103 protein-coding genes and 3 tRNA genes (2 of these 106 cut by a window edge) are annotated in these 115,343 nt (G+C 63.8%); 53 read left to right on the top strand and 53 right to left on the bottom strand.

The features are described 5' to 3' along the window. The 6 genes from BMY71_RS06005 to BMY71_RS05980 form a co-directional block, all read right to left on the bottom strand. Positions 1-2,119: the beginning of a strawberry notch-like NTP hydrolase domain-containing protein gene (locus BMY71_RS06005; RefSeq protein WP_092682349.1), read on the bottom strand. It extends 2,261 nt beyond the left edge of the window; 2,119 of the gene's 4,380 nt are visible here — the first part of the coding sequence; the start codon lies at positions 2,117-2,119; its stop codon lies off the left edge, out of view. Positions 2,120-2,280: 161 nt separating this feature from the next. After that, complete coding sequence (locus BMY71_RS06000) at positions 2,281-4,392, bottom strand: ParB/RepB/Spo0J family partition protein (protein WP_092682347.1); 2,112 nt, start codon at positions 4,390-4,392, stop codon at positions 2,281-2,283. A 127-nt stretch (positions 4,393-4,519) separates the two neighbouring features. Next, a complete protein-coding gene (locus BMY71_RS05995) occupies positions 4,520-5,470 on the bottom strand; it encodes an ArdC family protein (protein ID WP_092682345.1) in 951 nt (316 codons plus the stop codon). A 314-nt stretch (positions 5,471-5,784) separates the two neighbouring features. Next, positions 5,785-6,447 (bottom strand): hypothetical protein, encoded by a 663-nt coding sequence (locus BMY71_RS05990; protein ID WP_092682343.1) that lies wholly within the window; start codon positions 6,445-6,447, stop codon positions 5,785-5,787. Next, positions 6,444-7,139: a hypothetical protein gene (locus tag BMY71_RS05985; RefSeq protein WP_139202602.1), complete on the bottom strand. Its 696-nt coding sequence runs from the start codon at positions 7,137-7,139 to the stop codon at positions 6,444-6,446. Before BMY71_RS05985 ends, BMY71_RS05990 begins: the two co-directional genes overlap by 4 nt. Then, positions 7,082-9,574: an N-6 DNA methylase gene (locus BMY71_RS05980; RefSeq protein ID WP_139202601.1), complete on the bottom strand. Its 2,493-nt coding sequence runs from the start codon at positions 9,572-9,574 to the stop codon at positions 7,082-7,084. The genes BMY71_RS05985 and BMY71_RS05980 overlap by 58 nt, the downstream gene beginning before the upstream one ends. 341 nt (positions 9,575-9,915) lie before the next feature. On the opposite strand from BMY71_RS05980, the gene BMY71_RS05975 reads away from it, so the two are divergent. Both BMY71_RS05975 and BMY71_RS05970 read left to right on the top strand, forming a co-directional pair. Next, positions 9,916-12,348: a type IA DNA topoisomerase gene (locus BMY71_RS05975; protein WP_092682337.1), complete on the top strand. Its 2,433-nt coding sequence runs from the start codon at positions 9,916-9,918 to the stop codon at positions 12,346-12,348. 449 nt (positions 12,349-12,797) lie between these two features. Further along, positions 12,798-14,510 (top strand): recombinase family protein, encoded by a 1,713-nt coding sequence (locus tag BMY71_RS05970; protein WP_347336022.1) that lies wholly within the window; start codon positions 12,798-12,800, stop codon positions 14,508-14,510. On the opposite strand, the gene BMY71_RS05965 is transcribed toward BMY71_RS05970, so the two are convergent. Beyond that, a tRNA-Met gene (locus tag BMY71_RS05965) sits at positions 14,467-14,543 on the bottom strand. The genes BMY71_RS05970 and BMY71_RS05965 overlap by 44 nt on opposite strands. 285 nt (positions 14,544-14,828) lie before the next feature. On the opposite strand from BMY71_RS05965, the gene BMY71_RS05960 reads away from it, so the two are divergent. Together BMY71_RS05960 and BMY71_RS05955 are read left to right on the top strand one after the other, a co-directional pair. After that, positions 14,829-16,262, top strand: a complete 1,434-nt coding sequence (locus BMY71_RS05960) for a coniferyl aldehyde dehydrogenase (protein WP_092682485.1) — start codon at positions 14,829-14,831, stop codon at positions 16,260-16,262. 75 nt (positions 16,263-16,337) lie between these two features. Beyond that, entirely contained in the window at positions 16,338-17,945 is a 1,608-nt protein-coding gene (locus BMY71_RS05955; RefSeq protein WP_092682335.1) for a GMC family oxidoreductase, read from the top strand. A gap of 153 nt (positions 17,946-18,098) precedes the next feature. Here the strand turns inward: BMY71_RS05955 and BMY71_RS05950 are convergent, their stop codons facing one another. Beyond that, positions 18,099-18,860 (bottom strand): SDR family NAD(P)-dependent oxidoreductase, encoded by a 762-nt coding sequence (locus BMY71_RS05950; protein ID WP_092682333.1) that lies wholly within the window; start codon positions 18,858-18,860, stop codon positions 18,099-18,101. 116 nt (positions 18,861-18,976) lie between these two features. Between BMY71_RS05950 and BMY71_RS05945 the strand changes: the two genes are divergently transcribed. Continuing rightward, positions 18,977-19,759, top strand: coding sequence for an SDR family oxidoreductase (locus BMY71_RS05945; protein ID WP_011501921.1), 783 nt, complete (start codon positions 18,977-18,979; stop codon positions 19,757-19,759). Positions 19,760-19,778: 19 nt separating this feature from the next. On the opposite strand, the gene BMY71_RS05940 is transcribed toward BMY71_RS05945, so the two are convergent. Further along, positions 19,779-20,381 (bottom strand): response regulator transcription factor, encoded by a 603-nt coding sequence (locus tag BMY71_RS05940; RefSeq protein WP_092682331.1) that lies wholly within the window; start codon positions 20,379-20,381, stop codon positions 19,779-19,781. 310 nt (positions 20,382-20,691) lie between these two features. Between BMY71_RS05940 and BMY71_RS05935 the strand changes: the two genes are divergently transcribed. Together BMY71_RS05935 and BMY71_RS05930 are read left to right on the top strand one after the other, a co-directional pair. Then, positions 20,692-21,747, top strand: a complete 1,056-nt coding sequence (locus tag BMY71_RS05935) for a tripartite tricarboxylate transporter substrate-binding protein (RefSeq protein WP_011501919.1) — start codon at positions 20,692-20,694, stop codon at positions 21,745-21,747. After that, positions 21,744-24,386, top strand: a complete 2,643-nt coding sequence (locus tag BMY71_RS05930) for a hybrid sensor histidine kinase/response regulator (RefSeq protein WP_092682329.1) — start codon at positions 21,744-21,746, stop codon at positions 24,384-24,386. The genes BMY71_RS05935 and BMY71_RS05930 overlap by 4 nt, the downstream gene beginning before the upstream one ends. Positions 24,387-24,436: 50 nt before the next feature. Here BMY71_RS05930 and BMY71_RS05925 read toward each other — a convergent pair whose 3' ends face one another. The 5 genes from BMY71_RS05925 to BMY71_RS05905 form a co-directional block, all read right to left on the bottom strand. Continuing rightward, positions 24,437-25,669 carry an EAL domain-containing response regulator gene (locus tag BMY71_RS05925; protein WP_244525982.1) on the bottom strand — a complete coding sequence of 411 codons (1,233 nt, stop codon included), beginning with the start codon at positions 25,667-25,669 and terminating at the stop codon, positions 24,437-24,439. A gap of 155 nt (positions 25,670-25,824) precedes the next feature. Beyond that, positions 25,825-26,145: a hypothetical protein gene (locus BMY71_RS05920; protein WP_011501916.1), complete on the bottom strand. Its 321-nt coding sequence runs from the start codon at positions 26,143-26,145 to the stop codon at positions 25,825-25,827. Between the two features lie 12 nt (positions 26,146-26,157). Further along, a complete protein-coding gene (locus BMY71_RS05915; RefSeq protein WP_092682327.1) occupies positions 26,158-27,036 on the bottom strand; it encodes a CheR family methyltransferase in 879 nt (292 codons plus the stop codon). 649 nt (positions 27,037-27,685) lie between these two features. After that, positions 27,686-28,186: a response regulator gene (locus tag BMY71_RS05910; RefSeq protein ID WP_092682325.1), complete on the bottom strand. Its 501-nt coding sequence runs from the start codon at positions 28,184-28,186 to the stop codon at positions 27,686-27,688. A gap of 172 nt (positions 28,187-28,358) precedes the next feature. Next, positions 28,359-30,713, bottom strand: a complete 2,355-nt coding sequence (locus BMY71_RS05905) for a phosphoketolase family protein (RefSeq protein WP_092682323.1) — start codon at positions 30,711-30,713, stop codon at positions 28,359-28,361. Positions 30,714-31,090: 377 nt separating this feature from the next. On the opposite strand from BMY71_RS05905, the gene BMY71_RS05900 reads away from it, so the two are divergent. Further along, complete coding sequence (locus BMY71_RS05900; protein ID WP_011501912.1) at positions 31,091-31,741, top strand: BON domain-containing protein; 651 nt, start codon at positions 31,091-31,093, stop codon at positions 31,739-31,741. Positions 31,742-31,811: 70 nt separating this feature from the next. Here BMY71_RS05900 and BMY71_RS05895 read toward each other — a convergent pair whose 3' ends face one another. Beyond that, a complete protein-coding gene (locus BMY71_RS05895) occupies positions 31,812-33,251 on the bottom strand; it encodes a serine/threonine protein kinase (protein ID WP_092682321.1) in 1,440 nt (479 codons plus the stop codon). A gap of 5 nt (positions 33,252-33,256) precedes the next feature. Further along, positions 33,257-33,997 (bottom strand): metallophosphoesterase family protein, encoded by a 741-nt coding sequence (locus BMY71_RS05890; RefSeq protein WP_011501910.1) that lies wholly within the window; start codon positions 33,995-33,997, stop codon positions 33,257-33,259. A 242-nt stretch (positions 33,998-34,239) separates the two neighbouring features. Here BMY71_RS05890 and BMY71_RS05885 point away from each other — a divergent pair, with 242 nt between their 5' ends. From BMY71_RS05885 to BMY71_RS05855, 7 genes are all read left to right on the top strand, one after another. Beyond that, positions 34,240-34,671: a hypothetical protein gene (locus BMY71_RS05885; protein WP_092682483.1), complete on the top strand. Its 432-nt coding sequence runs from the start codon at positions 34,240-34,242 to the stop codon at positions 34,669-34,671. A gap of 157 nt (positions 34,672-34,828) precedes the next feature. Continuing rightward, entirely contained in the window at positions 34,829-36,532 is a 1,704-nt protein-coding gene (gene bchE, locus BMY71_RS05880) for a magnesium-protoporphyrin IX monomethyl ester anaerobic oxidative cyclase (RefSeq protein WP_011501908.1), read from the top strand. After that, positions 36,504-37,214, top strand: a complete 711-nt coding sequence (bchJ, locus tag BMY71_RS05875) for a bacteriochlorophyll 4-vinyl reductase (protein ID WP_011501907.1) — start codon at positions 36,504-36,506, stop codon at positions 37,212-37,214. Before bchE ends, bchJ begins: the two co-directional genes overlap by 29 nt. Before the next feature lie 27 nt (positions 37,215-37,241). Continuing rightward, the gene (hemN, locus tag BMY71_RS05870; RefSeq protein WP_092682319.1) at positions 37,242-38,591 is read left to right on the top strand and encodes an oxygen-independent coproporphyrinogen III oxidase; all 1,350 of its coding nucleotides are present in this window, start codon (positions 37,242-37,244) and stop codon (positions 38,589-38,591) included. Between the two features lie 239 nt (positions 38,592-38,830). After that, positions 38,831-39,133, top strand: coding sequence for a hypothetical protein (locus tag BMY71_RS05865; protein ID WP_011501905.1), 303 nt, complete (start codon positions 38,831-38,833; stop codon positions 39,131-39,133). 159 nt (positions 39,134-39,292) lie between these two features. After that, positions 39,293-39,835 carry a VOC family protein gene (locus tag BMY71_RS05860; RefSeq protein ID WP_011501904.1) on the top strand — a complete coding sequence of 181 codons (543 nt, stop codon included), beginning with the start codon at positions 39,293-39,295 and terminating at the stop codon, positions 39,833-39,835. Positions 39,836-40,182: 347 nt separating this feature from the next. Further along, positions 40,183-40,839: a hypothetical protein gene (locus tag BMY71_RS05855; protein ID WP_092682318.1), complete on the top strand. Its 657-nt coding sequence runs from the start codon at positions 40,183-40,185 to the stop codon at positions 40,837-40,839. A 48-nt stretch (positions 40,840-40,887) separates the two neighbouring features. Here BMY71_RS05855 and BMY71_RS05850 read toward each other — a convergent pair whose 3' ends face one another. Then, complete coding sequence (locus BMY71_RS05850; protein ID WP_011501902.1) at positions 40,888-41,163, bottom strand: metal-sensitive transcriptional regulator; 276 nt, start codon at positions 41,161-41,163, stop codon at positions 40,888-40,890. 53 nt (positions 41,164-41,216) lie between these two features. Here BMY71_RS05850 and BMY71_RS05845 point away from each other — a divergent pair, with 53 nt between their 5' ends. Then, the gene (locus tag BMY71_RS05845) at positions 41,217-43,643 is read left to right on the top strand and encodes a heavy metal translocating P-type ATPase (RefSeq protein WP_092682316.1); all 2,427 of its coding nucleotides are present in this window, start codon (positions 41,217-41,219) and stop codon (positions 43,641-43,643) included. Between the two features lie 134 nt (positions 43,644-43,777). Next, the gene (locus BMY71_RS05840) at positions 43,778-44,371 is read left to right on the top strand and encodes a hemerythrin domain-containing protein (RefSeq protein WP_011501900.1); all 594 of its coding nucleotides are present in this window, start codon (positions 43,778-43,780) and stop codon (positions 44,369-44,371) included. 58 nt (positions 44,372-44,429) lie between these two features. Here BMY71_RS05840 and queD read toward each other — a convergent pair whose 3' ends face one another. Continuing rightward, complete coding sequence (queD, locus tag BMY71_RS05835; RefSeq protein WP_092682314.1) at positions 44,430-44,798, bottom strand: 6-carboxytetrahydropterin synthase QueD; 369 nt, start codon at positions 44,796-44,798, stop codon at positions 44,430-44,432. A 369-nt stretch (positions 44,799-45,167) separates the two neighbouring features. Between queD and BMY71_RS05830 the strand changes: the two genes are divergently transcribed. Next, the gene (locus BMY71_RS05830) at positions 45,168-46,373 is read left to right on the top strand and encodes a GGDEF domain-containing protein (protein ID WP_041805205.1); all 1,206 of its coding nucleotides are present in this window, start codon (positions 45,168-45,170) and stop codon (positions 46,371-46,373) included. Positions 46,374-46,417: 44 nt separating this feature from the next. Continuing rightward, positions 46,418-47,050, top strand: a complete 633-nt coding sequence (locus BMY71_RS05825) for a peptidoglycan recognition protein family protein (RefSeq protein ID WP_092682481.1) — start codon at positions 46,418-46,420, stop codon at positions 47,048-47,050. 7 nt (positions 47,051-47,057) lie between these two features. Here the strand turns inward: BMY71_RS05825 and BMY71_RS05820 are convergent, their stop codons facing one another. Continuing rightward, positions 47,058-47,855, bottom strand: a complete 798-nt coding sequence (locus tag BMY71_RS05820; RefSeq protein ID WP_092682312.1) for an enoyl-CoA hydratase/isomerase family protein — start codon at positions 47,853-47,855, stop codon at positions 47,058-47,060. Positions 47,856-48,232: 377 nt separating this feature from the next. On the opposite strand from BMY71_RS05820, the gene BMY71_RS05810 reads away from it, so the two are divergent. Both BMY71_RS05810 and BMY71_RS05805 read left to right on the top strand, forming a co-directional pair. Further along, complete coding sequence (locus BMY71_RS05810) at positions 48,233-49,453, top strand: ABC transporter substrate-binding protein (protein WP_092682308.1); 1,221 nt, start codon at positions 48,233-48,235, stop codon at positions 49,451-49,453. A gap of 84 nt (positions 49,454-49,537) precedes the next feature. Further along, complete coding sequence (locus tag BMY71_RS05805) at positions 49,538-49,912, top strand: hypothetical protein (protein ID WP_011501893.1); 375 nt, start codon at positions 49,538-49,540, stop codon at positions 49,910-49,912. 367 nt (positions 49,913-50,279) lie between these two features. Here BMY71_RS05805 and BMY71_RS05800 read toward each other — a convergent pair whose 3' ends face one another. The 3 genes from BMY71_RS05800 to BMY71_RS05790 are packed head-to-tail and all read right to left on the bottom strand — an operon-like array spanning position 50,280 to position 53,459. After that, positions 50,280-50,978 (bottom strand): ABC transporter ATP-binding protein, encoded by a 699-nt coding sequence (locus BMY71_RS05800; RefSeq protein ID WP_092682479.1) that lies wholly within the window; start codon positions 50,976-50,978, stop codon positions 50,280-50,282. Next, on the bottom strand, positions 50,971-52,197 hold the full coding sequence (locus BMY71_RS05795; protein ID WP_041805203.1) for an ABC transporter permease: 1,227 nt from the start codon (positions 52,195-52,197) through the stop codon (positions 50,971-50,973). Before BMY71_RS05795 ends, BMY71_RS05800 begins: the two co-directional genes overlap by 8 nt. Beyond that, positions 52,194-53,459, bottom strand: a complete 1,266-nt coding sequence (locus tag BMY71_RS05790) for an efflux RND transporter periplasmic adaptor subunit (RefSeq protein WP_011501890.1) — start codon at positions 53,457-53,459, stop codon at positions 52,194-52,196. The genes BMY71_RS05795 and BMY71_RS05790 overlap by 4 nt, the downstream gene beginning before the upstream one ends. Before the next feature lie 147 nt (positions 53,460-53,606). Between BMY71_RS05790 and BMY71_RS05785 the strand changes: the two genes are divergently transcribed. The 5 genes from BMY71_RS05785 to BMY71_RS05765 all read left to right on the top strand — a co-directional run bounded on the left by BMY71_RS05785 (position 53,607) and on the right by BMY71_RS05765 (position 57,673). After that, entirely contained in the window at positions 53,607-54,629 is a 1,023-nt protein-coding gene (locus tag BMY71_RS05785) for an alpha/beta fold hydrolase (protein ID WP_092682306.1), read from the top strand. A gap of 73 nt (positions 54,630-54,702) precedes the next feature. Next, a complete protein-coding gene (locus BMY71_RS05780) occupies positions 54,703-54,978 on the top strand; it encodes a hypothetical protein (protein ID WP_092682304.1) in 276 nt (91 codons plus the stop codon). Between the two features lie 103 nt (positions 54,979-55,081). Next, complete coding sequence (locus BMY71_RS05775; RefSeq protein WP_011501887.1) at positions 55,082-55,309, top strand: DUF3222 family protein; 228 nt, start codon at positions 55,082-55,084, stop codon at positions 55,307-55,309. 16 nt (positions 55,310-55,325) lie between these two features. Then, positions 55,326-56,045, top strand: coding sequence for a transglutaminase-like domain-containing protein (locus BMY71_RS05770; RefSeq protein ID WP_092682302.1), 720 nt, complete (start codon positions 55,326-55,328; stop codon positions 56,043-56,045). 131 nt (positions 56,046-56,176) lie between these two features. Further along, positions 56,177-57,673: a phosphomannomutase/phosphoglucomutase gene (locus BMY71_RS05765; RefSeq protein WP_092682300.1), complete on the top strand. Its 1,497-nt coding sequence runs from the start codon at positions 56,177-56,179 to the stop codon at positions 57,671-57,673. A gap of 200 nt (positions 57,674-57,873) precedes the next feature. On the opposite strand, the gene BMY71_RS05760 is transcribed toward BMY71_RS05765, so the two are convergent. Continuing rightward, positions 57,874-58,254 (bottom strand): hypothetical protein, encoded by a 381-nt coding sequence (locus BMY71_RS05760; RefSeq protein ID WP_244525981.1) that lies wholly within the window; start codon positions 58,252-58,254, stop codon positions 57,874-57,876. 263 nt (positions 58,255-58,517) lie between these two features. Here BMY71_RS05760 and BMY71_RS05755 point away from each other — a divergent pair, with 263 nt between their 5' ends. Beyond that, complete coding sequence (locus BMY71_RS05755) at positions 58,518-58,859, top strand: hypothetical protein (RefSeq protein WP_244525980.1); 342 nt, start codon at positions 58,518-58,520, stop codon at positions 58,857-58,859. Between the two features lie 31 nt (positions 58,860-58,890). Here BMY71_RS05755 and BMY71_RS05750 read toward each other — a convergent pair whose 3' ends face one another. The 4 genes from BMY71_RS05750 to msrA all read right to left on the bottom strand — a co-directional run bounded on the left by BMY71_RS05750 (position 58,891) and on the right by msrA (position 60,805). Then, a complete protein-coding gene (locus BMY71_RS05750) occupies positions 58,891-59,169 on the bottom strand; it encodes a hypothetical protein (RefSeq protein WP_011501882.1) in 279 nt (92 codons plus the stop codon). Positions 59,170-59,356: 187 nt separating this feature from the next. Next, positions 59,357-59,521 carry a DUF3309 family protein gene (locus BMY71_RS05745; RefSeq protein WP_011501881.1) on the bottom strand — a complete coding sequence of 55 codons (165 nt, stop codon included), beginning with the start codon at positions 59,519-59,521 and terminating at the stop codon, positions 59,357-59,359. A 128-nt stretch (positions 59,522-59,649) separates the two neighbouring features. Then, on the bottom strand, positions 59,650-60,063 hold the full coding sequence (gene msrB, locus BMY71_RS05740) for a peptide-methionine (R)-S-oxide reductase MsrB (protein WP_011501880.1): 414 nt from the start codon (positions 60,061-60,063) through the stop codon (positions 59,650-59,652). Positions 60,064-60,094: 31 nt separating this feature from the next. Next, positions 60,095-60,805, bottom strand: coding sequence for a peptide-methionine (S)-S-oxide reductase MsrA (msrA, locus tag BMY71_RS05735; RefSeq protein ID WP_092682296.1), 711 nt, complete (start codon positions 60,803-60,805; stop codon positions 60,095-60,097). A gap of 242 nt (positions 60,806-61,047) precedes the next feature. Here msrA and BMY71_RS05730 point away from each other — a divergent pair. The 4 genes from BMY71_RS05730 (at position 61,048) to BMY71_RS05715 (ending at position 66,019) form a co-directional block, all read left to right on the top strand. Beyond that, positions 61,048-61,122 (top strand) — tRNA-Ala (locus BMY71_RS05730). Between the two features lie 166 nt (positions 61,123-61,288). Next, positions 61,289-64,618: a carbamoyl-phosphate synthase large subunit gene (carB, locus tag BMY71_RS05725; RefSeq protein ID WP_092682294.1), complete on the top strand. Its 3,330-nt coding sequence runs from the start codon at positions 61,289-61,291 to the stop codon at positions 64,616-64,618. Positions 64,619-64,847: 229 nt separating this feature from the next. Next, positions 64,848-65,324, top strand: a complete 477-nt coding sequence (greA, locus tag BMY71_RS05720; RefSeq protein ID WP_041805748.1) for a transcription elongation factor GreA — start codon at positions 64,848-64,850, stop codon at positions 65,322-65,324. A gap of 284 nt (positions 65,325-65,608) precedes the next feature. Next, positions 65,609-66,019: a DoxX family protein gene (locus tag BMY71_RS05715; protein ID WP_011501876.1), complete on the top strand. Its 411-nt coding sequence runs from the start codon at positions 65,609-65,611 to the stop codon at positions 66,017-66,019. A 20-nt stretch (positions 66,020-66,039) separates the two neighbouring features. Here the strand turns inward: BMY71_RS05715 and BMY71_RS05710 are convergent, their stop codons facing one another. Further along, a complete protein-coding gene (locus BMY71_RS05710) occupies positions 66,040-66,522 on the bottom strand; it encodes an Lrp/AsnC family transcriptional regulator (RefSeq protein ID WP_011501875.1) in 483 nt (160 codons plus the stop codon). Between the two features lie 251 nt (positions 66,523-66,773). Between BMY71_RS05710 and trxB the strand changes: the two genes are divergently transcribed. Both trxB and BMY71_RS05700 read left to right on the top strand, forming a co-directional pair. Continuing rightward, complete coding sequence (gene trxB / locus BMY71_RS05705; protein WP_011501874.1) at positions 66,774-67,739, top strand: thioredoxin-disulfide reductase; 966 nt, start codon at positions 66,774-66,776, stop codon at positions 67,737-67,739. Positions 67,740-67,741: 2 nt separating this feature from the next. Beyond that, positions 67,742-68,665, top strand: a complete 924-nt coding sequence (locus tag BMY71_RS05700; RefSeq protein ID WP_041805200.1) for a LysR family transcriptional regulator — start codon at positions 67,742-67,744, stop codon at positions 68,663-68,665. A 338-nt stretch (positions 68,666-69,003) separates the two neighbouring features. On the opposite strand, the gene BMY71_RS05695 is transcribed toward BMY71_RS05700, so the two are convergent. The 3 genes from BMY71_RS05695 to BMY71_RS05685 form a co-directional block, all read right to left on the bottom strand. Continuing rightward, positions 69,004-69,684 carry a ParA family protein gene (locus BMY71_RS05695; RefSeq protein ID WP_011501872.1) on the bottom strand — a complete coding sequence of 227 codons (681 nt, stop codon included), beginning with the start codon at positions 69,682-69,684 and terminating at the stop codon, positions 69,004-69,006. 148 nt (positions 69,685-69,832) lie between these two features. Beyond that, on the bottom strand, positions 69,833-70,210 hold the full coding sequence (locus tag BMY71_RS05690; RefSeq protein WP_041805746.1) for a hypothetical protein: 378 nt from the start codon (positions 70,208-70,210) through the stop codon (positions 69,833-69,835). Positions 70,211-70,357: 147 nt separating this feature from the next. Then, positions 70,358-70,573, bottom strand: a complete 216-nt coding sequence (locus tag BMY71_RS05685) for a hypothetical protein (protein WP_041805199.1) — start codon at positions 70,571-70,573, stop codon at positions 70,358-70,360. 431 nt (positions 70,574-71,004) lie between these two features. Between BMY71_RS05685 and BMY71_RS24295 the strand changes: the two genes are divergently transcribed. Further along, positions 71,005-71,577, top strand: a complete 573-nt coding sequence (locus BMY71_RS24295) for a hypothetical protein (RefSeq protein ID WP_139202600.1) — start codon at positions 71,005-71,007, stop codon at positions 71,575-71,577. Between the two features lie 22 nt (positions 71,578-71,599). Here the strand turns inward: BMY71_RS24295 and BMY71_RS05680 are convergent, their stop codons facing one another. The 4 genes from BMY71_RS05680 to BMY71_RS05665 form a co-directional block, all read right to left on the bottom strand. Further along, complete coding sequence (locus tag BMY71_RS05680) at positions 71,600-72,613, bottom strand: hypothetical protein (protein WP_092682292.1); 1,014 nt, start codon at positions 72,611-72,613, stop codon at positions 71,600-71,602. 202 nt (positions 72,614-72,815) lie between these two features. Continuing rightward, positions 72,816-72,892: transfer RNA gene (locus tag BMY71_RS05675), tRNA-His, on the bottom strand. Between the two features lie 160 nt (positions 72,893-73,052). Next, complete coding sequence (locus BMY71_RS05670; protein WP_011501870.1) at positions 73,053-73,484, bottom strand: phasin; 432 nt, start codon at positions 73,482-73,484, stop codon at positions 73,053-73,055. 245 nt (positions 73,485-73,729) lie between these two features. Continuing rightward, the gene (locus tag BMY71_RS05665) at positions 73,730-74,113 is read right to left on the bottom strand and encodes a phasin (RefSeq protein WP_011501869.1); all 384 of its coding nucleotides are present in this window, start codon (positions 74,111-74,113) and stop codon (positions 73,730-73,732) included. 353 nt (positions 74,114-74,466) lie between these two features. Here BMY71_RS05665 and BMY71_RS05660 point away from each other — a divergent pair, with 353 nt between their 5' ends. The 9 genes from BMY71_RS05660 (at position 74,467) to BMY71_RS05620 (ending at position 87,322) form a co-directional block, all read left to right on the top strand. Beyond that, complete coding sequence (locus BMY71_RS05660) at positions 74,467-77,976, top strand: PAS domain-containing protein (RefSeq protein WP_092682290.1); 3,510 nt, start codon at positions 74,467-74,469, stop codon at positions 77,974-77,976. A gap of 79 nt (positions 77,977-78,055) precedes the next feature. Then, positions 78,056-78,766 carry a Crp/Fnr family transcriptional regulator gene (locus BMY71_RS05655; RefSeq protein WP_092682288.1) on the top strand — a complete coding sequence of 237 codons (711 nt, stop codon included), beginning with the start codon at positions 78,056-78,058 and terminating at the stop codon, positions 78,764-78,766. 165 nt (positions 78,767-78,931) lie between these two features. After that, on the top strand, positions 78,932-80,476 hold the full coding sequence (locus BMY71_RS05650; protein ID WP_011501864.1) for a thymidine phosphorylase family protein: 1,545 nt from the start codon (positions 78,932-78,934) through the stop codon (positions 80,474-80,476). Continuing rightward, positions 80,473-81,387, top strand: a complete 915-nt coding sequence (locus tag BMY71_RS05645; protein ID WP_092682286.1) for a ribose-phosphate pyrophosphokinase — start codon at positions 80,473-80,475, stop codon at positions 81,385-81,387. The genes BMY71_RS05650 and BMY71_RS05645 overlap by 4 nt, the downstream gene beginning before the upstream one ends. After that, a complete protein-coding gene (locus tag BMY71_RS05640) occupies positions 81,384-82,997 on the top strand; it encodes an MBL fold metallo-hydrolase RNA specificity domain-containing protein (RefSeq protein WP_092682284.1) in 1,614 nt (537 codons plus the stop codon). Before BMY71_RS05645 ends, BMY71_RS05640 begins: the two co-directional genes overlap by 4 nt. A gap of 173 nt (positions 82,998-83,170) precedes the next feature. Beyond that, positions 83,171-83,404 (top strand): hypothetical protein, encoded by a 234-nt coding sequence (locus BMY71_RS05635; protein WP_011501861.1) that lies wholly within the window; start codon positions 83,171-83,173, stop codon positions 83,402-83,404. A 212-nt stretch (positions 83,405-83,616) separates the two neighbouring features. After that, on the top strand, positions 83,617-84,630 hold the full coding sequence (locus BMY71_RS05630; protein WP_011501860.1) for a Fe(3+) ABC transporter substrate-binding protein: 1,014 nt from the start codon (positions 83,617-83,619) through the stop codon (positions 84,628-84,630). Positions 84,631-84,876: 246 nt separating this feature from the next. Further along, a complete protein-coding gene (locus tag BMY71_RS05625) occupies positions 84,877-86,523 on the top strand; it encodes an ABC transporter permease (RefSeq protein WP_092682477.1) in 1,647 nt (548 codons plus the stop codon). 160 nt (positions 86,524-86,683) lie between these two features. After that, complete coding sequence (locus BMY71_RS05620; RefSeq protein ID WP_430715314.1) at positions 86,684-87,322, top strand: hypothetical protein; 639 nt, start codon at positions 86,684-86,686, stop codon at positions 87,320-87,322. A 38-nt stretch (positions 87,323-87,360) separates the two neighbouring features. Here the strand turns inward: BMY71_RS05620 and BMY71_RS05615 are convergent, their stop codons facing one another. The 3 genes from BMY71_RS05615 to BMY71_RS05605 all read right to left on the bottom strand — a co-directional run bounded on the left by BMY71_RS05615 (position 87,361) and on the right by BMY71_RS05605 (position 91,950). Further along, entirely contained in the window at positions 87,361-90,090 is a 2,730-nt protein-coding gene (locus BMY71_RS05615) for a cation-transporting P-type ATPase (RefSeq protein ID WP_092682280.1), read from the bottom strand. Between the two features lie 481 nt (positions 90,091-90,571). Further along, positions 90,572-91,222, bottom strand: a complete 651-nt coding sequence (locus tag BMY71_RS05610) for a CoA transferase subunit B (RefSeq protein ID WP_011501856.1) — start codon at positions 91,220-91,222, stop codon at positions 90,572-90,574. Between the two features lie 11 nt (positions 91,223-91,233). Beyond that, positions 91,234-91,950: a CoA transferase subunit A gene (locus BMY71_RS05605; RefSeq protein ID WP_011501855.1), complete on the bottom strand. Its 717-nt coding sequence runs from the start codon at positions 91,948-91,950 to the stop codon at positions 91,234-91,236. A 195-nt stretch (positions 91,951-92,145) separates the two neighbouring features. On the opposite strand from BMY71_RS05605, the gene BMY71_RS05600 reads away from it, so the two are divergent. Beyond that, positions 92,146-94,113: an AsmA family protein gene (locus tag BMY71_RS05600; RefSeq protein ID WP_092682278.1), complete on the top strand. Its 1,968-nt coding sequence runs from the start codon at positions 92,146-92,148 to the stop codon at positions 94,111-94,113. Between the two features lie 167 nt (positions 94,114-94,280). Here BMY71_RS05600 and BMY71_RS05595 read toward each other — a convergent pair whose 3' ends face one another. The 4 genes from BMY71_RS05595 to BMY71_RS05580 form a co-directional block, all read right to left on the bottom strand. Continuing rightward, positions 94,281-95,096, bottom strand: coding sequence for an ABC transporter permease (locus BMY71_RS05595; protein ID WP_092682276.1), 816 nt, complete (start codon positions 95,094-95,096; stop codon positions 94,281-94,283). Further along, positions 95,096-96,010 carry an ABC transporter permease gene (locus BMY71_RS05590; RefSeq protein WP_011501852.1) on the bottom strand — a complete coding sequence of 305 codons (915 nt, stop codon included), beginning with the start codon at positions 96,008-96,010 and terminating at the stop codon, positions 95,096-95,098. The genes BMY71_RS05595 and BMY71_RS05590 overlap by 1 nt, the downstream gene beginning before the upstream one ends. 10 nt (positions 96,011-96,020) lie before the next feature. After that, complete coding sequence (locus BMY71_RS05585; RefSeq protein WP_092682274.1) at positions 96,021-97,169, bottom strand: ABC transporter ATP-binding protein; 1,149 nt, start codon at positions 97,167-97,169, stop codon at positions 96,021-96,023. A 111-nt stretch (positions 97,170-97,280) separates the two neighbouring features. Next, positions 97,281-99,914, bottom strand: coding sequence for a sensor domain-containing protein (locus tag BMY71_RS05580; protein ID WP_430715313.1), 2,634 nt, complete (start codon positions 99,912-99,914; stop codon positions 97,281-97,283). A gap of 222 nt (positions 99,915-100,136) precedes the next feature. Here BMY71_RS05580 and BMY71_RS05575 point away from each other — a divergent pair, with 222 nt between their 5' ends. Continuing rightward, positions 100,137-101,255: an NAD(P)/FAD-dependent oxidoreductase gene (locus BMY71_RS05575; RefSeq protein WP_092682270.1), complete on the top strand. Its 1,119-nt coding sequence runs from the start codon at positions 100,137-100,139 to the stop codon at positions 101,253-101,255. A gap of 367 nt (positions 101,256-101,622) precedes the next feature. On the opposite strand, the gene BMY71_RS05570 is transcribed toward BMY71_RS05575, so the two are convergent. Next, positions 101,623-101,805, bottom strand: coding sequence for a YdcH family protein (locus BMY71_RS05570; protein WP_011501848.1), 183 nt, complete (start codon positions 101,803-101,805; stop codon positions 101,623-101,625). Positions 101,806-102,187: 382 nt separating this feature from the next. Between BMY71_RS05570 and BMY71_RS05565 the strand changes: the two genes are divergently transcribed. Beyond that, complete coding sequence (locus BMY71_RS05565) at positions 102,188-102,394, top strand: YdcH family protein (protein WP_011501847.1); 207 nt, start codon at positions 102,188-102,190, stop codon at positions 102,392-102,394. Here the strand turns inward: BMY71_RS05565 and BMY71_RS05560 are convergent. Continuing rightward, complete coding sequence (locus BMY71_RS05560) at positions 102,384-103,127, bottom strand: GGDEF domain-containing protein (RefSeq protein ID WP_011501846.1); 744 nt, start codon at positions 103,125-103,127, stop codon at positions 102,384-102,386. The genes BMY71_RS05565 and BMY71_RS05560 overlap by 11 nt on opposite strands. Before the next feature lie 140 nt (positions 103,128-103,267). Here BMY71_RS05560 and purE point away from each other — a divergent pair, with 140 nt between their 5' ends. The 3 genes from purE (at position 103,268) to rpsU (ending at position 105,345) form a co-directional block, all read left to right on the top strand. After that, positions 103,268-103,756 carry a 5-(carboxyamino)imidazole ribonucleotide mutase gene (gene purE, locus BMY71_RS05555; protein WP_092682269.1) on the top strand — a complete coding sequence of 163 codons (489 nt, stop codon included), beginning with the start codon at positions 103,268-103,270 and terminating at the stop codon, positions 103,754-103,756. Continuing rightward, entirely contained in the window at positions 103,753-104,847 is a 1,095-nt protein-coding gene (locus BMY71_RS05550) for a 5-(carboxyamino)imidazole ribonucleotide synthase (protein ID WP_092682267.1), read from the top strand. The genes purE and BMY71_RS05550 overlap by 4 nt, the downstream gene beginning before the upstream one ends. Before the next feature lie 195 nt (positions 104,848-105,042). Further along, complete coding sequence (gene rpsU, locus BMY71_RS05545; protein WP_011501843.1) at positions 105,043-105,345, top strand: 30S ribosomal protein S21; 303 nt, start codon at positions 105,043-105,045, stop codon at positions 105,343-105,345. Between the two features lie 179 nt (positions 105,346-105,524). Here rpsU and BMY71_RS05540 read toward each other — a convergent pair whose 3' ends face one another. After that, positions 105,525-106,409 (bottom strand): hypothetical protein, encoded by an 885-nt coding sequence (locus BMY71_RS05540; RefSeq protein WP_092682265.1) that lies wholly within the window; start codon positions 106,407-106,409, stop codon positions 105,525-105,527. Between the two features lie 146 nt (positions 106,410-106,555). Next, positions 106,556-106,843 carry a cupin domain-containing protein gene (locus BMY71_RS05535; protein ID WP_011501841.1) on the bottom strand — a complete coding sequence of 96 codons (288 nt, stop codon included), beginning with the start codon at positions 106,841-106,843 and terminating at the stop codon, positions 106,556-106,558. Positions 106,844-107,061: 218 nt separating this feature from the next. Between BMY71_RS05535 and BMY71_RS05530 the strand changes: the two genes are divergently transcribed. Both BMY71_RS05530 and BMY71_RS05525 read left to right on the top strand, forming a co-directional pair. Further along, on the top strand, positions 107,062-107,436 hold the full coding sequence (locus BMY71_RS05530) for a VOC family protein (RefSeq protein WP_092682263.1): 375 nt from the start codon (positions 107,062-107,064) through the stop codon (positions 107,434-107,436). A 100-nt stretch (positions 107,437-107,536) separates the two neighbouring features. Next, entirely contained in the window at positions 107,537-108,058 is a 522-nt protein-coding gene (locus tag BMY71_RS05525) for a GrpB family protein (RefSeq protein ID WP_011501839.1), read from the top strand. Between the two features lie 79 nt (positions 108,059-108,137). Here the strand turns inward: BMY71_RS05525 and BMY71_RS05520 are convergent, their stop codons facing one another. The 7 genes from BMY71_RS05520 to BMY71_RS05490 form a co-directional block, all read right to left on the bottom strand. Then, positions 108,138-109,541 (bottom strand): NAD(P)(+) transhydrogenase (Re/Si-specific) subunit beta, encoded by a 1,404-nt coding sequence (locus BMY71_RS05520; protein WP_011501838.1) that lies wholly within the window; start codon positions 109,539-109,541, stop codon positions 108,138-108,140. Positions 109,542-109,554: 13 nt separating this feature from the next. After that, positions 109,555-109,878 (bottom strand): proton-translocating transhydrogenase family protein, encoded by a 324-nt coding sequence (locus BMY71_RS05515; protein ID WP_011501837.1) that lies wholly within the window; start codon positions 109,876-109,878, stop codon positions 109,555-109,557. Positions 109,879-109,890: 12 nt separating this feature from the next. Continuing rightward, a complete protein-coding gene (locus BMY71_RS05510; protein ID WP_011501836.1) occupies positions 109,891-111,015 on the bottom strand; it encodes a Re/Si-specific NAD(P)(+) transhydrogenase subunit alpha in 1,125 nt (374 codons plus the stop codon). Positions 111,016-111,093: 78 nt separating this feature from the next. Next, positions 111,094-111,246 (bottom strand): aa3-type cytochrome c oxidase subunit IV, encoded by a 153-nt coding sequence (locus BMY71_RS05505; RefSeq protein WP_041798604.1) that lies wholly within the window; start codon positions 111,244-111,246, stop codon positions 111,094-111,096. Between the two features lie 337 nt (positions 111,247-111,583). Further along, positions 111,584-111,967: a type II toxin-antitoxin system death-on-curing family toxin gene (locus tag BMY71_RS05500; protein ID WP_092682261.1), complete on the bottom strand. Its 384-nt coding sequence runs from the start codon at positions 111,965-111,967 to the stop codon at positions 111,584-111,586. Further along, positions 111,964-112,233 carry an AbrB/MazE/SpoVT family DNA-binding domain-containing protein gene (locus BMY71_RS05495; protein WP_092682260.1) on the bottom strand — a complete coding sequence of 90 codons (270 nt, stop codon included), beginning with the start codon at positions 112,231-112,233 and terminating at the stop codon, positions 111,964-111,966. The genes BMY71_RS05500 and BMY71_RS05495 overlap by 4 nt, the downstream gene beginning before the upstream one ends. Positions 112,234-112,314: 81 nt before the next feature. Continuing rightward, positions 112,315-114,213 carry a M3 family oligoendopeptidase gene (locus BMY71_RS05490; RefSeq protein WP_092682258.1) on the bottom strand — a complete coding sequence of 633 codons (1,899 nt, stop codon included), beginning with the start codon at positions 114,211-114,213 and terminating at the stop codon, positions 112,315-112,317. Positions 114,214-114,446: 233 nt separating this feature from the next. On the opposite strand from BMY71_RS05490, the gene BMY71_RS05485 reads away from it, so the two are divergent. Together BMY71_RS05485 and BMY71_RS05480 are read left to right on the top strand one after the other, a co-directional pair. Further along, the gene (locus BMY71_RS05485; RefSeq protein WP_092682256.1) at positions 114,447-114,752 is read left to right on the top strand and encodes a hypothetical protein; all 306 of its coding nucleotides are present in this window, start codon (positions 114,447-114,449) and stop codon (positions 114,750-114,752) included. Between the two features lie 122 nt (positions 114,753-114,874). Then, on the top strand, positions 114,875-115,343 hold the 5' portion of the coding sequence (locus BMY71_RS05480; RefSeq protein ID WP_092682254.1) for a TerC family protein. The gene runs 194 nt beyond the window's last position; the window shows 469 of its 663 coding nt (coding positions 1-469); it begins with the start codon at positions 114,875-114,877; the stop codon falls past the right edge of the window.

Here is a 115,343-nt window from a genome sequence, read left to right as displayed (position 1 = left end):
CACCGGCCTCGATCGCCTCGACGAACTCGGCGCGGGTGGCGAATGGAAAGTCATCGCCGCCCCACAGCCCCAGGCGCTGGGCATAGGCCAGATTATGCACCGTGGTGGCGCCGGTCGCCGAGACGTAGACGACGCGTGCGTTCGGCAGCGCGTGCTGCAGGCGAAGTCCGGCGCGGCCCTGCAGCGAAGCGACCTGGTCGCCGCGTTCGCCTTTGCCGCCTACCGCGTTCTGCATTGCGTGAGACTCGTCGAAGATGATCACACCGTCGAAACCCGCCCCGGCCTCAGAGCCTGCGTCGGCACCTAACCATTCCACGATCTGCTTCACCCGCGATATCTTGTCGTCACGGGCGTCGGAGCGTAGCGTGGCATAGGTCGTGAAAAGGATGCCTTGCTGCAGACGGATCGGGGTGCCCTGGCGAAACCGCGACAGCGGTGTCACCAGCAACCGTTCCTGTCCAAGCGCCGACCAATCGCGTTGGGCATCCTCGATCAGCTTGTCGGACTTGCTGATCCAGACCGCCTTGCGCCGTCCCTTCAGCCAATTGTCGAGCAGGATGCCGGCAACCTGTCGGCCCTTGCCGGCGCCGGTGCCGTCGCCGAGCATGAAGCCCAGGCGAAACCGCACCGCGGTCTCGGCGTCGTCGCGCGCGGCTGCGACAATGTCAAAAGTCTCATCGACGCTCCAGGATCCCGCGAGAGACTGCGCATGAGCTTCGCCCGCATAAATCACGGTTTCCAGTTGGGCATCTGACAGGAGGCCGCGTTCGACGACATCGGCTAGAAGATGCGGACGATAGCTCGGCTTCGGCGGCGCCACCGAGGCCATCGCCGCCGATTGCACCAGCCGGGTCGGATGCGCCTTCGCGCCGGGAAACCGGATCGACTGCAAGCTGTAGGCTTCATACAGCGCATCGGTGATGCTGCCGCCCTCGACCGGCTTCCAGTCGACGGTTTGATAGGCGAGTTCGATCGCCTCCGGCTCTTGAGGTTTGGCCGGGAAGGAGGAAGGCTTGGCGACGACCGGCTTCTGCGCGCGACCGATACCCGCCACCGATCGGACGGTCGAAGGGAGTGCTTGCGGAAGCGCGACCGGCAAACGCGACGGCACCAATTTTGTAATCCAGCCAATCAGCGTGGCAACGTCGGGAGCGACGCCTGGTGATGCCGGAAATGCGCTAGGATCATCGGCTGCCCGCTTGTCGATCAGGGTCAGGCGGGTGTCCATCGTGGTGCCGTGCTTGGCAAAGACCGCCCCGTCGATCGCCGCCGAGAACACCACCTGCCCGCGCTGCTGCAAGCTGACAAAGGCGTCGCGCCAGGTCGGATTGTCGGGTGCACAATTGGCGCCGGTGATAGTGACCAGACGCCCGCCATCGGCCAACCGCGCCAATGCCGATGAGATATGCCGCAATGCTGCGTCGGCCATCCGGCGATCGACATTGGCCACCGCCGAAAACGGCGGGTTCATCAGCACGACGCTCGTCGCAATGCCAACGCCAAGATGATCGTCGATCTGCGCGGCGTCGAAGCGCGTGACAGCGATGGTTGGGAAAAGTTGCGCCAGCAAGCCCGCACGTGTCTCGGCCAATTCGTTGAGGACGAGAGAGGCGCCGGTTAGTTCGGCGAGAATGGCGAAGAGTCCCGTGCCGGCCGATGGTTCAAGGACGATGTCAGAGGGAGTGATCGCCGCCGCGACCGATGCGGCCCAACCAAGTTCGATCGGCGTGCTGAACTGCTGCAGCGCCTGGCTTTCCTCGGAGCGTCGCGTGTGGGTGGGGAGAAGACCCGCAATCTTCGCCAGCATCGGCAGCATGGCGTCGGGCGACGCGGCACGTGCGCGCATCGCCGGGCCGAATTTGCGGAGAAACAGGACGGTCGCCGCCTCGCAGGCATCATAGGCGCTCTTCCAGTCCCAGGCGCCGTCGGCGTCCGAACCGTCAAAGGCTGTTTCCATCGTAGCGCGCAGGCCGGCCGCATCGATGCGTCGGCCGCGCTCCAACTGCGGGAGGATCAGCCGCGCCGCGGCAATGATACGAGCGGCAACTTCGGCGCCAGCCGACGACGCAGGAGATCGCACGGCATCAGTCACAGTCGTGGATGAATTTGTTAGGGTCATCGCAAGAGCCTCGGAGAGCGGGGAACGGTCGAGCCGTGGCGCGCTCTCTCAGCCCCGCCGGCTCAAACCCTCCCGGCCGAACTCTCACTCTCGCGATCGCTGGTATTGCTGCGGATCGCAATGGAATGGGCGGAGCGGCTTTCGCCGCCCCGCCCTCACGATCATTCAGCCGCGACTACGCGAGGCTGATCTTCGTCAGTCTCAGCCTGATCCTCGTCGTCGGCGGCGAGAAATTCAGGCAAAGCCTCGGCTTCACCGGTAGCCGCAGCAGTTTCGACGTCGGTCAGCCGCAGCGGTTCGGGCAGCCAGCCCGTTCCCTCCAATAGCCGCTCGGCCTCCCGCGCCATGTCGGCTTTCTTGAGGTGGTCGATCAACTGTGCCGACGATTCACCCTTGGCCTCGCGCACCGCTTCGAGAATGCGGGGTTTTGTGACCCGGCCGAGATAGTTGTCCACCCCTGTGGTCCAGCCTGCCGCGACCATGTCGAGGCCGACAGCGCGCGCCAGCACTTCGGCATGGTCGAGCCTGCGGCGAACGCAATGCGCAGAGACGCGGCCTTCATTGAAGCGACTGGCCGGTTCATAGAGCGCGTTGACGCCAAACGAGGCACAATGCGCGAACAGCGATGACTGCTCGGTGGCGTCGAAACCGATCAGCTTATCCCAGAGATCACCCTCCTCGCTCGGCAACCGAACCTTCCAGGCCTCATGGCGCGCCTCGATGGCTTTGGCCGACGCGCTGTCGTTGAGACCCGGCGCCTGTGCCGGCAGCGTCGGTGACCGGATCGCAATCTCCAGGCAACCGCTCGATGACGCGAAGCGATAGAACGTCGATAGCACGAAATTGTGCAGGACCGCGGTGAAGGCTATAGCCGGATCGTTGGCCAGCGCATTGCGCAGCGCCAGCGTCCGGTGCGCGGTCAGCTCGGTGATGAGGCGGTCCGGCAACGGCTTGATGACGTCGTCGTCGTCCTCTTCCGATTCAGCAGGAGCGCCACCGATGGTGATGACGGCGCGAGGTGCCGAAACGGCGTCCTCATCGTCGGGAGCTGATTCACCGCCCGCGGCGATTTCTGCCTCTCGATCGACGATCACCGGTGCCTCGTCTTCCGGGCGCACATAGCCGCGATCGACTGACAGCTTGCCTTCGGAATCGATGCTGACAAAGACGCCGGCGCGCGCGATGTCGGCCGCATCGAAGATCACCGGCCGGATGTCGAAGGCCGACAGCGCGGTCTCGATCTCGCCCAGGCGCTGATCGATCTCGTCCGGCAGTTCGTCGGCCTCGGCATAGTCGGCCTCGAGCCTGTCGTATTCGGCTCTAAGAGCAGCCATCGCCGCACGATCGTCTTCGCTCAACTCGACTGGAACACCGTCCAGCTCGCGCAAACCATGGCTATGGCCATAGGGAAAGTCGACCGCCGCCGAAATCCACTTCCAGCCTTCCGTGGCGATGGTCTCAGCTTCGGCTGTTAGCTTTTCGGTGACGAGACGATCGAGCAGCGCCACGTCCTGCAGCCAACCGCCATCGTCATGTTCGAACAGGTCGCGTGAGATATTGCCGCCGGCCTGCTGATAGGCATCGAGCCCGATGAACTGGGCGCGGCGGTCCGAGGCGCGGACGCTGTTCTCGGTCAGCATCCGCCGGATCTGGTACGGCTGATCGAGCTGAGAGCGGCTGACATGGTCCCAGACTTGCTCCTGGCGCGCGTGGTCGGCGGTGACGGAAAACGCCATCAACTGTTCCAGCGTCATGCCGTCGTCGGCATAGACCTCGTGGAGCTTCGGCGATACCGCGGCCAGGCGCAGGCGCTGCTTGACGATCGCCGGCGTCACAAAGTGTCGGGCGGCGATGTCCTCTTCGCTCATGCCACCGTCGTGAAGCGCCTTGAAGGCGCGGAACTGGTCGAGCGGGTGGAGTCCGATCCGCTCATCGTTTTCGGCGAGCGAGTCGTCCTCAGCGATACCCTCGTCCCGGACCACGCACGGCACCGGTTGCGTCTTCGCCATCCGCTTCTGCTTCACCAACAGTTCGAGCGCGCGGTATCGCCGGCCACCGGCCGGCACCTCGAACATGCCTGTCTCTTGGCCATCGGCGTCCACCACCGCGCGGACGTTCAGGCTCTGCAGCAGGGTGCGCAGCGCGATGCTCTCCGCCAATTGCTCGATCGAGACGCCCGCCTTGACGCGGCGGACATTGGACTGGCTCAAGACCAGCTTGTTGAACGGAATGTCACGCGACGAGCTGAGCTTGATCTTCTGAACTGACGCCATCTTCGTATCTCCGCGACGGGCGGCCGAGAGCCTCTCTCGACCTGGAAACCCGTCACGGAAATCCCGGCCTCCCTCTCACTCTCCAAGGCACCGCAGCAAGTGAAGGCCGCGGCAGCCGGCGACGGCGTCACGCCGCTTGTTCACGCTTCTCTGTGCCGGCGTCGGTCGCCGACGGCGTAAAGGCCAGCAGGAAATCCGCGGCCTTCGACGCCGCGCTCGCCGCCCGCACCACGGCGCGGTTGTCCTCGCGCAGCACGTCCAGCCAGGAGCCGATGTAGTCGGCGTGGCGCACCGTCGGCACGATGCCGAGCGAGGCGCAGACAAAGGCGCCGGCGATTTCGGCGACGAGTTCTTCCCGGGCGTAAGGTTTTGAGCCGCGTAATCCGGAATGATGGCGGTTGAGCCGTGAGCTATGGCCGGTCCAATGCCCAAGCTCATGAAACGCAGTGCGGTGCCAATTGATCGGCTCGAAATACGCCGCTGGCGGCGGCACCTGCACAAAATCGCCCGTCGGGTTGTAGTACGCGCGCGGGCCACCGATGCGGAAATCTGCGCCGGTAGCGACAATCAAGGCCTCGGCCTGCGGTTCGATCTGTCCGGGCGGCGGCGGAATGACAACGGCCGCGACGTCTTCGGGCAGTCCCTCGCACTGATCGGTGTTGAATACGGTGAACCGCTTCAGAAACGGAATGGCGCCCGCCTCCTCGCCGGTCTCAGCGGCGCGGCGCCGTTCGTCCTCGGGCGTGAACCGATCAGCATAGACCACGGTTGTGCCGCGTTCGCCCTTCCGGACATGACCGCCGAGGCTAAGCGCTTGCCGGAAGGTGAGCCAGCTCTGGCCGGAAAAACCTCCCTCGATCACGGCCCCCCACAGGATCAGGATGTTGATCCCGGAATAGCGACGCTTCGTCGTCGCGTTGCGCGGCAAGGCCAGCGACGCGTTCGCCGAAGCCGTCCCCCATGGCTGCACCCAGGGGACGCGGCCGGCCTCAAGTTCGGCGATGATTTTGTCGGTGATTTCGGAATAGAGGTTGGCACGACCTTCGTCGGCGCGGTCTTGAGTAGTGGTCCTGGACATCGCGGTTCTCCGCGACGGGCGCCGGAAGGCTCTCTCTCGACCTCATCCCGTCTCGGCCAAACCGGCCCGCACTCTCACTCTCGGACGGCATGGCTAGGCTGAATCGTCAGGAACCGGGCCGAGCGCCGGAAAGCGCACTTGCGTCCGGGATGGAAGCCCGAAGGGTGAAGACCTCCGTAGCGAGGCTTCATCCAAACCGACAGCCCGGTCCATAAGGCGACGCCAGAAAAGCCCGCGGTCATTCGGGGGGGCATCTAGGCGTGGCTTCCTTCCGGAAAATTCGAGCTCCGGGGACCACGCTTCGACCATGGTCTTCACCCTGGCAATGGAACAAACAGGTGCGCCAACTGAAACGGTGTGACGTGCGGCGCGCTCCTTTGGTGGGCTGAATCGAACGCCGCGATTTTCGGCAGAAGTTCTGAATCCTTCTTGATGCCCGCGCATCGAAGGTCGGTGCCATCTTTCTCCAATTCGAGCAGAAGCAGGCTCGGATCGTCAGATGCGGACTTACGAAGCAATGCGAACATCGCACCCGCGGTTGCCGATCCGCTGTAACGACCGACAACAAACCGCATCACGCCGTCCAGCAAATACTTCTCACGACGTTGCAGTTTCCCGTCGAGTATCTTGAACTCGATGATAAATCCCGACACACCGTAGAGACGCCATTCAATGTCAGTGCGGGCAATGCATTTGGGTAACCCAGTCGCCTTATCGAGAACGTATTCCGACAACTCGCCATAGAAGTCGCCTGCAAAGGGTTGTTCACCCGCGTCCTGTCGTTCGCGTAAATGTGCCGCAAGCGCCTGTGTCAATTGCGGCTCGGTACGTTTCTGCATTGGCGGCTCCGAGCCTTTATAAAAGTCGGCATAAGCGAGCCATGTCTCGTGTACGTAAGCGAGCAAGGCTGAAACCGGAAGTTCGCCGAACAGGTCGATGAAGGGACTATCGGCAGTCAAGCCCTTGACGTCGCTCATAACGGCCTCTTCGTTCGTCGAATGGCCTTTATCTCGGCCGCCAGTTTGCTGGCGTCTTCGATTGCGGCGCGTTCAAGCCAAAACCGGGTTACGAGGGGTTTGACGATCGTGATGCGATCATCCTTGACAACGATGACGTCAGGCACGGTCAGCATTTGCTCGGGACTGCCGTCGATGGCGGTGGCGACTGTACTGAGAAGTTCGGCAACCACGCGATCGTCTTCTAAACGGCTGACCATGGCTTTGCGCGGTTTGGATTCCGAGATCGTGACAATGACGCCGCCGAGAGGAACGCTGCGCGCTGTCCACGCAACTGCGCTCAACTCGCCCTTGCCGCCAGTCGCGTCACGCCATTCAGTTAGAACCTGCACCAGTCGCTGACAGTATCGATCGATCTGGTCCCGCGCCGGAGGCCGCCGCATCGATTTCACAAGCATCTCGTAGCTGAGACTACCCGGCTGTAGAGAGGGCCCTGCATAGGTCGCCAGTTCCTGGACGAGCACACGCTCGTCCGGTCGCAGCGCAAAATAATCGAAGACGAGCTCTTCGAATTCGGGCTTGCGTGCGGCGTATTTCGCCGGCCGATTCAGCGGTTCTGCGCTTTCGATTGCGCTGAAGAGACGATCAACTTTCTTCAGAATGGCTTGGGCTTTTTTCGGTTGTGGATGCTTGCGACCGGCCAATATGGCCAACTCAGCAACTCGTTGACGTGCAGCTTTGGGCGTTCGGCCGCGACTGACGGACTCAGCAGTAGCGACAGCCACGTTCCCATCGACGAGCGCATATACGCCGTCAAAAAACGAGCCTCAAGCCTGCCAGTTTCCGTGTCGGGTGCCGATAACACACCGACGGAGTGCTGAAAGCTGAACGGGTCCTCTGCGAACACCGCCTTCACGCCATTCTCGGGATGAGTCCCGTCCGGCCAGATCACACGGGGACCTTTGAAATTGCGTCGCAGTTCGTCCGGCTCTCGTGCGATGCGCTCGTATGGAAATCGCTCCAAACAAAGTCTATCCACGATGGGTAGATCACCGGGGATCCGCTCTGCCTTGAGAAATTTGTGAGTCAGCAGCCATCGCGATGGGCTTACAGATCGCAAATGCTGCGGGACACGCCGATCATTATCGACCCGATGGAAGCCCTTGCCTTTCTCCCATCCAAAACGGGCGCGCAGATCGTTGACCGAGCCGAATTGCCAGAGACGTTCGAGCAATGCGAGGTCTTGTAAGGTGCCCCAATAGCGAAGGCGTAGATGCGGCGTCTCATCGATCAATGCCGTGGCGCGCATGATCGTCCGATCGGCGCCATGCAGCGTAAGACGGCCGAAGGCAAGCGCGATATCCGTCTTGGGTGTCCAATATTCAAACTGCTCAACGGAAAGGTCGTCGACGGCCTCGGCGCGCCGCGTCGCAATCATCACGACAAAGGGGTGGTCCGCGTCGACGAAAATAAGCCGCCGCATATCGGCAAAATTCGTGATGCGCTTGATCTTGTAACGCGAAAGCAGATTCGCCCGGAAGCGCCGCGTGCTCGGCTCCGCCGAGATGAACAGACCGATCGGCAAGATCATCGCCACACGGCCGGACGCACTCAACGATTCTGCCGCTGCTAGAGCGAACGCTGCTGCGATTTGCCGCTTGGGCCAGTGTACGGTAGCTGGTTGACGCTCAGCCCATGCTTCGACGACAGCAGTTTCCGGGTCCCCTGGCGGCATCTCTCGCCATGGAGGGTTTGACAGAAACACCGTGTATTGCTCGCGGTTGATCGCTTCGCTCTTTTGGCTGAAGAAATTGCCATGGCCATTGCTTCGAATATTCTTCTTGAGCGACGGCAGTTTGTGTCCGCCTTTGCGCAGGAGCTCAAGGTCGCGTGGCGCGAGGTCGGACAGGAGGGCCAAATAGAGGCTGAACGCTGTCAGTCGGCATGCGTCTTCATCAATGTCGCTGCCGAAGATGTGTCCAAGCAAAAGACTGCAACGCGCTGCGAAGTCATGGTTGTTGTCGTCGTCTTTGGGAAGCGCAGCCGCTCGCTGCGCACGCATCAGCCGTCGAAATGCCGCGGTGAGAAGCATACCCGAACCGCAGGCACCATCGAAGATGCGCTGCTCCAGCGGATTGCGGCCAGCGAGCGCCTGTTCAACCACCCAATCTGACAGCAGCCGCGGCGTATAATAGGCCCCCTGTTTCCGCTTGCCGGTTGCGCTTTCGCCGGCTTCCGTTTCCGCCGCTGCCTTCTGGCCGAGGAACGTTTCGTAGATGCCGGCAATCAATTCGATTGGAATCTGCGCGAAATTATAACGCCAAAAGGCGGTCTGACCGGAGCGCAGCACGGTGCGACGCAGGAATTGATGGAGATCCTCGAACGCATTTGACGGCAAGCCGCGCCACATCCCCTCCTTGCGGCCATCGGTCGCGAGGAAATCTCCATTGAAGTCCTTCTGAAGCTGACCGAACAATCGCTCGAGGCCGCTTACGTCACCCTTCTCAAGAAGCTCGATCAAAGTCGATACGTTGCGGCTCGCACGATACGCGTCGGTGATGATCTCTCGATCTTCGAGATACGCCACGAAGATGACCGAAGCGGTCAGTTCGCGTGCGATATTGGCCGTGACGGCACCTGATAGCCGTTCAACCAATACCCGCACGTTGTCGAGCAATGTCTTGTCGACCCGCTTATGTGGATCAAACCAGGTAGCCCGGTTCTTGAGAATTTCTCCGCTCAACAATCCCTGGAAGGAGAAGTCTGCGAGCTTTTCGCCGCCTTCCGCTACAATTCTCTCGCGCGGGGCCTGAGGATCGTCGACGGACCAAGCATCGACATAATCATCCGCTGCCACCAGAACGATGCGAGCCAGATTTTGGTTCCAGAGCCGTTCGCAAAACCGGCGAATCTGGTTCGCCTGGGCGTTCTCGTCACCCTTGAGTTGCGCGGAATCCACCAGACAAACAGTCGGCACTCGATCGATGCAAAGAACGGCCGACGCGCCGACATCGCCAGCCGCGTCGAACATCCCCACCACCTCGGTAGCAAAGGGATGATCCGCAGAAACTTGATTGGCATCGGCCAACAGCGCGCCAGGCACTTCGCCATATCCCAAGTCCCTGGTCCAACGCTCAACCGTGCTCACGGGCGCCCCTTCGATCCCCAGCGCCGCAAATCCAAGCGCGATGGCGAGATTAACCCATAATTCACAACGTTTCGTTTCCGCAGGTCGTCAGCGATCCAACAAGACAGTGCGCAGCCTACCGGCAGCCATTTGTTCTCTATATGTTCTTATCCACTCCCTCGGTCAAGCGGGTTCACCAGAGGGGGCCAGAATGCTGCCCGACCAAGTCGAAACGAGGCGCCCCGCGAAGTGTCGAGCGGAATCCGGCAGCGCGAGGCCGTGGGGCGCTTGCATGTGCCCTTTGTTCGCTTTATGTTCCATTTCGGAAATTGGCATATTCTGAGTGGCGCTCTCAGCCCGAAATGTCCGATCAGATCGTCATCACCGAGAAGACCAGCCAGGCGAAAGACGTCCGAGAAGCTGTCGGGTCTCGCTACGGCGAGATCCTGCCGGCCGAAGGTCATCTGTTCGATCTGCTGGAACCAGAGGATGTCGTGCCCGCCTGGAAGCGGTGGTCGCCGATCCTGTTGCGCCCCGAGGGGCTTTACGACACGCGTCCGGCCTCGGGCGGAAACAAGACCGCCAAGCTCAAGGCTATCCGCGAAGCGCTGCGGACGGCCAAACGGGTCTGGCTCGCGACCGATTGCGACCGCGAAGGCCAGCTGATCGGCCAGGAGATTCTCGAACACTACAACTACTGCGGCGAGGTTATGCGCGTGTTGTTTACTGCACAGGATTCGCAGACGATCCGCGCGGCGTTTGAGACGGCAAAGCCGAACGCCGACTATGCGCGGCTCTACGCCGCCGCCGTGGCGCGCCGGCAGGCCGACCAGATCTACAATCTGTCGCTGACCCGCACGGCGACCGTCATCCTGGGACAGGGCGCGCGGCGTGTGATTGGCGTCGGGCGCGTGAAAACGCCGACCTTGGCGATCGTTTGCCGACGCGAATTGGAAATCCGCAATTTCGTCCCCCTCGCCTATTTCGAGATTGTCGCCACCGCCAAAGTCGAGGGCGGGCAATTCCAGATGCGGCACGCCCCTCAAGAGCGAATTGTCCGGCGCGAGGTGGCCGAGGCCGTCGCAGACGCTGCGCGGGATTTCGAGGGCGGACTTGGCGTGCGCGTCGAGGACAAACGGCAAGGGCCGCCGAAACTGCACGATCTGCCGTCGCTGCAGAAGCTGTGCGGCTCCCGCTTCGGCTGGCCGGCCAGCAAGACGCTCGACGTAGCGCAGCAGCTCTATGACGGCCAGGGCAAGAAGATCATCGCCTACCCTCGCGCCGAAGTCCGCTACCTGCCGCAAAGCTTGATCGCGGACGTGCCGCGGATCGTGGCCGGATTGCAGGCGGGGCAATCTTTTGGCGCAATCCCGGTGCCCGAACCGCCGGTGATCCGCAGGGGCGCGAGCGGCACATTTCACGACAAGGGATTGGAGGGGGCTAGCCATCACGCCATCATCCCCAACGTCAACACCATCGACAGGCTGCCGGAAGTCTGGCCGCGGCTGTCGTCCGACGAGAAGAAACTATTCGACGTCATCGCACGCGCCTATCTGGCCGCGCTGATGCCCGACTTCCGCTATCGGCAGACCACCGCGACGCTCGACGTGCGCGGCTTCGAATTCCGCGCCGCCGGTCGGCAGCCGATCGACCTCGGCTGGCGCGCCGCCTTCCCCGAATGGCAACCCGCCGAGGAAAAGGGAGACGACGCCCAATTGCTGCCGGCGCTACGCAACGGCGAGACGGCGCAGTTGCAGGATCCCAAAATCGAGGACAAGGAAACCCGGCCGCCGCCGCGTTACAACGAAGGCACGCTGATTGAAGCCATGCAAAATGCCTGGCGCTTCGTCGATGACGAGGCGCTGCGCGATCGCCTCAAGGAAGCTAAGGGCATCGGCACGCCGGCGACGCGGGCCGAGATCATCGGCGGACTGAAGAAGCAGGCTTTTCTGGTGATCCAGGGCAAGCACATCGTGCCGACCGACGCCGGTCTGTCGCTGTTCGGCATTCTGCAAAGAGCCGATCCCGCCCTGGTCGATCCCGGCGTGACAGCGCAACTGGAATGCCTGCTCGACGATGTCGTCGTCGGCAAACAAGAGATGCTCGGCGCGATCGATGCCGTGTGCAATGTCGCGCAACGCATCATCGGCAAGCTGACCGACAGCACCGCCGCTGGAAGCCCCGCCTTGCTCGGCGACGGCGCAGCCAGTTCCGCCCGATCCTTTCCGCCGACACCGGCGATGAAGCGCTATGCCGACAGCATCGCCCGGCAACTCGGCATCAAACCGCCCTCCGGCTACAAGACTTCGATATCGATCTGCGGTGCGTTTCTGAAACAACATGCCCCGAAGAAGACCGACGGCGATTCAAACGAGACGGCCGAACCCACGCCGGCGAGTGCGGCGCAACTGTCCTACGCCCGGAAGATCGCGATCGCGAAAGGCATCGTCGTTCCGGATGAGGCCAAGACCAACTCCAGCGCCATGGCCGCGTGGCTCGATTCGAACAAAGGGACGGCGAAGCGCCGGAACGGCCATTGCAAGGCCGCGGCGAGAACCACTGGAACAAGCACCTCCCGATCGATCGCATCGCGGAAGCGAGTTCGGAAATCGAAAACTGCGGCGGCGGCCGATGCAGCGCCAAGGCCGCCAAAGTCCGCAAGAGACACACCGCTGCGAATTCCCTATGGCAACAAGGAAGTCGCACTCAAGCTCGGCGCGCGTTATCGCAACGGGGGCTGGTTCGCTCCGCCCGGCATCGACCTCGCCGCATTCAGCGAACGGGGATGGCTGTAGCTATTCTGCCTACGATGGCACCGCCACAACCGCGAAATACCTGAGGGAATCGCCGAAAAGGACGCCAGTCCAAATGCGGTGCGCAACGACGCGGATGCCTGCAGCGTTTGTTTTCGGATGCCGAAGCGCGCAGGTCTTTGCGCGACGCTAAACTACTCTCCGCTACCCTAGAGTCAGAACTCGTTCGCAGGCACCGCCGCTCCTATCCAATAATCGGACCCAATTTCCGTTGTCGTTGTCCCCCGATGTGCCGATGGTACTCGGGACAAACACCGTGCAATCGGCAGAAATTGGCGCTACGATGAAAGAGGTCGTTGCTCAAGAGCGCAGAACCGTCGTCCACCTTGGACGGCCGGACTTGGTGCTCGTGCCACGGAGTGGCGGCGGCCCCGATCCGCGCCTCGTTGAGCTTGTACGTCTACTGGCTCGTAGCGCGGCGCAAGACTGGTATGAGCAGCTTGCCGAGGAGCACCGTCCAAAGCGCTCCTGAGCTGGCAGGAGATTGTCACATGAAGGTCGCGCTCTACGCCCGATACTCCACCGACAACCAGCGTGACGCCTCGATCACGGACCAGTTTCGCGTCTGTCGTGCCTATGCCGAGAAGCAAGGCTGGCAGATCGTGGAGCAGTATTCCGACCACGCAATTTCCGGTGCATCGCTCCTGCGTGCTGGCATCCAAGCCCTGATTGCTGATGCCTTGCGCGGTCGATTTCAGGTGGTGATGGCCGAGGCGATGGATCGCCTATCCCGTGACCAGGAGGATATCGCCGGCGTGTTCAAGCGCATGGCCTACGCCGGGGTCAAAATCATTACTCTATCCGAAGGCGAGGTTACGCATCTTCACGTCGGCCTCAAGGGCACGATGAACGCGCTCTTTCTCAAGGATCTTGCCGACAAGACTCGCCGAGGATTGCGCGGCCGCGTTGAACTGGGCAAGTCCGGTGGCGGCAACTCCTACGGCTACGATGTCGTCAAACAATTTGATGCAAATGGCGAGCCTATAAGGGGTGATCGAACTATCAATCTGGCTGAAGCCGAGGTGGTTCGCCGCATCTATCGTGACTATGTTATTGGCAAATCAGCAAAGCGGATTGCAGTCGAACTGAATAGGGACGGCATACGGGCACCCGGCGGCGGAGATTGGGGTTTCAGCACAATCAATGGCAACGCCAAACGCGGAAATGGTATCCTCAATAACGAAATGTACGTTGGCCGCATCGTCTGGAATCGACAGCGCTTTATCAAGGACCCTGAGACAGGAAAGCGTCAGGCGCGCCCAAATCCTTCGGCGGAATGGATCATTCAGGAAGTGCCAGAGCTGCGCATCATAGACGATGAGCTCTGGAACGCCGCCAAGGCTAGGCAGGAGACGATCAAGACAGGGCACGGCGAGGACGGTCGCGAAGTGCAGAACAGCTTCCGTGACCGGCGGCGTCCAAAATACATATTCTCAGGCCTGATCAAATGCGCATGTTGCGGCGGTGGATACGCCATGATCTCAGCGGACCTAACCGGCTGCTCGACTGCGAGGAACAAGGGAACCTGCGCAAACCGCAAAAGCATCCCGCGTGCCCGGCTGGAGGAGCGAGTGCTGAACGCATTGCGTCACCATCTGATGGATCCCGCGCTCTTCAAGGAGTTCTGCGACGAGTTCACACGCGAGATGAATCGTCTTCGGATCGAATGCTCGGCGTCACTCGACGGTTTGCGATCCGAGGTGAAGCGGATCGAGCATGAACTCGACACCTTGCTGAACCTGATCCTCAAGGGCGGAGCGGCCGACCGGATCAACGCCAAGATGGTCCAACTGGAGGGGCGAAAATCTGAGCTTGAGCGACTACTCGCCAACGCCGAGGAGCCACCGCCGCTCCTCCATCCTGAAATGGCGACTTTCTATCGCGAAAAAGTCGCAGCTCTCCACGAAGCGCTGCAGGACGATAGTGAAGCAACACGGCTGAAGGCCGGTGAAATCCTACGATCCCTCGTCAAGGAGATCGTGCTGACGCCTCAGAATGATGAGCTGAAAATCGATGTCCGAGGCGACCTCGCTGGAATCCTTGCGATTTCCCTCAAAACGAAAACCCCGGCCACAAGGACCGGGGTTTCGCAAGTTGAGATGGTTGCGGGGATAGGATTTGAACCTATGACCTTCAGGTTATGAGCCTGACGAGCTACCGGGCTGCTCCACCCCGCGATAAACTTTTGCGCGGCTTTTCAGAAAACCAAAGTGAACGGTCAACGCCGTGGGGCGCTGATCGATCCTCCCGGAAGGTTCCTGAGAAGGCTGCCCGTGGGCTGATGCCCGGGGCGCGAGGGGTGTGTACCAATGCCCGGGGGGTTTGGGAAGGCCCGTGACGGATATTTTCAAGATATTATGACGACCGGAACCCGATGCGGTTGCCCGATGCCCCTGCTCCTGCAAGACTTCGTCAAAATCGGCCCAAATCCAGACAAAAGGCCGCAACAGGTGGAGCGCATCATGGACCAGCCGTTGAGCGGATTCGGCGGCAACGCCCTGCAGGACAGCTTTCACCGGATGCTCGACCGCTCCCGAGCCGAAGCGCCGGCGACGCTGGAGCAGCGGCTCGACAGGCTGGCGCGGCTCCGCAGTGTTCTGAAGGACAATGAAAAGCGATTCGAGCAGGCGATCTCCGCCGATTTCGGCCATCGCTGCGCGATCGAGACCATGATCGCCGAGACGCTCAGCCTGCTCGGCGACATCAAGCACACCAGCAAGCACATCAAATCCTGGATGGCGCCGCGCAAGGTCGCGACCCAGCCGCAATTCTGGCCGGGCAAGAACCGGCTGATCCCGCAGCCGCTCGGCGTGGTCGGCATCATCGCGCCGTGGAATTATCCGCTGCAGCTGACGCTGGCGCCGGCGATCGGCGCGCTGGCCGCCGGCAACCGGGTGATGATCAAGCCGAGCGAATTGTCGCCGGCGTTCTCGGCTCTGTTGCAGGAAACAATCGCCGCAAAGTTCGACCCCGCCGAGATGATCGTGACCGGGATCGAGGACGGCGTCGCCGAGGCGTTCGCGAAGCTGCCGTTCGACCATCTGATGTTCACCGGCTCCACGCGGGTGGGCCGGATCGTCGCAGAAGCCGCCGGGCGTAACCTCACGCCGGTCACGCTCGAACTCGGCGGCAAATCCCCGACCATCGTCGACCGCTCCGCCGACCTCGACGAGGTGGCGCCGCGGATCGCCTACGCCAAGCTGATGAATGCGGGCCAGACCTGCATCGCGCCGGACTATGTGCTGGCGCCGCAAGACATGGTCGAGGCACTGGCGGCAAAGATCCGCGACGCGATGCAGCGGATGTTCGGCTCCGATCCCGCCAACAAGGACTACACCTCGATTGTCGCCGACCGGCATTATGCGCGGCTGAAGGGCCTCGTCGACGACGCTGCGGCGCGCGGCGCGCGGCTGCTGCAGCCGGCCGCGGCCGACGACGCGGCGTGGCAAGGACAGCGCAAGTTTCCGCCGACAGTGGTGCTCGGCGCCACGTCCGACATGAAGATCATGCAGGAAGAGATCTTCGGCCCGCTGTTGCCGATCCTCGGTTACGATGATCCGGCCGAGCCGATCGCCTTCATCAATTCACGCGACCGCCCGCTGGCGCTGTACTGGTTCGGCAAGGACGAGGCGGCGCGCGACGAGGTGCTGGCGCGGACCGTGTCCGGCGGCGTCACCATCGACGACTGCCTGGTGCATTTCGCCCAGGTCAACCAGCCGATGGGCGGCGTCGGCGCGTCGGGAACGGGCTCCTATCACGGCGAATGGGGGTTCAACACCTTCACCCAACTCAAGCCGGTGTTCTATCGCTCGCCCTATAACCGCTTCGCCGATCTGTATCCGCCCTACGGCGGCAAAATCACGCGGCTTGCGAAAGTGCTGCGCTGGATTTCCTGATCTGACGACCCGCCCGGTCAACGAGCCGGCGCGGCCAATAACAACGACACAACAAATCATTCGGGAGTTGAAACGGTGACGGACACGTATGACTTTGTCGTGGTCGGCGGAGGCTCTGGCGGTTGCGCCGTTGCAGGCCGGCTGTCGGAAGATCCGGGCACGTCGGTGGCTCTGCTCGAGGCCGGCGGCACCGCGGACAATTGGGTGGTGAAGACGCCCTACGCGCTGTCGCTGATGGTGCCGGGCAAGCTCAACAACTGGCACTTCGAGACCGTGCCGCAAGCCGGCCTCAACGGCCGCATCGGCTATCAGCCGCGCGGCAAGGGGCTGGGCGGATCGTCGGCGATCAACGCCATGGTCTATATCCGCGGCCACAAATGGGATTACGACCATTGGGCAGAACTCGGCAACGCCGGCTGGTCCTACGAAGACGTTCTGCCTTACTTCAAGCGCTCGGAGAATAATTCCGACTTCAATGGCGCGTATCACGGCCAGAATGGTCCGCTGCACGTCAACAAGCTCCGCACCGACAATCCGGCGCACGACATCTTCCTGCAGGCGGCGCGCGAAGCGCAATTCCGGATCCGCGACGACTTCAATGGCGAGGAGCAGGAAGGCCTCGGCCTGTATCAGCTCACCCAGCACAATGGCGAACGCTGGAGCGCGGCGCGCGCTTATGTGCATCCCTATATGACGACGCGGCCCAATCTGCGCGTCGAAACGCAGGCGCACGCCACACGCATCTTGTTCGAAGGCGGCCGCGCGGTCGGCGTCGAATATCGCCAGAACAACGAGACGCGGCAGGTCCGCGCCCGCCGCGAAGTGATCGTCGCATCCGGCGCATTCCAGACGCCGCAACTGCTGTTGCTATCCGGCGTCGGCGACGGCGCCGCGTTGAAAAGCCACGGCATCGCATCGATGCATCATCTGCCGGGGGTCGGGCAGAATCTGCAGGATCATCCCGACTTCATCTTCTCCTACATGTCGGACAGCCCTCACTTTACGGGCACCAGCTTCAACGGCATCGGCCGGCTGCTGTCGAGCATCGGCCTGTATCGCCGCGAGGGCCGCGGCCCGCTGACGACCAATTTCGCCGAGTGCGGCGGCTTCCTGAAAACGCGGCCGGATCTCGACATTCCCGACATTCAGCTGCATTTCGGGATGGCGATGGTCGACGACCACGGCCGCAAGCGGCACTGGGGCACGGGCTTCTCCTGCCACGTCTGCCTGTTGCGGCCGAAGAGCCGCGGCCGCGTCGGGTTGACCAGCGCCGATCCGCTGGCACCGCCGCTGATCGATCCGAACTTCTTCGGCGAGCCGGACGATCTCGAGGCGATGGTCGCCGGTTACAAAACGACGCAGCGGCTGGTGGACGCACCGGCGTTGCGCGCGCTGCAGCAGAAGAACCTGTTCACAGCGGATGTCCGCACCGACGACGACATCCGCGCCATCCTGCGCGCCCGCACCGACACCGTGTATCACCCCGTCGGCACCTGCAAGATGGGCACGAACGATCCGATGGCGGTGGTCGATTCACGGCTCAGGGTTCACGGCGTCGGAGCCTTGCGCATCGTCGACGCCTCGGTGATGCCGACCCTGATCGGCGGCAACACCAACGCGCCGACGATCATGATCGGCGAGAAGGCGGCGGATATGATTCGGGAAGAGATGCGGGCGATGTGATTTTTCACCGGGTGTCATTCCGGGGCGCCGCGCAGCGGCGAACCCGGAATCCCGAGGTGCTCTGAACTGCGGGATTCCGGGTTCGCTCACTGCGTGAGCGCCCCGGAATGACACCCGAGAGCCCGGAATGACACCGAGAGGTGATGCTGGTAGCTACGCCAACAAGAACCCGCCATCCACCGTCACCACACTTCCCGTCATGTAGCGCGACGCATTCGACGCCAGCAGCAGGATCGCGCCGTCGAGGTCGGATTCGTGGCCGACGCGTCGCTGCGGAATGCCCTTGATCAGTTTCTCCCCGCCAGGCGTCGACCAGAACGCGTGGTTGATGTCGGTGTCGATGTAGCCCGGCGCCAGCGCGTTGACGCGGATGCGGGCGCTCGCGAGTTCGAGCGCGAGGGCTTTGGTGGCCTGGATGATGCCGGCCTTCGACACCGCGTAAGGCGACAGGAACTTCATCACGCTATCGCCGAGCACCGAAGCGATATTGACGATGTTGCCGCCCTGCTGCCGCGCAATCATCCGCCGCGCGACCTCGGTTGCGAGGAAGTAAGCCCCCTTGAGATTGGCGCCGATCACGGCGTCCCAATCGGCTTCGCTCTGCTCGACCGCGAGCTTCTCGACCGCAATGCCGGCGTTGTTGATCAGCACGGTGACGGGGCCGAGGGCGGCCTCGCCGCGATCGATCGCCGTCGCCATCGATGCGAGATCGGTGACGTCCAACGGCACCGCGACGGCGCGGCCGCCCTTGTCCTTGATCTCCTGTTCGAGGCTTTTCAGCTTGTCGATCTGGCGCGCGGCGAGCACGATGCCGGCGCCGCGCTCGGCCAGCACGCGCGCGAACTGGCGGCCGAGCCCTTGCGATGCGCCAGTGACCAGAACGATTTCCCGGCTGACGTCGAACAGTGGATCCATGCTGCGTTTCCCATCGATGAATTAGGCGATGTCAATCACTTATCACGCCCGACCCGGTTGGCTAGAGTGCGGTCGCCGACCAGTCAGGCATCGAAGCACATAGCGGAGAGTGGAACGTGGATCTGGGAATCAAAGGCCGCCGCGCACTGGTTTGCGCATCGAGCAAGGGATTGGGACGCGCCTGCGCCGCCGCGCTTGCGGCCGAGGGCGTCCATGTCACCATGACGGCGCGCGGAGCCGAAGCGCTGGCGCAGGCGGCCGCGGCTTTGCGCCTGGCCTACCCCGACGTCGAAATCCTCGAAGTGGCCGGCGATATCACCACGCCGGAAGGCCGCGAGGCCGCGCTGAAAGCCTGCCCGGAGCCGGACATCCTGGTCAACAACGCCGGCGGGCCGCCGCCCGGGGATTTTCGCAACTGGAGCCGCGCCGATTGGATCAAGGCGCTCGACGCCAACATGCTGACGCCGATTGAATTGATCAAGGCGACGGTCGACACGATGATCGCCCGCAAATTCGGACGTATCGTCAACATCACCTCGGCCGCCGTGAAGGCGCCAATCGATGTGCTCGGCCTGTCCAACGGCGCGCGCACCGGCCTGACCGGATTCGTCGCCGGCTTGTCACGCAAGACGGTGCGGCACAACGTGACGATCAACGCGCTGCTGCCGGGTCCATTCGACACCGACCGGCTGCGCGGCGTTTCCGCAGGTCAGGCCAAGGCGTCGGGCGTCCCCGTCGAGCAGATCCTTCAGACGCGGATGAACGAGAACCCTGCCGGCCGCTTCGGGGATCCCGAGGAGTTCGGGCTGGCCTGCGCGTTCCTATGCGGCGCACGATCGGGCTATATCACCGGCCAGAACATCCTGCTGGACGGCGGTGCATTTCCCGGCACGCTGTGACGGACCGGCCAGCGCCTGGTCAGGATTCTGGCGCCGTCATCACGATCCGAACGAGGTCGGTCGCATTGCGCGCGCCGAGCTTTTTCATGATGTTGGCGCGGTGATACTCGATTGTGCGGGGGCTGATACCAAGCTGCCGCCCGGCTTCCTTGTTGGTGTTGCCGGACGCGAACAGTTCCAGCACTTCACGCTCACGCAAGGTCAGCGGCTCCTTGCCCGGGAAAATATACGACGGCGCCTTGACCGCCTTGCCCGACACGCTTCGCCGTGAATACGCGTCGATCGCCTCCTCGACGCGGGTGACGATCTCCTTGCCGCGGAACGGCTTCTCGATGAAGTCGAGCGCACCGTTCTTGATGGCGTTGACCGCCATCGCGATATCGCCTTTTCCAGAGATCATGAATATCGGAGCCGGATAATCCTCGGCGTGCAATTCGGCGAGAACGTCGAGCCCAGAGCGTCCCGGAATATGGACATCGAGCAGAATGCAAGCGGGGCTGCGGCTGCGAGCCACCGTCAGGAGAGCATCGCCATCGGCAAAGCAAACAACCTCGTAACCAGCGGCCGACAGCACGATCGAGAGCGTTTCGCGCACGGCCGGATCATCATCAACGACGAACACTTCCCGTCCCGACGATTTCTCATTCGTCGACCGATCTCCACAAAGCCTGCGACAATGACAGGGCCGCCCCGGCCCGTAGTTTTACGAATACCAAACTAACTCCCAGAACGCACCAAATCGTTACAATAAACGCTGGAAACTCCAAATACCGGCAGCGCTCTGTCTCCGCGACTACCAGACGCCCCCCGTGACATCTCTTCACATAAAATTCACGATGGAGAGATTCATTCGATCTGTCCGGACGTTTACGCACCGCTCATTAGTCTCTGAAAATACTACGAAATGAAACATTGCAGCCTCCATTAGCATTATGCACCAGATTCAAGCAAGCGAACGAGCCCGGCCGTGTAGGTCGCGCGTGGATAACTGGAACGGCCGATCAAGCCGTTTGTTGCTCGGCTTGCTAGCTATTTTGGCAGCCACGACGCCGGCTGCAGCGAAACTCGACTATCCGATGCGCGCCATCACCGTGATCGTGCCGTTCGCCGCAGGCGGCCCCACTGACATCGTCGCACGCATCGTCACCGCCCACATGGCGAAGACCTTTCGCCAACAGATCATGATCGAGAACGTCGTCGGCGCCGGTGGAACCACGGCTGCCAGCCGCGCGATGCGCGCCGCGCCAGACGGCTACACACTCCTGATCGGCCACATGGGAACTCACGGGAATGCCGTCGCGGTCTATCCGCAGCTCGCCTACGACCCGGTCAAGGACTTTGCGCCGATCGGACTTGTCATCGAAATGCCTTCGCTCGTCCTCGCGAGGGCGGACCTGCCTGCCCAGAATTTAGGCGATCTGGCTCGCTACCTGAACAATCACTCCAAGCTCACCACGATGGCCCACGCCGGTATCGGCTCGGTCTCCTACGCAACGTGTACGCTTCTGAACTCGATCATCGACGCTCATCCGGCAACGAAAGCATATCAAGGCACCGGCCCTGCATTGCAGGCGCTCATGGCCGGGCACGTCGATTACATGTGCGATCAGATCGTCAGTGCATTCCCTCGCATAAAGTCAGGAGACGTCAAGGCGCTGGCGATCGTGTCGCCGCGGCGCAGCCCGGTGCTGCCAGACGTGCCGACCGCGACCGAAGCCGGAATCGGGAATTTCGCAATCACGGCGTGGAACGCACTGTTCGCGCCGAAAGGCACGCCGCGGGAACTGATCGATCGTCTCAACGCTGCGCTCGGCAGGGCGCTCGACGATCCCGACGTGCGCAAGGAGTTGACCGATCTCGGCAGCGAAGTGCCATCGGTCGAGGAACGCAGCCCAGCTGAGCTCGCCAAACGAGTCGAGAGCGAGGTTGCGCGATGGACCCCAAGTTCGAAGCCACCCCCCGTGGGCGGCGAACGGGTGGCACAATGACCGGACATGCGAAGTCGAGCCGCCCGAACCTCCGACGCTCGCAGATTGCCCTCCGACTGATCTCCGCCGCGCTGATCGTGTCGATCGTCAGTACCAACCTGATCTTCCTCAGCGACCTTCGCGAGAGCACGTTGCGAACCACCGAAGCAAATCTGAAGCGGTACAACCTGACACTGGCCGAAGAAGCCGATCGCTCGTTCAAATCGCTCGACCTCGTTCTATCGAGCGTCAGCGACTACCTTGCCCGTCGCGGCGTCACGGACAGCGACTCCTACCAACGCACGATGTCCGATCAGGAAACTCACGCCTTACTCAAGGAGAAGGTCACCGGCCTGCCTCAGATTGACGCCGTGACGATGATCGATGCAAAGGGTAAACTGATCAATTTTTCCCGCTATTGGCCGATTCCCGACATCAACGTCTCTGATCGTGATTACTTCAAGGCGCTGAGCAGCGACGAAAACCTCGAAACCTACATTAGCGCGCCGACGCAGAATCGCGGCAACGGAACCTGGAACATCTATCTGGCCCGGCGACTCAACGATCCCGACGGCAACTTTATGGGCCTGCTACTCGGCGCGATGTCGCAGCGCTATTTCGAAAACTTCTTCGCAGCGACCGCGCCCGAGTCAGATACGAAAATTTCGCTTGTCCGCAGTGACGACCTGGTACTCGCCAGCTACCCCCATTCGGCAAAGACCGGCCAGTTGAAGGCGGACGGCGGGCGGCGGGCGCTACAGGCCGGTGGCAGCCTCCGTGAGACCAGCGAAGATGGGCATAAAAGTCACAAGACAATACTGCGCTCGGCGCGAATGCTGCCGAACTATCCGGTTTTGGTGACGGTGACGCTGAACGAGGAAAGCGAGCTACGAAACTGGCATGGAATGGCGAAACTCCTGCTGGCCATGTCGATCATCAGTGGGCTGATCATCCTCACCGGCAGCGTCGCCATCGCACGCTGGTGGAACAAGCAGGCACTCTACGCCGAGGCCGCCGAAGCAACCAGCGCTTCGAAGTCGAACTTTCTGGCGATGATGAGCCACGAAATTCGAACGCCGATGAATGCGGTGCTCGGCCTCGCCAGCAATCTGCTCGAGACCAAGCTCGCCCCGGAGCAGCGACGGGCGGTCGAGGGCATTCATTCCTCCGGAGACGGTCTGCTCAAGATTCTCGATGATATCCTCGAGTATTCACGGCTCGAGGCCGGTCGCTTGTCGATCGAACTGATCACTTTCTCACCGATCAATGTGGTTAAGCAATCATTGGATATGATTGGCCCACGCGCAGCGGCAAAAGGGCTCACCATTCGAACGGATCTGAGTGACAACCTGCCGCAGGCGCTGATCGGCGACCCCGGACGCATTCGCCAGGTCCTGCTCAACCTGCTTTCGAACGCGGTGAAATTCACCCCGTCCGGCACCATCGTCGTCGCCGTAAATTGCGTCTCCGACGATAGATCGACGGCACGCATTCAGTGGACCGTCACCGATACCGGGATTGGTATCGATCCCGATAAGATCGAATCATTGTTCGACGATTTCGTCCAGGCCGACAATTCGATCCGCCGCCGGTTTGGCGGATCGGGACTCGGCCTCGCGATCAGCCGCCGGCTGATCGAGCAGATGGGCGGGAGCATCAACGTGACATCCACGCCGGGGGTGGGATCGTCGTTCAACTTCACGCTGGCACTCGCGATCACGAGCGACGTCGCCCCGAAGGAAGAGTCCCCGACCGGCGTTACGGATCTGCACGCGCGCATCGCGGCGGGCGGACGGCCGTTGCGCCTGCTGATCGTTGACGACAACCCGACCAATCGGGCCGTCGCGGTCCAGATGCTGAGCGAATTCGCAATCCAGTGCAGTACTGCCTGCGACGGTACTGAAGCCGTCACCGCAGCGACTCGGTTCGAGTACGACGTCATCTTGATGGACATGCGGATGCCCGAAATGGATGGCCTGGAAGCGACCCGCTCCATTCGAGCCAGGGGCGGGCCACTGGCGACCGTGCCGATCATTGCGTTCACGGCAAATGCATTCGCCGAGGATGAACAAGCCTGCCGCGATGCCGGCATGAACGACCATGTCGCCAAGCCGGTCCGCAAGAACGCGCTGGTCAGCGCCATTTTGAGCGCGCTGCCGCCTTTGCAGGCTCGCAACGCGGCAGACGTCGGTTTACCTGTGGTTGCATCCGAACCGACGCCATCCGGCGACGTTGGCCGCGACATCGAAGGGCGTCCGGAGGTCGGGTCGGTTGCTTGTCCGATCGAGTCAGCACCGACTGCCCGGCTCTATGTCGGAAAGGCCGCCTTCGCCCATCTGGTCGCCGAAATCGGCGAGCAGGCGAGCCTGGACGTACTCGCTGTATTCGTCCGTGATGCAGAGGCGAAGCTCGGATTGCTCGATGCACTCAATGTCGCCACCGATCGCCGCAGGATCGAGCGCGAAGCCCATTCGCTGAAAAGCGCAGCAGGCACATTCGGACTTGATCGACTGGCTGGCCTTGCCCGCGACCTCGAGCGTCGCGCGCCGGAATTATCCGAAGCGGACTACGTAGTGCTGGTGGCTCAAATCAAGACTACCTTCGCAGCCGCACAGCGGACTCCAGTCGGCGACGACGAGCTCGTCGAGTTCGTCGCCTGACGCCGCAACGCAGTGTGCGGGACCTGCAGCCCGTTTCTCAGTCCGTTCGCTCAGGCTTGATGACGCTCTGAAGTTATTGCCAGCGAGTGCTGGCGGTTCCAATGGCGGCACCACTCATCGAAGGCATCACGCCTCATGGCGCGAGCGAAACCGTACCCCTGACCGATATCGCAGCCGAGTTCGTCGAGGGCACGCCAGGTTTCCGCGTCCTCAATGCCCTCGGCCACCGCTTTCATGTCGTACTGATGCGCGATCGCCACCGAAGCGGAAACCACCTTCCACATGTCGGCATCAGTCAGGCATTCCTTCACGAAGGACCGATCGATCTTGAGTTCGCTGAACGGCATTCGTGCGAGCGCCGCCAGCGACGAATAGCCGGTGCCGAAATCGTCGATCGAGATTCCGACGCCCTTGATCCGCAGCCGCAACAGGACATCCATCGCGCGGGCGATATCGGTCATCGCGGTGGATTCGGTAACCTCGATGATCAGCGCTTGCGCCGGAACGTCGGCTTCTTCCAGTTCTTTTTCGATCTCCTCAGGGATCGAGGTGTCCGAGAGCAGCGTCGCAGACAGATTGACAGCCACTTCGAACGAGCGGTCGAGTTCCAGGAAGTGCCGGGCCATCCGCACCGAATCGCGAAGCATCTGCAGAGTGATTGACTTGATCAGCCCACTTTGCTCGGCCAACGGAATGAACTCATCTGGGGCGACAGCGCCGAACGTTGGGCTGTCCCATCGCGCCAGAGCTTCGCATCCGACCACCTGTCCGGTCGCAAGGTGGACCTTCGGCTGAAACGCGGGATACAGTTCGTTGCGCTCGAAGCCGCGCAGCAGATCTTCCGAAGTGATCGGTCGCGGCCTCTGTGTCGGTCCAGGGCGCAAAGATCCCTGGTTGCTCGCCTTCAAGATCAGCGCCTCGCGAAGCGAGGCAAGGTCGATCGGCTTCGGCAGCGAGACCGCGTCCACAATGCCGGCGGCTCGCGCCATGCGGACCGTCGCGCTGAGAATCCGCCGATCGCAGCCGCTGATCACGATGACCCGTGGCGCCCTTCCGTGGTCGGCGATCAGGCGCAACAATTCGACGCCGTCTCGATCGCCGAGCGAGAGATCAATGGTTATGAAATCGAAGCCACCGGAGACAATCTGATCGGCGGCCGCCTGAAAGCAGTTGGCGAACATCGGCTCATAAGCGAGCCGGCGGCAGAGACTGCTGATAACTGCTCCCTGTAACGGGTCATCGTCGACGACAAGAACGCGGGTCGGCCGCGCCAAATCTGTCATACCCGTCATTGGTAGGTCCCGTTGTTGGTGTTCGTACGATTAAGTCACGCGCAACCCGAAGCGACACGTTAGTCGCCTGTGCTGAACGAAGTATTTTACGAATACTGGACGGGCTTATTCGCGGATGAGTGTGGTTACTGCTTTCTCGACGACGATCAGGATTCCAGCCGGTCCTCACGACCGCCGCTCGCCCGGCCGGGCTTACTCTTGGTCTTCAGGAAGCGAACATCGATTTCCGATCCGTTGACCCGGATCAATTCGCAGCGGCGATATGCCAATCCTGTTGAAGAAAGCAGAAGGAAGAATTCCTTGAGATTGAGACCCTCGATCGATCCCTCGAGTTCCAGTTCGGCTTCGAAGTTCGACACCGCTTTCAGCACGCAGCTTCGCCGCCACGTACCGTCGATCCCCATGATCCAGACGTTGTAACCACGCCCGAATGTCACGCGATCAGATCCGGTATTCTCACTCGTCAAGCCGATTTCCTCCTATCGGCCGACCAGACTCGCCGGTTTCAACGCACTTGCGCCAATGCCCGGCGCGAGCGAAGGCGAAGCTCCAGTATTCGGCAGGTACACGCCACGGCGTTTCGGACAGACCTTGTAGCTATCGGTCAGGCCGACCACCGTCTCGGCCGCGCCCAGGAACAGGTAACCGTCGGGCTCCTGCGCTTTCATCAGCCGGTTGAAGATGTCCGATTTGGTCGCCTGATCGAAATAAATCAGCACGTTGCGGCAGAAGATCACGTCGAACTTGCCGAGCGGTGCGAAGTCCTGCAGCAAATTGAACTTCCGAAACTGCACCATCGAGCGGACGTCGGCGTTGAGCTGCCACATCGGACCGTCCTGCTTGAAATACTTGACAAGCAGCTGAATCGGCAGGCCACGCTGGACCTCGAACTGGGAATAGAGCCCGGCTTTGGATTTTTCGAGCACCTCGGGCGACAGGTCCGTGGCGACGATCTCGATCCGCCAGCCGGTGAGTTCGGCTGCCTTCTCCTTGAGGATCATCGCTAGCGAATACGGCTCCTGACCGGTCGACGAGGCGGCGCACCAGATCCGTAAACTACGTCGTCCGGCGCGGGCCTTGATCAGTTCGGGGACCACACTGTCCTTGAAGTGATCGAACGGTGTCTTGTCGCGGAAGAAGAACGTCTCGTTCGTCGTCATCGCTTCGACCACATCGTGGATCAGCGGCTCCGAACCAGCCTTCATCTTCTGCACGACCTCGCTGATGCCCGCCACGCCGATCTTGCGGGCCAGTGGTAGCAGGCGACTTTCCAGCAGATATTTCTTGTCCGCAGACAGCAACAGGCCGGACCGGTCTTTCAGCACTTTCTGCAGATACTCGTAGTCGAGCGGGGTCATTTGGCCCTTCCTGTAGGGTTCGCGCGTGACGGACCACGTCGATGGACGGGCGATCGATCTGCACGTCCAGTCATCGTATCGACCTCACACGGCCATCGGCAGTTCTGTCCCACCGGCGATTGCGCCGGAAGAACGGTTGGAAGGCGCCCCGGCGGCCCCGCGATCGGCGCCGCCTCGCACTGAGACATCATGCATTCCCAAGCACCTTTTCTCGATCTTCCGAGGGTCACGGGACAACGCCCCGTCGATCCCGGAATTCGCGTCCTGACAGCTCTAGCTGTGATTGACCTTCACTCTCGTTAATTTTGGCCCTCGTAGTGGTACCAGCAATGAGGGCGTCCCACCCCAACCATACGTTGTAGATCAGCCCGCTCGTCCACTGCCGAGGAGCTTCCCGACCCGGCCTTGCGTTGTTTGCCGGCGCGCGCGATCGCCGGGCTGCAGACGGCTCGCGAGAAGGCGCTGCCGTTGAAACGTTCCGCGCAATCTCTTGCTTCGCCGCCCCTCCTTCTCGACGGCCGAGGCTGCGGCAGACGAGACCGCCTATGTCCGAGGGCACAACGATCGAGCGCAGGACGCGCAACTCAGGCGCACATCCGCGCTCAGCCTAATACCGCCGGAGGGGACTGGAATGGTAGCAGGCGGGCGCTCAGCCGGTACGATCGAACCGTGGACCGCAGACCTCGCCCCATGAGTGAACAATCGGCAAGCCGGCAACGTTGCTTCGGAGGTTGGCCAGCGAGATCCGTAGAGCAGCAAGGTCGATCGGCTTTGGGAAACTCTGCAGAAGGTCCATCCCGAGCGAACGGGCGAGAGCCCGCGAGGCGCGGCGGCGTTCCGAGTCCATCCCGCTGATCACAATCATCGGGCCGCTGTAGCGGGCGTCAGCCATCGCCCGCATAACGTCGGCGCCGTCACCGTCATCGAGCATGAGGTCGAGAGTCACGCAGTCGAAGCTCCGATCACGGAACAAAGCGATACCCTCGGCGCAGGAGGCCGCGTGGGTGACCGTATATCCTGCCTTTTCAGCGGCGCCGGCAATCAACATGCGCTGCATCGGGTCGTCGTCCACCACCAGGAGATTCAGCAGCCCGAGCAGTTTGTCGGCACCGATCTGCTGATGCGCTGCGACGTGTTCGCGCGTGTCCATCGGCCCGCTCCTTCGATTTGGGTTCCGCATCGCAATCCTTATCGGCCGCAGAGGAACCGTCCGTTAATCCGGAGACGGCAACGCGGCAGTCGCGTAACGCGGCTGCTCGATTGGTTGATGCTGGCTTACCTGTTCGGCGACGATTTGAGCAGACGGCGCGCGCAACGCCACCTCAGCCTTGCCAGCTCCAGTCGCGAACCTCGGGCATGTCGTCGCCATGTTCGCCGATATACAGCTTGTGCCGCTGCATCGTCGCCCAGTATCGCGCGGTCGCCGCCTCGACCTCTCCAGCGAGACGCGGGATCCGGCGGATCGCGTCGAGGGCCAGCCGGTAACGATCGAGATCGTTCAGCACCACCATGTCGAACGGCGTCGTTGTGCTGCCCTCTTCTTTGTAACCTCGGACGTGGATGTTGAAGTGATTGCGTCGCCGGTAAGTCAGTCGGTGGATCAACCACGGATAGCCGTGAAATGCGAAGACCACGGGCTTGTCGACGGTGAAAATCTCGTCGAAGCGCTTGTCATCGAGGCCGTGCGGATGTTCGGAGCTCGGCTGCAGCACCATCAGGTCCACGACGTTGACGACCCGGACGCGAATGTCGGGCACGTATTCGCGCAGCAGCATCACCGCTGCCAACGTCTCCAACGTCGGCACGTCCCCTGCGCAGGCCATCACCACGTCGGGATCATCCTCGCCATTGCTCGCCCAATGCCAGATTCCGGCGCCGGCCGAGCAATGCCTGACCGCGGAGTCGATGTCGAGCCACTGCCATTCCGGCTGCTTGCCTGCGACGATGAGATTGACGTAGTTGCGGCTGCGCAGGCAGTGATCCGCCACCGACAGCAGGCAGTTCGCGTCCGGCGGCAGATAGACCCGGACGACGCTCGCCTTCTTGTTGACGACGTGATCGATGAAGCCCGGGTCCTGATGCGAGAGGCCGTTGTGATCCTGGCGCCAGACGTGGGAGGTCAGCAGATAGTTCAGCGAGGCGATCGGGCGACGCCACGGAATCGCGTCGCACGTCTTCAGCCATTTGGCGTGCTGGTTGAACATCGAACCGACGATGTGAATGAAGGCTTCGTAGCACGAGAAAAAGCCGTGACGTCCGGTCAGCAGATAGCCCTCGAGCCAGCCCTGGCACAAATGCTCGCTCAGCACTTCCATGACCCGACCGTCGGGGCCGAGCGCAACGTCGACATCCTCGATCTCCGCCATCCACTCCTTGTCGGTGACCTCGAGGACCGCGTCCAGGCGGTTCGAGGCTGTCTCGTCGGGTCCGAACAGACGGAAATTCTTGGCGTCGAGATTCGACTTCATCACATCGCGCAAGAACGCGCCGAGCACGCGGGTGGCCTCGGCCTTGACCGTCCCCGGCCCGGATTGGGTCACCGCGTAGCCGTGGAAGTCGGGCAGCGACAGCGGCTGCAGCAATTCGCCACCATTGGCGTGAGGATTGGCGCTCATCCGGCGATGACCGGTCGGCGCCAGCACCGCCAGATCGTCGCGGAACTTGCCGCTGGCGTCGAATAGCTCTTCCGGCCGATAGCTGCGCAACCATGCTTCCAGAAGCTGGACGTGCGTCGGGTCCTTGAAACTTGCGATCGGCACCTGGTGCGCGCGCCAGGTCCCCTCGATCTGTTTGCCGTCGACCTGCTTTGGCCCGGTCCACCCCTTCGGCGTGCGCAGGATGATCATCGGCCAACGCGGCCGCACGGTGACACCTTGATGGCGTGCCGCAGCCTGGATCGCGCGGATATCGGCCAGTGCGCGCTCCAGCGCCGCGGCGAGCGTATGATGCACAAGCTTGGGATCATCGCCCTCGACCACGATCGGCTCGTAGCCGTAACCGCGCATCAGATCGGTGAGCTCCTGCCGGCCGATCCGCGCAAGAATCGTCGGATTGGCGATCTTGAAACCGTTGAGATGCAGGATCGGCAGCACCGCGCCATCCCGCGCCGGGTTGAGAAACTTGTTGGAGTGCCAGCTCGTCGCCAGCGCTCCCGTCTCGGCCTCTCCGTCGCCGACGATGCAGGCGACGATCAAATCGGGATTATCGAAGGCCGCACCATAGGCGTGTGCCAGCGAATAGCCGAGCTCGCCGCCCTCGTGAATCGAACCGGGCGTTTCCGGCGAAACATGACTCGGCACGCCGTTCGGCCAGGAGAACTGGCGAAACAAACGCTGCAGCCCATTGCGATTGCGTTCGATCGCCGGATAGCGCTCAGTGTAAGAGCCTTCGAGATACGAATTCGCCACCAGACCCGGGCCGCCATGGCCCGGCCCGATGATGTAGATCATGTCGAGGTCGTGCGCGCTGATCAGTCGGTTAAGGTGGACATAGAGCAGGTTCAGCCCCGGCGTCGTTCCCCAATGCCCGAGCAGACGCGGCTTGATGTGCTCGATCCGGAGCGGTTGTTCGAGCAGTGGATTGTCCTGAAGATAGATCTGTCCGACCGACAGATAATTAGCGGCCCGCCAATAGGCGTCCATCTTCTGCATCAAATCATCGGACAGCACGTCAAACATCACAAACTCCCGCCTCTGCATTCTATGTCACCGCGCGATGCGATTAGCACCGCGCGAATGAGACCTGTCGCCCTTCGCTGATTTTGACACACGACGCGCGTGATGCCTCGTTCGTTGGCATCGACAGGATCGAAACAAGTGTCAGCAAATCCTGACACTCGAGTCGCTCGCGAACGCGACGCAATGCGAGGACAACGACGATTGTCGAACGCTATCCTCGACTATTGGGTTGTTGGGATTACGGCGCCGAAACCATGATGACGGCGTTTGACGTAGATCAACCTTGACGTCGCTTCTTCTTGATTGGGATCAATGTGCTTGACCTTCAAGCACGGAAGATGCCGCCCGTTAGCGCGGCGGAACTCCAGAGGCCGACCATGTCTGAGTCCCAGCTTCGTCAAGACATCCTTGACGAGTTCGAGTTCGATCCGAGCTTCAACAGCGGGCACATCAATGTCACTGTTGAAGGCGACGTGGTGATCCTCACCGGTCACGTCATCAGCTACGCCGAGAAACTCGCGGCGATCGCAGCGACGCGTCGCGTCAAAGGTGTGCATGCGATCTCCGAGCACATCGACGTTTGCTACCCATTCACCAAGACCGCCGACGACCAGATCGCGCAGCGCGCATCCGACATCCTCGACTGGAACATTTTGGTGCCGGCGAATTCGATCGAGGTTCAGGTCGAAGATGGATGGCTGACGCTGAGCGGCACCGTTGACTGGTACTACGAACGAGCCGCCGCCGAGGACGACGTCCGAAAGCTCGCCGGCGTCGTCGGCGTTACGAACGATATCGTCATCAACAATCCACTCGGCGACCATTCCTGTATCCGGTCTAAACTCGAATCCGCACTTGAGCGCCACGCCGAGATCGCATCCAAAGGCATTCGCGTCACGGTGAAGAACGGCAACATGGTCGTTCTGGAGGGCCGCGTCGATACCTGGGACGAACGTCGCGCTGTTCAGAACGCCGCGTGGTCGACACCCGGCGTAGCAGCGGTTGATGACCGTCTGATGATCAACTGACTGAACGTCTCCACGTGGAGACGCCCGAAAGCCAATCCCTCGACACGACGATCGTCCTGCCTGGACCGCCTCAGTTGTCCTGAGACGCGGCATGTTTTCCAGATGTCCGCACCTGCGCGGCGACGGCGGAGCGGACGATCGTGACCGTGCAGTTCGCTTCGCTGGCGACCTTCGCCGAGACACTGCCGGCGAGTGTGCGCAACACCGAATTGCGGCGCGCGCCGATCAGAATGTGATCGACGCGGCTCGCCTGCGCGAATTCGAGGATCGCCGAGGCCGGATCGACCGCCTCGAGCACATGCACGGTGAGACGAGCGTCATCGAGCTTCAACGGCTCAGCCCAGTGCCGCAGCGCGACCAGACGATCGACATGCTTGTTGTGTCCGTGCTCGTCCAGCGTCCGGTCGATCGTCATGCGGCCGAGCTTCAGCACGTTAAGACAGGCGAGCCGCGCGGACGGCAGCGTCGCCAGGATGCGCCCCGCTGTGCTCCGCAACTCCTCGTTCAGAGTTGCCGCACCTTCCGATACGTCGATCGCGACCGCGACGATCGGGGCCGACGCGAGGTGCGCCGCGAGCGTCTCCTTGCGCGACCGCGTCAGCTCCTTGTTGAAGCGGCGGCGAAGCACCGTCTTCAGCGAATCGCGCTTCAGCTTCTCCGAGCGGGTGGTGAGTTTGACCTCTGTGGGATGGGTGAGATCGAACACCAGTTGCGCGGCCGTTGGGTAGCGCCAGGCCGGCTCGATCTCCAGACAACGCAGCACGATTTCCTGTAGCCAGGGCGGATAGTCCGGTCGCAATTTGCGCGGCGGCGCCGGATCGCGCCACAGCCGCCGGCGCATGCCGTACATCGTCTCGGTTTCGCCGAACGGACGGACGCCGGTGGTGAAGAAGTAAAGCAGCACGCCGAGGCCGAACAGGTCGCTGCGCGGATCGTTGCGCACCCCGAGAAGTCGCTCCGGCGCCATATAGGGCGCGGTGCCGAACGGAAGCCGGAATTCCTCCTGCATCAGGTCGGGCAACTGATCGCTGCAGGCAAGCCCCATGTCGAGCAGAACCGCCTCGCCACTTGGCCGGAACATGATGTTGCTGGGTTTGATGTCGTGGTGGATCACATGCTGGCGATGGAGATCGGCAAGCGCTGCGGCGATCTTCGCCGCGATCCCGACGGCCTCGTCATCGGACAACGGCAGATCAGGCAACCGCGACAGCAAAGGCTCGCCGGCGATCCGCTCCATCACGATGTAAGGCTGCGTCGAAAAATCGGCGAGTCCGACGAATCGGGGGACATGCGGCCCGCTCAGCCGCGGCATCAGCATCTGCTCCATCTCGAAGCTGACGATCGCGGCGGGGTCTTCGCCCTCGCCCATCCGCGGAATCTTCATCACCATGGGCGTCGGATCGTCGGCGCGCCGGACCGCGAACAGGGACGCCATGCCGCCGCGATGCAGCGGACCCTCGATGATATAGCCGTCGACCACCGAGCCGGGCTCGAACGAGTGGCGATCCATCGCGATCACCGCCCGACGAGCAGACGCTCGGCAAGCCAGATCGGCAGGCCGTTGTCTCGAATCCGGCGGACCGCGCCCTCGACGTCGTACGGCACGCGGCAATAGGTCAGCTCGCGCTTCTCGGTATTGTAGAGCGCATAGGCCGCCGCAGGATTGCCGTCGCGCGGCTGGCCCACCGAACCCAGCACGGCGTGCCATTGCCGGCCAGGCAACAGATGCACCGGGACGTCTGCGGTCGGCACGAAAGTGGTCATCTTGCCGGTGACCGACAAAGAATAAAGTGCTGGCTTGTGGACGTGGCCGCAGAACGTCACATGCGCCGCGACGGACTGCATGCTGCGCGACGCGATCGCAGTGTCGGTGACGTAGATCCAGCTTTCCGGCCGCGTCGCTTCGGAATGGACGTAAAGCAGGCTGCCGGCCTCATGCTTCATCGGCAAGCCTGCGAGAAACTGGCGCTGCGCGACGTCGAGCTGACCGCGGGTCCACTCGATCGCCGCCTCCGCCTCGGCGTTCATCTGCACTTTCGGATTGCCGATCGCGCTGTCGTGATTGCCGAGGATGGCGATCGCACCGTTGTCGACCAGATCGATCACGCTGCTGACGGTCCAATCCGGATCGGCACCGTAGCCGACATAGTCGCCGAGCAGAACGAACTTCTCAGCCCCCTGCTCGCGCGCCTTGGCCATGCACGCTGTGAAGGCCTGCCGGTTGGCATGAATGTCAGCAAAAAGCGCAAGCAGCACGTCCGACCTCCCGCTTCCTTGACCCGCTCTTTGCGAGCGGATGTCGATTGTTGGCACGTCACGCCCGGAGGCATGAAATCGCGGTCTTGGCAGTCGTTTTCAGTGCTGCCGTTCGGACCGGCGCGACCCAGTCATTATAACATCTTTGATCCATCGCAACCGCGTCGCACTCCTTGATCTGGCGCAATGGGATGCAGAACGCCGGTGAGTATATCAGCACAATAGTTGCGTTGGAGGCGATCATGTCTGCATCCGGCAATCCTAGCATCAGCAACGCGCCCGTAACCGATGTCGTCGCCGCCGTCGTCCGAGAATGGGAAGAGATCACTGCCAGCCCGGGCGAACTCGAAGCATTCGGCCGCGCAATGGCCAACATGGTGAAGGATCTCGACCTGTCCCCCTCCGAGGTGCGCGCGCTCGCGACCAAGGGAAGCAGCGCCAAGGAGCTCCCCTGCCTGCTCGACGCGCTCGGTATCAGTATCCGTGCGCTCGCGGAAAAGGACCCGATGTTGCTCAACGATCTGCGGCGAACCTGCGCGATGTGCGAGCACAAGCGGGAGTGCAACGACGACATCGTCGCCGGCACGCTGCTGCAATCGTATCAGCGCTACTGCCTGAACGTCGACTCGCTCAGGGCGCTCCAGCACGACGCCAACTTTGCTGCGGAGTCTTGATACCTGCCGACAGGATCTAGACGCCGCCCCCTACGCATCCCGGAGAGGCCTGAAGCAAGTGTCTCCGGCTTGCGATCCGCCGTTCGTTTGATCTGCGTCAACAATGGTTGACACTGCGTATGTCATCGTTTCTTGACAATCATGGGAGATTAAGTCAGTGCGCATCCTGCTCATACACCCGAATTATCATTCCGGTGGCGCCGAGATCGCCGGCCACTGGCCCCCGGCGTGGGCGCCGTATCTGGCGGGCGCGCTGAAGACAAACGGGTTCACCGACATCAAGTTCGTCGACGCGATGACGGAGGATCTTTCGGAAGATAAGCTCGCCGCGATCATGGCGGAGTACAAGCCTGACCTGGTCGGCGTCACCTCCATCACGCCGTCGATTTACGCGGCCGAGCAGACGCTGAAGACGGCCAAGCAGGTCGATCCGAAGGTCGTCACCATGCTGGGCGGCGTGCACGCCACCTTCATGTATCAACAGGTTCTGACCGAAGCGCCGTGGGTCGACGTGATCGTGCGCGGCGAAGGCGAAGAGATCGTCGTCGAGCTCGCGCGTGCGGTCGAGTCCGGCCAGTGGCAGGCCAATCGTGCGGAGATCAAGGGTCTCGCTTACACCGAGGGCATGAACGGCGAGAGCAAGATCGTCGCCACGCCGGCCGCACCGACGGTGAAGGACCTCGACGCGATCAGCCCGGATTGGGGCATCCTCGACTGGACCCTTTACAAATACATCCCGATGAACACCCGCGTCGCGATTCCGAACATGGCGCGCGGCTGTCCGTTCACCTGTTCGTTCTGTTCGCAGTGGAAATTCTGGCGCGACTATCGCGTTCGCGACCCGAAGAAGGTGGTCGACGAGATCGAAGAGTTGGTGAACAAGTATCAAGTCGGCTTCTTCATTCTGGCCGACGAAGAGCCCACCATCAACCGCAAGAAGTTCATTCAGTTCTGCGAAGAACTGATCGCGCGCGGCCTGAACAAGAAGGTGCAGTGGGGCATCAACACCCGCGTCACCGACATTCTGCGCGACGAGCAGCTGCTGAAGTTCTACAACGAAGCCGGCCTGATGCACGTCTCGCTCGGCACCGAGGCTGCGGCGCAGCTCAAGCTCGACCTGTTCAACAAAGAGACCAAGATCTCCGACAATAAAAAGGCGATCCGCCTGCTGCGCGAAGCCGGCATCGTCGTGGAAGCCCAGTTCATCGTCGGCCTCGACAGCGAAACCCCGGAGACGCTGGAAGAAACCTATCGCATGGCGATGGACTGGAAGCCGGATCTCGCCAACTGGTCGATGTACACGCCGTGGCCGTTCACGCCGCTGTTCAAGGAACTGAGCGACAAGGTCGAGGTGTTCGACTTCGCCAAATACAACTTCGTCACGCCGATCGTGAAACCGGCGGCGATGGAGCGCGGCGAACTGCTCGACCGGGTGATGAACAATTATCGCCGGTTCTACATGTACAAAGCGTTCTTCTCCTACCCGTGGTCCGGCACCGGACGACGACGACGTTACCTGCTGGGCTGCCTCAAGGCGTTCCTGAAGGCCGGATTCGAGCGAAAGTTCTACGATCTGGGCCGGGTCGGCTATTGGGGGCCGCAGTCGAAGAAGAAGGTCGACTTCCACTTCGACACGACCCGCACGATCGCCGACGCGCAGACCTCAGACTGGGAAGCCAACGCCGATCGTTCGCGAAAGTCGGCGGCCTCGCAGATGGCCATCGTCTCGGCCTGCGGTGGCGGCTCCGAGCAGATGTCGGAACCGAGCAATTGTGAAGTCGCCAAGGAAGCATTGGCGGAGACCGTAACCAGCCGCATGGTGGACAACGCCAATGAAGCAGGTTCGCACACCCGCCACTGACGCCGGGACCGGTCCGGCAGTTGCCGAGATCGGCCCTAACGCGGTCACGCAGTTGATCACCGCCCTCGACGCGGCCGGCCTTCAGCCGGCCGCGAGCGAGATCTTCTCGGAGGCGGCTGCGAGCGACTGGCTGGCGCATCCGCCGACCGCGATGGTCGACGAGCGCCCGGTCGCGGCGATTCATCGGACGGTCCGCAGACTGCTGCCGCCGCAGCAGGCGGCGGCGATTCTCGACGACGCCGGGCGCCGGACCGGCGACTATATCCTCGCCAACCGGATTCCGAAGCTGGCGCAGACGGTGCTGAAAATCATGCCGGCGCCGATCGCCGCGCGAATGCTGACCAAAGCAATCGGCGCTCATGCCTGGACATTCGCCGGCTCGGGCAAGTTCTCGTCGCGCGTCGGCAAGACCGTCGTGTTCGAGATCGCAGCCAATCCGCTATGCGCCGGCGAGCACGCCGACCATCAGGTCTGCGTCTGGCACGCCGCCGTCTTTCAACGGCTGTTCCAGGTGCTGGTGTCGCCCTATACCAGGGTGACCGAAACCACCTGCGGAGCCCGCGGCGACGACTGCTGCCGCTTCGTCGCGGACTGGACCACCATTCCGGACGCGGCCAACATTTATGCGACCCGGCGCTCGACCTCGATCGCCGGCAATTCCGAAACCCTTTCCGCGCGTTGATCCGCGGACGATGTGAGAGAAACGCCAATGTCGTCTGCCCTCGACAAATACGCCAAGAGCTCGGTGCCGCGTTACACCAGCTACCCGACCGCGCCGCACTTCGCCAACGAGTTTCCGGAATCCGTCTATCGCGGCTGGCTTGCCCAGCTCGACACCGACGAGCCGATCTCGCTGTATCTGCACGTGCCGTTCTGCAAGCAGATGTGCTGGTACTGCGGCTGCAACATGAAGCTCGCGTCGAAATACGGACCAGTCGCCGACTATGTCGAGAGCCTGATCGACGAAATCGATCTGGTCGCCGACGCGATGCCCGGAACCCTGCCGGTGCGCCATCTGCATTTCGGCGGCGGCACTCCGACCGTCATTGAGCCCGAGGACCTCGGCGCGATCATGACACTGCTGCGGGAACGCTTCGAGTTTGTCTCCGACGCCGAAGTTGCGATCGAAAGCGATCCGCGCACCCTGACCGACGAGATGGCCGCGAAGATCGGCGAGCTCGGCTTCACCCGCGCGAGCTTCGGCGCCCAGGAGTTCGACCCGAAAGTCCAGGCGGCGATCAACCGTATCCAGCCGCCGGAGATGGTCGCCCATGCGATGGCCCGGTTCAAGGCGGCGGGCGTGCAACGGATCAATTTCGATCTGATCTACGGCCTGCCCTATCAAACCGCCGAAGACCTGCGCAGCACTGTCGAGCAGTGCGTCGAAATGAAACCGGACCGGGTCGCGCTGTTCGGCTACGCGCATGTGCCGTGGGTCGCCAAGAACCAGCGGATGATTCCCGACGACTCGCTGCCCAAGTCGGATTTGCGCTCCGAGCAAGCCGACGCCGCGGCGGACGCGCTGGTCAAGGGCGGCTACGTCCGGATCGGGATCGATCACTTTGCGCTGCCCAATGATTCTCTGGCGATCGCCGCGAAGACCGGCGAGTTGCACCGCAATTTTCAGGGCTACACCAGCGACGCCGCACAGACCCTGATCGGGATCGGCTCGACCTCCATCGGCCGTACGCCGAGCGGCTATCTGCAGAACATCAGCGAAACCGGCGCCTGGGCGCGCGCCGTTGCGGCCGGCAAGCTGCCGGTCGCGCGCGGCCACACGCTCACCCAGCAGGACAATCTGCGGGCGCATGTGATCGAGCGGATCATGTGTGACGGCAAGATCGATCTCGCCGCGGCAGGTCGCGCCTTCGGCTATGCCGATGATTGGTATGCGCCGGAAGAGGAAGCGCTTGCCGACCTGCAGCGCGATGGCGCCGTGGTCTGCGATCATGGCAAGCTGACGCTGACGCCGGAAGGTATCCGGCTATCGCGCGTGGTTGCCTCGGTTTTCGACACCTACCTGCGCAATTCGTCGGTCCGGCATTCGGTCGCCGTCTAAAGAACTGCCCGTTTTGTTCGGCAACGCGCGCTTCGGCGCGCGTTGCCATTTTTGATCCAGGTCAATCCAAATCGGCCGCATCAGGTGCATAAGTACCGCTAGCGGTAATATGCCAGCGAAATTGGCGCTTTCCATTAACGGAAAATAGCTCATGCGGTTGGCCGCACCGCCCATAGTCGTAGATCGTTAATTGCCGACGCGTATCGCTGTCGATGATCTGACCGATCGGGGTAACAACAATGAACCAGAAACTCAAAGTCACCGACGATATGGTCGCCAAGGCCACCGCTGCTTTCCGTGCCGCTGGCGGCCGTGACGATGTCAGCCTTCGCGCCGCGCTGGAAGCCGCGCTCGCCAACGAGACGTTCTCGGTCGGCGACGAGGTGACCGCCCATGGCAGCGTTACTGGGATCATCCTGTCGATCAGCGACGACGAGGCGCTGATCTCGTGGTCCTGCCGCGGCAAGACGACGACGAAATTGTCCGACCTCGACCACATCGATCAAGCCAATTCGGTCTCGGCCGAGCACTTCGCCGCCTGAGGCGCCTGTGATGCGCTGGCCGCCGCGCTGATGCGAAGCGCGGTTGGTACGTGCGCGAACTCGATCGGCCACAGCTGATCGTTGATCTACGTCAATCTCCCGGCCGCTCGCGTTTGATCCAATGCGGATCAAACGCAGTAAGCAAGTCGGGAGGATGTCATGCAGATCCAGCAAATCCACCACGTCGCCTATCGCTGTAAGGACGCCAAGCAGACGGTCGAATTCTACGGCCGGGTGATGGGTATGGATTTGATCGGGGCGATCGCCGAGGACAAGGTGCCCTCGACCAAAGCGCCCGACCCCTACATGCACATCTTCCTGGATGCCGGCGCCGGCAACATTCTGGCCTTCTTCGAACTGCCGAATTCGCCGCCGATGGGCCGCGATCCCAACACGCCCGACTGGACCCAGCACATCGCGTTCCAGGTCGAAAACATCGACGCGCTGCTGAGCGCGAAGCAGCGTGCCGAGGCCAACGGCCTCGACGTGGTCGGGCCGACCGACCACACCATCTTCAAGTCGATCTACTTCTGGGACCCAAGCGGCCACCGGCTCGAAGTCGCGGCCTGGACCGCAACGCCCCAGCAACTCGCGCAGATGAAGGATGTCGCCCATGCCATGGTCGACGAATGGGCGGAGACCAAGAAGCCGCCGCGCCATACCGCCTGGCTGCACCAGAAGGAATTCGCCGACGCCAAGTGACCAAACTCGCTGCAACGACCGAGTGAACCATGAGCCAAATGGTGCTCGCGGCGAGAGTAAGTCACGTCCCCTCGCTGATGCTGTCGGAAACCGATGAGAGTCCGCTGCGGCCGGCGCGGTGCAGTCGCTGCGCGGATTCGGCCGACGGGCGAAAGCGCGCGAGTCACATCTTTCGTGGTGTTCGACACCCACGGGCTTGAACGAGCCGCGGTGCCGGGCATTGTCATTGATGTGGGAGCCGAAGTTGGACTGGCTAGCGACTGCCGTGGCCGTCAAGCTTGACAAATCGCGCTCCCGGACGGCGAAATCATTGCGAACTTCGCGTGATCCGCTGCCTTGGGACGGGCATGACCGATTTCCGAACGCTGACCTCGATCCATCTTGCGATTGCGCTGGCCGCAGCGACCCTGCCGTCGCAAGCGCAGGCGGAGTGGTGGTCGAGCCGCGCACCGCTCGACTACGAGGATTGCATCGAGACAGGCGAGAAGGCCGCAGATGGCAAGGACGCCAAGGCGGCTCTTGTCGCGCAATGCGACGCGAAATTCGCGGGCCGGCGCAAGCCGGGCGGCGGCTACAGCTATTTCGACTTCATGCAGAACCGCAGCTTCGACATCGCCGGGCCGAACCCGACCGCCGAAGAATTGCGCAAGATGGACGAGCACTACACCGAATTTCTCGACCAGCGGCGCAAGACCATCATCGCCGCAGCGTTCGCAGCCAGACAGCAACAGATCGCAGCGCTAACGCAGGACAAGGCGCCGGCCGAGGCTCGCCCGATCGTCAAGCCGCGATTGGCTGTGGATAAGCCGCGTTCCGCACCTGCGAAGCCGCCTCCGCCGTCCGAGAAGGCGCGCACAGGCGACAAACAACGGCCGGTGCAAATGGCCAAATACGCCTGCAACAACGACCCGCTGTCCTGCGGCTGGACCCAGCTGTCCAACGGCATCACGGCGGTCAAGAAGTCGCTGTTTGGACCGCCGGCCAAGAAGAAGCAGTTGAACTGATCGGTCCATTGTTCGACCGCAACGTGGTCGTCTCTGGATCGTCTCGGATCAACGGCTGGACCGCTGGATCACCTCCATCAGTTCGGCGATCTTCTGGCGCTGATCGGACTTGTCGCCGCTTGCGATCGCATGTTCGACGCAATGCGCGACGTGATCTTTCAAGACCTCTTCCTCGACCCGCCGCAACGCCGCGCGGACCGCTGAAATCTGCGTGACGATGTCGATGCAATAGCGGTCCTCATCCAGCATTTTGGAGATGCCGCGCACCTGACCCTCGATCCTGCCGAGGCGCTTCTGACAAGATGCCTTGATGTCTGACTTCATCGCACTTACATACCCCTACACGGTATCGGTTTCAAGAACCACGGAGACGCAATATGCGGAGCATAGAGCAAGCGAGCAACGGCTCTCCTGGTGAAAAATCAAATTGTTGTTCCGGCAAAGCGAGCGACACCGCTCAGCAAGCCGCAGTTTCGTCCTGCTGCGGTGGCGACCATGAAGCCCCCTCACCTGCGGTCGCGAAGGTGATCGATCCGGTCTGCGGCATGAGCGTTGACCCGGCCACCAGCCAGCACCGTTTCGCGTATCGCGGGATCACGCACCATTTCTGCAGCGACGGATGTCTGACGAAGTTTGGCGCCGATCCCGTTTCCTATCTCGACAAGTCGAAGGCGCCGGTGGTGCCGGAGGGGACGATCTACACCTGCCCGATGGATCCGCAGATCCGTCAGGTCGGCCCGGGGAATTGCCCGATCTGCGGCATGGCGCTGGAGCCGGAACTCGTGTCGCTCGATGCGCCACCGAACGCCGAACTGATCGACATGACCCGCCGGTTCTGGATCGGGCTCGCACTGGCGCTGCCCACGGTGGTTCTGGAAATGGGCGGCCACCTCGTCGGCGGCCACGGCCTGATCGATCCGACATTGTCGAACTGGATCCAGCTCGCATCCGCAACGCCCGTGGTGCTGTGGGCAGGCTGGCCGTTCTTCGTGCGCGGCTGGCAGTCGCTGGTTACGCGCAACCTCAACATGTTCACGCTGGTCGCGATGGGAACCGGCGTCGCCTACGTCTACAGTCTGGTAGCAACTCTGGCGCCGCAGCTGTTTCCTCCAGCGCTCCGGAACCATGGCGACGCCGTGCCGGTGTATTTCGAAGCCGCCGCAGTCATCACCGTACTGGTGCTGCTCGGCCAGGTGCTCGAGCTGCGCGCCCGCGAGGCGACCTCCGGCGCGATCAAGGCGCTCCTCGACCTCGCGCCGAAGACCGCGCGGCGGATCGAGGCGGACGGCGCCGAGCAGGACGTCGAAATCGCCAGCCTCGCTGTTGGCGACAAGCTTCGCGTCCGTCCCGGCGAGAAGGTGCCGGTCGACGGCGTGATCCTCGAAGGCCGCTCGTCGCTGGATGAATCGCTGCTGACCGGCGAATCGATGCCGGTCACACGCGAGGCCGGCGGCAAGGTGGTCGCCGGCGCGCTGAATCAGTCCGGCGGCTTCGTGATGCGCGCCGATCAGATCGGCCGGGACACGATGCTGTCGCGGATCGTGCAGATGGTCGCGCAGGCGCAGCGGTCGCGCGCGCCGATCCAGCGTATCGCCGACCTCGTCGCCGGCTGGTTCGTGCCGGCCGTGGTACTGGCCGCACTTGCGTCTTTCGCCGCCTGGGCGACGTTCGGCCCCGAGCCGCGGCTGACTTTCGCATTGGTCGCCGCCGTGAGCGTGCTGATCATCGCCTGCCCCTGTGCGCTCGGCCTTGCAACGCCGATGTCGATCATGGTCGGCGTCGGTCGCGGCGCCCAGGCCGGCGTCTTGATCCGCAACGCCGAAGCACTCGAGCGGATGGAAAAGGTCGATACGCTGGTGATCGACAAGACCGGCACGCTGACCGAGGGCAAGCCCAAGGTGACCAAGATCGTCGCCGCGGCCGGCTTCGATGAGACCGACCTGCTGCGGCTTGCAGCCAGCGTCGAGCGCGCCAGCGAGCACCCGCTCGCCCATGCGATCATCGCCGAGGCCAAGGATCGCAACATCGAGCTCGCTCCGGTCGAAGCATTCGATGCCCCGACCGGCAAAGGCGCGACCGGCAAGGTCGCAGGCAGAACATTGGTGATCGGGAACGCCGCCTACCTCGCCTCGCTCGACATCGACACAAAAGAGCTGCGCGACCAGTCCGAGCAACTGCGCGCTGACGGCGCCACCGTCGTCAGCGTCGCGATCGACGGCCGGCTCGCAGGCCTGTTCGCCGTCGCCGACCCGGTCAAGGCTTCGACGCCCGAGGCGTTGAAGGCGCTCGCCGCTGACGGCCTCGCGGTGATCATGCTGACCGGCGACAACCGCACGACGGCGAACGCCATCGCGCGGAAACTCGGCATCGCCAATGTCGAAGCCGAAGTGCTGCCGGAGCAGAAGAACGCGGTCGTGGAAAATCTGCGCAAGCAAGGACGCGTCGTTGCGATGGCCGGGGACGGCGTCAACGACGCCCCTGCGCTGGCCGCGGCCGACGTCGGCATTGCAATGGGAACCGGCACGGACGTCGCGATGGAAAGCGCCGGCATCACGCTGCTGAAAGGCGACCTGCGCGGGATCGTCCGCGCGCGACATCTGTCGCGGGCGACGATGCGCAATATCAGGCAGAATCTGTTCTTTGCCTTCATCTACAATGCGGCGGGCATCCCGATCGCGGCCGGCGTCCTGTATCCGAGCTTCGGCCTGCTGCTGTCGCCGATCATTGCAGCGGCGGCGATGTCGCTGTCGTCGGTGAGTGTGATCGGCAATGCGCTGCGGCTGCGCACCGCCCGATTGGAGTGATTGCTTGTTGCGACTGATAGCGGCCCGCGGCCATTGATCTAACGCAAGGATCGACGCGCGCCGACCACTATCTTCCGCCTTGGATTTTTGCCGCAGCCGCGGTGTTTCCGGTCAGCGAGCAGTCGAGGTCAGCCATGTCACGAATCATTGAACTGCTGCACGAAGAGCACCGCAACATTGCGAAGCTCCTCAGTGTGATCGAGCGTGAACTCAGCGTGTTCGACCGTCGCGAACGGCCCGATTACGAAATCTTCCAGGCCATCATCCAGTACTTCAAGGAGTACCCGGAAGCCTGCCATCATCCCAAGGAAGATGTGGTCTATCAGATCCTCAAGGAACGCAATCCGGCGGTCGCCGGCGCTGTCGGAGACGTCGAGGCCGAGCACGAGGTCGAGGGCGAACGCCTGGCCCGCTTCGCCAAGGTGGTGGATGACGTGCTGGCCGACCAGGAACTGCCGCGCCAGACCTTCCACGCTGCTGCGCAGGATTTCCTCGAGCATCAGCGCCGCCACATGGCGAAGGAAGAGCAGTTGCTGTTCCCGGCCGCGCTGGAAACCCTGACTGCCGAGGACTGGGCCAAGATCGACGCCCGGATCGAGGCCAGCAAGGATCCGATGTTCGACGGCGAGACCACGAACAAATTCCAGAATCTCTACGCGACCATTCTGCGCTGGGAGCAGGAGACCGAGGAAGACCGCAACAGGGCCGCGGCCGCAGCTGCGCGCTGAACGGGCACGCCGGGACTCTGCGCCGGCGAACTGTAGCGCTTAATCCCGTATCCGACCGTCAATCGCCGGCGTCTTCGCCGGCGTAGTCCGCCCAGCAGTCGGGCGTCTCGTAGACCCGAACGTTCGACAATGCCGACAAAGACGGCTTGGTTCGGGTCCAGATCCAGATTGCGATATTTTCCGCGGTCGGGTTCTCCAGCCCTTCGATGTCGTTCAGGCAATAATGATCGAGCCTCGCCAGCAGCGGGCCGAACGAAGCCTCGATCTCGAAGAAATCCAGCACGAAGCCGGTCGTCGGATTGACGGGCCCGGAGAGCTGCAGCTCGACGCGATAAGAATGCCCGTGCATCCGGCGACAGCGATGCGTCTCCGGAACATTGGGCAATTGGTGGGCGGCTTCGAACCTGAACGCTTGCGTAATCTTCATTGATGTCGGGGGTTGGGGCGCATTGCGCCGTCGTCGGTCGCGGCGGACCCTATCGGAGCGCCGCCGGCATTTGAAGCAGGGTTTGCGGGAGAATCGCCCCTGAATCGATCAAAATAGCTTTTGGTCGTGCCCCACGGCGCTGCCTCGGCTTCCGGCCGATCGCAGCCGGCCACCGCGGCATGGTTAACGAAGGCTGACGCCAAGGCTGCGGAACGTTCATCCTTTTCAAACCAACTCGTAGCTTTCCGAGGCTCCCTTAGACTCCATTAAGCGCTGGACATGCAACCTGAAGGCAACTTCGGGAGCGGCTATGCATCAGCAAGTATTCCAGATCGGGGGCTTGGCAGCGCGTTGCGCCTTGGTTGCGCAATGTTGAGTATCCCGACGCTCTGGGTTGTCTTCCTGGTCAATTTCCTCGCGCTGGGCCTCGTCTGGACCCACGTGATGCGCAGCTATCCCAGTTTCACGCCGGCGCGTTACTGGACCGCATCCTGCTTCGTCGTCTCGCTCGGCGCAGTCTTCGGCATGCTGCGGGGCGTGTTGGACACAAAGGTGATGCTGATCGCGGGCGGCGGCGCCGTCGCCTTCGCGGCCTTCCTGATCTTGATGGGAATCTACCGCTTCTACGGCCGGCGTTTGAGCTGGTGGCTTCCGCTAAGCATGACCGCCTTTTGCGTCGGGGGTCTCGCCTTCTTTCTTCTGGTTGTCGACTCGATGGCGACGAGGATCGTGATCTACTCGCTCTCCCAGGCGGTGCCGCTGGCGATGACGCTGCCGCTGACGATGTCGCGCACAGCCCACCGCAATCCCGGCGCACGGATGGCCGGCACGGTGGCGATCCTGATGCTCGCGACCTACACGGTCCGCTCGGTCGCTGCGATGATGGGCGTCGGCGGCGAATTGTCGATCATCGAGTTCAATAATTTCCAGGCCTCGCTGGTTCTGGCGCTGGTGTTCCTGTCGATGACGCTGAACTTCGCCTTCATGCTGATGGCGATCGACCGGCTGCGGTCCGAGGTCGAAAATCTCGCGCTGCTCGACGACCTGACCGGCATCGCCAATCGACGCCACCTGCTGCAGCGGATGGCCAAACAGTGCCAGATCTCGACGCAGACCGGCGAACCCTTCACGGTGCTGGCGATCGACCTCGACGGCTTCAAGGCCATCAATGACGGCCACGGCCACGCGGCGGGCGACGAATGCCTGCGACGGTTCTCACGCGCCACGCAGACGCGACTGCGTCCCGGCGATCTTCTAGCGCGCGCCGGCGGCGACGAGTTCTGTGTGGTGATGCCGGCGACCACCTTGCGCGAAGGCGCGATGATCGCCCGCCACATCCTCGAGGAAAGTCGCGCGCTGTCGGCGCGGGGTAAAGACGACGGGATCAACATCGCCGCATCGATCGGCGTGGCGCAGTGGACGCAGCAAATCGGTATGCATCCCGAGCGGCTGATCGCGGCGGCGGACGCGGCGCTGTACAATGCGAAGAAACTCGGCAAGGATCGCTATGCGGTCCATGAACTGGCGCCGGAACCTCCGCCTCCCGCATTCGAGCCATGGCGCAAAACCGCCTGATCCAAGCCGCTCGCAAGGCTCCCGTCGGTGATCCATTGCCGTCGATGATTCACCGCCTGATCGGATTGGCGCTGTTGGCCGCGGCGCTGTTGCCGTTGCGAGAGGCACAGGCGCAAGCGCCATCGACGGATCTGGCGACGATCGCGCGTGGTTCGGGCACGCCGGAGATTCCCGGGCTCAAGATCGTCTGGCTCGCGCCGTGGGGCGATTACAGGAAGGCGCCGTGGCGCAACATCATCGTGCACCAGACCGAGGGACCGGCCGGATCGGCGCGCAACGGCGCGCGCGCGCAGGCGAATAACCCGACCCGGCGCGGCGTCACGGTCTGGGTCGAGACCGACGGCACGGTGTATTGGGCGACGCCGGAAACCTTCGTCACGACCCATGGCGACGGTGCCAACCGCAACGACAACAAATACATCGACAACAAGTCGACGTTCCGTCAGGTGGTCCGCGACAATTCGATCGGGGTCGAGTTCGCCGGCAATTATCCGGATGTCACCGCGCCCGCCACCGCGGCGCAGATCGCGGCATGGCGCGTTCTGGTGCGGGTACTTCGCACCCGCTACGACATCCCGGCCGACCGCGTCTATGCCCACAACTGGATCGACTACAAGGACGCGCGCTATTGCGAAGGCTGCGAGCTGGCGAAACTGGCGCGTGATCCGTCTTTCTGACGCCAGGCTACTTGCCCTTCCACTCCGGCTTGCGCTTGCCGAGGAAGGCTTCCATCCCTTCGCGGAAATCTTCGCTCATATAGGCGCGCAGGATCAGATCCTCGCCCTCGTCGCGGGACAGCGTCCGCCGGATCCGGCGCACCGCCTCTTTGGTGACTTCCAGAGTGATCGGCGCGTGGCTTGCCATCAATTGCGCGGTCTCGGTGGCGCGGCGCTGCAACGTCTCGACGTCCGGCGTTACTTCGTTCAATAGCCCGAGCGCCAGCGCCTCCGGCGCCTCGATCAGCCGCGCGGTGAAAATCATGTCCTTGGTTCGCGCCGGGCCGACCAGCGCGATCAGGCGGCTGATGTTGGACATCGACAGGCAATTGCCGAGCGTGCGCGCAATCGGAAACCCGATCCTCGTTGCGGCGGTGCCGATCCGGAAGTCACAGCAGGCCGCGATGCCTGCGCCGCCGCCGGTGCAGGCGCCTGCGATCGCGGCGATCACCGGGACGCGGCATTGCTCCAGCGCGCCGAGCACGCGGTCGATCCGGGCTTCGTAATCGAGCGCGTCCTGCGCCGTCTTGAAGGCGCGGAACTGCGAAATGTCGGTGCCCGCGGCGAACGCCTTGTCGCCCGCGCCGGTCAGGATCAGCGCCTTGATCGAACGGTCTGCATTGATCTCTTCGCAGATTGCCGCCATCCGCTCGTACATCGCAAAGGTCAGCGCGTTGCGCGCCTGCGGTCGGTTGAAGGTCAGGCGGCCGATGCCATCCGCGACGGTGTAGAGCAGATCTTCATCGGCGGACGGGCTGGCGTTCATCGCGACTCTTTCGGAATGTTGTGCAGGACCGGCAACGAGCAACTCTGCCGACCGCTTAGCATCGTTTTCGCGGCGTGTCGCCGCAGCGGCCATGATGCGAGCAGCGTCGCCGGGATCGTGACTTGCATCACGCCGACTGCGCCTTCGCCGACTGCGCCTTCAAAGGGGTGCGCGATGCGTGCCGGGATCGCGCGCCCCAATTATCATGATGGCGACGCCGGCGAACAGGAACAATTTCAGCGTGTGACCGCAGCCTCGGCTCAGCCGGTGTCGGCCCCTGGTCGTCGCTTCGCGCCGGCAAATTGCAGCAGCTTCGGAATGGTGTAAGTTCGCGATCACAACACGGCCGAAGAGCCGGAACAAGGGAGAAGACCAGAATGTTCGCCAAGCCTCTCGCGGCGGCGATGATGACGGCTGCGCTCATGTCATCCTCGACCGCATTCGCCCAGGTGTCCGACGACATCGTCAAGATCGGTGTACTGACCGATATGAACGGTCCCGCGTCGACGCCGACCGGCCAGGGTTCGATGACGGCCGCGCAAATGGCGATCGACGATTTCGGCGGCCAGGTGCTGGGCAAGCCGATCAGCGTCATCGTCGGCGACCACCAGCTCAAGCCCGACATCGGCGGCGCTCTGGCGCGGCGCTGGTACGACGTCGAACAGGTCGACCTGATCGTCGACGTGCCGGTCTCCGCGGTCGGTCTCGCGGTTCAGAACATCGCTAACGAAAAGAAGCGGATGTTCATCACGCAATCGACCGGCGCCGCCGATTTTCACGGCAAGTACTGCAGCCCCTACACGATGCAATGGGTGTTCGACACCCGCGCGCTCGCGGTCGGCACCGCGCAGGAGGTGGTGAAACGCGGCGGCGACACCTGGTTCTTCATCACCGACGACTATGCCTTCGGCCTGTCGCTGGAGCGCGACGCCGCAGCGGTGGTGACCAAGACCGGCGGCAAGGTGCTCGGCTCGGTGCGTCCGCCGTTCGCGACGCCGGACCTGTCGTCCTTCGTACTTCAGGCTCAGGCCTCGAAGGCCAAGATCATCGGCATCGCCGGCGGCCCGCCGAACAACATCAATGAAATTAAGACCGGCGCCGAGTTCGGCGTCTTCAAGGGCGGACAACAGATGGCGGCGCTGCTGGCGCTGATCACCGACATCCATTCGCTCGGCCTGCCCGCCGCGCAGGGCCTGTTACTGACGACGTCGTTTTATTGGGACATGGACGACAAGACCCGCGAATGGTCGAAGCGCTACTTCGCCAAGATGAACCGGATGCCGACGATGTGGCAGGCCGGCGTGTATTCCGCGGTGACGCACTATCTGCAAGGCATCAAGGAGGCCGGCACCGACGAGCCGCTCAAGGTCGCCGCCAAGATGCGCGAGAAGCCGATCGAGGATTTCTTCTCGCGCAATGGCAAGTTGCGCGAGGACGGTCTGATGGTGCACGACTTGATGCTGGTTCAGGTCAAGAGCCCGGAGGAGTCAAAATATCCGTGGGACTATTACAAGATCCTCGCGCATATCTCCGGTGAAGAGGCGTTCGGCCCGCCCGACCCGGCCTGCCCGTTGATCAAGAAACAGGCGGCGAATTGATCGAGCGCATGATCCGGGCGGCGATCGGAAGATAAGGAACCCGGGGCGCCGGCCGATCCGGCGCACCCTCTGAAAGGACCGCTCATGACTGCCCACCACTTCCACGCCGTGATCTGGATTGACCACAAGGAAGCGCGCGTCTTCCATTTCAATCCGGACGATGTCGAGCGCACGGTCGTGCATCCGGATCATCCCACCAAGCATCTGCAACACAAGGCCGAGGATCCGCACTACCTGAAGGCGGCGATGGACGCAATTTCGGACGCCGGCGCGGTGCTGGTGGTCGGCCCGGCCCAGACCAAGAACGAGCTTGTCAAATATATCGAACAGCATAATCCGGCGCTGAAGGCGAAGATCGCCGCGGTCGAGACCGTCGATCATCCGAGCGATGGCCAGATCGTCGCCCACGCCCGCAAATACTTCAAAGCCGAAGACCGCATCACGCCGCAGACGCGCTGAGCGGCCCGGCGCGGAACCACGGCTTGGTGCGCGTGAAGGTCCCGGTTCTGCGAAGCGGCATTGCATGCCGCATCGCGACCGGGACACGGGATGGCGAGGCTTGTCGCCGCTCCCGGGCGACATCCTGAGGCGCTCGCCGTCTTCGGCGAGCCTCGAAGGATGGCGCGTCGCTGGCAGCAAGGCTGTGATGCGTGCGGCCCATCCTTCGAGGCTCGCTGCGCTCGCGCCTCAGGATGACGGAGCGCGAGTGGCGAAAGCCTGCGTGGCGACCAAATACACTGTTAAACAGCGACGCTGAATTGCTCTCGCGGCTCCGATGAGCCCGAGCTACGGGGCGTAGCGATCGGCTTCGCTGCGCCTATCCCGGCTAAGGCAAACTCACGCCCGACGCCGCGATCCGCCCGTCGACCACCTGGACGATCCGGTCGCAGCTTTTGGCGAGGTCGTCGTTGTGGGTGACCAGCAGAAACGTGGTGCCGCGTTCGCGGTTGATCTCGCGCATCAGTTCGAACACGTCATTGGCCGATTTGGTGTCGAGATTGCCGGTCGGCTCGTCGGCGAGCACGAGGTCGGGATTCATCGCCAACGCGCGGGCGATGGCGACGCGCTGCTGCTGACCGCCGGACATGTTGGCGGCGTTGTTGTTGCGCCAGCGGCTCAGACCGACGCGATCGAGTAATTCGTCGGCGCGGCGCTCCATCTCCCCGTCCGGGCGGCCGCGATCGACCAGCATCGGCATCATCACGTTCTCGCGCGCGGTGAAGGCCGAGATCAGATAGTGATACTGAAATACGAAGCCGATCGCGCGGCCGCGCAGCTGCGTCAGCGCCGCATCGCCGAGTTGTCCCGCGTCCACGCCGTTGATCAGAAGCCGCCCGGCGGTCGGCCGGTCGAGCAGGCCGATGATGTTGAGCAGCGTCGACTTGCCCGAGCCCGACGGCCCCATCAGCGCCAGAAAGTCGCGTGCGTGCAGGGTGAGGTCGATGCCGTGCAGCACCTCGGTCTCGACCGGGGTGCCGACATTGTAGGACTTGCGGATGCCGTCGAGGCGCAGGACTTCAGCCACGGATCGCCACCACCGGATCGAGCCGCGCCGCACGCAGCGCCGGGGCGATCGCCGCCGCGACGCCGGTGAGCGTCGCCAATAACGACGACGCGATGAAAAGTTCGGATTCCAGGATCAGCGGAAACAGCTCGCTGCCGTCGACCTGGCGCGCCGACTGGTGCCACGCGAACAGCGCCAGCGCGCCGAGACCCGAGCCGATCAGTGCGCCGATGAAGCCGAGCAGCCCGCCCTGGATCAGGAACACCCGCAGGATCTGCTCGCGCCGGGCTCCCATCGCGCGCAGGATGCCGATGTCCTTGGAGCGCTGGATCACCGAAACGATCAGCACCGCCGCGATGCCGAACGCCACCGACAGGCCGACGAACAGCCGGATCAGCGTGTTGGAATTCTGCTGCGCCTTCACCGCGGTGAAGAACTGCGCGTTGGTCCTGATCCAGCTGTCGGCCTTGACCGGCAGCGTCGCCTGGATTTCCTGCGCGATGGTCTCCGCCGTGTAGATATCCGCGACAGTGATGTCGATCGAGGTCACGCCGCCGATCAGGCCCAACATGCTCTGGGCGTTGCGCAGCGTCACGAAGGTGTTGCGCTGATTGGCGGCCTTGTTGCCGAAATCGAAGATGCCCTTGATGGTCAGGACTCGATTGCCGGCCAGCGGCGTCGAGACGATGATCTTGTCCCCGAGCGAAGCGCCGAGATCGCGCGCCAGCTCGACGCCGATCAGGATGCCCTCGGTGGTGATCTGGGCTTCGCCGGCGACGATGAAGTCCGGTACCTTGACGATCTGGAAATAGATCTCCGGCTCGATGCCGTACAGCGTGATCGCGCGGCTGGTGTCGCCGCGCAGCGCCAACGCCGAGCCCGACGCGGTGGCGGCGGCGTAGACGACGTCGGGCCGCGCCTGCATCTCGGCGCGGATCTTCGGCCATTGGTCGATCGAGATGACGCGCTGGGTCGGGCGCTGCACCGTCGCGACCTCGACCGTGCCGGGCTCGTCGCGCAGCGGCCGCGCCACTTGGTCCGGCGGGATCAACTGGATCTGCGGCTGCGAGGTCAGCACGCGCTTGATGAAATTGGCCTGCAACCCGGCCAGCATCGCCGACATGAAGACGATGACGCCGACGCCGATCGCGATGCCGCCGACGATCACCAGCGTCTGCAGCGCGCCGTCGAGCAGGAAACGCACCGCGGCGATCCACTCGAACGGCAGCCAGCGCTTCACGGCACGACCACGCGGATGCGTTGGTCGGGCTTGACGCCGGTGGTGAGCGGGATCACCCGGTCGCCCGGCACGAGCCCCTCGATCACTTCATAGGCGCCGACGCCACGCAGGCCGAGCCTGACCGGCTGCCGGATTGCGCGGCCGTTCTCGGCCTTCAGCACATAGGGCACCGTCGTCGCGTCGTTGACCGCCCGCGCCGGGACGATCACCGCATTTTCGCGACGGGCGGTGGCGATGTCGACAGACACCGTCATGTCCTGGCGCAGATAGTTCGGCGGGTCGGTCACTGCGAGCTTGATCTCGACCGAGGCGCGGTTGATGTCGACCGACGGGTTGATGTAGCTGAGCCGCGCCGCGAACCGCTTGTCGGGATAGGCGTCGGCCGAGGCCAGCGCGCTCTGGCCGAGCGCGAGCTGGCCGAGATTCTTCTCGTCGATCTGCACCACGATCTGGCTGTCGCCGGCCGGCGCCAACACCAGCAGCGCCTTGCCCGGCTGCACCACGCTGCCGCGCTCGACCTTGCGGGTGATCAGCACGCCGTCGCGCGGCGCGACGATGCTGGCGTAACCGAGCCGTGCGCGTGCGGTGTTGAGATTGGCGCGGGCCTGACCGAGCAGGGTCTCGGCCATCACATAATCGCTACCGACCGGGCTCGAGGTGTAGACTTGCAGCTCGGCGGTGCGGACCTGGGTGCGAGCGACGTCGAGATTCTTGGTGGCGTCGTCGAGCGTCGCCTTGGTGCCGTAGCCCGACGCGGCGAGCTTCGACGCGCGCTCATAGGCGGCTTCCGCATTGAGCAGATTGGCGTGCGCCTGCTGCAGCGCCTGATCGGCGGCCGGCTTGGTCAGCTCGCGGAGCTGGCGCACCCGCGCCTCGGCCTGCGCCACCGCGCCCTCGGCCTGCACCATTGCGGCCTGCAGCTCGCTGGCCTCGATCGCGACCAGCTTCTGGCCCTCGCGGACCTCCTGGCCTTCGCGCACCAGCACGTCGGCGACGGTGCCGGTGATCTGGCTGCCGATCTCGACCCGGTAGGGGGTCTCGATGTGGCCGCTGGCGACCACCGTCTGCACGAGATTGCCGCGCTCCACCAGGACGGCGATGACTTGCGGACCGAACATCAGCCGGGCCAGACCAAGCCCCGCGGCGAGCAGCACCAGCGCAATGCCGAGCACCGACCATTTGCGCCGCCAGGCCGCGCTCAGCCAATGGCTCAAGCTCGAGGCCGGCGCCGCGCCAACCGGCTGGTCCGCATGAAGATCCATCTTTGTCCGTCTGTTGCGCCACAGCCCTACACCGGCAAGCGAATTGCACGATTGCGAAAGATCAATTGCATGGGCGGCGGCGCATGGTCCATTTCCGTTGTCGCAGCGGACCTTGTCCGCCATTCTCGATATGGGCGAAGGGATCCGATGACAGCGATCGTCTTGCTGGTGCTGGCCGTTGCCGCAGTGTTCGCGGCGGCGGGCGCGGCGTCGTGGGCAATGACGCGGACGCTCGAGGCGCGCACGCCGCCGCGCGGCGTGTTCGTCAACGCGAGCGGCGTGCGGCTGCATGCGCTCGATCTCGCCCCCGCGCAGCCGCTGGCCCGGCCGACGCCGACGGTGCTGCTGTTGCACGGGGCCAATCTCTGCAGCGAAGACATGCGGATGGCGCTCGGCGAGCGGCTGTCGCAGAAACTGCGTGTGATCATCCCGGACCGGCCGGGGCAAGGCTACAGCGCCACCGGCACCGGGCCGGTGGCCTCGCCGGCCTATCAGGTCTCGCTGCTGCGCGAATTGATGCGCAGCCTGGATGCCGGACCGCTGATCGTGGTCGGACATTCGTTCGGCGGGCTGATCGCGCTGCGCTATGCGCTCGACAATCCCGACGCGGTGGCGGGGCTGGTGCTGATCAACCCGACCACTCATCCCCGCCCCGCAGGACTGCCGCTGTTCCAGCGCGTCGCCGGGGTTCTGATCGGGCCGCTGGTGACGAAAACGCTGCTGCCGCCGCTGTCGCTGGCGATGATGGGGCGGATCACCGCGCGGATCTTCCGCCCCGAGAGGCCGCCGCCGGCCTATGCCGAGACCAGCCGACTGGCGCTGGCGCTGACCGCAAAGCGCTTCGGGGCAAGCCTCGAGGAATATTCCGGGCTGCGCGACCAACTGATCGATCACGTGCCGCGCTATGGCGGCGTCAGCGTGCCGACCGTCATCCTCGCCGGCAGCGCCGATCCGGTGGTGCCGCCGCAAATCCACGCCGAGGCGCTGGCCAAGGCCGTGCCGCAGGCGCGGCTGGTGCGGCTCGCCGGCGCCGGGCACATGGCGCACCATGCCCATGCCGAGGCGATCGCCGCCGAGATCGAGCGGCTGGCGGGCTGCGCCGGCGGCCAGACCACGCTGCGCGCGGTGGAGCGCCCGCTGCAGGCCGGCGCCGGAACGCATCGAACTTGACATCGGCCGGGGCAATGATGAAACCCGATGCAGTTGGTTCGCGTTCATTTGCCGACAAGCAGGAGAATTTCAGATGACCCTCTTCAAGCTGATCTGCGCAATCGCGGTCGTGTCGGTCGCGGCCACCGTGCCGGCGGCAGCCCGGCACAAGCATCGCCATCACCACCACCACCACCACCATCATCATCACCATCACGCCGGCGCGGGATCGCTGTACATCCACAATTTCGGCCCGCCGATCCGGCCGGACGAATTGTTCGCCTATTACGATGGCCCGGTCTCCGCGCTGTGCAAGCAGGGGGCCGCCGCCTATCGCGGCCAGGATGGCCGCAGGCATCCGTGCTATTGATCTGGTCGCAGCACGCCCGACGCCGCCATTCAATTGCAACAAGACAGCAACGACGGCACACTCGCTCCAAGACTGACCACAACGCTCGCACCGGAATGAAGCCATGACCGACGCCGCCGCCGAAGAAATCCGCAAGATCGCCGCCGCACTCGTCAAGACGGCGATCGAAATCGTCTCCGAAGAAGACGGCGGAGCGCACAACCAGTGCAAGCTGTGCAACGCTTCGGTGCCGTGGCTGCAGACCGGCGACGAGATCAAGCACGCGCCCGACTGCCCGGTGGTGATCGCGCAACGCATCCTGTCGTCGAAGCCGCGCCTGCACAGCGTCTGACGCGTTGGCGGCGCCCATGATGGACGACAACCCGACAAGCCAATCGGAACGCGCGGTCTGCCTCAGCCCGGCGGAGTTCGTCGACAGCGACCATCCCGAGGTGAAGGCGCTCGCAGCCCGGGCGACCGCCGGCGCCGCGACCCAAGGCGACAGACTCCGCGCGCTGTATCTGGCGGTGCGCGACGGCGTCCGCTACGACCCTTACGTCGATTTCAGAAGCGCCGAGGTGTTTCGCGCCTCGAGCGTGTTGCGCGCGCAGCGCGGCTATTGCGTCGGCAAGGCCGCGGCCTTCGCGGCGCTGTGCCGCGCGTCTGAGATTCCGGCGCGGGTGCGCTTCGCCGACGTGCGCAATCATCTGGCGACCGAGAATCTCACGCGGACGATGGGCACCGATCTGTTCGCCTGGCACGGCTACACCGAATGCTGGACCGGCGAACGCTGGGTCAAGGCGTCGCCGACCTTCAATCTGACGCTGTGCGAAAAGCTCGGCGTCGCCCCGCTCGATTTCGACGGCCGCACCGACGCGGTGATGCAGGCGTTCGACACCAACAATGCGCGCTTCATGGAATACATCCGGGACCACGGCGCTTACTTCGACGTGCCGGTCAAATTCCTGCAGGCCGAAATGTTCGCACAGTACCCCCACCTCGCCCGCGAGGACGGATTAGGTGGCGACATGGAGACCGAGGCGACCCAAGAGGCGGAAGGCCGAGGGCCGAGGCAGTCCGGCCGCTAGGCTCGTCTCAAACGACAATCCGGGGAACGCAGCTGGAGCGGGATGACGATTCGAAGATCAAGTCATCATGGTCCGAGACCGCAGGGGGATACGGCCCACTGTGCTCACAACTCATTCGCGAGCCGATCCTAATGTTTCCCAGGCCCAAGACATCCCTGCTCCCCAACACCTATGCGTACGAATCCGAGCCGATGGTGAAGCCCACCGGATTTCGCGAGTACGATGCCCGCTGGCTGTTCGGCAAGGAGATCAATCTGATGGGCGTTCAGGCGCTGGGCATGGGGCTCGGCACGCTGATCGCGGAACTCGGTCAGAAGCAGGAGATCGTCACCGGCCACGATTTCCGCAGCTATTCGGCGTCGATCAAATATGCGCTGATTTCCGGGCTGATGGCCTCCGGCTGCAAGGTGCACGACATCGGACTCGCGGTGACGCCGATGGCGTATTTCGCGCAGTTCGATCTCGATGTGCCCTGCGTCGCGATGGTGACCGCCTCGCACAATGACAATGGCTGGACCGGCGTCAAGATGGGCGCCAACCGGCCGCTGACCTTCGGGCCGGACGAGATGGGCCGGCTGAAACAGATCGTGCTCGATGCGCAGTTCAAGAGCGGCGCCGGCTCCTACGTGTTTCACGAGAATTATCCGGCGCGCTACATCGCCGACCTGACCGAACGAAGCCGGTTGACGCGCAAGCTGAAGGTCGTGGTCGCCTGCGGCAACGGCACCGCCGGCGCGTTCGCGCCGCAGGTGATGGAAGCGATCGGCTGCGACGTCATCCCGCTCGACACCGAGCTCGACCACAACTTCCCCAAATACAATCCGAATCCCGAAGACATGGAGATGCTGCACGCGATCCGCGACGCGGTGCTGCTGCACAAGGCCGATCTCGGCCTCGGTTTCGACGGCGACGGCGACCGCTGCGGCGTGGTCGACAACACCGGCGAGGAAATCTTCGCCGACAAGGTCGGCGTGATGCTGGCGCGCGACATGTCGGCGATCAACGCCAACGCGCAATTCGTGGTCGACGTGAAATCGACCGGCCTGTTCGCGACCGATCCGGTGCTGCAGGCGCAGGGTGCGCGCACCGAATATTGGAAGACCGGCCATTCCTACATGAAGCGCCGCACCCACGAGCTGCAGGCGCTGGCCGGATTCGAGAAGTCGGGCCACTTCTTCTTCAATGCCCCGCTTGGCCGCGGCTATGACGACGGCCTGGTGTCGGCGATCGCGATCTGCGAAATGCTCGATCGTGCGCCGGACAAATCGATGTCGGATCTGAAGAACGCGCTGCCCAAAACCTGGTCGTCGCCGACGATGTCGCCGCATTGCGACGACGAGACCAAATACGGCGTGATCGATGCCGTCGTGAAGCACTTCCAGGCGGCAAAGGCCAATGGTGACGAGGTCGCCGGCCAGCCGATCCGCGATCTCGTCACCGTCAACGGCGTCCGGGTGACCTGCCAGGACGGCAGTTGGGGACTGGTTCGCGCCTCGTCGAACAAGCCGGAGCTTGTCGTCGTGGTCGAGAGCCCAGTGTCAGAGGCACGGATGCACGAGATGTTCGAGGCGATGAACGTCGTTCTGCGCCGCCATCCCGAAGTCGGCGCCTATAACCAGACGATCTGATCGGCCGCGGCCGTGCTGACGGAGTTCGGCTTCCGTCCAGAGAGATCGCTACGCTGAGGCAAGGCAGCATCGTCCATCGCGTTTCGAGCGAAGTGGATGCCGGTTGGTGTGAAGAAACACACCGAACAAGTATCTGGAGCTTTGGTTCGAAGTCCGTCGGCATCGAAAATGTCCGACGGCGGCTCATCGCGCCGCGGCTCTCAGAGCGGCGTGTAGGTCTGGCGTGCGCACCAATGCTCGGTACCGACCCGTTCTCGCCGTCCGACCCGGTCCTGATCGATCGTGACGAGAAACGTCTGCCCGCCGAGCGATTGCCCGGTTACACCGACGACGTCTCCCTTCACGCAGGTGTCCCATCCGCCATACTTGCTGGCGACCGGCGGCGAAAAGCGAATGCCTGTCGGTGAGGCCCCCTGTGCAAACACCGCGTTGACGTTGGTCCTCAGAAAGCCGCCCACATCGGGCGGCGTCTCGGCCACTGGTTGTCGCGGCCCCGCCTGCTTCATGAAGTCGGGAGCGTAGCTGAAATTGGCGTCCACGGCGCAGCCGCAGAGGCCGACTGACACAAGGGTCAAAGTCATGAGACGGATGGCTCGCTGCATAGCGCCGTTCTACCCTGATGTGCGGACGATGAGAATAGGCCAGCCGTCAGCGATTTGGCCGAGACTTTGGGCTTGTTCGTGACCAGACCGATGACCGCCGCTCTGCAGTCCGAACTGCGTGAACGAACGATCGCGATGGTCACTCCCAACCGTCACATCTTCGCCAGCCGGCGTTGATATCGAACCCGGCCTGGTCTAGGCAGCGGGGCGTCATGACCATTTATTCTGGAAATTGTAGTCCGATGCGGATTCTCGCTACTATCCTTGGCTGTCTTGCGCTGGCGGGATGCTCGGTTCTGGAATCGATTCCGGAGCCGGCGAATCAAGCGCCCACCATCAAGGCAGCGTCCGCTGATATCAAAAGAGTCGCCGGCGATGCGAAACTGGCCGAACCACTCGAGGTGGCGGGTCCCATCGAAGCAATCCCGGTAACGGTCGCGCCATGGATCATCTGCGTACGCAGCACGTCTCCGAATCAATGGAGACGAACCTACGCGCTGTTCTATCGCGACGTGAAGCTGGTTTCGTCGCGGCTCTCAGCGATCATCGATCGCTGCGAACTACAGACCTTCGCACCGCTCTAATTGGCCTCGGAAAGAATTGCTGCGGCCGCGCTTAAGCGGCGTCTTCCTTCAGAGCTTCCGCTGCCTCTGGTTCGCGCCTTTTGTGCGGATAGCCTTCGCTCTCATACAGCGAGCGGATGCCCTTTTGATCGAACCGGGCTTCATCAACCTGCAAATAGGCTCCATTGAGCGAATCCGCCGGCAGTTCCTCGATGGCAAACCGCACCGCGTCCGCCGCGTTGTCAAAACGGCGATAGGCGAAGCCGGCACGCTTCTTCTTGCGAATAGCGGCAGGAAACAATTCGGCGGAGGTATCGAAGCTGAATGCCATGGCGCAACTAACCTTCTGACAAAATGGACCAAATCGGACGCACAGGGCCCACTGCAGCGAGCAGTCAGCCAACGCCTGGTCGGATATACCCTGTGATATAGGCACTATCGCGCAAAATGCGACCCCTCCGGGGGTAGAAGACGGCCGGCCGATTCGCCGCTTGAGGCCGGTGAAGCCGCCAAAAGCGTCAGATTTTGCCCAACACCACCAGCACGAGCAACACGGTGAGCACGACGCCGATCAGGCCCGTCATGCCGTGGCCCTGCCCGTAGCCATAGCCGCCGAAGCGCTGGCTGAGGCCGCCGAGCAGGAGGATGATCAAGACAATGATGAGAACGGTTGCGATCGACATCTCGCTATCCCCGGCCGGAGTGCGGGGCGAACGCAGACCCGCCCCGGCTCTGGGGACACAGTACGCCCGATCTCATCGCCTGGCGATGAGTCTTGGACGTCGGGCGCTTTCGCGCTCTTGCTTCTCGCCTATCGTGGCTTCAGCTTCAGCGCCGCCGAATTGATGCAATAGCGCAAGCCGGTAGGCCCCGGGCCATCCGGAAAGACGTGGCCGAGGTGTCCGCTGCACTGCGAGCACAAGACTTCGGTGCGAATCATGCCGTGGCTGACATCACGCTCCTCGTCGATCTGGCCGTCCCCGGCGGGCGCGGTGAAACTCGGCCAGCCGCAGCCGGAATCGAATTTCGCGTCGGACTCGAACAGAGTCTGGCCGCAGCCGGCGCACAGATAGGTGCCCGGCGTCTTGTCGTGCTCGTACTCGCCGGAGAAAGGACGCTCGGTCGCCTTCTCGCGCAGCACCGCGTACTGCATCGGCGTCAATTCCTTGCGCCACTCGGCCTCGCTCTTGGCAACCTTGCCAGGCGTCGTCTTGGTATCGGTCATCGTAACTCCTGAACGTGTCGGCGAACCGCTGTTAGTTCGTTACCTTCGCGCTGCTCACCAGCGTCGGCTTTTCGAGATAGTCCTTCGGGAACAGCTTCTTCAGGTTTTCGATCTTCGGCAGATCATTATAGACAATATAGGGCTGGGTCGGGTGCAGTGTCAGGTAGTCCTGATGATACGCCTCCGCGGCATAGAAGCCATCCAGCGCGCCGACCTTGGTGACGATCGGTTTCTTGTAGACCCGCGCCGCATCGAGCTGCGCGATGTAGGCGTCTGCGACCTTCTTCTGCTCGTCGTTCGCGGTGAAAATCGCCGAGCGATATTGCGGGCCGGTGTCGGGCCCCTGCCGGTTGAGCTGGGTCGGATCATGCGCGACCGAGAAGAAGATCTGAAGCAGCTTGCCGTAGCTGACCTGTTTCGGGTTGTACTTGATTTCGACCGCCTCGGCGTGACTGGTCACACCGGTCGATACGGCCATGTAGTTCGCCGTCGCCTTGCTGCCGCCGGCATAGCCCGACACAGCGTTGACGACGCCAGAGGTGTGCTGGAACACGCCCTGGACGCCCCAGAAACAGCCGCCTGCGAAGATCGCGGTCTGGACCCCGTCCGCGACGGTGGCGTCGACCGCAGGCGGCGGGATCACCACCGCGTCCTCTGCGGCAAGCGCAGGCGCAAAGGCGGCGGACAAAACCAGCGCGGCCAGAGCGGCGGCTGGGCGTGAAAGACGGCTGACGGAGCGCATGGGCTTTCCTCGCGAGTGAGATCGAAGGCTCGACGCAGGCGGCGGGCGCTCGAGGCCTGTGGGCCGCGCCCCCGCATCTGACCAAGATACGTAGCTGCGCGCGGATCGTTACGATCGGGCGCACACGAGTTCGTGACCAACTCGACCGGCGCCCCGCCCATGCGTGTTCCTTCTAGAGCCGGGATTAAGAATAAATCACGCTTCCACTGGATTGCCGGCACGCGAAAGACGATAATGCCCTCGGCCCGGTGGCGGAATGTCAACGCGGGGGCAGTGCATCGTCCCATATCCTGGTTCAAATCCAGGCCGGGCCTCCAGCGACCAAATTGGCGGTTGACGGTCGGCTGTAACCCCTTTCGCGGCTGCGGAAACTGGTCTAAGACACGCCCGCGCGCCTGGGAAGCTTGGCGCTTGTAGAACAGGGGACGCGCGGATGCGCGCCCTTTTTTTGTGCCCGATTTCCGCCCGCGTCAGCGAGATTTGATGCCCAAAAGAACCGACATATCCACGATTCTCATCATCGGGGCTGGTCCGATTGTGATCGGCCAGGCTTGTGAATTCGACTATTCCGGCACCCAGGCGGTCAAAGCGCTGAAGCAAGAGGGCTACCGGATCGTCCTGGTCAATTCCAACCCGGCCACGATCATGACCGATCCGGAATTGGCCGATGCGACCTATATCGAGCCGATCACGCCCGAGATCGTCGCCAAGATCATCGAGAAGGAGCGCTACGCCATCCCCGGCGGCTTTGCGCTGCTGCCGACGATGGGCGGCCAGACTGCGCTGAATTGTGCACTCAGCCTGCGCAAGCTCGGCACGCTGGAGACATTCGACGTCGAAATGATCGGCGCCACCGCCGACGCCATCGACAAGGCGGAGGACCGCGAGCGGTTCCGCGAGGCCATGACCAAGATCGGCCTCGAAACGCCCAGCTCCCGCCAGGTCAAGAACCTGCCCGACGCGCTGCGCGCGCTCGACGAGATCGGTTTCCCGGCGCTGATTCGGCCGTCCTTCACGATGGGCGGCACCGGCGGCGGCATCGCCTACACCAAGGCGGAATTCATCGAGATCGTGGAGAGCGGCATCGACGCCTCGCCCACCAGCGAGGTTCTGATCGAGGAATCCATCCTCGGTTGGAAAGAATACGAGATGGAGGTTGTCCGCGACAAAAAGGACAACTGCATCATCGTCTGTTCGATCGAAAACCTCGATCCGATGGGCGTCCACACCGGCGACTCGATCACGGTCGCGCCGGCGCTGACGCTGACCGACAAGGAATACCAGATCATGCGCGACGCCTCGCTGGCGGTGCTGCGCGAGATCGGCGTCGAAACCGGCGGCTCGAACGTGCAGTTCGCGGTCAACCCGGATGACGGCCGCCTGGTCGTGATCGAAATGAATCCGCGGGTTTCGCGCTCCTCGGCGCTGGCCTCCAAGGCCACCGGCTTCCCGATCGCCAAGGTCGCCGCCAAGCTCGCGGTCGGCTACACCCTCGACGAGATCGCCAACGACATCACCGGCGGCGCGACGCCGGCGTCGTTCGAGCCGACCATCGACTATGTCGTCACCAAGATCCCGCGCTTTGCGTTCGAGAAGTTCCCCGGCGCCTCGCACAATCTGACCACCTCGATGAAGTCGGTCGGCGAGGTGATGGCGATCGGCCGCACCTTCCAGGAAAGCCTGCAGAAGGCGTTGCGCGGCCTCGAAAGCGGCCTCACCGGCCTCGACGAGATCGAGATCGACGGGCTCGGCCGCGGCGACGACAAGAACGCGATCCGCGCCGCGCTCGGCACCCCGACGCCGAGCCGGTTGCTGCAGGTCGCGCAGGCGATGCGGCTCGGCTGGACCGACGAAGAGATCTTCAACTCCTGCAAGATCGATCCGTGGTTCCTGGCGCAGCTGCGCGGCATCGTCGACATGGAAAACAAGGTCCGCAGCAGCGGCCTGCCGGATCACGCATTCGGGATGCGCACGCTGAAGGCGATGGGTTTCTCCGACGCCCGCCTCGCAGTGCTCGCCAGCACCACCGAAGCCGAGGTCAAGGCGAAACGCCGCGCGCTCGACGTGCGGCCGATGTTCAAGCGGATCGACACTTGCGCTGCGGAATTCGCCTCGCCGACCGCCTATATGTACTCGACTTACGAGACTCCGTTCGCGGGACCGCCCTCTGACGAGAGCCGGCCCTCGGCGAAGAACAAGGTGATCATTCTCGGCGGCGGTCCGAACCGGATCGGCCAGGGCATCGAGTTCGACTATTGCTGCTGTCATGCCTGCTTCGCGCTGCACGACGCCGGCTATGAATCGATCATGGTCAACTGCAACCCGGAAACCGTGTCGACCGATTACGACACCGCGGATAGGCTGTATTTCGAACCGCTGACCGCCGAGGACGTGCTCGAGATCATCGATACTGAACGCAGCAACGGCACGCTTCACGGCGTGATCGTACAGTTCGGCGGCCAGACGCCGCTGAAGCTCGCGCGCGCGCTGGAAGCGGCCGATGTGCCGATCCTGGGCACCTCGCCCGACGCGATCGACCTCGCCGAGGACCGCGACCGGTTCAAGCGGATTCTCGACAAGCTGCGGCTGAAGCAGCCGAAGAACGGCATCGCCTATTCGGTCGAGCAGGCGCGCCTGGTCGCCGCCGAACTCGGCCTGCCGCTGGTGGTGCGCCCGTCTTACGTGTTGGGCGGCCGCGCGATGCAGATCATCCGCGAGGACAATCAGCTCAGCGACTATCTGCTCGGCACCCTGCCGGAGCTGGTGCCGGGCGACGTCAAGGCGCGCTATCCGAACGACAAGACCGGCCAGATCAACACGGTGCTCGGCACCAATCCGCTGCTGTTCGACCGCTATCTGTCGGACGCGACCGAAATCGATGTCGATTGCCTGTCCGACGGCAAGGATACTTTCATCGTCGGAATCATGGAGCATATCGAGGAAGCCGGCATTCACTCCGGCGACTCGGCCTGCTCGCTGCCGTCGCATTCGCTCGATGCGGCGATGATCGCCGAACTGGAACGCCAGACCCGCGAGCTTGCGCTCGGCCTTGATGTGGTCGGCCTGATGAACGTGCAATACGCCATCAAGGACGGCGAGATCTACGTGCTCGAGGTCAATCCGCGCGCGTCGCGCACCGTGCCGTTCGTCGCCAAGGTGATCGGTATGCCGGTGGCGAAGCTCGCCGCGCGGATCATGGCCGGCGAGAAGATCGCCGACCTTGGCCTGAAGCGCCGCAAGCTCGATCATGTCGGCGTCAAGGAATCGGTGTTTCCGTTCGCGCGCTTCCCGGGCGTCGATACCGTGCTCGGCCCGGAGATGCGCTCGACCGGCGAAGTCATGGGGCTCGACCGCTCGTTCGAGATCGCCTTCGCCAAGAGCCAGCTCGGCGGCGGCACGCGGGTGCCGCGCAAGGGAACGGTGTTCGTTTCAGTTCGCGAAAGCGACAAGACCCGCATCGTCGATGCAGTGAAGCTGCTACACGAGGCGGGCTTCAAGGTGATCGCGACCTCGGGCACCCAACGCTATCTCAGCGACCACGGCGTCCCGGCCGAGAAGGTCAACAAGGTTCTGGAAGGTCGTCCGCACATCGTCGACGCCATCATGAACGGCGAAGTGCAACTGGTCTTCAATACGACCGAAGGACCTCAGGCCCTGGCGGACAGCCGCTCGTTGCGACGTGCTGCCCTCTTGCATAAAGTACCATATTACACCACTCTTTCGGGCGCTGTTGCCGCCGCGAAGGGAATCCGGGCCTATCTTGGCGGGGACCTTGAGGTTCGGACCTTGCAGAGCTACTTTTCCGAAACCTGATCGTCAGCCGGGCCCCGTGCCCGGTCACTGATCGGCAACGTCGCCGGCAGGCCGGGAACCCGCCAGCTTTGGGATTGTTTTCTACCCGGCGTTTCGCAGCGTCCCCGGGTAACGGCTGGAAGTATTCTTGGGGTACCGCTTTGGCGGCCCGCCCCCTTATGTAAGCTGACGACTTCGTGGATGCGCACACCGTGGCCATCCCCGACGAATGCTGAAGGATGAAGGCAAGATGGTGGAAAAGGTACCGATGACCGCGGGTGGCTATGCCGCACTTTCGGACGAGCTGAAACATCGCCAGTCGGTGGATCGTCCGCGCATCATCGAGCATATCGCCGAAGCGCGTTCGCACGGCGACCTGTCCGAAAATGCGGAGTATCACGCCGCCAAGGAAGAGCAGTCGCATAATGAGGGCCGCATCGCCGAGCTTGAAGACAAGCTGGCGCGCGCCGATATCATCGACATCAGCAAGCTCAGCGGCGACACCATCAAATTCGGCGCCACCGTGACACTGATCGACGAAGACACCGAGAAGAAGGCGGTGTGGCAGATCGTCGGTGAAAGCGAAGCCGACGCCAAGAAGGGCAAGATATCGATCACCTCGCCGCTGGCGCGCGCCCTGATCGGCAAAACGCAGGGCACGTCGGTGGAAGTCGTCGCGCCCGGCGGCGCCAAGGCCTACGAGATCGCCAAGGTCGAGTGGCGCTGACAGGACGACTGATCCCCGGATCGTCATTCCGCTTGAGCTTGTTGTTGAGCATGATCTTGTCCGAAGGCCGGCATCGTTTTCGGATCATGCGCTGACGGCGACCGAAACCGGCCGCATCAATGCCAAACAAGCCGCGCCTCGTGCGCGGCTTGTTTGTTTGTCGCGGTGCGGCGGTTGGTCGCGATCAGCGTTCGCCGGAATAACTGTCATGCTTCGGTGTTGTCTTGCGTCGTCGCGATTTCCCGATGATCTCACGACAGCAGACAAACATCGAAAGGGTACCCATGGACCAAGTCTTCGCGCGCTGGCAGCCGCTCGCCCTCAGCCTGTTCCGCTTCATCACCGGTCTGTTGCTGTTTCAGTATGGCGTGGCGAAGATCTTCAAATATCCAGCCGTGCCCTACTTCGCCAAGGTCGAGCTGTTTTCGCTGATCGGAGCCGCCGGTGCGCTCGAACTGATCCTCGGCGCCATGCTGATGCTCGGGCTGTTCACCCGCCCGGTGGCGTTCATTCTCGCTGGCGAGATGGCATTCGCTTATTTCCTCGGCCACGTCTTCAAGGCCGATGCGCCGGTCTGGCTGCCGCTGCTGAACAATGGAACGAGCGCGATCCTGTTCTGCTTCTCCTGCCTGTATCTGGCGACGGCTGGTGGCGGACCGATCAGCCTTGATCGGGCGATCTCCCGCACGCGCTGACGGCGCCGCGGCGGCGATCGTCAGGTCGCCGCCGACTTCAGCTCGAGCGGCACGGCCGCTGCGTATTTCGAATTCCGCAGCACGAGTGACGTCCGCACGTTCCGCACGTGCGGCGCCGCTGTCAGGTGCGCGACGAAGTTCTGGAATGTCGCCATATCCGGCGCGACGCATTTGAGGATGAAGTCGACCTCGCCCGACAGCATCCAGCATTCCCGGACCAGGGGTTCGGCGCGAACGAACGCCTCGAAGCCGCGCAGGTCGGCTTCCGCCTGGCTCGACAGATGGACCGACGCGAACACGGTGACGTCGAAACCGAGCTGCGCGGGATCGAGCAGCCCCCGATAACCCTTGATATAGCCCTCTTCTTCCAGCGTCCGAACCCGGCGCAGACAGGGCGGCGGCGAGATACCGACCCGCTTCGCCAATTCGACATTGGTGATCCGGCCGTCATCCTGAATTTCCTGAAGGATCTTGAGATCGATCTGATCGAGGCTCTTCGACACGCATGCTGTCCCGGGTTACAGGCTGGAAAATCGCCCCGTCATATCGCAACTGGCAAATTTTGAGTAATTTTATTTCGCGATGCTCACAGGTCGTTCGCCAAAGTCGGTGGGAAATCCTGCAGAGACGTATTGCAAAACTTGCATAGCTCACCAGATACCATAAGGTCGCGGCTAAATCTTCCGCCCAACGGCGATGCATCTGCCAGGCCCAATCCCTGCTTCGCGCCGCCCTAAATTCGGGGAGCTGAAACATGCCCAGCCCAGTCCACGCCAAAGTTGTGATCATTGGTTCGGGACCGGCCGGCTATACCGCGGCGATCTATGCCGCTCGCGCCATGCTCGAGCCGATCCTGATTCAGGGCATCCAGCCGGGCGGCCAGCTCACCATCACGACAGACGTGGAAAACTATCCCGGCTTCGCAGACGTCATCCAGGGGCCCTGGCTGATGGAGCAGATGGAGAAGCAGGCCCTGCATGTCGGGACCAAGATCGTCACCGATCTCGTCGTCAACCTCGACCTCAGCCAGCGCCCTTTCCGACTGAGCTGTGACAGTGGTGACGTCTATATCGCCGACACCGTAATCCTCGCCACCGGTGCGCAGGCGCGCTGGCTCGGCATCCCGTCGGAACAGACCTACAAGGGCTTCGGCGTCTCGGCCTGCGCCACCTGCGACGGCTTCTTCTATCGCGGCAAGGACGTCGTCGTGGTCGGCGGCGGCAACACCGCGGTCGAAGAAGCGATGTTCCTCACCAATTTCGCCTCCAGCGTCACCGTCGTTCATCGCCGCGATCATTTCCGCGCCGAACGCATCCTGCAGGACCGCCTGTTCAAGAACCCGAAGATCAAGGTGATCTGGGACAGCGCGATCGACGAGATCTGCGGCAGCGACAATCCGACCAAGGTGACCCACGTCCGGCTGCGGAACGTCAAGACCGGGGCGACCAGCGACGTTCGCGCCGACGGCGTGTTCATCGCCATCGGTCACGCGCCGGCCACCGAACTGGTCAAGGACCAACTCAAGCTGAAACCGTCCGGCTATGTCGAAGTCGCACCGAACTCCACCGCGACCTCGATCCCCGGCCTGTTCGCCGCCGGCGATGTCGCCGACGAGACCTACCGCCAGGCGGTCACCGCAGCCGGCCTCGGATGCATGGCCGCGCTGGAAGCCGAGCGCTTCCTGGCGCTCCGGGCCAGCGATCGCGAAGCGGCGGAATAGCCATGCCTCGACACCGCGACGGGTTCACCGATATGGATTGGGACAAGCTCAAGGTCTTCCACGCCGCCGCCGAAGCCGGCAGCTTCACTCATGCCGGTGAACAGCTCGGGCTGTCGCAGTCGGCAGTGTCGCGGCAGGTCAGCGCACTCGAACAGGAACTGTCGGTGTCGCTGTTTCATCGGCACGCCCGCGGCCTGATCCTGACCGAACAGGGCGACCTGCTGTTCCGGACCGCGCATGATGTCTTCATGCAGCTTCAGGCCGCCCGCGCCAAGTTGACCGACAGCCGGGAACGGCCGAGCGGCGACCTCAAGATCACCACCACGCCGGGCCTCGGCATCCATTGGCTGGTGCCGCGGCTCGGGGAATTCACGGCGCTCTATCCGGAGATCCGGATCTCGCTGATCGTCACCGACGAAGAACTCGACCTTTCGATGCGCGAGGCCGACGTCGCGATCCGCACCCGCAAGCCGACCCAGCCAGACCTGATCCAGCGCAAGCTGTTCTCGATCGGCTTCCATGCTTATTGCTCACCGGAATACATCAAGCATTTCGGCACGCCGCGCACGCTGGAAGAGCTCGACAATCATCGCCTGATCATGCTGAGCGACAGCCAGGTCCCGCAGCATTTGCAGAACCGGAGCTGGCTGGTCGATGCCGGCCGCAACGGTTCGGGTCCGCGTGAGCCTTACTTCAAGGTCAACAACATCCTTGGTCTGGTGCGCGCGTGCCAGCAGGGCCTCGGCATCGCCGCGTTGCCGGACTATCTGGTCGAGGATCCGAACCGGCTGGTGCAATTGTTCGGTGAAGAGGATTCGATCCAGCTCGACACCTACTTCGTTTATCCCGAGGAATTGAAGTCGGTCGCGCGCGTTCAGGTGTTTCGCGATTTCGTGGTCAACAAGGCGCAACGCTGGCCGAGCTGAGGTCGCTGTCTCCGCATGACTGACATGCGGGCGCCCCGCTTGCTGCGAGATGCATTCAAAGATCAAATGTCTCCACGCTGAGGGTTCGCACTACGCATGTCCCCCTCCTCCAGTAGTGTGGAGCTTCAGTTATCCCTCTTGGAAGGTGATTGTGTCGGCCTCACGTGGCCAAGACCTCAGCCGGGCTCCTCGCGAGCCCGGTTTTTTTTCGTCATATCGCCAAAGCAGATGCGCTGGTCGCCAAAGCGGACGCCGCTGGGATCAATGATGTCATGCCGCGTCGATCGGCCGCGACAGCAACGAAACGCGCGGAATTCCGCGCGCATGTGTTGTGAAGTCTAAGCAGCCTGCTTGTGCATCGCGCCGCCGGAAGAACCGGCCCCGCGAATGGCTTTGACCGAGCGCTCGATCGCGGCCCAGAGGCGATTGATCTCATAGGCGGCGCGGCCTTCTGCCGCATACTCGCGGGCTCCCTGGCCTTCACCAAGCGCCATCAGCAGGTCGGCGCGGTTGGTGATCTGGCCGCCCCAGACCGGCGCCTTGAACTTCGACAGCGCATCGCGAGCGATCGTCACGATCCGGCTCTCGACTTCGTCCCGCAGCGCCGGCGCGCCGTTCAGCACCACCGCATAGGGCTTGCGATTGGCGCGGCAGGTCTGAATCGTATCCTGAACTGCATTGACGTCGAACACCCCGGGACGTGCCGGAATGATCACCATCGTCGCATTCCGGATCGCGTCTTCGACGACCGCGGACAAATTCGGCGGCGTATCGATAAACACCCATTCGATGCCGTCGCGCTTGGCGGACGCAACGATCTCACTGACCGAGCGGGTCGCGGAACGCAGCGGCGGCTCGTTGGTACCACGAAGCTTGTGCCACAGAGTCAGCGATCCCTGCGGATCGGCATCGATCAGCAAACATGGCCGCGACGCTTTGTTGACATGAGCAGCCAAGTGAGCGGTCAGGGTACTTTTTCCCGAACCGCCCTTACGCGAAGCAAAAACGATTACATTCATACGATGGCCTCCCGAATGACCTTTAATTGACAAAGGTGAATCAGGAAGCTGATTCGTGGAAGATAAAACTGCAGGCTGGCGAGGATGCCTGCCGGATTGCAGCTGCCGATTGGCTTTTGAGTCACACTAATCGCGCCAGGGTGCCGTATCAGGCCCTCGGCCGCGGGTCATCGGAGGCACTATGCGGGTGCTGATCAGGAATGAAAGGTTCCGTATCGGCACCCTTGGGACGCTGCCGTTCGAGCCATTTACGCTCCACCCAACTCAACGTCCGCGCCGTCGGCTTCTCCAGCGCCGGCACATCCTGAGCGATCAGCACGAGACCAAGCGGCAACATCCACAACCCCAGCACCGGCAGAAAGCTCAGCACGCCACCACCGACCAGCATCACCCCGAGCGGCAAACGAACGTATTTCGATGATGGCTTCCGCAGCCATCCGACGAAATTCGCGGGCTTCTCCGGCAATTTGGATTCGAACCAAGCCAGATGGCGATCGAGCTCGGCTCGGTGGTCGGCATCGTTCATGATCTGATTCATCCGTTCGAGTTATGAGGCGCATCGGCGCGGCGCCAGCGCGTCAGTCTGACGCGCTGTTGCGTTGGAACCGCTTGCTGATCTTCGCCAAGATGAGAGAAAGGAAATCCGATCGCATCGCCGGAATTAGCCCGGATACTACGCTTCATTGACGCCGACCCCTCGCTGATCGAGCAATGCTTGTCCCTTCGGCGTGACTTCGCAACTATTCGACGCCTCGTCGACCGCGACCAAGCCCCGCGACACCAAGTGATTTAGGTCACGTCGCTGCGCTGCATTCAAATCGCGTCCGCCTGTTCGGGCGACATCGACCATCAGTGCGATCGCGTCGTCCCCCGGTTCGAACTCGGTCATGCCGCCTCCATCTTCGATAAGGAGGAAACGCGGCGCACGGGTGCTCGTTCCGGCAAAGGCGGAGGCTTGGAAGTCGGCGCGAACGTCGGATCAGAGCGTCGCTGTGCCGGCACGGCCAACGGCCGGGCTGTGACGACATCAAGGGGGATTGGTGAGTGGTACAGTTGGGTGGGCTCGAACCACTGACGTCCTGTTCCACAGACACAATCTTTAGTTGCCAAAGCCGTAGCATTTCGGCTCGCTTCGACGAAATTTTTGATTTTAAACCAAATATTCAACTGGATGCGATCGACTCATGAAGAATCAACCTGTAGTAGCACCATCCAGCCATCCCAAATTACCTAGGCATTCATTAGGCGAAGGATGGGATGCCGCGGAAACGACTCACCGAAGAAAGGGGGCGGAACCTCAGGCCCACCCCCGGCAAGCAGGTGGACTACTTCGACCAGCGGATGCTCGGCCTCGTTCTGCGGGTCATCGGCCGCGCTGCGATCGACGCTTGCGTCTCAGCGGGCGTTTTCGAGCGGAGCCGTGTTGATGAAGCCTGCTATTCGGCGTTCTGCGATCCATCGGGGGGATTTTCAGTCTCGATGACGCTTGCGATCGCGCATCGCGAAAATGGCGTCTGCGTCTTCGACGCGGTCCGCGAGCGAAAACCGCCATTCTCGCCCGATGATGTTGTGGAGGAGTTCGCGGCGACGCTGCGCAGCTACGGCATTACCCACGTCCTCAGAGATCGCTATGCGGGCGAATGGGCAAGGAGCGTTCCGATCGGCCGGCATCACCTACGAAGCCGCCGCAAAGCCGAAGAGCGACCTGTATCGGGACAGCCTGCCTCTGATCAACAGCAGAAAGGCCGATCTGCGCGACCACCCGCGCCTGATAAACTAGCTCCTCGGGTCGGAACAGCGCACGGCGCAGCACCATTTCCGCTACAGGCTCAGCGTACCGGCGGGTTCCCAGTTCCGGGCGAGAGAAATTTCGCTTCGCTGCTTCTAAGTTAGTGCCAAATGGCGTCCTGAAATATTACGCATCCTCGACAGCCGAAACACTCACAATTTTTGCGTCGACCATCTTTCCGCGGAGCCTGCGACCACTCATTTCGACAAACAAAGGCTTCTTATTCCATTCAGCGGATTGAAGCACGGTGCGGTGTTCAGCCGAGATAATTGCATCGAATAGAGAGGCGGTTACGATCTCACCGGACTCTATATCTTCAAGAGTTACTCTGAATCCGTTTGCGACTGTAGTATCAACTTTTGCAACACGGTACTGGCCGGCACTGCGCGCTTCAGAACTTTGCGTTCGGCTTTTGGAGCTAATCTCGTTGGCAACATCCTTCGGCAACTCGATGCCTTGAATTTTACCGCCGCGCTCATCCGCAACGGCTCTGACGAGTTCCTCCTTGGCCGAATTGGCACTCTGCTGAATTTGCTTAAGGACCGGTGCCGCCTCTAGCGCTCTAGAAAGCAATTCAGTTCGCTTGGAGTCATGCTGTAAGTATGTCTCGAAAGTGTCGAGTAGCCCTTTGGTCTTCTGATCGTCCGAGGCCGCTTTTCGCTGCTCGCTCTTGAATTTGAGAAAATCACTAAAAGCCAGCTTGCCCGCATAAATTAGGGCAAGTCCCAAAACCAAGATGAGCAGGTCTGTACCGGTCATTTTTGCGATGATTTCGTTTCCGTATTTGGCAAGAATGTCATTCAGATTGATCGAGAGATCGCTGCTTCCTTTTTCAACTTTAACGCGAATTTCAAATTGATCTCGCTCAATCTGTGTCAATGTTCGAAGGTTGCTGTTTCCCTTGGAAAGCAGGGCGTGGGTTCGATAGATCGATGTCTGTAGAGAGATGATTGCAGACATCATTGATGTGGAGATCGTGGCGTCCTCCGGCACGTTCGGAAGATAAATGCGCAGGGTCGGCCATCCGCTCCAAACAATCTCTAGATCATCTGGAATGTCTCCGCGCTTCTCCAACGCATTGCGCAGAAGCGCCCAAGCGTCCTCCTCGCTCGTGACCGTAAATAGTGCTTCTTCAGCCATTTTTGCCCCCAGTGACGCCGGGAGCCTACAACCGCAAAGCGATTTTGGTAAAGCTTACGTGATCCTACGAGTGTGTTTTCCACGCTCACTAGGTCTGATTGCAGGTTTGTTTTCCCAGTCCCACGAAATCACACGTGTGTGGCTCGGTGTGCGTTCCAGGCAGAAGGAGTATGACTTAAGTTCCGCTAAGCGGTTGATTTTGTGGTACAGTTGGGTGGGCTCGAACCACCGACCTCCTGTTCCACAGACAGGCGCTCTAACCAACTGAGCTACAACTGCATCCGGCGCGGCAGCTTGGCCGCGAACGGGCGGAAACTAGGTGCAACGCGGCTCTTTGGCAAGGCCGCGAACGGCCTCCAGACGAATGTCGAGGGTCGCTATCGACAAAAAAGCCCGGGACAATGCCCGGGCTTTCGAAATCGTGCGAACTGCGCCCGGATCAGGCGGCCGAGGTGAAGAGCTTCGAGGCGCTGGCCTTGATCGGCTCGACCGCCTCGGCGGCGACCTTCTGGCTCAATTCGGTCAGTTCCTTGGTCTGGGTGGTCATCACCTCGACCTGCTTCTTGGCGTGCGAGGTCCACATTTCCAGCACTTCCGGCAGCGTCTTGGCGCCGAACAGGCTATGCGCGAAATCGAAGCTGGCGCCGGTGTTGGTCTTCACGATTTCGAACATCTTGGCCGAATAGTCGGTCGCGCCCTTGCTGGCCGTGGAGAACATAGCCTCGATCGTGCCGTTGTTGGTCTCGGCCACGTCCCGCAACTTGCTGTAGCTGTCGCGTGCCTGGGACACGCCCTTTTCAGCAAATGCGCGGACCTGCTCGGGCAGCTGGAACGGGAGGACGGTGGAAAACGGATCGCTCGAATCGGCCATTGGGACATCCTTCGCTGGTGGGGAAATCGAAGTGACCCGCGCGGATGGCCTAAGGAAAAATGGGCCGTCGCCGAGCCTGTTTGGGGACGACCGACGCTGGTCGTCCCTATTCATCAATAGGTAACATTACAATTGTTGCAACGCAACATAAAATCGCATTGCACTGCCAGATTTACAGCCAGCAACAATTCCGAACGCCGCCGAATGTTCCTGATAATCCGGTCCGTAGCGGGTGTAGAAGCTGACTAGCTCTTCGGCTTCGCGGCGTCCTGGGCAGCCTTGGTCACAACCTGCCCGAGTTCGGCAGCCTGCTCGGCCAGGGCCTTCATCTGACCCTGAACGTATTCGCTATGCAGGCGCAGCACGTCGCCGAGGTCCTTGGCGTGGACCAGTTGCTGGGCGTAGTCGAGCGCCGCCGAAACGTTGCGCTCGGCAAAGCTCACGGCCCGGGTGCTGATTTCCTTGGCGTTGGCGCGGACGGTGGCGCCGCGGTCCTCGATCGTGGTGGCGGTCTGCTGGGCGTTGGTCAGCATGTGCTCGAACGCCTTGCGGGCTTGATCGAAGCTGGCCTCTGCCATGGAACGCACTTCCTTGGGGATTTCGAAACGGTCACGCCCATCCTGATCCATGATCGACTCCTATTGCGCCCCGCAGCTGAAGGCGGGGAGGTCGCCTTGCGACCCTCTCCAAGTCTTTTTCCACCCTAATCTCGTCTCGCATCGGCGATATGACCGGCCGGTGGCAGCCGTTCGCATCGTGACCGAATGATTGTTTTTTTCAACCTTGCAACGCAAACGCGGCCGACAAGGTTCTGCCGAGTGGTCGAATTAAGGTTATCGGCGCTTAGGTTGGGACAGCGCGCAGGCGACCGTGGACCTGGCGGCGGCCGAAAGCGATAATGAATTGTTAAGGTTCTTTGCCGGCCGCCGCTTCGAGCTGCTCGGCGCCTGGACCTGACGGGAACCGCCGCGCGCGAGCATCGATGACCAGTTGGGATTTTCAGTTGCGAGGGGTCGACGATCCGCGGCTTGCGGTTCACGCCACGCGTGCGCTTCCGGTCTGGCTGTGGTCAGTCGATGGCACCCGCGTGCTTTGGGCCAACCCGGTCGGCGCCCGGCTTTTCGGCGCGAACAACGGCAAGGAACTCGGCGCGCGGACCTTCGGACCGGCGGATCCCCATCGCCGCCTGGTGGCGCAACTCGCCGGCAGATTGCCGCCGAACGGCGCGACCCGCCTGGAGCGGTTGCGCGGCTTCGGCGCGCGGCTCGGCGCGCTGGTGACCTGCGCCTGCGCGCGGCTGGATTTCGCCGACGGCACCGCCGGCGTGCTGATCGCCGCCGCGGAACCGATCGGCCGCCCGATGTCGCTGGTCGATCGGCTGCGCGGGCTGGTCGAAAGCATCGACACCCCGATTGCGGCATTCGCCCGCGACGGCCTGTTCATCGGCTCGAGCGCCGCCGCGCGCACTTTGCTCGGCTTTCGCAACCTGACCGACGCGGGCCTCGACCAGGCGCGCGCGGACGCACTGCGAAACGGCCGCTCCGAAACCCCGATCGGGATCGGCCGCATGGTGCTGCAACGCGTCGGCAGCGGCAGCGATGTCGGTCTGGTCGCGCTGCTCGCGCCGGGCGATTCGCCAGCGGAACAGCGCGCTACGCAAATTCAGGATCCGGAGCTGCCTGCCGAACCGGCGCAGCAAGACGATCAACCATCGGCGCAGGAAACAGAGTCTGCCTCCGCGGTCAGTCCCGACCCGATCCAGCCTGTCGAACCCGTGGCGGCCGCCGACACCATCGACGACGTAGCATTCGAAAACACCAGCGAGGCGCGGGCCGAACAGGTTCTTCCTGCGGAGACCGCGTCAACGGCCGGAGCCGAACAACAGCCGGCGCAAGACGTGACCGCCGTTGAAGAGGCGTCGCCCGTTGCCGCCGAGATCGCCCCGCTCGCCCCCTCGCCGTTGATCGCGCCGGTCGCCGACGAGCCACGGCCTGAAGCGCCTGCGACCGAAACACTGCCCGACAGGTCGGCGGATGCAGCACCTCACCCCGCGCCGCTCACCGAAGCCGAACCGACCGCAGAGCATCATCCCCTCGACGTCCCGTCGCAGGATGAAACCGAACTTGCCGAACCGGCGATGATCCTTGCGGTCGAGCCGGAGCCAAGCGGCGAGCTCGCGGCCTACGAACCATTGCCGTCGCGCCGGCATCCGCTGCGATTCGTCTGGCAGCTCGACAGCGACAGCCGCTTCACGGTGAGGTCGGACGAGTTCATCCGTCTGGCCGGACCGCGCACCATCGCGCATTTCGGTCAGCCCTGGACCGAGATTCGCGCGGCGCTCGACCTCGATCCCGACGACAGTTTCGCGCAAGCCATTGCGACGCGCCACACCTGGAGCGGCATCACGCTGCAATGGCCGGCCGATGGCGCCAGCCGTCGCCTTCCAGTCGAGATGTCCGGCCTGCCGGTGCAAGACCGCGATGGCAACTTCACGGGATATCGCGGCTTCGGCGTCTGCCGCGATCTCGACGGCCTCGATCAGCTCGCGGCGCGGCGCCAGCGCGGCGGCCCGGACGAACATCCGCCGCGGTCGCTGTCGGCGGATTTCACACCGCGCGACACAACGCTCGTCGGGGACGCGACCGAAACGGCCGCGACCGACGCTTCCTCCCAACAACAATCGGATATCATCGTGGACACCCCGAGAAACGTTCTTCCCTTCCGGCCTATCCACGACGTCCGGTCGCCGGCGCTGACGCCGGTCGAGAACAGCGCCTTCAACGAACTCGCCCGGCAATTGTCGGAACGGCTGGAAAGCGATGCCGCAAACACAGCGGAGCGTCTGTTCGCGGAAGCGCCGACCGATACGCAGCACAACACAATTGCTGAGCAGCCCCCGAAGGCGAACGAGACCTCGCCGAGCGAAACCACCACGACGCCCGAGCAACCGGCGGCGCCGAAAGCCGACTGGCTTGCGCCGCTCGCGACGCCTGCGAAGGGCGACAGCGCGCGCGACCGTGTGCTGCTCGACCTGATGCCGGTCGGCGTGCTGATCTACCGGCTCGACCGTCTGATCTACGCCAACACCGCCTTTCTGCAGCGGATGGGCTTCGCAACCTTGTCCGCGCTCGAAGAGGCCGGCGGCCTCGATACGCTGTATGTCGAAGAAGGCGTCACCGGCTCGAGCAGCACGTCGGAAAGCGGCACGCCGATCACCGTCACGACGACGCAATCGGCGCCGACCGCGGGCCGCCTTCATGCGATCGAATGGGACGGCGATCAGGCGCTGGCGCTGATCTTCTCCGCCACAGCCGAGCCGATCGCTGAAGTCGGCGCGGCGACGCCGATCGCGCCCGAGATCAATGCGCCGTCGGATGTCGGCCATGCCAACGCCGAAGAACTCGGCGCGATTCTCGACACCACCGCCGAGGGCATCCTGATGTTCGACGCCGACGGCCGGATCAGCGCCTGCAACCGCAGCGCCGAGGCGCTGTTCGGCTATGACGGCGACGATCTGGTCCAGCGCAACATCGCGGAGTTGTTCGCGCCTGAAAGCAACGGCGCGGTGCTCGATTATTTCGACAGCGTCAAGGCCGGCAGCGCCGAAAGCCTGCTCGATCACGGACTCGAAGCGCTCGGCCGGGTGCGCGAAGGCGGGCTGTTGCCGCTGACGATGACGATCGGCCGGACCCAGCCCGACGGTCCGAATTTCTTCGCCGTGTTCCGCGATCTGTCGCAGGCGCGCAAGATCGAGACCGAACTCAATCAGGTACGTAAGCTCGCCGAGCGCGCGGCCGGCGCCAAAGCCGACGTCCTGGCGCGGCTCAGCCATGAAATCCGCACGCCGCTCAACGCCATTATCGGCTTCGCCGAGGTGATGATCGAGGAGCGGTTCGGCGCGCTCGGCAACGACCGCTATGGCGAGTACATGAAGGACATCCGCGCCTCGGGCGAGCGCGTGATCGGCATCGTCAGCGATCTGCTCGATCTGTCGCAGATCGAGACCGGCAAGCTCGAGCTGTCATTCACCAGCCAGAATCTCAACGAAATGGTCGAGCAATGCGTCGCGGTAATGCAGCCGCGCGCCAATCGCGAGCGCATCATCATCCGTACCTCGCTTGCGCATCTGCTGCCGACCGTGGTCGCTGATCCGCAGGCGCTGCGCCAGATCTTGATGAACCTGATCGGCACCTCGATCCATCTCGCCAATGCGGGAGGTCAGGTGATCGTCTCGACCGCGCTGTCCGATTTCGGCGAGGTGGTGCTGCGGGTGCGCGACACCGGTCAGCGCCTCAACGAGAGCGAAATCATGGCGGCGCTGCAGCCGTTCAACACGCCGGCGCCGAGCGACCGTTCGGAAACCTCGGGCGTCAGCCTGTCGCTCACCAAAGCGCTGGTCGAAGCCAACCGCGCCAAGTTCCACATCAAGAGCGCGCCGCAATCCGGAACGCTGATCGAGGTGGTGTTTTCGCACGTGCCCGCGCAGGCGTGAGCGGTTTGTCGAACTCGAAGTAAGCACGCCCGCAATCGCGATTTGGCTCGTTTCGGCCACATCAACCGCGAGACATCGCATGGCGACCATCGACGCATCCCTCGTGACGAAGCTGCCGCTGTTTGCGGGGCTGACTGCGGACGAGCTCGACGCCATTCTGCAGCAGGCGCGCTCGATCAGGGTTCCGAAGAACGCCAATGTGTTCGAGCAAGGCGAGGACGCGCATTCCTTCTTCGTGTTGCTGCACGGCCATGTCCGCGCCAGCAAACTGACGCCGGCCGGCGAGCAGGTGGTGGTGCGCTACGTCTCGCCCGGCGAGACGCTGGGCGTGGCGATGGCGATCGGGCTGCTCAGCTATCCAGCGACGGCGACCGCGGTCGACGACAGCATCGTGCTGGCATGGCCGACGGCCGCCTGGCCGCGTCTCGTCGAGCAATATCCGTCGCTCGCCACCAATACGCTGCGCACCGTGGGCGCGCGGCTGCAGGAAACCCATTCGCGCGTCGTCGAAATCTCCACCCAGCAGGTCGAGCAGCGCGTCGCGCACGCCCTGCTGCGGCTCGCCAAGCAATCCGGCCGCAAGGTCGCAAACGGCGTCGAGATCGACTTCCCGATCAGCCGCCAGGATATCGCGCAGATGACCGGAACCACGCTGCACACCGTCAGCCGGCTGCTCTCCGGCTGGGAGCAGAAGGGGCTGATCGAGAGCGGCCGCCAGCGCATCGTGCTCCGCAATCTGGATCAGCTCGTGGTGCTGGCGGACCAAACGCCCGACGACCAGACGTCATGATGCTCGTTTCACCACCGTGCGACATAACGGTTCCGGGCGACCGACATTGACGCGCGTCAATCTGATCCGACGTACCGGCCTCTAGCCTGCTGTCGCGCGCGTAGCCTCGCCTGCCCGCCCTGCCCTTGATCCGGCCATCCGGCCGATGCGCGGAGTCTCCCCGCCGTGAACGCCTCCCACCTGTCCCGTCCACCGCTGACGATCCGGCGGATCAGCCTCGATACCGGCCGCGAAAATGTCGCGGTGATCTCGCGCCGTTCGCGGGCGTTGCGCGCCGACGTCTTTCGTGGCTTCAGCCGGGTCGCGTTGCGCATCAACACCAAAGTGCTGCTGGCGACGCTGATGATCACCGACGACGATGCGATGATCGGCCCCGACGAACTCGGCCTGTCCGAGCCGGCGTTTCGCCGCTTCAACGAACCGGTTGGCAGCGCGGTGAGCGTGTCGCCGGCGCAGCCGCCGGCCAGCCTCGACGCGGTGCGCGCCAAGATCCAGGGCCACACGCTGACGCCCGCGGAAATCACCGCTGTCATCGACGACGTCGCACACTTCCGCTACTCCGACATGGAGATCGCGGCGTTCCTGATCAGCGCCGCACGCTTCACCTCGACCGATGAATTGCTGGCGCTGGTCGACGCCATGGCCTCGGTCGGCACCCGGTTGAAATGGCAGAACCCGATCGTGGTCGACAAGCACTGCATCGGCGGCATTCCCGGCAACCGGACCACCATGATCGTGGTGCCGATCGTCGCCGCGCAGGGGCTGATGATTCCCAAGACCTCGTCGCGCGCGATCACCTCGCCGGCCGGCACCGCCGACACGATGGAAGTGCTGGCGCGCGTCGATCTCGACGTCGAACAGATGAAGCGGGTGGTCACCACTTGCGGCGGCTGCCTGATATGGGGCGGCCACGTCAATCTGTCGCCAGCCGACGACATCCTGATCTCGGTCGAACGGCCGTTGAGCCTCGACACGCCGGAGCAGATGGTCGCTTCGATCATGTCGAAGAAGCTCGCGGCAGGCTCGACGCGGCTCCTGATCGATTTTCCGGTCGGGCCCAGCGCCAAGATCGCAAGCGCTTCCGAAGCGATGCGGTTGCGCAAACTGTTCGAATTCGTCGGCGATCACTTCGGCATCGCGGTCGAGGTGGTAACCACCGATGGCCGACAGCCGATCGGCCGTGGCATAGGCCCGGTGCTGGAAGCGCGCGACGTGATGGCCGTGCTCGGCAACGAGCCGAACGCGCCGGCAGATCTGCGCGAAAAATCGCTGCGGCTCGCCGCGCATCTGCTCGAATACGACCCTCTGCTGCGGGGCGGCGCCGGTTACGCACGGGCGAAGGAGCTGCTCGACAGCGGCGCGGCGCTGAAGAAGATGCAGCAGATCATCGACGCGCAGGGGCCGTCCGTGTGCAACTCCGAACTCGGCAGCCATGCCGCCGACGTGCTCGCGCCGGCCGACGGCGTGGTCAACGGCATCGACTGCCTGCGCATCAACCGCCTCGCCCGCACCGCGGGGGCGCCGATCGTGAAGGGCGCCGGCATCGATCTGTTCAAGAAGATCGGCGACCGCGTCGATCAGGGAGAACCGATCTATCGCATCTACGCCTCCGACCGCTCCGAACTGGACCTCGCGATTGCGGCCGCGGAAGCAGAGTCCGGTTTCTCGGTCAACCATCACTCTCCCGCCGCCGTGGAACCGGTGTCGTGACCACCGCGATCCAGTGCCTGGCTTCGACCGCCGACGACGCGACGCGGCTCGGTGCGCGGCTCGGCGTGCCGGTTCACCGGATCGCGCAGCATCGGTTTCCCGACGGCGAGATCGCGGTGACGGTCGGCCCCGCGGCGGCGACCACGATCCTCTACCTGCCGCTCGACCAGCCGAACGACAAGCTGCTGACGATCCTGTTTGCCGCGGAAGCGCTGCGGCGCGACGGTTGTTCCCGGCTCGTGCTGCTGGCGCCATATCTCTGCTACATGCGCCAGGACATCGCCTTTCATCCAGGCGAGGCCATCAGCCAAAGGGCGGTCGGCCGCCTCCTCGCCGGTCTGGTCGATCGCGTCATCACGGTCGACGCGCATCTGCACCGGACCGCAACGCTTGGCGAGGTGTTTCCCGGGATCGTGGCCAACGACTTATCGGCGATGCCGGTGATCGCCGCGGCGCTGTGTCAAAGCCGTCTCGCGCCAACGACCATTGTGGTCGGCCCCGACTCCGAGTCGCAGCCATGGGTCGATACGCTGGCGGGACTGATCGGCGCACACTCGGCCGTGGCGCGCAAGATCCGCCACGGCGATCGCAGCGTCGAAATCGCCTTCGACGACCCCGCGCGGATCGCCGGCCGCCCGGCCCTCCTGATCGACGACATCGTGTCGTCGGGCGGCACCCTGATCGCGTGTGCGCAGGCGTTGCTCGCGGCCGGCGCGACATCGGTCGACGCGGTCATCACTCACGCGCTGTTTCCGCCGAAGATGCTGCCCGAGTTCACCGCGGCGGGCATCAGCTCGATTCGCTCGGCCCACACCGTGCCGCATCCGACCAACGCCATTGTGCTCGACGACCTGTTCGCCGAGGCGCTGCGCGACGAGGTCGGTGCGGCGCCCCCGGAGGCACTCACATGAGCATCACCCTACGGTTCTGCGGCGCCGCGCGCACCGTCACCGGCTCCTGTTACTTGTTCGAGACCCGAAACGGCCGCTTTCTGGTCGATTGCGGTCTGTTCCAGGGCCAGAAGACTCTGAAGGAACTGAACTACGGCGCCTTCCCATTTCGCGCGTCGGCGGTCGACGCGGTGCTGCTGACGCATGCGCATATCGACCATTCCGGCCTGCTGCCGAAGCTACTACGCGACGGCTTTCAAGGGCCGATCTTCGCCACCCGCGGCACCATTGATCTGTGCTCCTACATGTTGCCGGACGCAGGCAGCATTCAGGAGTCCGAAGTCGCAATGCTAAACCGCCGCAACGTCGCGCGCGGACGGCCGGAAGTGAGCCCGATCTACACCCAGGCCGACGCCATCGCTTCGCTGCAATTGTTCCGGCCGGTGGACTATGAGACCTGGACCAACGTCATTCCCGGAGTGCGCGCCCGCTACTGGAACGCGGGCCATCTGCTGGGCTCGGCATCGATCGAGATCGAAATCGCCGGGGAAGGCCGTTCCGCCTCCGCGCTGCGCGTGCTTGCCTCCGGCGACATCGGGCCCGACGAAAAGCTCTTGCAGCCCAATCCGGAAGCGCCGTCGCATTTCGACTACGTGATCTGTGAGTCCACCTATGGCGACCGCATCCGCGAGGCGACCTCGTCGCAACTCCGCCACGAGCGGCTGGCGGCGGAAGTGAATGCCGCCGCCGCTGCGCGCGGGGCGCTGGTGATCCCGGCATTCGCCGTCGAGCGCACCCAAGAGCTGATCGTCGATTTGATCGACCTGATGGCGCGTGGCGCGATTCCGGCTGCGCCCATCTTTCTCGACTCGCCGCTGGCAATCCGCGCCACAGAAGTCTTCCGCCGCCACGCGGCGAGTCTCGACGAGGACGTCGATATCGAACGTCTGCTGTCGTCGCCGCATCTGCGCTTCACCGAGACTGTCGAGGAAAGCAAGGCGATCGCCAAGCTCTCCGGATTTCACATCATCATCGCCGCAAGCGGAATGTGCGATGCCGGCCGCATCCGCCATCATCTGAAGCGCTGGTTGTGTCGAAGTAACGGCACCGTGCTGCTGGTCGGCTATCAGGCACAGGGCACACTCGGCCGCTTCCTGCAGGAAGGCGCGACATCCGTACGGATCATGGGCGATGAGATCCGCGTCAAGGCACGTATCCGACGTATCGACGATTACTCCGGCCACGCCGACGCCAATGAACTGGCGCGCTGGATCGCAGCACGTCGTCCGATCGAGCGCGGGCTGTTTCTCGCGCATGGCGAGGAAACCGCGATCGCCGCGCTGGCAGAGCGGATCTCCGGCGGAGTGTTGCCTGCCGCAAAAATCTTCCAGCCGGTGCTGGATGACATCTACGAACTTGCGGCGGCCAGCCCGACACCGCTCGACGCCAAACATCGCCGCCGGCTCGAACCCGAGGCCGTGGTCAAGCTCGACTGGCACAACGACATGTCGAAGCTCATCCTCGATATCAACGAACGCATCGAGACGGCGGCGGACGCCCGCGCTCGCAGCGTCATTGTCCGGCGGCTACGCCGCGCGCTGGACGAAACCGACCGTGACAAGCGCCCATAAACCGGTGAGAGGCACATCATCTCGCGACACATTGCCTAAATACCGTCGAATACCGCGATGAACGCCAAACATGCCGAACGGCGCCGGATCCCGCTCGCCAACGCAATCGGCTCGCAGCTATCTTGTTTGCTTTTCCCCGCCGGCTGTGTGCTAGACTATCTCGCAGACGCGAGATGCGGGGGACGCAAGTGGTCGCGAACTATCATGTCGCCGTTGGCGACCAGAATGCACTCGGGCAGTATCTGGTCGACCGCACCGTTAGTCCCGACAAGCGGCCGCATCTGCGGATCGGCTGCATTCATTGCGGCAACGAGTATCTCGCCACCGACGTGAGCTTCCACAATTGCAAATGCCCGTCCTGCCAGGACGGCGAGAACAATCGTCCGATCTCACGCGATCTGATCTGAGACGGCTGCTTCGAAACAATTGAATCTGGTTAACAGCGCTTTCGATGCCCCGGCCGGCCGCATTTCGTCTGATTGTGGGCCAGGGCTGGTGCGCGCGAGTGGCCGTTCTGGCGGCTGGAATCGCTCTAATCGCGACATTCCGTCGCTGCACTCCTTCGCCCCCCTGAGCTACTGACACCGGGTATCAACTAGCCCGTTCAGGAGTCCGCTGCATGAGCCGCCACCGCGCCGCTGCCCTCGCCTTCGTTGCCGTTCTGCTGCCGCTGCAGGCAGGAGCCGCCGAACAGGTCAATGTCTACACCTATCGCGAAACCAAGCTGGTTCAGCCTTTGTTCGACGCCTTCACCAAGGACACCGGCATCGCCGTCAACGTGATCTCGGCGAGTTCCGGGCTGGAGCAGCGGATCAAGGCGGAAGGCGCCAACAGCCCGGCCGACGTGCTGTTGACAGTGGACATCGGACGCATCGACGAAGCGGTGCAGGCCGGCATCACCCAGCCGATCAAGTCCGCGGTGATCGACGAGACCGTGCCGCCGCGCTATCGCGATCCCGACGGGCACTGGGCCGGCATCTCGATGCGCGCACGGGTGATCTACGCCTCGAAGGAGCGCGTCAAACAGAACGCGATCACCTACGAAGAGTTGGCCGACCCGAAATGGAAGGGCAAGATCTGCATCCGGTCCGGCCAGCACATCTACAACAACGCGCTGTTCGCGGCCTATGTCGCCAAATACGGCGAGGAGAAAGCCGAAGCCTGGCTGCGGGGGCTGAAAGCCAATCTGGCGCAGAAGCCGTCGGGGGGCGACCGTGAGACCGCGCGCGACGTCGCCGCCGGCAAATGCGACCTCGGCATCGGCAATACCTATTACTGGGCGCTGATGATGAATGGCGACCCCGACAAGAAGCCGTGGGCCGAGGCGACCCGGGTGATCCTGCCGACCTTCGAAGGCGGCGGAACCCACGTCAATCTCTCCGGCGTGTTGCTGGCGAAGAACGCGCCGAACAAGGACAACGGCGTGAAGCTGATCGAATGGCTGGCCGGCGAGAAAGCGCAGCAGATCTACGCCGACGCCAACTACGAATATCCGATCCGCCCCGGCGTACCGCTCAATCCGACCATCGCCAGCTACGGCCGGCTGACGGCCGATCCGTTGCCGATCGCCAAGATTGCGGCGCAACGCAAGGCCGCCTCGACCCTGGTCGACAAGGTCGGATTCGACAACTGAGCCGCGCCGGCCACTCCCCGTCAGGGCCGGGCTTGACCCGGCCCTCCAAGGGAACTCCCGACGCGCGGCCTGAAGACGTGGATGCCCGGGACCCGCCTGGGCGTGACGGTGCGCGTGCGACATCCGCCCATGGCGTCGTTGCACGACCGGCCGGCCTTCGAGGAGCAGCGGTTGCGGCGCCTATCCAAACATGAGGCTTCGTCGCGTCACATCCTCGTCCGCAACGCCGCTGCGCGCCTGCTCACGATGAGAGCGTCGGTGCGGGCGTCGCGTGTCGAATTCATCGCGCTCGGAATCGCGCTGCTGGTTGGGCTGATGGTCGCGGCGCCGGTGATCAGCCTCGCGGTGACCGCGCTGCAGCCCGCTGTCGATATCTGGCCGCATCTGCTCGCTTACGTGCTGCCGCAGTCGCTGCGCGACACCGCGCTGCTGTTAGCGGGCGTCGGCACGCTGACCCTTCTGATCGGCGCCGGCACCGCATGGCTGGTGTCGTCGCATGACTTCCCGGGCCGCGCGCTGCTGATCTGGCTGCTGCCGCTGCCGCTCGCGGTGCCGACCTATCTGTCGGCTTACGTCTATGTCGATCTGTTCGAGCCGCTCGGCCTCGCCCATCGCACGCTGACGCTGCTGATGCCGGCGGCGGAGGCGGTGCATTGGCTGCCGCATCTGCGCTCACTGCCCGGTGCGGTGCTGCTGCTCGCTCTGGTGCTCTACCCTTACGTCTTTCTGTCGGCGCGCGCGGTGTTTCAGGCGCAAAGCGCGGATGCGATCGAGGCCGCGCGGACGCTGGGCGCCGGACGCTTCACCATCCTGCGACGCGTGATCCTGCCGATGGCGCGGCCGGCGCTCGCGGTCGGCGTGGCGCTGGCGGCGCTGGAGACGCTGAACGACATCGGCGCCAGCGAGTATCTCGGCGTCCGCACCCTCACGGTCTCGGTGTTCTCGACCTGGCTCAACCGCGGCAGCCTCGCCGGCGCGGCGCAATTGTCGCTGGTGCTGCTCGGCTTCGCCGCGCTGCTGATCACCGTCGAGCGGATCGGCCGCCGCAACGCCAACGTCGAATTCTCCGCCGAAAACCCGCGGCTGCGGCCGCGCACGAAGCTGGCGGGCCTCAAGGGCTCCCTCGCCTTCGCCGCCTGCCTGCTGCCGGCGCTGCTCGGCTTCATCGTGCCCGCCGCCTATCTGCTCGGCGAGAGCCTGCGTCGCAGCCTCGCGGGGCGGATCGATCCGTCGCTGTGGCGCGATGCGCTGCATACGGTGACGCTGGCGTCGATCGCGACGGCGCTGGCGCTGATGCTCGGCCTGATCGTGATCCTCGCCGCGCGCTGGCGTCCCAGCCGGACCGCAACCGCGGCTGTCTCGGTGGCGCAGCTTGGCTACGCGCTGCCGGGGCTGGTGCTCGCGCTCGGCCTGCTGGCCCCGCTGCTGGCGCTCGACGGCGCGATCGCCACGTTTGCGCAATCGATCGGTCTTGCCTCGCCCGGCCTGCTGCTGATGAGTTCGGGCGGCGCGGTGATCGCCGCCTATGTGATCCGCTTCCTCGCGGTGCCGACCGGTCTGCTGAAAGCCGGCTTCGAACGGATCCCGCGCGATTACGACGACTCGGCGCGCGCCGCCGGCGCAAGCCGGCTGGTGACGCTTGCGAAAATCGACCTGCCGCTGCTGAAGCCGGCGCTGCTGGGCGCCGCGATCCTGGTGTTCGTCGATTGCCTGAAGGAGCTGCCGGCGACGCTGCTGCTGCGGCCGCTGAACGTCGACACGCTGTCGACCTCGATCTACCAATACGCCAGCCGCGGCAGCTTCGAGGAGGGCGCGCTCGCCGCCTTGATCATCGTCGCCGCCAGCATCCCGCCGGTGATCTGGCTGACGCGGTTTTCGGATCTGCCGGAGTAAAGCGCCAGCCCCATAACCAACGTCATGCTGAGGCGCCGCGGCGCAAGTGAGAAGCTGCACGTATTGTCGACGATGGAACCCGGAAGCGACCATCGGCCGCTCCCGCTGGCCTTCGGACGCGCCAAGGCGTAGAATCCGGCACCTTATGACGGAAGCCCGGATGACCCACTTCGCAGCCAAAATCAGCCTCGCCATCGCCGCCGCGCTGTGCCTCGGCGCGCAGGCGGCGTCGGCGCAATCGGCGCCGATCCGCTATTGGGTGCCCGGCGGCCCATTCGGCTTCGGCGGCGGCACGTCGCAGAGCTGGCAGACGCTGAATTGGGGCGACGTACCTGGCTTTACCGCCGACAGCGTCAGCGGCGAGGACGGCGAGCGGACCGGCTTCGCGTTCCGCAGCTACAGCACGCCGGTCAGTTCGTTCGCCGGCGGTTCCGCCTGGCGCGGCGTCGGCGGGATCGGCGGCGCCGGCGCATTCGGCAATTTCAGCGCGCTGACCTCCGAGGGCGCGCAATACGGCTATAATTTCAAGGGCGTCGGCGGTCTGCCGGTGACGCTGTTCGGCGGCGTCGATACGCTGAAATACAATCCCGACGTATTCACTTCGCTGACCTCGCCGGGCTTCAGCAGCGGCAACACCGCGGCCACTGCCGTTCACGGTGGCGTCGAGATCCGGCCGACGTCCAATCTGAGCCTGTCGGTCTCGGCCGGCTACGTCCAACCCTCGGGCGCGGTCGACAGCGACATCCGCTCGTCGCTGCTACCCGGCGAGTCGACGATGTTTTCGGGCGGCCGGCGGTAACCAAACCTTATCCGGTTTCGACCAGGTTCGGCCTGGAGCTACGGACCGCTGCGCGTCGACCAACGCTTTTCGATCTCCACCAGCACCAGCAGAATGACGCCGACCGCGACGATGACGAGTCCGTCAGCGAGCGACACCGCACGGCTGTCGAACACTTTCTGCAGCGGCGGGGCATAGGTGAAGGCGAGCTGCGCGATCACCACGATCCCTACGCCGATCAGCACCGCAGGTGTGCCGACGACGCCTTGCCAGGTCAGTGACGGGCCGCGAATGTAGCGGATGCTGAACAGATAGAAGATCTCCATCACCACCAGCGCGTTGACCGCCATGGTGCGCGCGGTCTCGACCGGCAGCCCCCGTACGGTCGCCCAGGCATAAATCCCGAACGTCCCCGCAACCATCAGCACAGACACGAACACGATCCGCCAGAGCAACAGCGCCGACAGCAGCGGCTGGTTCGCCGGCCGCGCCGGACGCCGCATGGCGTTCGGCTCGGTCGGCTCGAACGCCAGCGTCAGGCCGAGCGCGACCGCGGTGACCATGTTGATCCACAGGATCTGGATCGCCGTCACCGGCAGAGTCAGTCCGAACGCGATGGCGAGGATGATCGTCAGCGCTTCGCCGCCATTGGTCGGCAGCGTCCAGCCGATCACCTTGGTGAGGTTGTCGTTGACCGTGCGGCCCTCGCGGACCGCGGCGGCGATCGAGGCGAAATTGTCGTCGGCCAGCACCATCTCGCTGGCCTCCTTCGCGGCCTCGGTGCCGTTGGCGCCCATCGCGATTCCGACATCGGCCCGCTTCAGCGCCGGGGCGTCGTTGACGCCGTCGCCGGTCATGGCGATCACCGAGCCGTCCTCCTGCAGCGCCTCGATCAGCCGCAGCTTGTGTTCGGGGCTGGCGCGGGCGAACACCACCGCCTCGCGGGCGTAGCGGCGGAACACGTCGTCTTCGGCGACGTCGAGATCGCGTCCGGTGACCGTGCTCGGATCGTCGGCGAGGCCGAGCTGCAGCGCGATCGCGCGTGCAGTGGCGGCATGGTCGCCGGTGATCATCTTCACCCGGATGCCGGCCGCGCGGCACTCGGCGACCGCGGCGATCGCTTCGGGGCGCGGCGGATCGATCAGACCCACGAGACCGAGCAACGTCAGGCCTTGCGCCACGTCGGCCGGCGCGAGATCGCGGACGCCGCCCGGCAGGCGGCGGCGGGCGATCGCCAGTACGCGTTGCCCGCTGGCGGCCAGCGCGTCGCTCTGGCGATCGAACCAGTCGCGATCGAGCGGCCGCACGCCGTCGATCGTCGCGACATCGCCGCACATCGAAAGCACCGATTCCGGCGCGCCTTTGACATAGGCGACGGGCTCGCCGTCACACAGGTGCAGCGTCGCCATGAAGCGATGCCGCGGATCGAACGGAACGTCGTCGATGCGCGAAAACGCGGCCACGGCCGCTGCCCGGTCATGGCCTGCCTTGACAGCCAGCGCGACCAGCGCGCCTTCCATCGGATCGCCGTCGACGACCCAGTCGGCGCCGACCTGGCGCAGGCCGGCGTTGTTGCACAACAGCGCGGCGAGCGTGAGCTGCTCGAGCACGGCGTCCGCGGCAGGGTCGATCGCGCCGGCCCCATCAAGGCGAAAGCCGCCTTTGGGCTCGTAGCCGACGCCATCGACCTCGATCCGGCCGCGCGCGGCCACGACGGTCCGCACCGTCATCTGGTTGCGCGTCAACGTGCCGGTCTTGTCGGAACAGATCACCGAGACCGAGCCCAGCGTCTCGACCGCCGGCAACCGGCGGATGATCGCGTTGCGCCGCGCCATCCGCTGCAGGCCGACCGCGAGCGTGATCGTCATCACCGCCGGCAGGCCTTCGGGGATCGCCGACACCGCCAGCCCGATCACGATCATGAACGCTTCGTCGAGGCGGTAGGCCTGCACGAACACCGCATAGGCGAACACCAGCACGGAGACCGCGAGCACCACGAAGGTGACTTGCCGCGCGAACTGATCCATCTGCCGCACCAGCGGCGTCGCCAGCTTTTCAACCGAGCCGATCATGGCGCTGATGCGGCCGAGCTCGGTGGCGCCGCCGGTGGCGATGACGACCCCGGTGCCCTCGCCTTCGGTCACCAGCGTGCCGGAGAACGCCATGCACTGGCGGTCGCCGAGCGATGCGTCGGCCGCAACCGCGATGTCGTTCTTTTCGGCCGGAACGGATTCGCCGGTGAGGATGGCTTCGTCGATACGCAGATTGCGGGCGCGTAGAATCCGCAGGTCAGCTGGAACCCGGTCGCCGGCCTCGAGCACCATGACATCGCCCGGCGCCACGTGATCGGCGGCGATCGTGACCCGACGACCGTCGCGCAGCACCGAGGCATGCGGCTCGATCATCTTGTGGATCGCCTCAAGCGCCTTCTCGGCCTTGCCCTCCTGCACGAAGCCGATCACCGCGTTGATCAGCACGACGCCGACGATCACCATCGCATCGGTGACGTGGCCGATCGCCCCCGCCAGCACGCCTGCGGCCAGCAGTACGTAGATCAGCAGATTGTGGAACTGCAGCGCGAACCGCAGCAGCGCGCTCCGCTCGGCTTTGGTTGGCAGACGATTGAAGCCGAAGGTGACGAGCCGCCGCGACGCCTCGTCCTCCGTCAGCCCGTCCGCACCGCTGCGCATTGCGGCGAGCGCGGCGCCGGCGTCGAGCGCGTGCCAGTTCCGGTTCGACGCGTCAGGCGCATCGTCGCGTTGAAGGGCCGAGCTTTCCGTGGGTGCCATGGATTCCGTTCCAAGATGTCATGCGCCTCGGCGCCGCACGATGAAGTACGCCGTCTCTTCCTCCGCGAACCGCGGACGAGTCAGCGGCGCGAGGGAACCCTCGACGAACATCGCACGGGCCGCAATACGATTTGCCGACGGACCGGAGGTGGCATTGAGCCACGTCATTGAGACGCATGCGACGGCGACGCACGTCGTGGCGACAGCGTGGAGGACGAGATAGCAGGAATGCCGGCGTTCATTGCGCTCATGACGCGGCCGCGGCGCGCCGACGCGATGCGCGACGTTTCGTGCGACACAATGCCGCCGAGCGCGCGCGTCCTATCCGCCGTGATGCTGGAGTGCTCGCCCTCTTGGGCGAGCTTTGAAGAATGGGTCGCATGCAAGTCGCATCGACGTTATCCTCGCCGCATCCCTCGAGGCTCGGGCTTCGCCCTTGCACCGCGGAATGACGGCGCCGTCCTCCGGCGAACGCGCCGTACTACGCGTTCTTCAGCGCCACCCGAAAGTCGGCTTCGGTCTTGGCTCTGACTTCGTCGAGCGTGACGCCGTCGGCGAGTTCGATCAGGGCCATGCCGTCATTGCCGTGCTTGTCGATGGTGAACACCGCAAGGTCGGTGACGACCATGTCGACGACCTTCTCGCCGGTCAGCGGCAGGTTGCACTCTTTCAGCAGCTTCGGGCCGTCCTTGGCCGAATGCTCCATCACCACCACGACGCGCTTGACGCCGGCGACCAGGTCCATCGCGCCGCCCATGCCCTTGACCATCTTGCCGGGGATCATCCAGTTGGCGAGGTCGCCATTCTGCGCCACCTGCATCGCGCCGAGGATCGACAGATCGATATGGCCGCCGCGCACCATCGCGAACGAATCCGCGCTGGAGAAGTAGCTGGTCGACGGCAGCTCGGTGACGGTCTGCTTGCCGGCGTTGATCAGGTCGGGGTCTTCCTCGCCCTCGTAGGGGAACGGGCCCATGCCGAGCATTCCGTTCTCGCTCTGCAGCACCACGTCGACGCCGTCGGGAATGTAGTTCGACACCAGCGTCGGAATGCCGATGCCGAGATTGACGTAGAAACCGTCGCGCAATTCCTTGGCGGCGCGCGCAGCCATCTGTTCGCGGGTCCAGGCCATCAGAGGTCTCCTCAGGTTGCCGCGGCTTCGGGGCGCTTGCGGGTGGTGCGCTGCTCGATGCGCTTCTTGCCGGTGCCGACGTCGATGATGCGCTGGACGAAGATGCCCGGGGTGTGGATGTGATCGGGATCGATCTCGCCGGCCGGGACCAGGTGCTCGACCTCGGCGATGGTGATCTTCGCCGCGGTCGCCATCATCGGATTGAAGTTTCGCGCGGTCTTCCGGTACACGAGGTTGCCCGCGGTATCGCCCTTCCAGGCGTGGACGATCGCGAGATCGGCGAACAGGCCGCGCTCCATCACGTACTTCTCGCCGTCGAACTCGCGCACTTCCTTGCCTTCCGCGACCAGCGTGCCGACGCCGGTCTTGGTGAAGAACGCCGGAATGCCGGCGCCGCCGGCGCGGATGCGCTCGGCCAGGGTGCCCTGCGGGGCGAATTCAAGCTCGAGCTCGCCGGCCAGGAACTGCTGCGCGAACAGCTTGTTCTCACCGACATAGGATGAGATCATCTTCTTGATCTGCCGCGTTTCGAGCAACCGGCTGAGGCCGATGCCATCGACGCCGGCATTGTTCGAGACAACGGTGAGGTCCTTGACGCCGGACTCGCGCAACGCGTCCGACAGCGTCTCGGCGATGCCGCAGAGCCCGAAACCTCCGGACATGATCATCATGCCGTCCCGCAGGATTCCGGCGAGTGCCGTTTCGGCGTCGGGGTAAACCTTGTTCATATGCAGGGACCTGGTGAGGGGGGACTGGCTGCGAATGGGTTTATTAGGCAAAAACCCAGAGGGCCGTCAATTGCACCCGCCGCGCCGCCCCGGAGGGCCTTGAAAGAGACAAGAAAACCGATCAAGTTGCCGCCAAACAGGGGCCGGCGGGCCCTGCACGTCCACTCCCACATTCGATCTGGATAATCATTGGCGATGGCCCAAGGAATCAAGCGCCTCGGGATATCGGTGGCGGCGCTCATTGCCGTTGCCGTGATCTCCGCGTTGACGCTTTCGCTGCTGATCGATCGCGGTGCGATGCGGCAGGCGGTGGAGTCGCAACTGCGCGCCGCCACCGGGCTCGAACTGGCGATCGATGGCCCCATCGAGGTTGCGATCTTTCCGCGCAGCTACGTCACCTTCAAGGCGGTGCGCCTGAAAAGCAGCGAGGACGGCGGCGGCGATACCGCGCTCAGCGTCGATACCCTCACCGCCACTCTGCGGCTGCTGCCTTTGCTGCTGCGCCGCTTCGAGATTGCCGACGTCGTGCTGTTTCAGCCGACCATCCGCGTCATTCGCGATGCCGACGGCGGCAGCAACTGGACGCCGTTCATCAAAAGCCTGACCCGGACGATGAAGCCGGGGCTCGACGAACAGGTGTCGTTCTCCGAGATCCGTTTGCAGGACGGCGTCCTCAATTACCAAGACGACGCCAACCATACGCTCGAGAACATCGGCGACATCGACCTGTCGCTGGCGTGGCCATCGATCTCCCGCACTTTCGCAGCCGCCGGCCAGTTTGACTGGCGCGGCGAGCGGATCGACGGCAGCATCAGCGTCGGCGATTTCATCCAAGCTCTCGCGGGCGACCGCTCCAGCCTCAAGCTGCGGCTCGCCGGCGCGCCGATGAAGATCGCGTTCGACGGCGCGATCGCCAACCGATCCAGCCTCGTGCTGGAAGGCACCCTGACCGCCGACAGCGCCTCGCTGCGCAACGCGCTGCGCTGGGCCGGACAGGAGCCGCCCGGCGCCGGCGGATTCGGCCGCTTCGCGATGAAAGCGCGCGCCAATCTCGTCGGACCGTCGATCGCGCTGACCAACGTCAATATCGAACTCGACAAGAACGTCGCCGAAGGGGTGATGACCTACACCATCGCCAGCGGCCATCAGGGCCTGCAGGCGACGCTCGCCGCCGGCACGATCGACGTCACGCCGTATCTGTCGACGATCAAGCTGCTGACCACCGGCGCGCGCGACTGGAACCGGCAGCTGTTCGATCTCGGCGCCGCCAATCCGCTCGACCTCGACGTGCGTCTGTCCGCCGCCAAGGTCGTCTTCGGCTCCTCGACGCTGGGGCGCACCGCTCTCAGCGCCAATCTTCGCGGCGGCACGTTGGCGCTGAGCGTCGGCGAGGCACAGGTCTATGGCGGCATCGTCCGCGGCACGCTCGGCGTCGCCCGTAGCCAGAACATCGCCAACATCAAGACCCAGTTCCAGTTCAACGACGTCGACCTCGAAGCCTGCGCCGCCGACCTGCTCGGCGTGCGCAATCTCTCGGGCCGGGGCAATCTCAGCATCGCGCTGGAGGCCTCGGGCTCCAGCCCGTTCGGACTGGCGCAGTCGCTCGACGGCTCGGCGCTGCTGACCGGCCATGACGGCGCGATCACCGGTTTCAACGTCGAGCAGTTGCTGAAGCGGCTGGAGCGCCGGCCGCTCTCCGGCGGCGGTAATTTCCGCAATGGCAAGACGCCGTTCGACACGCTCAATGTCGCTGTGCGGTTCAGCGACGGCGTCGCCACCGCCGATGACGTGCGGATCGACGGCCCGACCGCGCGGGTGTCGATGACCGGGACCGCCTCTGTCCCGACCCGCGAATACAACCTCAAGGGCGTCGCCAGCCTCGCCAAGGCCTCGGGCGGGGCGCCGGGCTTCGACCTGCCCTTTATCGTCGAGGGTCCGTGGGACGACCCGCTGATCTTCCCCGATCCGGAAAGCCTGATCCGCCGCTCGCCTGCCTCCGCTCCGCTGCTCGACGCCGTGAAGGACCGCAAGACCCGCGACGCCGTGCGTTCGGTGCTGGAACGCATCACCGGTGGCGGCCGCAAGGCGGAGCCCGATGCGGCGGTGGAAACGCCAGCCGCGCCGGGCGCTCCCGAGCCGGACGCTGCGCCGAAGGCGAACTGATCGGTTCACGCAGATAGCCGCTTGTGCAAAGCGTCATCCTGAGGTGCTCGCCGCCTTCGGCGAGCCTCGAAGGATGACCGAGGCGCGTGCCTGTCGCCCATCCTTCGAGGCGCGCAAGACCGCGCACCTCAGGATGACGTTGTGCACATTGGCGAAAGCGGCTCGCCTCACATCGGCGCGGCGCTGTCGGCCCGTCCGCGTGACAGCTTCGAGGCCAGCGAGGCGATCACGATCGCGATCGTCACCACCGCGATGATCAGCGTGCAGATCGCGTTGATTTCCGGCTTCACGCCGAGGCGCACTTCCGAATAGATCCGGATCGGCAGCGTCGCCGAGCCCGGCCCGGTGGTGAAGCTCGCGATCACCAGATCGTCCAGCGACAGCGCGAAGGCCAGCATCCAGCCCGCCGCGATCGCCGGCCAGATCAGCGGCAGGGTGGCCTGGAAGAACGCCTCGACCGGGCCGCAGCCGAGATCCATCGCCGCCTCCTCGACGCTGCGATCGAGCGAGCCGAGCCGCGATTGCACCACCACTGCGACGAAACACATCGTCAGCGTGGTGTGGGCGATCGCCACCGTCCAGAACCCGCGCTCGGCGTTCAGCGCCACGAACAACAGCAGCAATGACAGCCCGGTGATCACTTCCGGCATCACCAGCGGCGCATACAGCATCCCGGAGAACAGCGTGCGGCCGCGGAACGAACCGGCGCGCGACAACGCCACCGCCGCCAGCGTGCCGAGCACTGCGGCCGCGGTCGCCGAGGCCAGCGCCACCCGCAGGCTCATCCAGGATGCGGCCAGCATCGCGTCGTCCTGGAAGAATTCCCTGTACCAGCGCAGCGACCAGCCGCCCCACACCGTGACCAGGCGGGAGTCGTTGAACGAGTACACCACCAGGATCACGATCGGCAGATACAGAAACGCCAGCCCGAGCGTCAACGACACCAGATTGAAGTTGGAGAAGCGGGCGACGCGCGCTGCCATCACCGCCCTCCTTCGAGCTGGCGAAGCTGCACCCGCTCGTAGATCGTCAGCGGCAACAGCAGCACGGCGAGCAGGATCAACGCGATCGCCGACGCCACCGGCCAGTCGCGGTTGGTGAAGAACTCCAGCCACAGCGTCTGCCCGATCATTTGCGAGCCGGAGCCGGCCAGCAGATCCGGGATCACGAATTCGCCGACGATCGGGATGAAGCACAGCAACACGCCGGCGCCGATGCCCGGCAACGACAGCGGAAACGTCACCAGCCAGAACGCCTGGCGCGGCGAGCAACCGAGATCGGCCGCGGCCTCGCCGAGCGCGTGCGGCAGCTTTGCCAACGTCGCATACAACGGCAGCACCATGAACGGCAGATAGGAATAGACGATGCCGAGATACATCGCGGTGTCGGTCGACAGCCACACCACGGGCGCCGAGACCAGATGCAGCCACAGCAGCACTTTGTTGAGCAGCCCGTCGTGCTGCAGAATGTTGATCCAGGCGTAGACCCGGATCAGGAACGAGGTCCAGAACGGCACGATCACCAGCATCATCGCCAGAGGCTGCCACCCTCGCGGCAGCCGCGCCATTGCGTAAGCGACCGGATAGCCGATCACCAGCAGGATCGCGGTCGACACCGCGGCGACGGTGAGGCTGCGCAGATAGGACAGCACATAGAGATTGTCGGAGATCAGCAGGCGGAAATTGTCGAGCGACAGCTCGGCGAACGCCGCCGCCAGCGCGTCCCATCCGGCGGCGAGATCGAACACCGGCGTGTAGGGCGGCAGCGCGATCGCGCTCTGCGACAGGCTGATCTTCATCACGAAGCCGAACGGCACCAGGAAGAACAGCCCCATCCACAGATACGGCGCGATCACTGCGATGCGGGCGGGCCGCGTGAAGATCTGACGTGCGCTCATCGGTCCGTGCTCATCTGTCCAGCGCCACGCAATCATCGGGCGCAAACCACGCCACGACGTGCTGGCCGGCGCGATAGGCGTCGACATCCAACCGGGTGGTGTTGGCCATCTTGGCGAGCAGCGTCGCGCCGGTATCGAGTCTGATCTTGTAGCTGGTCAGCCCGCCATAATAGCCGACCTCGGCGACCTCGCCGTCGAGCCGGTTCATCGCATCGGCGTGGTCGATGTCGGCGGCGGGTCCGCGCCGCGACAGCTTGATCTTCTCCGGCCGGATCGCGATGCACACCGAGGTCGCCTCGATCGGCTGACGTGGCTCGGCGATGCTGATCCTCCCGGCGCCTTCGGTCGCGACCGTGAGACGGCCGTGATCCCGCGCCTCGATCGCGCCTTCGAGCATGTTGACGTCGCCGACGAATTCGGCGACCCACCGCGACGCCGGAGTCTCGTAGAGCTGCCGCGGCGTCGCGACCTGCGCGAGGCGGCCGGACTGCATCACGCCGATGCGATCGGCCACGGTCATGGCTTCGTCCTGATCGTGCGTGACGATGATGAACGTCATGCCGAGCCGCTTCTGCAGCGCCATCAGTTCGAGCTGGGTGCTCTCGCGCAGCTTCTTGTCGAGCGCCGCCAGCGGCTCGTCGAGCAGCAGCAGGCGCGGTCGGCGCGCCAGCGCACGCGCCAGCGCCACGCGCTGCTGCTGGCCGCCGGAAAGCTGATCGGGCTTTCGCCGCTCCATGCCTTCGAGCTTCACCAGCGCCACCATCTCGGCGACGCGCTCCCTGATCTCGCGGCCCGGCAGACCGGCGCGCTTCAGGCCGAAGGCGATGTTGTTGGCGACCGACAAATGCGGAAACAGCGCGTAGTTCTGGAACATCATGTTGACCGGGCGCTGATGCGGCAGCACCGCAGCGATGTCCTGCCCGTCGAGCAGGATGCGGCCGCTGTCGGGCGTCTCGAAACCGGCCAGCATCCGCAGCAGCGTGGTTTTGCCGCATCCGCTCGGCCCGAGCAGCGCGAAAAACTCGCCGGCCCGGATATCGAGCGACAGCCTGTTCACCGCGACGAAGCCGCCGAATCGCTTCTCGACCGCTTCGATTTGAAGGAGCGGCGCACCCGAGGCATCAGCGGGTGCGCTGCGCTTTGCAACGTTCTCGATCATTCCACCATCCCAGTCCCACCCGCACGCTAGCCGCGGATGGCGAATGGCTCAACAGGCGGAGAGTGGAATGCGCGGCGGCGCTCGCCCTGTGCATAACGCGCGATGCGCGCGTCAGCCGACCTGCAGGGCGAGGCGGGGAACTTCATCGAGCATCGGCGCGAGCCCTACCATGCAGGGGAATTGATCGATCGGCGCCGGCCTGCCGATCAGATAGCCCTGCACCGCGTCGCAGCCTTCGTCGACGAGGAAGTCGAGCTGCTCCTGGGTCTCGACGCCTTCGGCGACCAGCGACACGCCGAGACCGTGGCCGAGCCCGATCACCGCGCGGACGATCGACGCCGACTGCGCGTTGCGGCCGAGATTCATGATGAAGGCGCGGTCGATCTTGATCTTGTCGAATGGAAACGCCTGCAGATAGGTCAGCGACGAGTAGCCGCTGCCGAAATCGTCCATCGAGACGCGAACGCCGAGCGCCTTCACACGGCGCAGCAACGCCAGGCCGCGCTCGAAATCCTCGATCAGTACGCCCTCGGTGATTTCCAGCTCGAGGCGGCCCGGCTGCAGCCCGGTCTCGAGCAACACCTGGTGAATGAAGCCGACCAGATCGGAATTGAGGAACTGCGCCGGCGACAGATTGACGGCGATCTGCAACGGCTTCGGCCACGACGCCGCTTCGCGGCAGGCCTCCCGCAGAATCCATTCGCCGATCTCGACGATCAGACCGCTCTCTTCCGCAAGCGGAATGAACTCGCCGGGCGGCACGAAGCCGCGCGTGGGATGCCGCCAGCGCGCCAGAGCTTCGAAGCCGACGACGTCGGTCTCGTCGATGCTTTTGCTGCTCGCCGCCTGCGGCTGGTAGTGCAACGTCAACTCGCCGTTGCGGATCGCGTTCGACAGATCCTGATGCAGCGCCCTGCGGTCGCGAATCTGCATGTCCATTTCGGGCGCGAACAGGCTGACCGAACCGCGCGCCCGCGCTTTGGCGCGGAACAACGCGGCGCCCGCATTGGCGAGCAGCGAGGCGGCGTCCTTTCCATCGCGCGGGAACAATGCGATTCCGGTGGTGACGCCGGTCCGCACCGTCTTGCCGTCGATCTCGAGGCCGTCGGCCAGCGCCTCCGCCACGCGCTCGGCGAGCGCGTGGGCGGCCTGCGGCTGCGGCCCGTCGATGATCAGGCCGAATTCGTCGCCGCTGAGCCGCGCCACCACGCCGCCGCGCGAGGCGCGTTCGATCCGGCGCGCGACCTCGATCAACAGCTTGTCGCCGACCGCGTGGCCAAAGACATCGTTGATTTCCGCGAGCCCGTCGAGATCGACCGACAACACCGCGAACTGGTCCACGGTGCAATCGCAGGCCTCGATCATCTGCGCCAACGCCTTCAGGAAGGCAGTGCGGTTCGGCAGGTCGGTGAGTCCGTCGTGATAGGCCATGTGCGCCATGCGCACCTCGGTCTGGCGGCGATCCGTGACGTCGGCATGGGTCTTGATCAGGTAGTTGGTATTGCCGGCCTCGTCGGCCACCGTCATGCGGCGGGTCACGAACAGCCGAAGGCCGTTTTTGGTGCTGATGGGATATTCCTCGACCATCATCCCGCCTTTGTGGATCGCGAGCTGGTCGCGCTCCTCGATCAGCCGCGCTTCCTTGGCGTTGAAGATTTCGCCCGAGGTGAGGCCGATCGCATCTTCGCGCCGGCGATTGAGAATGACCTCGGCTCCGCGATTGGCGAGCAGGTAGGCGCCGTTGCTGGCATTCTGAACCGTGACCGCGACCGGAATGTTGTCGACGACCAGCTCGAGGAACCTGCGGGTCTTGTCGAGTTCCCGCGCCAGCATCTGACGTTCGGTGACGTCCTCGAACAGCACGATGATGAATTCCGGCTCGTTGCGTTCGTTGAAGGCGACCACGCGATCGGTCGCCAGCACCACATCGCGCTGGCCGAATTCGATCGACAGTTCGGAGCGGAATCCATTCTTGCCGGATTCCAGCGTGACCCGGTCGGAATCACGAATCACGGCGGCGGATCGCGGCGGAAACAGGTCCTCTGCAGTCTTCCCGATGATTTGTTCGCGCGGCAACCGCGACAATTTCTCGAACGCCCGGTTGGCGAGGATGTAGCGACCGTCATCGATGCTCTTGGCCGCGACGCAGACCGGAATGTTGTCGATCACCGACTCCAGGAACTGGCTGGTGGTCGCGAGTTGCTTCGACACCCGCCGCAGTTGAGTGCAATCGTCATGGGTCGAGATCATCCCGCCATTGGCAAGCTGCGAGAACTTCACCTGCACGAAGCGGCCGTCCGGCAGCTCGCTGATGAAGCCTTCGGGCGTCGCGGCGTGGCGGTAAAATTCCTCGTTGCTGAGATCGAGCGTGCCGCGGGCGCGGCGCAAGGCCAGCATGTCGTGGCTGGCGATGCCGCACGGTACGTCTGAACGCTGAAGACCGTAGAGTTCGAGATATCGGTCGTTGCAGAACACCAGAGTGCCGTTGGCATCGGTGATGACGACTCCCTGCTGGAGCTTGTTCAGCACCGAGTTGACCAGTATGTTCTTGCGGCGCTGGGCGCGGCGCTGCTTGCGCAACATTGCGGTCGCCCACAGCGCGACGGCGCTGGTGAACGACGCGAGGACGAAGCCGCCGATCAGCAGCTCCCAGATCAACTCGGTCTCAAATCCACCGACTTGGCTGCCGGGCTCGAATTGGGGCGCAGCTTGCGCGAGGCTGATCGACGCGAACAGTCCGGCCATAGCCGCAGCCCCCGCTGCCCCGCTGCCCGCCTTCCCAATCCTCAGCACCATGAAACACCCAGCAATTGCTCGTTGAGTCTCGCTCGTGACCTGTTTGAAACGTGTAAACGGTGATGATGCATCTTCGGGCCATTGACCAGATTTTCATCATTTGACCTGTGATGGTTAATCCCGCGATAACACCGAGTTATCAGCACGAGCCGAAGTGAGGACAGTCAGCGGATGGAACAGGTTGAATGCGTCGTCGTCGGAGCCGGCGTCGTCGGTCTCGCGATTGCGCGGCGGCTGGCGCAGGAAGGCCGCGAAGTGATCGTGCTGGAAGCCGCCGAGGGCATCGGCACCGGCACCTCGTCGCGCAACAGCGAGGTGATCCACGCGGGGATCTATTATCGGGCCGGCAGCCTGATGGCGCGGCTGTGCGTTTCCGGCAAGCAGACGCTGTACGCCTTTTGCCGCGACCATGGCGTGCCGTACCGCAATTGCGGCAAGCTGATCGTCGCCACCACGGCCGCGGAGGCCGAGAAACTGGCGTCGATCCGCGCCCATGCGGCGGCCAATCGGGTCGACGATCTGCGCGCGCTCGACGGCGCCGAGGCGCGGGCGATCGAGCCGGCGCTGAACTGCGTCGCAGCACTGCTGTCGCCCTCGACCGGGATCATCGACAGTCATTCCTATATGCTGGCGCTGCGCGGCGACGCCGAGGCGGCCGGCGCCGCGTTCGCTTTCCACGCGCCGCTCCTGCAAGCGACGGCCGACGCCGGCGGCTTCGCGCTGGAGGTCGGCGGCGAGGCGCCGATGACGTTGGGGTGCCGCCTGCTGATCAACGCCGCGGGGCTGGAGGCGTCGGCGGTGGCGCGCGCGATCGCGCCGATGCCGGCGGTGCTGGTGCCGTCCGCGTATCTCGCCAAGGGCAATTACTTCACCTGCAATGCGCGCGCGCCGTTCTCGCACTTGATCTATCCGGTGCCCGAACCCGGCGGGCTCGGCGTGCATCTGACGCTGGATATGGCGGGGCAGGCCCGTTTCGGACCGGACGTCGAATGGATCGATGCGATCGACTACGTCGTCGATCCGGCGCGGGCGGAGCGATTCTATCCGGCGATCCGCAGATACTGGCCCGGCCTGCCCGACGGAGCGCTGGCTCCGGGTTATTCCGGGATCCGGCCGAAGATCGTGCCGCCTGAAGTGGCCGTGCAGGACTTCGTCATCCAGGGGGCGGATCAACACGGCGTCGCCGGACTGATCAACCTGTTCGGCATCGAGTCGCCGGGGCTGACCGCGTCACTGGCGATCGCCGACCACGTCGCCGACCTCTCGCACCGGCTCGAGCATTCAAGCTAACGCGGAGGGCTGACGGATCGGCAGAGTCGGAACACTCTGCGTCCGAAGACTCTGCGTTTGACGGCTGACGGCTCTTGACGGCTCTGCGTCACGCCGAACCGATCCAATCGACGAACGTTGTCAACGATCGCTATTCCAATCGTTGGCTTCGATCATCGTCAACGATCGCTGGCAGCGATCGGTATCAACTATCAACCGTTGCTATCAACAGAAGTCAGCGTCGCTGCAAACCCGGTCTTGGCGCCGACGCGTGAGCGTCCCGGACAGGTGGCGCAGACCGGATCATGACAGCTACATCGCAGCGCCTTCAGCGCGATTGCTCACGAGAAGGCGTCAGCGGCTCTCTGTTGCGCTGCGAAACGGGATGTCAATGGAGTGTGCTGGAGACTTGCCGCAGCCGGTTGATCTCGTCCCGGACCATAAGCTTGCGGCGTTTCAGCTCGGCGATGCGCAGAGCGTCGGTGGAGGGATGGACGAGCGCGTCGTGCAACTGGGACTCTAGAACTTTGTGTTTACGTTCAAGTTCAACGAGATGCGCCTGAAGTGCCATACGAAACCTCCTCGGTGAGTGAGACTAGATTCCATCCGGACAAGTGAGTGTACATCTCTTGTTGCGGCTGTCGATGATTTTGAAATACGTGCGTCATAATAACCCGATCGTGTGAAACGATTCGTGACCATGCCGGTTGCTGCTGACGCCCTGCTGCAGCGCAGGACAGCCGGCGAACCAGTCGAACAAGCAACGCCGAACAGCCGGCTGGGATTTTTAACGCCTTCGAAATCATTCACTGTCGAAGGTCGCGTTCGACGAACGAACAAGGCGCGCCGCTTGCTCGCAAGCTCGGCAAAGGCGATACTCAGCTTGTAACCGATCTATCATTCTCTCTGCCACCGGCCGCGCTTCAGCGACCCGGCTCAAGCCGACTTTGGTCATGACCGATGAAGACGAAGGCGAGCTCGATGCCGAGCTCGCGAAATTGCAGCAGGAACACCGCGATCTCGACGCGGCGATCGATGCGTTGCACCATTCGCCGGCGCCCGATCTGTTGCGGCTGCAGCGGCTGAAAAAGCGCAAGCTGGCGCTGCGCGATCGCATCTCCTTCATCGAAGATCAGATCACGCCCGACATCATCGCCTGACCGGGTCCGGCTTGCCCTCGGCCGCGCGGCGCTCGGCCTTGCGGGCGTACATCGCCCGGTCGGCGCAGGCCAGCGCCCCCGCCGCATCCATATCCGCCGTCAGCATCGCGACGCCGGCCGAAACTCCGGCAGCGACGGTGTGCGTCCCGAAACGAATCACGAGCTGGTCGACCGTCTGCTCCAGCGCGGCGGCCTTCATGTGGGCGTCGGCCTCCGAGAGATTCCACAGCAGCAACGCGAACTCGTCGCCGCCGAGCCGGCCGATCAGGTCGGAGGCGCGGACGTGGCTGAGCAACGCCTCGACCACCGACTTCAGCACGACATCGCCGGCGGCATGGCCGAAAGTGTCGTTGACCGGCTTCAACCGGTCGACGTCGAGCAGGATCAGCGCGCCGGCCGCGCCGTAGCGCTTGATGTAGGCGAGCGCGCGGTTGAGTTCGCGCTCGAAGCCGCGGCGGTTGGAGATGCCGAGCAGGAAGTCGGTCTCGGCGGAGGCGCGCAGCTCTTCGATCTGCGCCAACGCAGCGGCGAGCTGGGCCTTCAGCCGCCGGATTTTGGCCTGGGGGTCCGAAGGCAGCCTGCCGGCGCCAGCGCCGGCGCGCGCCGGCGCCTCGTCCGGGGCCGCCTGGCTTGCTCCTGCAGCGGACCGCGGCAGCTCCTCGGCGACGGGGCCAGCCGCAACTTTGCGGCCGGAGCGGTGCGATTCGGAAGGTCGGCTGGGCGTCTTTTTCATCAGAATCAACGTGAGAACCACGACAACACTTGCCGGTCTTCACCAAGAAAGGATAGTCCATTCCCGGTGCCTTGGCCGACGCTGCGGCGCGCCCTATATTCCCCCGCCTATGCTTCTGGATTCTCGAAAGAATCATTCGAATGACAGCCCCCATTGCGATCATCATGGGCAGCCAGTCGGACTGGGACACGATGCGGCATGCCGCCGAGACCCTGACCGCGCTCGGCATCGCTCATGATGCGCAGATCGTCTCCGCCCACCGCACCCCCGACCGGCTCTATGGCTTTGCCAAGGGCGCGAAAGCGGCCGGTTTCAAGGTCATCATCGCGGGCGCCGGTGGCGCTGCGCATTTGCCCGGCATGACCGCAGCGCTGACCGAGCTGCCGGTCTTCGGCGTTCCGGTCGAATCGAAGGCGCTGTCGGGCGTGGATTCGCTGTACTCGATCGTGCAGATGCCGGCCGGCATCCCGGTCGGCACGCTGGCGATCGGCAAGGCCGGCGCGATCAACGCGGCACTGCTGGCGGCGAGCGTGCTGGCGTTGACCGACGAGGCGCTGGCGGGTCGGCTGACGGCCTGGCGCAAGAGACAAACGGATGCGATCGCCGCCCGGCCGGAGGGCGCGGCGTGACGGCCCCCGTTCAGTTGGTGCTCAAACCCGGCGATACGATCGGCATTCTCGGCGGCGGCCAGCTCGGCCGGATGCTGGCGATGGCCGCGGCGCGGCTCGGCCTGCGCTGCCATGTGTTCTCGCCGGACCCCGATTCGCCGGCGTTCGACGTGGTGCAGAACGCGACCTGCGCCGAATATGCCGATGTCGAGGCGCTGGAAATGTTCGCCTCCGACGTCGACGTCATCACTTACGAATTCGAGAACGTGCCGGCCTCGGCCGCTTTGGTGCTGGCGGCGCGTAAACCCGTGCTGCCCGACTACAGGATCCTGGAGACCACGCAGGACCGGCTCGGCGAGAAGGACTTCGTGACCAAGCTCGGCATCGGCACAGCCGCCTATGCCGACGTGACGTCGCCGCAGACGCTGCGTGCCGCGATCGCCAGGCTCGGTCTGCCTGCCGTGCTGAAAACGCGCCGGTTCGGCTATGACGGCAAGGGCCAGATCATCCTGCGCGAGGGCGACGACCCCGACGCGGCCTGGGCCAAGCTGGAAACCCGCGCAGCGATTCTCGAGGCGTTCGTGCCCTTCGAGCGCGAGGTCTCGGTGATTGCCGCGCGCGGCAGCGACGGCCAGGTGGTGTGTTACGACGTCACCGAAAACGAGCACCGCGATCACATTCTGAAAGTGTCGCGGGTGCCGGCGCCGGTGACCGATGCGGTCGCGGACGAGGCGCGGCGGATCGCCAAAACGATCGCCGACGCGCTGAATTATGTCGGCGTGCTCGGCGTCGAGATGTTTGTGGTGCCGGGCGACGGCGGCGCCAGGGTGCTGGTCAATGAAATCGCCCCGCGCGTGCACAATTCCGGTCACTGGACGCTCGACGGCGCCTCGGTGTCTCAATTCGAACAGCACATCCGGGCGATCGCCGGCTGGCCGCTGGCGGAACCGCTGCGCCACGGCCGCGTGACCATGACCAATCTGATCGGCCACGACGTCGACGATTATGCGCGCTGGCTGACGGTCCCGGGCGCCACGGTGCATCTTTACGGCAAACGGACCGCCCTGCCCGGCCGCAAGATGGGCCATGTGACGGTGATCGAGCCCCAGTGATCGAACCCTCCGCCAAACCTCGCATTCCGGCCGACCAATGTCGCAAAAACTTATCCCCGGCCGATGTGGACATCGGCGACCCGATCTGATACATCCGCGCCCTTAAGGCTGAGGGCCTGGCCGTTGTCGGCTCCGCCTTTTTCAGAAATTCAAAATCCGACCAGACTCAATCGGACCAGTCAAAAAGGATGCCGCGTGCAGGTTCTCGTTCGCGATAACAACGTCGATCAAGCTCTCAAGGCGCTCAAGAAGAAGATGCAGCGCGAGGGCATTTTCCGCGAGATGAAGCTCCGCGGTCATTACGAGAAGCCGTCCGAGAAGAAGGCTCGTGAAAAGGCCGAGGCCGTTCGCCGCGCTCGCAAGCTGGCCCGCAAGAAGCTGCAGCGCGAAGGCCTGCTGCCGATGAAGCCGAAGCCGGCCTTCGGCGCCGATCGCGGCCGTCCGGGCGCTGCCGGTGCTGGCGCAGGCGCAGGTGCCGGCCCCCGCGGTCCGCGCTGATCGATCGGATTTCAGTTGTAGGTTTCGAAACGCGGGCCCTGTGCCCGCGTTTTGCGTTTCAGCCGAGCCTGTTGAGCCGATGCCTGCCGGACCAGCGCCGCTGCGAGTGAAAAAGCCGCTGCGGTTAAAAAAATGCCCGGGCGAAGCCCGGGCTCGATCGGCAGAATCGCGGCCGCTGCTTAGCGCGGCAGGACCGCGTGGAACACCGATTTCGCAGCGAGCAGCACATCTTCGGCAACCGACGGCCGTTGCTGTATTCCGCCGCCATCAGCGGCCGAGGGAATATCCGCCGGGGGGCTGATCCGCGGATTGCCGTAGCTCGCATCCGCCGTGGCGGCGGATGGCACGGAGCCGGTGACGCTCGAGCCGGTGGTCACCGACGCGTTGGGAACTGGCGTGGCAACGTTGACCGGGGCCGGCAGCGGCTGCAGCGCGACGGCGCGCGGCGCCTCCTGGACCTTGACGGCCTCCTGCACTTTGAGAGGCTCCTGGACCTTGAGAGGCTCAGGCGTCCGCGAGGTGACTTCGGTCGACGCCGGACGCGCGGGCTCCGATGCACGCAGCCGCTCGATGGCGGCGCGGACCACGTCGTTGGGATCGCGGTTGGCGTCGCGGCGCTCGTCCTGAGCCTTCTCCTGGGCCTTCTCCAGGGCCTTGGCAGGCTCGGACGCCACCGTGGCCACGGCCGGCTTCGCAACAGCCTTCTCGGCCGTGGCTTTCTCGGCAGCAGCCTTGTCGGCGGCGAGCTTGTCCGCGGCCGCTTTCTCTGCAGCAGCCTTGTCACGCGCAATGGAATGCCGCGGCGACGGCTTCTCGGCTGCCTTGTCGGCCGCTGACGCCTTGCCCCTGGTCGGGTCGGCCTTGTCGGAATCAGGCAGCGATGCGTTCAGCGCCGGCGTCTCGGCGCCCGGCGCGGGCTTCGCCGCCTCGGCTTTGGCGTCATGCGTGGCGGCCGGCGGATTCGGCCTGGTGATGTACTGGTTCACGACATAAGCGCCGAGCACGGTGGCGACCACCGACGGCAGAATCTGCCCGATCAATTTTTCGGTGATGTATTTCAGCATTGGCGGCCTCTTCCCCGAACGCCTTGATGCTCGATGTTTGAGGCTGATTGAGGGATCAACTGCGACGGATCGGTGGCATCAAAACGTAGAAAGGGCGCGTCGCGGCGCGCCCTCGGGGAAGCTGGTCCACAAGGTTTAATGCGCAGTTAAACTTTCAGCTCGACCTCCAGAAACACGATCTCGGTCGCGGTTTCGTTGAGCACGTCGTGCTCGACGCCGGCCTTGCGGAAATACGACTTGCCGGTCTTGAGCTGGGCCTTGGCGCGCGCGCCGTCCGGCGCCACGATCGTCATCTCGCCATCCGCAACCGGGACGATGACGTAGTCCATGCCGTGCCGATGAGGACCGGTGGCGGCGCCGGGCGGGAGCCGCCATTCGGTGACGCGCACCTCGGCATTGTCGACCTGAACTTCGGATTGTGCGGCGACCGTCATTGTTGTCATCCTCGGGTGCGGGCAGCGGGAGCGCGAACAGCACGCATACCATCAATGGCCGCCGGGCCGAACACCGGATGCAACCGAGCGGCGCCCACTCCGATGCGAACGAATTCCGCCCCGCGGCAGGTTCGCCCGCCGTCTCGCCAAATCACGCGCGATGCGTATAGTCGCGCGTCATCTTTGCAATGACATCAAGCAAGAACAAAGGGAGCGCTATGTTTTCACATGTCATGATCGGCACCAACGATCTGGATGCGGCGAAGACGTTCTACGACAAGTTGCTCGGCACCATCGGCATCGCCCCGGGCGTGGTCGATCGCCACCGGATCTTCTATCGCAGCAAGACCGGGACCTTCGCGGTGTCGAAGCCGATCGACGGCAAGCCCGCGACAGCGGCCAATGGCGGCACCATCGGCTTCCTTGCAAAGTCCACCGAAGAGGCCGACGCCTGGCATGCGGCCGGCGTCGCCAGCGGCGCTACCACCTGCGAGGACCCGCCCGGCGTGCGGGCGATGGGCGACATGAAGCTCTACCTCGCCTACTTGCGCGATCCCGACGGCAACAAGCTCTGCGTGATGCACCGGATGTGAGGCTGACAACAACCTCCGTCATGCCCGGCCTTACGCCGGGCATGAACGTCTGTCGGAGGTAAATAGACGCAGTGGCGCATGGTCGCATTCTGGACCTGAGATGACGATGGCCCATCCCGATGTGTTCCACGTCGCCACAGATCACCAACAGGCTCGTGCGGCGGCCGAGCGCTTGTTCGCGGCCGTGCAGCAGCAGCTTCACGCGCTTCTCCCTGCGACCGCCGAGGTTCTGCACGTCGGCGCGACGGCCGTCCCGGGATGTCTCACCAAGGGCGACCTCGATATTGTCGTGCGGGTGGAGCGCAAGGATTTCCAAGCCGTCGAAGCCGCGCTTGCCGCCCGCTTCGCCCGCAATCCTGGCTCGATCGGAACAGATGAGTTCGCCGCCTTCGAGGACGAGGACCGCACGCCTCACCTCGGCATCCAACTCACGGCCAAGGGTGGCGAATGGGACGTCTTCCACCGCTTCGTCGACGCGCTGCGCGCCGATCCGGATCTGGTGAAAAGCTACAATGCTCTCAAGATGGCGCATGACGGACAAACCATGGAACGTTACCGGGCGGCCAAGGACGCCTTTGTGGCCGATGCGCTGCTCCACGCTCCAGCCAAACCAAGTGGTTGAACGCCACGATTTAGTTTGGCCTCAAAACGAAAACGCCCGGCCTTTCGGCCGGGCGTTTGTCGTTCGAGACGTCGGAGCTTTAGTGGTTCATCGCCTTGACGATGTTCTCGGTCATCTTCTTGGCGTCGCCGAGCAGCATCATCGTGTTGTCGCGATAGAACAGCGGATTGTCGATGCCGGCGTAGCCCGACGCCAGCGAGCGCTTGATGAACATCACGGTGCCGGCCTTCCAGACCTGCAGCACGGGCATGCCGTAGATCGGCGAGGTCTTGTCGTCTTCGGCCGCCGGGTTGGTGACGTCGTTGGCGCCGATCACGAAGGCCACGTCGGCCTGCGGGAACTCGGAGTTGATGTCCTCGAGCTCGAACACCTCGTCATAGGGCACGTTGGCTTCGGCGAGCAGCACGTTCATGTGGCCCGGCATACGGCCGGCGACCGGATGAATCGCGTACTTCACCTCGACGCCTTCCTTCTTCAGCGTGTCGGCCATTTCGCGCAGCGCGTGCTGGGCCTGCGCCACCGCCATGCCGTAGCCCGGCACGATGATGACCTTCTGCGCGTTCTTCATGATGAAGGCCGCGTCGTCGGCCGAGCCGAGCTTGGCCGGGCGCTGTTCGCCGCCGGCGCCGCCCGCGGCTGCGGTCTCACCGCCGAAGCCGCCGAGGATCACCGAGATGAAGGAGCGGTTCATGCCCTTACACATGATGTAGGACAGGATCGCACCCGAGGAGCCGACCAGCGCGCCGGTGATGATCAGCGCCGAGTTGCCCAGCGTGAAGCCGATGCCGGCCGCGGCCCAGCCCGAATACGAGTTCAGCATCGAGATCACGACCGGCATGTCGGCGCCGCCGATCGGGATGATGATCAGGATGCCGAGCAGCAGCGCGACGCCGGTGATCACCCAGAACGCAACCTCGCTCTGGGTCGCGACCAGATAGACGATCGACGCGATCATCAGCACGAACAGCGCGATGTTCACCACATGCCGCGCCGGCAGGATGATGGGCGCGCCGCTCATGCGGCCGGACAGCTTCATGAACGCGATCACCGAGCCGGTGAAGGTCAGCGCGCCGATCGCGACACCGAGCGACATTTCCACCAGGCTGGAGCCGTGGATGTCGCCGGGGACGCCGATGTCGAACGCGGCAGGCGCATAGAACGCGCCGGCGGCGACCAGCACCGCGGCCATGCCGACCAGCGAGTGGAAGGCGGCGACCAGTTCGGGCATCGAGGTCATCGGCACGCGGCGGGCGATCACCGCGCCGATGCCGCCGCCGATGGCGATGCCGAGGATGACCAGCCCCCAACCCAGGAGGTCGGCCGGCGGATGGCCGGCCAGCGTGGTGGCGACCGCGATCGCCATGCCGGTCATGCCGAGGAAGTTGCCCTGCCGGCTCGACGCCGGCGACGACAGCCCGCGCAGCGACAGGATGAACAGGACGCCTGCGATCAGATACAGGACTGCGGAGAGATTGGCGTTCATCGACGGCCCCTAATCACTTCTGCTTCTTCTTGTACATCGCCAGCATACGCTGGGTGACAAGGAAGCCGCCGAAGATGTTGACGCTTGCAAAGATCAGCGCGACGAAGCCGAAGCCACGCGCCCACAGCGGCCCGTTGTCGCTGCCCACCAGCGAAACGCCGACCGCCAGCAATGCACCGACCACGATCACCGAGGAGATCGCGTTGGTGACCGACATCAGCGGGGTATGCAGCGCGGGCGTCACCGCCCACACCACGAAATAGCCGACAAACACGGCCAGAACGAAAATCGACAGCCGAAACACAAACGGATCGACGGCCTGTACGACATGCTCCATGGCGGCTTTCCTTTACTTCGGCTGGAAGTTCGGGTGAACGACGGCGCCATCGCGCGTCAGCGCGGTGGCCTTGACCAGATCGTCGTCCCAATTCACCGCCAGCGCCTTGCTATTCTTGTCGATCAGCGTCTCGATGAAGCTGAACAGATTGCGCGCATACAGACTCGACGCCGACGCCGCGACGCGGCCGGCGACGTTGGTGAAGCCGACGATCTTGACGCCGTCGGTCTCGACCACCTCGCCCGGCTTCGCGCCTTCGACGTTGCCGCCGCGCTCGACCGCGAGATCGACCAGCACCGAACCCGGCTTCATCGAGCGGACCATCTCGGCGGTGACCAGACGCGGCGCCGGACGACCCGGGATCAGCGCGGTGGTGATGACGATGTCCTGCTTCTTGATGTGCTCGGCGGTCAGCGCGGCCTGCTTGGCCTGATATTCTTTCGACATTTCCTTGGCGTAGCCGCCAGCGGTCTGCGCGTTCTTGAATTCCTCGTCCTCGACCGCGAGGAACTTGGCGCCGAGGCTTTCGACCTGCTCCTTGGTGGCGGGGCGGACGTCGGTCGCCGTGACGATGGCGCCGAGCCGGCGCGCCGTCGCGATCGCCTGCAGACCGGCGACGCCGACGCCCATGATGAACACCTTGGCGGCCGGAACGGTGCCGGCGGCGGTCATCATCATCGGGAACACCCGGCCGAACTGTGCGGCCGCATCGACCACGGCGCGATAGCCCGCGAGGTTGGCCTGGCTCGACAGCACGTCCATCACCTGCGCGCGGGTGATGCGCGGCATCAGCTCCATCGCAAAGGCGACAACACCGGCGTCGGCCATCGACTTCAGCGCGGCGTCGTTGCCGTACGGGTCCATGATCGCCATCACCAGCGCGCCGCGCTTGTAGGCAGCGAGTTCGGACGCCTCCGGCCGCTTCACTTTGAGAACGATGTCCGCGTCCTTCAGCGCATCCGCACTGACGGTCGCGCCGGCGGCGGTGAACTCGGCATCGAGCAGGCCGGACCTGATGCCGGCGCCGGGCTCGACAACGATGTCGGCGCCCAACGCCTTCAGCTTCTTCACCGTGTCCGGCGTCGCCGCGACACGCGGTTCAGAAGTATCGAGTTCTTTAGCAACAGCAATTTTCATGGAGCCTCCTGCGGCGCCTGGCGCGCGCGTGAGCTAGCAGTCCCGACACCGCTTTCGGGCGATGCACTCAGGTCAACGTCAAGTCAGGAATATCGCCATCAAGGCGACGATCGCGATCACAGCCGCCGAGCCATACTTCACCAGCTTGATGAAACCTTCATAGGTTTGCTCGTGGGCAGCGTAGTCGTTGCCCGAAGCGGTGGTGTAGGCAAGGTCGTGTTTCTCAGCCATCGACTTCTCCGAGCGATTTTCGCGAAAGTGCTGTGCCATTAGCGCAATCCCAAAGCGAGGGCAACGGCGCTGCACTGCACGCACCTAACCAGTTTGGATCATTCCAAATCAGCTCGGCTGCCGTCCCTGCGACGACGCAGTGTGATCGCAACCGAGCGTCAGGACAAGCATTTCGGAGGCACTCGCAACAACTGCATTGATAATTCCGCTATGCGGGTCACGACGGCGAATTTGCGCAGTGCACACTCACAATTTGCAGCTGATCATCAGACCGAGCGCTGCAGCCGAAGTTCTCTAGCTGCGCGCCGAGCAAGCTCATCACTTCGTTTGAAAAGCTCTAAGTCGGCCAAGTGTCCCTGATCCAACGCGTCAGGCTCGCCTCATTGACTTCGCCGGCGGCGAGCGAGAGGATCATTGCCGCCGCATCTGCTTCTGGAACGATGAAGTCGATGCCGTTGACACCGAGGAAGGTGTAAAGCGCGAGCAGCGACGTCCGTTTGTTGCCGTCGACGAAGGGATGATTGCGCGCGATGCCGAAGGCGTATGCTGCGGCCAGCTCCGCCAAGTCGGCCTGCTCGTAGGTCCATCGATTGCGCGGGCGGTCCAGCGCGGATTCGAGCATTCCTTCGTCGCGCAGCCCCCCGGCGCCACCATGAATGGCCAGTTGCTCATCGTGAATCGCGACGATGATCTGCCGAGTGAGCCAGATCGGCTCGCTCATTTGGCGAGCTCCGCCAGAGCGTTGTGATAACGCTTCATTCCCCGCCGCGCGACTTCCATCGCTTTCTCGAAGTCGGGATTGGAAGGCGTAAAGCGGATGCCGCCATCAGGCGTCAGCGTGGCGTAAAGCTGATCGCCGACGCTCAGGTTCAAGCGCGACATCAATTCCTTCGAGAAGATCAGCCCCGACGAGTTTCCGATCTTCTTGATCTCGACGGTCGCGACGACCTGGCCCGGGCCGGATTCGATCTTGGTCTGCTCGTTCATTAATCCATCCTCCGTTATACGTTACGTATAACGGAGGATGGAAGCAAGTTCAACAATTGTTATACAGAGATTAGGCGTTCCCTACCCCATCTCCTCCAGCTCGTCGATCATGCCGGCGATCACCGACAGGCCGCCGTCCCAGAATGTCGGGTCCTTGGCGTCGAGACCGAACGGCGCGAGCAGTTCGGAGTAATGCTTGGTGCCGCCGGCCGAGAGCATCGCGAGGTAGCGATCGGCGAAGCCTTCCTGAGCATTTTCGTAGACCGCGTAGAGCGAGTTCACGAGGCAGTCGCCGAACGCATAGGCGTAGACGTAGAACGGCGAATGGATGAAGTGCGGGATGTACATCCAGAAATTCTCGTAGCCCGGCCGGATGTCGATCGCGGGTCCCAGACTTTCGCCCTGCACGCTCAGCCAGATCTCGCCGATCCGCTGCGCGGTGAGTTCGCCGCTGCGGCGCTCGGTGTGGATCGCGCGTTCGAAAGAGTAGAACGCGATCTGCCGGACCACGGTGTTGATCATGTCCTCGACCTTGCCGGCGAGCAGCGCCTGGCGCTGCTTGACGCTCTTGGTCTGCGACAGCAGCCGGCGGAAGGTCAGCATCTCGCCGAACACGCTGGCGGTTTCGGCCAGCGTCAGCGGCGTCGGCGCCATCAGCGCGCCGTTGCCGGCGGCGAGCACCTGATGCACGCCGTGGCCGAGTTCGTGGGCGAGCGTCATCACGTCGCGCGGCTTGCCCTGGTAGTTCATCAGCACGTAGGGATGCGCAGAAGGCGTGGTCGGGTGTGAGAACGCACCCGGCGCCTTGCCGGGACGCACCGGCGCATCGATCCAGCGATCGGTGAAAAAACGCTCGGCGATCCGTGCCATCTCCGGCGAGAACGCGTTGTAGGCGGTCAGCACCATATTGCGCGCTTCCGGCCAGGCGATGCTGCCGGTGGCCGCGAATGGCAGCGGCGCGTTGCGATCCCAATGCGGCAGCTTCTTCTTGCCGAACCAGCCGGCCTTGAGCTTGTAGTAGCGATGCGACAGCCGCGGATAGGCGCCGCGCACCGAAGCGACCAGCGCGTCGACCACCTCGCGCTCGACGCGGTTGTTGAGGTGACGTGAATCGGCGACATCCTCGAAGCCGCGCCAGCGGTCGGAAATCTCCTTGTCCTTGGCCAACGTGTTGGTGATCAGCGCGAAGGTGCGCTCATTCGCCTTGAATGTCTTGGCCAACGCGTCGGCCGCCGCCTTGCGCTTCGCAGGCGTGCGGTCCTGCAACAGGTTCAGCGTCGGCTCGATCGCCAGCTCCTTGCCGCCGACCTTGAAGCGCAGGCCGGAGATGGTCTGGTCGAACAGCCGGTTGAAGGCGCCATAGCCGGTCTGCGACTTCTCATGGAACAGTTGCTCGACGCGGTCTTCAAGCTGATACGGCTTGTCCTTGCGCAGATCCTCGATCCACGGCCGGTAGTGGCCGAGCTCGGGTGTCTGCATCGCGCGCTCCAGCACCTCGTCGTCGACGCGGTTGAGTTCCAGCGCGAAGAACAGCAGATGCACCGACGCCGCGGTCAGCCGCTCGGACACGTCGCCGTAAAACTTTGATTTGGCCGAATCGACGCTGTCGCCGGCATGGACGAGGCCCGCATAGGAGCCGAGCCTTCCTGCAAGGTCCTCGATCGCCTCGTAGCGCCTGACGGCGGAAGCCAGCCACGCGCCGCCGCCGTCCTTCGCGGCTTCCTCGGCGAGCTTGCCCTTGAAGTCGGCTTCGAACGACGCGCAATCGGCATCCAGCCGGTCGAGATCGGCGGCAACCTGCGGCGCATCGATCGCCGGATACAGATCCGCCAGATTCCATTCCGGCAGCTTGGCCGGCTTCCGGCTCGCCGCGGACGCGGATTTCTTGCTGGCGGGCTTGGTCGGCTTGGCGGGCGCCGATTTGCGAGACGACGGCTTACGGGAAGTCTTGACGGTGCGGGAGGTTACAGCTTTCGGCATGTCAACTTTCGAAATGACGTCAATTGCGTTGAAAAACGCTACTAGGTGACACGTGGCCTCCGCAAGCGCCTCTTTCAAGGCAGGATTTCAGCGCCACCGCCGCCAGTTCCGCCCGAGGCATGATCGCGATTCCGCGCCCTGCCTGCGACAAGGCGGCGCGGCCTTTACGACGCTGCGTCACTTGATCGCAACCACCGCCATCACTAGGAAATGGAGCCCTGCTCGAGGAACGTATGCCCAACGCGGATCGCGTGAAGCTTTGTGTCGTGGCCGGCCTGCTGGCGCTGCTCGCTGTCACGCTGGCGCTTCGGGACGTGGTGCTGCCGGACGCGGTTACGCCCACGGTCGCCGCGCTGCTGATGGCTGCCGCGGGCGGCGTCGCCCTCGGCGGTATTTTGCTACGCGATCGCTTGCGAGGCGCGAAATGGCTCGACGCAGCCGGGCTGCTTGTCTATGCCGGCGTCGCCGTCTCGATCCTGATCGACCCGGACCAGTTGCTGCGTCTCATGCCGCTGTCCGATCAAACCAATAGCGAGTGAATTAACCCTTCGGACGCCGACGCCGTCGTGCCACGACTTCAGACATCAACGTCCAAGGACCGGGCCCCTCTGGCAGTTCGCAAGAACTGTGATGTCGGACTGGACGTTCACGGAGAGGCCCCATGACTGAATTTCTCACGATCTTTACCCCGGAAGGCCTGACCGCTCTGGCGCAGGTCATCATGATCGACCTGGTGCTCGCCGGCGACAACGCCGTGGTCATCGGCCTCGCCGCCGCTGGCCTGCCGAAAGAGCAGCGCGGCAAGGCGATCCTGATCGGCATCATCGCCGCCACCGTGCTGCGCATCCTGTTCGCCAGCGTCACCGTCCAATTGCTGCAGATCCTCGGCCTGTTGCTGGCCGGCGGCGTGCTGCTGCTCTGGGTGTGCTGGAAGATGTGGCGTGAGCTGCGAACCCAGCATCCGGATGACGACGATGCTTCGGAGGACGCCAGCCGAATCGGCGCGTCATCTGCCGGGCCGACCAAGACGTTGGGGCAGGCGGTGTGGCAGATCACGCTGGCCGACGTCTCGATGTCGCTCGACAACGTGCTCGCGGTGGCGGGCGCCGCGCGCGAACACCCGATCATTC

The sequence above is a fragment of the Rhodopseudomonas pseudopalustris genome, assembly GCF_900110435.1.
GTDB classification, from domain to species: domain Bacteria; phylum Pseudomonadota; class Alphaproteobacteria; order Rhizobiales; family Xanthobacteraceae; genus Rhodopseudomonas; species Rhodopseudomonas pseudopalustris.
This window is presented reverse-complemented; position numbering and strand designations above follow the sequence as displayed.

Bases quoted from the DNA above. Each gene is read 5' to 3' on its own strand.
- purE (WP_092682269.1), top strand. From the start codon at position 103,268: ATGACAGCCCCCATTGCGATCATCATGGGCAGCCAGTCGGACTGGGAC.
- BMY71_RS05885 (WP_092682483.1), top strand. From the start codon at position 34,240: ATGTCTGCATCCGGCAATCCTAGCATCAGCAACGCGCCCGTAACCGAT.
- BMY71_RS05935 (WP_011501919.1), top strand. From the start codon at position 20,692: ATGCACCAGATTCAAGCAAGCGAACGAGCCCGGCCGTGTAGGTCGCGC.
- carB (WP_092682294.1), top strand. From the start codon at position 61,289: ATGCCCAAAAGAACCGACATATCCACGATTCTCATCATCGGGGCTGGT.
- BMY71_RS05685 (WP_041805199.1), bottom strand. From the start codon at position 70,573: ATGACCGAGTTCGAACCGGGGGACGACGCGATCGCACTGATGGTCGAT.
- BMY71_RS05615 (WP_092682280.1), bottom strand. From the start codon at position 90,090: ATGGCACCCACGGAAAGCTCGGCCCTTCAACGCGACGATGCGCCTGAC.
- BMY71_RS05595 (WP_092682276.1), bottom strand. From the start codon at position 95,096: ATGGCAGCGCGCGTCGCCCGCTTCTCCAACTTCAATCTGGTGTCGTTG.
- BMY71_RS05925 (WP_244525982.1), bottom strand. From the start codon at position 25,669: ATGACAGATTTGGCGCGGCCGACCCGCGTTCTTGTCGTCGACGATGAC.
- BMY71_RS05785 (WP_092682306.1), top strand. From the start codon at position 53,607: ATGACAGCGATCGTCTTGCTGGTGCTGGCCGTTGCCGCAGTGTTCGCG.
- BMY71_RS05680 (WP_092682292.1), bottom strand. From the start codon at position 72,613: ATGGCTGAAGAAGCACTATTTACGGTCACGAGCGAGGAGGACGCTTGG.
- BMY71_RS05900 (WP_011501912.1), top strand. From the start codon at position 31,091: ATGTCTGAGTCCCAGCTTCGTCAAGACATCCTTGACGAGTTCGAGTTC.
- msrA (WP_092682296.1), bottom strand. From the start codon at position 60,805: ATGCGCTCCGTCAGCCGTCTTTCACGCCCAGCCGCCGCTCTGGCCGCG.
- BMY71_RS05635 (WP_011501861.1), top strand. From the start codon at position 83,171: ATGCGGGGGACGCAAGTGGTCGCGAACTATCATGTCGCCGTTGGCGAC.
- BMY71_RS05855 (WP_092682318.1), top strand. From the start codon at position 40,183: ATGACCGATTTCCGAACGCTGACCTCGATCCATCTTGCGATTGCGCTG.
- BMY71_RS05610 (WP_011501856.1), bottom strand. From the start codon at position 91,222: ATGGCCTGGACCCGCGAACAGATGGCTGCGCGCGCCGCCAAGGAATTG.
- BMY71_RS05605 (WP_011501855.1), bottom strand. From the start codon at position 91,950: ATGAACAAGGTTTACCCCGACGCCGAAACGGCACTCGCCGGAATCCTG.
- BMY71_RS05905 (WP_092682323.1), bottom strand. From the start codon at position 30,713: ATGTTTGACGTGCTGTCCGATGATTTGATGCAGAAGATGGACGCCTAT.
- BMY71_RS05820 (WP_092682312.1), bottom strand. From the start codon at position 47,855: ATGAACGCCAGCCCGTCCGCCGATGAAGATCTGCTCTACACCGTCGCG.
- BMY71_RS05745 (WP_011501881.1), bottom strand. From the start codon at position 59,521: ATGTCGATCGCAACCGTTCTCATCATTGTCTTGATCATCCTCCTGCTC.
- BMY71_RS05750 (WP_011501882.1), bottom strand. From the start codon at position 59,169: ATGGCATTCAGCTTCGATACCTCCGCCGAATTGTTTCCTGCCGCTATT.
- BMY71_RS05535 (WP_011501841.1), bottom strand. From the start codon at position 106,843: ATGACGGTCGCCGCACAATCCGAAGTTCAGGTCGACAATGCCGAGGTG.
- BMY71_RS05560 (WP_011501846.1), bottom strand. From the start codon at position 103,127: ATGAAAAAGACGCCCAGCCGACCTTCCGAATCGCACCGCTCCGGCCGC.
- BMY71_RS05665 (WP_011501869.1), bottom strand. From the start codon at position 74,113: ATGGATCAGGATGGGCGTGACCGTTTCGAAATCCCCAAGGAAGTGCGT.
- BMY71_RS05505 (WP_041798604.1), bottom strand. From the start codon at position 111,246: ATGGCTGAGAAACACGACCTTGCCTACACCACCGCTTCGGGCAACGAC.
- BMY71_RS05580 (WP_430715313.1), bottom strand. From the start codon at position 99,914: ATGGCCGGACTGTTCGCGTCGATCAGCCTCGCGCAAGCTGCGCCCCAA.
- BMY71_RS05845 (WP_092682316.1), top strand. From the start codon at position 41,217: ATGCGGAGCATAGAGCAAGCGAGCAACGGCTCTCCTGGTGAAAAATCA.
- BMY71_RS05840 (WP_011501900.1), top strand. From the start codon at position 43,778: ATGTCACGAATCATTGAACTGCTGCACGAAGAGCACCGCAACATTGCG.
- bchJ (WP_011501907.1), top strand. From the start codon at position 36,504: ATGAAGCAGGTTCGCACACCCGCCACTGACGCCGGGACCGGTCCGGCA.
- BMY71_RS05895 (WP_092682321.1), bottom strand. From the start codon at position 33,251: ATGGATCGCCACTCGTTCGAGCCCGGCTCGGTGGTCGACGGCTATATC.
- BMY71_RS06000 (WP_092682347.1), bottom strand. From the start codon at position 4,392: ATGGCGTCAGTTCAGAAGATCAAGCTCAGCTCGTCGCGTGACATTCCG.
- BMY71_RS05915 (WP_092682327.1), bottom strand. From the start codon at position 27,036: ATGACCCCGCTCGACTACGAGTATCTGCAGAAAGTGCTGAAAGACCGG.
- BMY71_RS05495 (WP_092682260.1), bottom strand. From the start codon at position 112,233: ATGAACGAGCAGACCAAGATCGAATCCGGCCCGGGCCAGGTCGTCGCG.
- BMY71_RS05600 (WP_092682278.1), top strand. From the start codon at position 92,146: ATGGCCCAAGGAATCAAGCGCCTCGGGATATCGGTGGCGGCGCTCATT.
- BMY71_RS05950 (WP_092682333.1), bottom strand. From the start codon at position 18,860: ATGGATCCACTGTTCGACGTCAGCCGGGAAATCGTTCTGGTCACTGGC.
- BMY71_RS05620 (WP_430715314.1), top strand. From the start codon at position 86,684: ATGACCCACTTCGCAGCCAAAATCAGCCTCGCCATCGCCGCCGCGCTG.
- BMY71_RS05775 (WP_011501887.1), top strand. From the start codon at position 55,082: ATGACCGACGCCGCCGCCGAAGAAATCCGCAAGATCGCCGCCGCACTC.
- BMY71_RS05830 (WP_041805205.1), top strand. From the start codon at position 45,168: ATGTTGAGTATCCCGACGCTCTGGGTTGTCTTCCTGGTCAATTTCCTC.
- BMY71_RS05865 (WP_011501905.1), top strand. From the start codon at position 38,831: ATGAACCAGAAACTCAAAGTCACCGACGATATGGTCGCCAAGGCCACC.
- BMY71_RS05500 (WP_092682261.1), bottom strand. From the start codon at position 111,967: ATGAGCGAGCCGATCTGGCTCACTCGGCAGATCATCGTCGCGATTCAC.
- BMY71_RS05695 (WP_011501872.1), bottom strand. From the start codon at position 69,684: ATGAATGTAATCGTTTTTGCTTCGCGTAAGGGCGGTTCGGGAAAAAGT.
- BMY71_RS05570 (WP_011501848.1), bottom strand. From the start codon at position 101,805: ATGGCACTTCAGGCGCATCTCGTTGAACTTGAACGTAAACACAAAGTT.
- BMY71_RS05790 (WP_011501890.1), bottom strand. From the start codon at position 53,459: ATGGATCTTCATGCGGACCAGCCGGTTGGCGCGGCGCCGGCCTCGAGC.
- msrB (WP_011501880.1), bottom strand. From the start codon at position 60,063: ATGACCGATACCAAGACGACGCCTGGCAAGGTTGCCAAGAGCGAGGCC.
- greA (WP_041805748.1), top strand. From the start codon at position 64,848: ATGGTGGAAAAGGTACCGATGACCGCGGGTGGCTATGCCGCACTTTCG.
- BMY71_RS05930 (WP_092682329.1), top strand. From the start codon at position 21,744: ATGACCGGACATGCGAAGTCGAGCCGCCCGAACCTCCGACGCTCGCAG.
- BMY71_RS05640 (WP_092682284.1), top strand. From the start codon at position 81,384: ATGAGCATCACCCTACGGTTCTGCGGCGCCGCGCGCACCGTCACCGGC.
- BMY71_RS05960 (WP_092682485.1), top strand. From the start codon at position 14,829: ATGGACCAGCCGTTGAGCGGATTCGGCGGCAACGCCCTGCAGGACAGC.
- BMY71_RS05755 (WP_244525980.1), top strand. From the start codon at position 58,518: ATGCGGATTCTCGCTACTATCCTTGGCTGTCTTGCGCTGGCGGGATGC.
- BMY71_RS05765 (WP_092682300.1), top strand. From the start codon at position 56,177: ATGTTTCCCAGGCCCAAGACATCCCTGCTCCCCAACACCTATGCGTAC.
- BMY71_RS05485 (WP_092682256.1), top strand. From the start codon at position 114,447: ATGCCCAACGCGGATCGCGTGAAGCTTTGTGTCGTGGCCGGCCTGCTG.
- BMY71_RS05850 (WP_011501902.1), bottom strand. From the start codon at position 41,163: ATGAAGTCAGACATCAAGGCATCTTGTCAGAAGCGCCTCGGCAGGATC.
- BMY71_RS05825 (WP_092682481.1), top strand. From the start codon at position 46,418: ATGATTCACCGCCTGATCGGATTGGCGCTGTTGGCCGCGGCGCTGTTG.
- BMY71_RS05770 (WP_092682302.1), top strand. From the start codon at position 55,326: ATGATGGACGACAACCCGACAAGCCAATCGGAACGCGCGGTCTGCCTC.
- BMY71_RS05490 (WP_092682258.1), bottom strand. From the start codon at position 114,213: ATGCCGAAAGCTGTAACCTCCCGCACCGTCAAGACTTCCCGTAAGCCG.
- BMY71_RS05690 (WP_041805746.1), bottom strand. From the start codon at position 70,210: ATGAACGATGCCGACCACCGAGCCGAGCTCGATCGCCATCTGGCTTGG.
- BMY71_RS05520 (WP_011501838.1), bottom strand. From the start codon at position 109,541: ATGAACGCCAATCTCTCCGCAGTCCTGTATCTGATCGCAGGCGTCCTG.
- trxB (WP_011501874.1), top strand. From the start codon at position 66,774: ATGCCCAGCCCAGTCCACGCCAAAGTTGTGATCATTGGTTCGGGACCG.
- BMY71_RS05540 (WP_092682265.1), bottom strand. From the start codon at position 106,409: ATGCTGAAATACATCACCGAAAAATTGATCGGGCAGATTCTGCCGTCG.
- BMY71_RS05625 (WP_092682477.1), top strand. From the start codon at position 84,877: ATGAGAGCGTCGGTGCGGGCGTCGCGTGTCGAATTCATCGCGCTCGGA.
- BMY71_RS05780 (WP_092682304.1), top strand. From the start codon at position 54,703: ATGACCCTCTTCAAGCTGATCTGCGCAATCGCGGTCGTGTCGGTCGCG.
- hemN (WP_092682319.1), top strand. From the start codon at position 37,242: ATGTCGTCTGCCCTCGACAAATACGCCAAGAGCTCGGTGCCGCGTTAC.
- BMY71_RS05515 (WP_011501837.1), bottom strand. From the start codon at position 109,878: ATGGAGCATGTCGTACAGGCCGTCGATCCGTTTGTGTTTCGGCTGTCG.
- BMY71_RS05590 (WP_011501852.1), bottom strand. From the start codon at position 96,010: ATGAGCGCACGTCAGATCTTCACGCGGCCCGCCCGCATCGCAGTGATC.
- BMY71_RS05760 (WP_244525981.1), bottom strand. From the start codon at position 58,254: ATGACTTTGACCCTTGTGTCAGTCGGCCTCTGCGGCTGCGCCGTGGAC.
- queD (WP_092682314.1), bottom strand. From the start codon at position 44,798: ATGAAGATTACGCAAGCGTTCAGGTTCGAAGCCGCCCACCAATTGCCC.
- BMY71_RS05990 (WP_092682343.1), bottom strand. From the start codon at position 6,447: ATGAGCGACGTCAAGGGCTTGACTGCCGATAGTCCCTTCATCGACCTG.
- BMY71_RS05565 (WP_011501847.1), top strand. From the start codon at position 102,188: ATGACCGATGAAGACGAAGGCGAGCTCGATGCCGAGCTCGCGAAATTG.
- BMY71_RS05910 (WP_092682325.1), bottom strand. From the start codon at position 28,186: ATGGACACGCGCGAACACGTCGCAGCGCATCAGCAGATCGGTGCCGAC.
- BMY71_RS05995 (WP_092682345.1), bottom strand. From the start codon at position 5,470: ATGTCCAGGACCACTACTCAAGACCGCGCCGACGAAGGTCGTGCCAAC.
- BMY71_RS05975 (WP_092682337.1), top strand. From the start codon at position 9,916: ATGTCCGATCAGATCGTCATCACCGAGAAGACCAGCCAGGCGAAAGAC.
- BMY71_RS05670 (WP_011501870.1), bottom strand. From the start codon at position 73,484: ATGGCCGATTCGAGCGATCCGTTTTCCACCGTCCTCCCGTTCCAGCTG.
- BMY71_RS05585 (WP_092682274.1), bottom strand. From the start codon at position 97,169: ATGATCGAGAACGTTGCAAAGCGCAGCGCACCCGCTGATGCCTCGGGT.
- BMY71_RS05575 (WP_092682270.1), top strand. From the start codon at position 100,137: ATGGAACAGGTTGAATGCGTCGTCGTCGGAGCCGGCGTCGTCGGTCTC.
- BMY71_RS05805 (WP_011501893.1), top strand. From the start codon at position 49,538: ATGACTGCCCACCACTTCCACGCCGTGATCTGGATTGACCACAAGGAA.
- BMY71_RS05630 (WP_011501860.1), top strand. From the start codon at position 83,617: ATGAGCCGCCACCGCGCCGCTGCCCTCGCCTTCGTTGCCGTTCTGCTG.
- BMY71_RS05810 (WP_092682308.1), top strand. From the start codon at position 48,233: ATGTTCGCCAAGCCTCTCGCGGCGGCGATGATGACGGCTGCGCTCATG.
- BMY71_RS05655 (WP_092682288.1), top strand. From the start codon at position 78,056: ATGGCGACCATCGACGCATCCCTCGTGACGAAGCTGCCGCTGTTTGCG.
- BMY71_RS05970 (WP_347336022.1), top strand. From the start codon at position 12,798: ATGAGCAGCTTGCCGAGGAGCACCGTCCAAAGCGCTCCTGAGCTGGCA.
- BMY71_RS05660 (WP_092682290.1), top strand. From the start codon at position 74,467: ATGACCAGTTGGGATTTTCAGTTGCGAGGGGTCGACGATCCGCGGCTT.
- BMY71_RS05525 (WP_011501839.1), top strand. From the start codon at position 107,537: ATGACGATGGCCCATCCCGATGTGTTCCACGTCGCCACAGATCACCAA.
- BMY71_RS05860 (WP_011501904.1), top strand. From the start codon at position 39,293: ATGCAGATCCAGCAAATCCACCACGTCGCCTATCGCTGTAAGGACGCC.
- BMY71_RS05715 (WP_011501876.1), top strand. From the start codon at position 65,609: ATGGACCAAGTCTTCGCGCGCTGGCAGCCGCTCGCCCTCAGCCTGTTC.
- BMY71_RS05530 (WP_092682263.1), top strand. From the start codon at position 107,062: ATGTTTTCACATGTCATGATCGGCACCAACGATCTGGATGCGGCGAAG.
- BMY71_RS05510 (WP_011501836.1), bottom strand. From the start codon at position 111,015: ATGAAAATTGCTGTTGCTAAAGAACTCGATACTTCTGAACCGCGTGTC.
- BMY71_RS05700 (WP_041805200.1), top strand. From the start codon at position 67,742: ATGCCTCGACACCGCGACGGGTTCACCGATATGGATTGGGACAAGCTC.